Raw genomic sequence first — 112,534 nt, 5'->3', positions numbered from 1 at the left:
GATACCGACCACGAAGCTGGCGCCAATCGAACTCAGTATCAGGCGTGCTACGAGCAACTGCGTCATGCTGTTACCGAAAGCAAACGCCAGCGCCGGTAGCGACATCGTTACCATGAGCACCGAGAACACCCGTCGCGGGCCGAACCGATCCAGTGCCATGCCAACGATGATGCGCGCGGGAATCGTTAAGGCGACGTTGCAGATGGCGAACAGCTTGAGATCATCCGTGGTCAGCCAGTTGACGCTCTTGAGCATGCTCGACGCGAGCGGCGCCATGTTGAACCACACGTAAAAGGTAATAAAGAAGGCAATCCAGGTCAGGTGCAAGGCCCGAATCTCAGGGCTGCGAAACTTGAATACAGCGGAAACTTTCATGGTCGTATCGTCCTGTGTCCCAAAGGTGGTTTGTACCAAAAGGAGGGGTAGGGGCTGCTCAAGGGCTGGGTAGAATCAATAAGGGGCACTCGGCGCGCCGGGCCAGGAACGAGCTGACGCTGCCAAACGTCATGTAGTCGAGTTCATCAACAAAATAAGTCAACGACTTAGCGATGATGCCGCCGTCCGGCTGATGGCTATGGCGGGCAATGACCAGTAGGTCTGGCGAGAGTTTGCGAGTGGCCTGAAGCAGCATCTTGCGTGCATCTCCCTCGGCGAGAAGCTGCTCGGCTTGGAAGCCCTCACCGATAGCGAACGCCACACCCTCTTGAAGGTGCTGTTTAACCTCATCGTGCTCCTGCTGAAAAAGCGCCTCGTTGTTATCGGTAGCGTCGAGCGGGTTCTCCACCACGCCGACCAGTACCAGCAGAGGTTGGTTACAGCGGAACATGTTGACGACCTGAGCGAGAGCCAACTTGGCGTTTCGCGAACCGTCATAGGCGATCATGATTTTCATGGTGTCCTCCCGCAGTGGAGTAGGGGATCAAGACCCGAAGCTTGGCTCCGGGCGTAAACAAGCAAGCCATATTTAGGACGTAGCTCATGGGTTCTTAACGTAGGCACTCTTGCGTAGATAGAACCACCAGTTGATGACCAGGCAGATGGTGTAGAAGACCGCAAAGCCATACATGGCAAGTTCTGGTGTGCCGGCTTGGATTTGCTCGCCCATTACCCGCGGGGCGATGAAGGCGCCATAGGCCGCAACGGCAGAGGTCCAGCCAAGAACCGGGCCTTTCTGCTGTTGGTCGAAAATCACCCCGATGCTGCGGAAGGTAGAGCCGTTGCCGATACCACTGGCAGCGAATAACACGATGAATAGCAGCAGGAATAGCCAAAAGAATTGATTAGGATCGGTGGCGTTATAGGCCTGCATCATCACGTAGCCGGTGGCGATAGAGGCGACCACCATGATCGCAGAGATTATTTGGGTAACGATGGAGCCGCCCACTTTGTCGGAGATCCATCCGCCCAATGGGCGGATCAGCGCACCCACGAACGGGCCTATCCAAGCCCAGGTCAAAGCGCTGGGCGCCTCTGGGTTGGCCACGCGAATCAGCGTGCCATCGGCAGTGGCTTCCATCATGTTGCCGAAGATGACGTTGATAGAGAGCGGCAGGGCTGCAGAGAAGCCGATAAAGGAGCCGAAGGTCAGAATGTAGAGGATGGTCATTGACCAAGTGTGCTTATTGGAAAATATTGCGAACTGCTTCTGGATATTGGGCTTGATATCGCCAGGAATCAGGCGCAACAACACCAGGGTTAGAACAATGGTTAGCGGCAAGGCAATCCACATATTAAGCCAGCCTAGCGCCAACATGCCGATAATCGCGGTCACCATACCGACGCCGTAGAGGCCCAATATTTTGCTGAAAGCAGCAAGCGAAGAACCAGGGTTGGGCGTAATAGTGCGGAGATTATTCATGCCGAACCAACCGGCGAACGCTAATGGGATCAGAAATACAAGCCAGATAAAGCCAGCATTCTGGATCCAGGTATCGGTACCTGCTTCGATTCGGCCAATCAACGTACCGCTAGCGCTTTGCAATTCCATCGGCGAACCGGCTATAGCGCCGAAAATGCCGACGGTCATTACCAGTGGGATGACAATCTGCATGGTAGTGACGCCGAAATTGCCGAGGCCTGCATTCATGCCCAGGGCGTAACCTTGCTGTTTGCTGGGATAAAAAGTTGAAATGTTGCTCATTGAACAAGCAAAGTTACCGCCACCGATACCGGAAAGTAGCGCCAACGCCTGGAATACCCACAACGGCGTGCCTGGGTTCATCAAGGCGATACCAGTGCCGGCAGCGGGGATCATCAATAGCGCGGTGGTCAGGAAGATAGTGTTACGCCCGCCAGCGATGCGGATCATAAACGATGCTGGGATGCGTAGTGTGGCACCTGCTAGACCGGCAAGCGCTGTTAGCGAAAATAGCTGGTTAACCGTGAACGAAAAACCCAGGTTCTGCATCTGGGTGGTAATCATTCCCCACATCATCCAGACAGCGAATCCCATCAGCAGGCTGGGGATGGATATCCATAGATTGCGGTTGGCGATGTGCTTGCCTTCCTGTTCCCAGAATTGGGCGTCTTCGACATCCCACTTCTCAATGTCGGCATTTCTCTTGCTCATGGCGATTTCCCCTTGGCATCGAACCTTTCTGCATGTAGCAGTTAGACAGCAAGATACGCTGGAGAATGAAGTTGGGAAATAGGTGGAAATGACATGAAAAACAGCGACATACCTCTTGAGAGGTAGTCGCTGAAAAGCCTGGATTGATTGATTTTAAAGAGAAAAAATCGACAGGGGGTAAAGGCGGGTCAGAGCAAAAGTACTCTGGGAGTCTTTAGAGGTAACCACACAGAATCGGCTAGCGATCGATACCTTCCTGGACTGCCCAGACGGCGGCTTCGACACGCGAGCGTAAGTTGAGCTTTTTGAGCAGATGCTTGACGTGAACCTTGACCGTGCCTTCGGTGATATCCAGCTTGCGCGCGATGAGCTTGTTGGAGAGTCCGCCAGCAAGCTGTTGCAGAATTTCGCGTTCACGCTGGGTTAGACTATGAATATCCGGAGTGGTGGGGGCATTGCGCTGATTACGCAGGGCTTCAGCGAGTAGGGCGGTTAGGCTTTCGCTGATGACCATGCGTCCCAAAGCAGCTTGACGCAGCTGGCGCACCATATCTTCAGGCTCCATATCTTTTAACAGGTAACCGTCGGCACCGTTGCGCAGCGCCGCGACCACATCATCCTCATGGTCGGAAACAGTGAACATCACCACACGGCCGCTATAGTTGGCTTCCCGCAAGCGGCGCAAGGCTTCTAAGCCATTGACGCCTGGCATGTTTAAATCCAGTAACACCAAGTCAGGCTCCCGTTCGAGAGCCAGTGCAATGCCCTCTTCAGGAGCGCCTATCTCGGCAATCAGTTCAAGATCATCCTCTAGTTCAAGCAACTGAGCGACGCCACGCCGTAGTAGCGGGTGGTCATCAATAATCATCAGCGTGGCGGGTGTATCGTTGGCAGTGGTCAGTGTCATTAAGGAGCCCCTGTACCTAAGTGAGAGTCTGAGGCAGCCGTCACAGGCTGCTGCTGAATTAAGCGAGCGGTCAACGGGGTGAAGGCTATCTCAATGCTAGCTCCCCCAGTGGGGCGATTGGTGATATTCAGCTCCCCGTTCAGGGTAGTCGTTCGGTCGCGAATGATCACCAAGCCGTAGTGCATAGGTGGCGAACTATCGTCTTCCAGGCCGATACCATCATCCTCAATACGCACTAGCAGGCGAGCATCAGCGAAATGCACAGTGACCGCAGCCCAGTGGGCCTGGGCGTGCTTGTGGGTATTGGCCAGCGCCTCGCGAATGATCTGCAGCACGTGAATTTCTTCATTGGGATTAAGCAGGTAAGGCGGCACATCGTAGTCAAGCTCAACGGTTATCTCCATGCGCTGGCTAAACTCTTCGACGGTTTGACGCAAGGCAGATTGCAGCCCTGGCCCCTCTAGCTTGAGCCGGAAGGTGGTCAGCAGCTCACGTAGTTGACGATAGGCACTGTTTAAACCGGTACGCAGCTCGTCGAATACTTCAGCCTGCATCTCACGCGTGGCATCTTTTTGCTGCATACGTTCGAGTCGCGCAACCTGCATCTTTAGATAAGAGAGCGATTGGGCTAGCGAGTCGTGAAGTTCGCGGGCAATGATGGTCCGCTCGTTGATCAGCGTGACGTGCTGCTGTTCTTCGATACGCCGCTGCAGGTACACCGCCGTGGCCAACTGGTCGGCTAACATGGTGAGCAGCCGGCGGGTGCTGTCGTTGAGCCGCTCCTGGTGATACCACACTTCCAGGGTACCAAGCAGCGTGTCACCGACGCTGATCGGTAGCAGTAAACATTGGGACTGGTTATTGGACACCATCTCCAAGGGGCGAGGATCAATCAGGCAGGCGTGGCACTCCTGGTCACGGCAATACTCTGGTCGGGTACGTGAGTGGGTTTCCAAAACCGGCATTTCCCGTTGGTCGAAAGGATCGTTTAGGGAAAGCCGAATTGGCCCGATATCAAGCAGCTTTTCTAGTTCGCGCAGCATAGGTGCTGCGCTAGAGCAAAGGTCGTTACCGCCGCCATAAAGCGAACGGCTAGCATCATGCATTACTCGCAGCGCCTGATTGCTGCGCTCAAGTTCCTGTTTCTTGCGCGATACCTTGTCTTCCAAAGCGGCGTAGCTGGTTGCCAGCTCGGCTGACATCTTATTAAAGGTGTGGCCTAGCAAAGCCAGCTCGTCACTGCCGCGTAGTTCTGAACGCGGCTTGAAATTACGCTGCGCCGCCTCGCGGGCAAGTACCATCAGCTGGCGTAGCGGTACTACCAAGTTATGGCGAACATCGTAAAGGGCTATCGAAACCACGATAGTGATGAGTGCCAGAAAAAGCAGTTGCATCATCCCCAATAGCCGCACCTTGGCCTCGGTGCTCTGCTCCAGATAGGTCACTAGCACTTCAATGTCACTGACCATCGCAACGATCATCATCTCTAGCGTATCGAGATCAAGGGTCGTGGCAGCGGCTGGAGCCTCAAGTGCCGGACGAAGCGAGTGCTGCCAGTAGTTTTGAAGTTTTTCCAGCTGACGGCGGCGCTCATGACGATCATCAAGGGGAATCGTTTGTTGTAGCGTTGTGCCATGCAAACGCTGATCGAAGCGTAAAATGAGTCTTTCGAGCTGCTCCTCGCTTGTCTTCTCTGGAGCATACTCCAGGCGTTGCAAGGCTCCCATAATCTGATAGGCATTCATGCGTAATGAGCCAGCGACATTAATCGCGGCAGCATCGCCTCGGCTGCTGTTAGACATTGCCATGGTCAGAGTAATACTGATAAAGGCCATCCCGCTAATGGCAAGCAAGGACGCAATAATGCGAGCAACCAAGGAGCGCTGAAGTAATTTCATGGCATTTCCGATAGCGCGGAAGAGGTAAGGGAGTGTGGCACTGTCTGCATTTCGATACGAGGGCTATTCCTTTGGGGTTAGCCAGTCTACCTCCGATGCCTTTTGACCTACGCCCAGTATTTACCGACAATTCTGGCACGTCTTCCGATGTCTTTATACCCTCGCTGGGAAACGCCATGCCATCATCTGTGCCGCCTCCCACGTTGGAGACATCAATACAGCCAGTGAATGGCTATCAGTTGCTGGTAGCCATGCTGCTAATGCCGTTAGCAAGCGCTTTAGCGGTGGCGAGCTGGACACTTTATGGCCTGCTCGCAAAGCAGCCTGTCTATGTGTTGGTACCGTTGATGAGTGGTGTGCTGTTGGCGTGTCCAGCCTGGTATATCGCCAAACGGGGCGACACCTGCCGCTTGATGCAGTGGCTATTATTGGGGCTAGCGTTGGCGCTGGGCGGATTTGGGATGGCTAGCCAGCCGTGGGAGTTTTTGTTGGTGGGGGCTGGGCTTGGGCTGGGAGGGGCGGTGATTACCACCGGCATCGCCCACGCAAAAGGCTGGATGCCAGGCCGTTGGGTGTGTCTTTGTATTGCCCTTTTTCTGGCGTTAGCGGCAGGCGTCGGGCTTTCCCTGCGCATAGCACCTTTGGTTGTCCAAGCCTATGGTTGGCGCGCGGCGCCACTTAGCCTGCTGATCCCTCTGTTTATGGTAATGATGCTGCTGTGGCTTTTCGTAGCGTCACCCGAGTAATACCGCCTATTGGTCTGACTTGTTCATTCTTTCCGACTGATTCTTAACTACTAGCGATAAGGCTCATTTTATGACCAGCGATTTTATGACTATAGCGACGTTTGCCGATTTACTGCGGGAAGCACGTAAACAACCTAAGCCACAGCGCCTGCTATTTGTGTTCGTGCGCGCAGAGCTGCCCGATTTCCCCGATGCTGAACAGCGCCGTCGCTTCGAACAGGGTGAAGGGGGGGTGTTGGTGCCGGTGGTCTGCGTAGATAAGTCGACGCAGGAATTGACCAGTATGGCGGCGTTGGTCGAGGAGTCACGCCGTACCGAGATCGAATGGGATCTAGTTTTCACCGCTGCCATGGACGACCCAAAAGATGACGCCGAGGTTGAACGGCAACTCCAGCGTATGATGGAATCGCTGCAAATGGGTAATATCACCGCCTATCTTGCCTTCGATCATCATGGCGATGCGGTTAACGTCGGCTAGGGACGGTTACCATGGAGCACTATTTCCTCATCAAGCACCTGCACATGACGGCCGCTGCGCTGAGCATCACACTCTTCGTAGTGCGCGCCTGGTGGTCGGTGCAGGAAAGCCCGCGACTCAACGCCCGTTGGGTCAAGGTATTGCCCCATCTTATTGATACGGCTTTGTTGGGGCTGGGGGTGACTTTGATGGTATTGCTTTCCATATGGCCCTGGCAGCTTCCCTGGCTTGGCGCCAAGCTATTAGCACTGCTGGCCTATATCGGTATTGGTGCCATTGCGATTAAGCGTGGGGCCACGCCAGCAGTGCGAGCCCTAGCCGCGGTAGTGGCGGTGGCCATCTTTGCCTATATGGTGGGGGCTGCTATTCATCACAGCCCGCTATCCTGGTTAGCCTGAAGCGCGGTCACTTTGGCTGCTTACGGCTTTCTTTAGTGAACGCTATAACTCCTCTAGGCATAGGTCGGGCCGATTATTTCAACATGTTCAAGTATTGGCGCAGTACCTCGGCATTGTTATGACACTCTTCCTTAGAAGCAAACACCAGAGTCACTCGCTCTTTCCTGGCGCGTTGTGCAAGGTCACGAAGCGTCTCGCGATAGGACGTTAACTCTTTGAGATAGCGTCGGCGAAAGTCATTCCAATCGAGTGAGCCAGTATGAAACGCTTTGCGAAGCTCGCTGCTCGGTGCAATTTCCTTACGCCACTCATCGATTTTGGCTTCCTCCTTGGACACCCCGCGTGGCCAGATACCATCGACCAGAACACGATAACCATCCTTGTTGTGCGGTGAGTCGTAGGCACGCTTTAATTCGATACTCATCGTTACCTCGTTAGTCACTGTGTCGCTCTCTAAACCTAGCGAGTTAGCAGCCTCCGCTCTACCTGACGCTTAATAGGCCCACACAATAGCCATCAGTAGACCCCATGCCAGCATTCCGGCGGCCATAACGGTGTAAGTTACAGACATCGTTGTGACGTCATTTGCTGAGCGTTTACACAGAGCCTGCAACCCGTGGTAGACCAAACTGCAAGAGATACCCAGTGCTACTAGCACTACCAGGGTATTAAACAGCAAGCTAGGGATCAGCAGAGCGAGCGCGGCAGACCAAAGTGGTAAAGGTGCTAGGGCTGCCACCAGATAAGCGTCGTGGTAGCTAATTGAGAGATCACGATCGCTATTGACCACCGCGTGAATTAGCCAGCCCATCACGAAGAAGGTGAGCAGTTCAGCCAAGAACAGAATGGTAGTGATGAAGCGCCACTGTCGGTCAGCAAAGCCTGGAGCAAAGATATCTCCGTAGTGTGTGCCCGCGTAATAGAGCATCACCGGGGGGAGTAACGACATGGGCAGTACGACGCACCATGCCAGAGTGGCGATTGAAGGATGGCGTTGCTGGAGGTCTTTCCATCCCGCTAAATGGGTAAAGGGCAATTGAATGATGCTTAGAGGGGTCATTGTGTTAGCCTCGCCGCCGGTTGAGATCGTAGCTGATAATTAAAATATCATGTTGTGATGTTATTTAAGGAGTAGGACTTACTGGCGGTTCTGTCAAGGTAGTTCCGCTTTCATCTAACGAGAGGATCGCAGTTGGCTGAGGTTAATAAGCGGCCTCAGGTAGAGGCCGAGGCCGCTCATTATTAAGCTGCGTCGAGTGGGCGTGAGGGACCAAAGTGCTCAAAGTGTCGACGATCTTCATCAACCCCCAGTTCGGACAAAGCGCTGTTAATCGCTGCCATAAATCCTTGAGGGCCGACGAAATAGCAGCGTGCCTTAAGATCAGGCAGGTAGTGAGCTAATAAGCTGCGGTCGATACGTCCAATATGTTCGGCTTCGTTGCCGCGCTCATGAATACGGACAGCCTTAAGGCGTTGAGGATACTCGCTCTTCAGTGCGTCTAATTCACCTTTAAAGGCCTGATGTTCGGCATCCAGGGCAGCGTGTAGATAGATGACTTGCCGCCCAAGGGACAAGGCATGTCTTGCCATGGGGAGCAGGGGCGTTTGGCCAACGCCGCCGCTGGCAAGCAACAGAGGCTCGTCGCCTTCAATCAGCGTGAGATCGCCTGCTGGCGGTAACAGTTCTAAGGTATCGCCTGGTTGTAAGGCATCGTGGAAGTGGCGGCTGACTTGGCCCTGTTCTTCGCGTTTGATCGAGATCCGGTAGCTCCGGCCATTCGGTGTGTCCGAAAGGCTGTAATGCCGATAGACCCGTTCGCCGTTAATGGTCAAACGTACGCCGATATACTGACCTGGCTCATGGTCAGCCACACGACCACCATCCTCGGGTTCAAGGATAAACGATCGAATTAAAGCACTTTCCTGCTGGGTACTGGCAATCTTGAAACGGCGTGTGCCACGCCATCCGCCAGGGCGCTGTTCAAACTCGCGATAGCGCTGATCTTCTAGGTCGATCAACAGGGCGGCAAGTTCGTTATACAGAGCGCCCCAGGCATCGGCTATTTCTGGTGTCACGGCATCACCGAGTACTTCGCCAATGGCGGCCAGCAAACACTCACCGACAATAGGGTACTGCTCAGGAAGAATGCCTAGTGAGACGTGTTTGCTGACCACAACATCAAGAGTTGCACGCGCCTGAGCTGGGTTACCACGTAGTTGAACATAGGCCAACACAGCGTTGGCCAGTGCGCGGGGCTGACCACCGCTTTGCTGGTGTACCTCATTAAATAGCGGCTTAACCTCTGGATAGCGGGTGAACATCAGTGGATAGAAGCGTTGGGTAATCGCATTCAGGTGTTCGGCCACGATGGGGGCTGTCGCGTTAATCAGCTTTTCCTGCTCATGTGTTAGCACTGTTACTACCTCGACACTTTAAGATGTATTAGAAATGCATCTTAAATCCACAGGTCTTTAAATGCTAGCTATAAGATGTATTTTTGATACATGTCATAGTCTTTGTTGATGGCTAGGCGCACACTGCTATTTCCAAGTAAATTAGTCGGGATTACGCCATGCCAACGACCACCTCATCCCAGCCTGCTTCTAAGCTTGAGCATTTACCCTTAATGCGCTTGGCTTTTAGGCCTTTTTTTCTGTTGGCCGCGCTGTTTAGTGTGGCGTCCCTCTTGGTGTGGTTGGCCTTCTGGCACGGCACTATTTTGCTGCGACCTTATGGCGGCCTGGTGTTCTGGCATCAGCATGAAATGTTGTTTGGTTTTGCCGCGGCGGTGGTAGCGGGATTTTTACTAACCGCTGTGCGTAATTGGACAGGGTTGCCGAGTTTAAACGGTGGGCCGCTACTGGGTCTGGTGGTGCTATGGCTATTGGGTAGGGGGCTGATGGCTTTTCCTATGGATTTGCCAGAATGGCTGCTGCTGGTGGTTGACCTAGCGTTTCTGCCAATTGTCGCTATGGTTATGGCGCGTCTAGTTATCACCGCAAAGCGTTGGCGCAACTTGATCTTTGTACCTGTGCTGTTGCTGTTTGCCACGGCTAATTTGGCGATGCACTTGGGAGTCATGCAAGGTGATGCCGACCTGATCCGCCAAGCGGCCTACTTAGCCGTGCTGTTAATTACCCTGATGATGACCGTCATTGGCGGGCGTGTGATTGCCATGTTTACTGCCAATCGTTTGAGCCGCACCAAGCCTGAACCGATTGCTTTACTCGAAAGAGTGACGCTGGTTAGCACGGCTGGCGTCGTCGTGCTGCAGCTTGTCATCATGCTTGGTGTTGCCATGCCTGCTTCATTAATGGCTGGGGTGATGCTCTTAGCGGCGTTGGCTAATAGTGTTCGTATGGCGCGCTGGGGTGGGCTGCACAGTTGGCGCGAGCCTTTACTTTGGGGGCTCCACGGTAGCTACGCCTGCATTCCACTAGGGCTTATCATGTGGGGCTTGGCACTGATGGGGCTGATGCGCGTTGAGATTGCCGTACATGCCCTGACCATTGGTGGTATGGGCACCATGATGCTGGCCATGATGGCCAGGGTTGCGCTAGGCCATACGGGCCGCCCCATACGCACATTGCCTGGTATTGGTGTGGCGTTGGGCTTAATGCTAATAGCCGCCTTAGTGCGCTCACCCGTCCTGGCGTTATTTCCCCAGATTACCCACTGGACCTATACGCTGAGCATCATCTTCTGGTGCTTGGCCTACGCAATATTTCTCGCGCACTATACTTGGCCGTTGATGCAGGCGCGAGTCGACGGGCAGGATGGTTAGGGAGCGCTATGCGCTGACGGTAGGAATGCGCATAAGTTGCGCCAGTTGAGATTGTTGACTGCCCAGCAGGTCGGCCAATGTGTAGTGGTCGAGTACACTTAGAAATGCTGATAGTGCATCATTAAGTATCGGTTGAAGGCGACATGCCGGTGTAATGATGCAGGCGTTGTCGCTATGAAAGCACTCCACTAATGCCATGTCATGCTCCATCTCGCGTACTAGCTCGCCTAACCCAATGGTTGCGGGGTCCCGTGTCAGTAGTAAGCCGCCATTCTTGCCACGAATGGCGGTAACGTAGTTCTTTTGACTTAGCTCTTGAACGATTTTCATCAAATGATTGCGTGAGATATTAAAGGTCTCGGCAATCTCGTGAATGGTAGAGCGCTCCTCTCCCTTGGTAGCAAGAAAGATCAAGACGCGTATCGAATAATCAGTGAATCGGGTGAGGTGCATGGAGTGTGTTTTGCTCCGAGAGTAATCCAGCTATAAAAAGCATGTTGTATGAATGTTCAGTGAGTTGCAATGTAAACGTAGTTGAAGGCCTGCGAGCATATTCCACTCCGCTACAGCAAGCATTCAAGCACGGTTTAATTTTAACAGTGCCAACCGTCTATTCCTTTACGTTGGCCGCTCTATCACCTTGGGGGTAGATAGGGTGTATATGGAGGTAATCACGCAGTAATTCGCTTGTCGATCACGCAGAATCCACTCCATGGAGCCCGCCTGGCGGGTACGCAAATTTCCGAGGAGCCTGGAGATCGACCATGAGTCACTTCATAGATCGGCTGAATTTCTTTCGCAAGTCCCGCGAGCCTTTTGCCAACGAACACGGTGAACTACGCAGTGAATCACGCCAGTGGGAAGATAGCTATCGTGCCCGCTGGCAACACGACAAGGTAGTGCGTAGCACCCACGGGGTGAACTGCACCGGCTCCTGTAGCTGGAAGATCTACGTTAAGAACGGTTTAGTTACCTGGGAAACCCAGCAGACAGATTACCCCCGTACCCGTCCCGACCTGCCTAATCATGAACCGCGTGGCTGCCCCCGTGGTGCCAGCTACTCCTGGTATCTGTACAGCGCCAACCGCCTGAAGTATCCATTAGTGCGCAAACCGCTGCTGGCGCTATGGCGCGAAGCGCTAAGGGATAACCCAGACCCGGTCGACGCCTGGGCGTCTATTGTTGAAGACTCCGCCAAAACCAAACAGTACAAGCGTGCTCGCGGCATGGGCGGCTTCGTTCGCGGTAACTGGGACGAGCTTAACGAGTTAGTCGCTGCCTCTAACGTTTACACCGCCAAGCAGTACGGCCCCGACCGGATCATTGGCTTTTCGCCGATTCCCGCCATGTCGATGGTTAGTTACGCCGCGGGTAGCCGCTACCTGTCGCTGATTGGCGGCGTCTGCATGAGCTTCTACGACTGGTATTGTGATTTGCCGCCGGCCTCGCCAATGACCTGGGGCGAACAGACCGACGTACCTGAATCCGCTGACTGGTACAACTCCGGCTACATTATTGCCTGGGGCTCCAACGTGCCCCAAACGCGTACCCCGGACGCCCACTTCTTTACCGAAGTACGTTACAAGGGCACCAAGACAGTTTCGATCACCCCGGATTATGCCGAGGTTTCCAAACTCACCGATGAATGGTTGTCCGCCAAGCAGGGCACCGATGCTGCTCTGGCGATGGCCATGGGCCACGTCATTCTCAAAGAGTTTCACCTCGATAACCCGAGTGCTTACTTCACGGACTATGTGCGCCGCTATACCGACATGCCGTTCCTGGTGGAACTGGAAGCGCGTGAAGATGGCAGCTTCGCACCGGGTCGCCAACTGCGAGCCAGTGATTTTGATGCTGCCCTGGGCCAGGAAAACAACCCTGAGTGGAAAACCGTCGCCTGGGACGAAATCCGTGACCAGTTGGTGGTGCCTCGCGGTTCCATCGGCTTCCGCTGGGGCGAAACTGGCGATGAAGTGGGCAAGTGGAACCTGGAGTCACTGGACGCTGAAGGCACTGACATCAAGCCGTTACTCAGTTTGGCCAACCACCACGATAGCGTCGCTCGCGTGGTGTTCCCTTACTTCGGTGGTATCGAGCACGAGCACTTTGAGCACGTCAAAGGGGCCGGTGTCGGCGCGGCTGACGACCTACTGTTCCACAATTTGCCTGCCAAACGGCTTAAGAGAGCCGATGGCAGCGACATGCTGGCGGTCACCGTTTTTGATCTGATGTGTGCCAACTACGGTATCGACCGTGGCTTTGTCGGCGACGGCGAAGATGATGGCGCGACTTCGTTTGATCAGATTCGCCCCTATACCCCGGCGTGGCAGGAGAGAATCACCGGTGTCCCAGCAGAGCAGTGCACCCGCATTGCCCGTGAATTTGCCGACAACGCCCATAAAACCAACGGCCGTAGCATGATCATCGTGGGTGCCGGTATGAACCACTGGTACCACATGGATATGAACTACCGCGGCCTGATCAACATGCTGGTCATGTGCGGCTGTATCGGTCAAAGCGGTGGCGGCTGGGCCCACTATGTTGGCCAGGAAAAACTGCGTCCGCAGACTGGCTGGACGCCTTTGGCTTTTGGCCTCGACTGGCAGCGCCCGCCGCGCCACATGAACTCTACTTCCTTCTTCTATAGTCACTCCTCTCAGTGGCGCTACGAGAAGCTTGAGATTAAAGAAATTCTTTCACCGCTGGCCAAGGCCGAGGATTACCCCGGCAGCCTGATCGACTTTAACGTGCGCGCTGAGCGTATGGGTTGGCTGCCGTCAGCGCCTCAACTGGACACTAACCCGCTGCTCCTAGCGAAAAAAGCCGAAGCCGCGGGTATGTCGACAGCCGATTATGCCGTTCAGCAGCTCAAGAGCGGTGAACTGCGCTTTGCCGCGGAAGACCCGGACGCGCCAGAGAACTTCCCGCGCAATATGTTCATCTGGCGCTCCAATCTGCTGGGCAGCTCCGGTAAGGGCCATGAGTACATGCTCAAGTACCTGCTGGGTACTCGCCACGGTATTCAGGGTAAAGACCTGGGCGATTTCGGCGGCCAGAAGCCCGAAGAAGTGGTATGGCGTGATGAGGCGCCGGAAGGCAAGCTCGACCTGCTGGTGACGCTGGATTTCCGCATGTCCACCACTTGCCTCTACTCGGATATCGTGCTGCCTACGGCAACCTGGTATGAGAAGGACGACCTTAACACTTCTGACATGCACCCCTTTATTCACCCCTTGACTGCCGCCACCGACCCGGCTTGGGAATCGCGCAGTGACTGGGATATTTATAAGGGTATTGCCAAAGCATTCTCCAAGGTGTGTGTCGGTCACCTGGGCGAAGAGACCGACCTGGTCACGCTGCCGATGCAGCACGACTCGCCAGGAGAATTGGCCCAGCCGGCGGTGATGGATTGGAAGAAGGGTGAATGCGCGCCGATTCCCGGCAAGACCATGCCGTCGCTGATTGAGGTCAAGCGCAACTATCCCGAAACCTATGAGCGCTTCACCTCTGTAGGGCCGCTGCTGGAAAGCATCGGTAACGGCGGCAAGGGCATCGCTTGGAACACCGATGCGGAAGTCGAGCTGCTGGGCAAACTCAACCATCGCAAGTTGAATGGCCCGCATAAAGGGCGCCCGTTGATCGACAGCGCTATCGATGCCGCCGAGATGATTCTGACTTTGGCACCGGAAACCAACGGCGCCGTGGCAGTAAAAGCCTGGGATGCACTCTCCAAAATTACCGGGCGTGACCACACCCATCTGGCGAGGCCCAAGCATGAAGAAAAAATTCGCTTCCGCGATATCGTCGCTCAGCCGCGCAAGATTATCTCCAGCCCGACCTGGTCTGGCCTGGAGGATGAGCATGTCTCCTATAACGCCGGTTACACCAACGTTCACGAGCTGATTCCGTGGCGCACCGTGAGTGGTCGTCAGCAGTTCTATCAGGATCATGCCTGGATGCGCGCGTTCGGCGAAAGCCTGCTGGTCTATCGTCCGCCCATCGATACCAAGGCAGCCAAAGGCTTCCAGCTTCCCGCCGACAACGGCTTCAAGAGCAAGGCGCTGAACTTCCTCACGCCGCACCAGAAGTGGGGCATCCACTCCACTTACTCGGACAACCTGCTGATGTTGACGCTCAACCGAGGCGGCCCGGTGGTGTGGCTCTCCGAGGCGGACGCGGCAGAGATCGAGATTGAGGACAACGACTGGATCGAGGTCTACAACGCCAACGGCTCGATTGCCGCGCGGGCAGTGGTCAGCCAGCGGGTCAAGGCGGGCATGGTGATGATGTACCACGCCCAGGAGCGCAACGTGAACGTCCCTGGCTCTGAGGTCACCGGCACGCGGGGCGGTATTCACAACTCGGTCACCCGTGTCTGCCCCAAGCCAACCCATATGATCGGCGGCTACGCGCAGCTCTCTTACAGTTTTAATTATTACGGCACCGTCGGCTCAAATCGCGATGAGTTCGTGTTAGTGCGCAAGATGAAACACGTTGACTGGCTGGATGGTGAAGGCAATGACAGTGTTCAGGAGAACGTGGCTCTTAAGAACAGTACTAGGGAGGCCGTGAAATGAAGATTCGTTCCCAGGTAGGCATGGTTCTCAACCTTGATAAGTGTATCGGTTGCCACACCTGTTCGGTGACCTGCAAAAATGTCTGGACCAGTCGCGAAGGTATGGAGTACGCCTGGTTCAACAATGTCGAGACCAAGCCCGGTATCGGCTATCCCAAGGAGTGGGAGAACCAGGCCAAGTGGAAGGGCGGTTGGATGCGCCGTAACGACGGTCGGATTGAGCCGCGTATTGGTGGCAAATGGCGGGTGCTGGCGAATATCTTCGCCAATCCCGACCTGCCCGAAATGGATGACTACTATGAGCCGTTCACGTTCGACTACCAACACTTGCATACCGCTAAGATCGGCGAGCACCAGCCGGTAGCGCGCCCTCGCTCGCTGATTTCCGGTCAGCGTATGAAAAAGATCGAATGGGGCCCCAACTGGGAAGAGATTCTTGGCACCGAGTTCGCCAAGCGGCGCAAAGACGCCAACTTCGACAAGGTGCAGGCCGATATTTACGGCCAGTTCGAAAACACCTTCATGATGTATCTGCCGCGCCTGTGCGAACACTGCTTGAACCCTACCTGTGTGGCGTCCTGCCCCAGTGGTGCTATCTACAAGCGGGAAGAGGACGGCATCGTTCTAATCGACCAGGATAAGTGCCGTGGCTGGCGGATGTGTATCTCCGGCTGTCCCTACAAGAAGATCTACTACAACTGGAAAAGCGGTAAGTCCGAGAAGTGTATCTTCTGTTACCCACGTATCGAGGCCGGTCAGCCGACCATCTGCTCCGAGACCTGTGTGGGCCGCATTCGCTATCTCGGTGTACTGCTGTATGACGCTGATCGTATCGAGGAAGTGGCAAGCTCCCCGGATGAGCGTGACCTCTACCACCGCCAGTGCGAGATTTTCCTAGATCCCAACGATCCGGAAGTGATTGCCCAGGCCAAGCGAGATGGCATCCAGGATAACGTCATCAAGGCCGCCCAGGCCTCACCGGTCTACAAGATGGCTATCGACTGGGGGCTGGCACTGCCGCTGCACCCGGAATACCGCACGCTGCCGATGGTGTGGTACGTGCCGCCGCTGTCGCCGATTCAGTCCGCCGCTGAGGCGGGGCATGTGGAGTTTGACGGCATCCTGCCCAAGATCGAATCACTGCGTATCCCGGTGAAGTACCTGGCTAACCTGTTGACCGCAGGCGAAGAGGAGCCCGTGGTATTGGCACTCAAGCGCTTAATGGCGATGCGTGTCTACATGCGCGGCAAGCACGTGGATGGAGCCCCCAACGCCGACGTGCTCGATGCCGTGGGGCTGAGCGTGGCTCAAGTAGAGGAGATGTACCGCTACCTGGCCATTGCCAACTACGAGGATCGTTTTGTGATCCCCACCAGCCATCGGGAAATGGCCACCGAAGCCTTCCCTGAGCGCGGAGGATGCGGTTTTACCTTTGGTGATGGTTGCCACGGTGAGAGCCAGCCCAACCTGTTCAATGGCCGTAAGCAGACCAGCATGTTGGTGAAACCGGTAGAGGTCTTCGACCCGCAGCCACAACTTGAGGAGTCTCGTCATGACTGAAGCCGCTACCCAATCGCCGACCCCGGTAGAGTCGACGTTCGAACCGCCACAGGGGATGCGTAGCCTACGCGTACTGGCCCGCCTGCTCGATTACCCGATAGAGGAACTGCAGGATGCCAGCGGCGAGCTCATCGAAATTCTCAATGCCGAGCGCCGCCTTGGGGCGGCTCTCAAGTCGTCGCTAATGGAGTGGTGTCAGCGTCTCCAAGAGGGCGACCTGCTTGAGCTGCAGGCCGAGTACGTCGCCATGTTCGATAAGGGGCGGGCTACGTCGCTGCTGCTATTTGAGCACGTTCACGGTGAATCACGTGACCGTGGTCAGGCCATGGTGGATCTTATGGCTGAGTACAGCGCGGCCGGCTTTGAGCTGTATGCCCGTGAACTGCCCGATCATCTACCGGTATTTCTTGAATACCTTTCAATGTGCGACGAAGCCGAGATAGGCCGCTGGCTGGGCGAAATACGCCATATTCTAGCGCTGCTGACGGCACGGCTGGAGGAGCGGGGAGCGGATCACGCCCTGGTGCCACTGTCACTATTGGCGTTAATCGGCGCCGAAGGAGATGTTGAGGAGCATCGGCCCCAGGTCAAAAAAGAAGCGCCGGACAACACCCCCGAAGCCTTGGACGCCGTATGGGAAGAAGAAGCGGTGCGTTTCTCAGCGACCTCTGACGAAGACTGTGCGCTGCAGTCTGCTGAAGGTCGCCGCTTGGCTGAGCGCAAACACACCGTTCAGAGCCAGCCGGTACGCATTATGCCTGCTCCGTCTTTAAATGCCTCTTCCGCTCCTTCCGTCGATCGTTAATAGGAGAATCACCATGTATGACGCGATTGCGCATTACTTAACCCACCTGATCTACGGTTACTACCCCTATCTGGCTGGCACGGTGTTTCTGCTTGGCAGCCTGCTCCGTTTTGATCATGGTCAGTACACCTGGAAGACCGGTTCTAGCCAGATGCTCTCTTCAAAGCATATGCGCCTGGCCAGCAACTTGTTTCATATCGGTATTATCGTGATTTTCTTTGGCCATCTGGTGGGCATGCTCACACCGCACTGGGTTTATGAGCCGTTCCTGCACGCCGGTACTAAACAGCTAGTGGCTATCGTGGTGGGCGGTATTGCCGGTGCCATGTGCGTGGTGGGCGGCGCCATGTTGCTCTATCGTCGTCTGGCCAACCCGCGCGTAAAGGCGTCGTCGAGCATGATGGATACCTTGATCCTGGGCTTGATCGTCTTACAGGCGTGCCTAGGTATGGTGACCATCATCTTCTCGTTGGGCCATATGGACGGCGAGATGATGCTAACGCTCTCCAGCTGGGCGCAGTCGATTGTGTTCTTCAGCGGCGGTGCGGCGGATTACATGCAGGAAGTGTCGTGGATCTACAAACTGCATATCTTTATCGGCTTAACCATCATCCTGTTGTTCCCCTTTACCCGCTTGGTGCATGTGTGGAGCGCGCCGTTTGGCTATGTGACCCGGCGTTATCAGCTTGTCCGCCGCCGCAGCTAAAAACTAGCTAGTGCTCGGCCAGGCCTAGAGGAGAAATAACATGCAGATGATTGATATCGAACAGTTACCTGGGGGCGTTGCTGCGCCTCCGGTACGTGTCGGCGACACCCCTATCGATGAAGCAACGATTGCGTTGGAAATGCAGTATCACCCCGCCGAAACGGCGGAAGAGGCCCAGCTTCAGGCCGCCCGTGCGTTGGTGGTCAGAGAGCTGCTTCGCCAGCGTGCTAGCGTCCTGGGCCTACTATCGACACAGGACGTTAGCCAGGCACAGGAAGATGCGGCGATTGCTGCCTTGCTCGAACAGGAGCTTGAGGTGCCCGAACCGGGGGACGCAGATTGCCAGCGCTTTTTTGACACCCACCGCGAGCGCTTCAGCGAACCGGTGCAGTTACGCGTTCGGCATATTCTGCTTGCGGCCGCACCCGATGACTCCCTGGGGCGCGACGACGCTTACCAGCTTGGCGAAAAGCTACTCGAACAGCTTAATCAGATACCCGAACGGTTTGCCGAATTTGCTCAACACCACTCCGCGTGCCCTTCAAAAGAGCTGGATGGTGATTTGGGTTGGCTAGTGTCGGGGCAAACCGTTCCAGAGTTGGACCGCGCTTTGCAGCACCTGCCCCCAGGCCTCCATGAGCGTCCCTTGGCGTCCCGCTATGGCTGGCACGTGGTCAGTATTGACGAACGAAAAGAAGGCCGGGCGTTACCTTTCGATCAAGTGATTGACCGGGTGCGCCATAGCCTACGGGAACAGGCAACTCGACGTGCGCTGCGTCACTATTTGCTGATGTTAGAGAGCGAAATAGGCGTCGAGGGAATTGTTCTGGATGACGATGCTGGCGGCAGCTTGATGCAATAGCTTGAAGCAATAGAAAAGCTAATAGGAGAGGCTTGATGTCCCATGTTCCTGTAGATGCTCTTTTCATTCCGCTTGGCATCGCGGTGTTAACCGTTTCCGATACGCGTGGATTCGATCAAGATGGCAGTGGTGACTTACTCGCCGCGCATCTTATTGAAAGCGGCCATAACCTAATGGAGCGGCGCATCGTGCCTGATGATATCTATCAGGTTCGCGCTGTGGTGTCGGAATGGATTGCGCGTAACGAAATTCAGACGATCCTGGTGAATGGCGGTACGGGCTTCACTGCTCGCGATACCACACCTGAGGCGCTAGTTCCTCTTTTTGACAAAGCAATTGAGGGGTATGGCGAGCTGTTTCGCTACTACTCTCTGCAAACGATTGGCACGTCGGCTATTCAATCTCGGGCGGTGGCGGGGGTTGCCAACCAGACACTGTTGTTTGCGATGCCCGGTTCGCCCAAAGCATGTGAATTGGCGTGGGAAAAAATCATCTCATTGCAACTGGACTCCCGCACGCGGCCCTGCAACTTTGTAGCAATGGTGTTGCCTTCTGCTCCTGCCTGTAGCGGACGTCAAGTAGAAACAACCTCTCATGTTTCGGAGTGCTTATGAACTGTCAATGCGCAGACATAGTCACGCCCGGGTTGTTAGGCTTATTTGATGCACGCCAACGAGTTATCGACGCAGCCACGCCGATTAATGGCGTAGAAAATGTCTCCCTTGAACAGTCGGCGGGGCGAGTGCTGGCAGAAACGGTAGTGGCACCTATCGATATGCCAGGTGTGGACAATAGCGCTATGGATGGTTACGCGCTGTGTCTGGCTGATTACCAAGCGGCACCTCGCGGTGCAGGCCTACCCATTCTCCAGCGCGTGCCAGCTGGCGCAGGTGTCATGCTGCTACCCGAAGGGGGCTGCGCGCGTATTTTTACCGGCGCGCCGGTACCCATAGGGGCGGATATTGTGGTGCCTCAAGAGCGGGTAACCCTCGAAAAGCGCGGGCATATACACCTCGATGGTAGCTTGGTGCTAGGCGCTAATATTCGCCGTCAAGGCGAGGAGACCCGCATGGGAACCCCGCTACTCGCTGCGGGTAAGTTTCTTGACGCAGCGTCGATTGCGCTTCTGGCAAGCCACGGGATCAATATCGTTGCCGTCAAGCGGCGCCTACGGGTGGCATTGCTCTCAACCGGCGATGAGCTGATTGCCCCAGGCACGGTGCGATCTCCCGGACAAGTATACGACAGCAATCGCGCCATGCTTAACGTACTGCTCGCACAAGCGCAGTGCGATGTAGTGGATCTGGGTGTCATCGCTGATTCGCCGCAGTCATTGCACCAGGCCTTTGAGCACGCACAAACCATTGCAGATGTGGTGATATGCACCGGTGGCGTTTCGGTAGGCGAGGAGGATCACGTTCGTCCGGTGATCGAGCAACGCGGTGGGCTACATTTTCATGGTGTTGCGATGAAACCCGGAAAGCCCTTCGCGTTCGGTTATCTAGGCGCGGAGCCTTCCACTTGCACACCTTTATTGGCGCTGCCGGGTAATCCCGTGGCCTCCCTGGTGGGCTGGCAACTGCTGGCGCTGCCGTTTATTCATGCTATGCAGGGTCGACACTTAGCTTCGCTACAGTGTTTTCCAGTAACAGCGGGCTTCTCTCAGCGTGGGCCCAAAGGGCGCTGCGAGCTATTACGGGTAGTGTTGGATTGGTCACAGGGGAGTCCCTTGGCGCAGTTAGCGGGCGGACAGGGCTCGCATATGCTTGGTGCGGCTAGCCAAGCTGATGGTTATTTAATGATTAACCCCGAAATCGATGTGGCAGAAGGGGAGGCGTATCACTACTACCCCATCAATCAGTTCGCCGCTTGAATCACTTTTCAGTCGTGACCACTGACCTCGTTAGTTTTTTTATAGGAGAGGGTATGTCTTCACATCACAAACCCCGCGCACTGATTTATGCTTGTTCCGGCTGTTCTGATGTTGCGCAACTTGCCAATAGTGTTGCCCTGCGACTTGACCATGCAGGAGAGGCAGAAATGTCGTGCATTGCCGGTGTCGGTGGTGGTGTGCCCGGCTTGGTGCGCATTGCCCGCTCTGGGCGGCCTATCGTAGCCATTGATGGGTGCCAGATGCACTGTGCCAGCCACTGTCTCGCCAACGCGGATGTGATACTCACAGAGCACGTAAAGCTATATGAAAACGGCCTGCGCAAGCGGCGGGGTCAGTTTTATGATGAGCAAACAATCACCGAAGTGACCGCAGAGGTAAAGGAACTCATTGCTCGGCTGCCCGTTAATGCCAGTTCCCAAGGGGAGCCCGTAGAATGAGTGCGCTAGTCGATGGGTTTGGCCGTACGGTGCGTTACCTGCGCATATCGGTAACGGATCGTTGTGACTTTCGCTGTGTGTATTGCATGGCCGAGGAGATGACCTTCCTGCCTCGAGCCCAATTGCTGACCCTTGAGGAAATAGCCACCCTTTCGCAGGCATTCGTCGAGCTGGGCGTGGAAAAAATCCGTCTAACTGGCGGTGAGCCGCTGGTACGCCAGGGCGTGCTAACGTTAGTGCAAAAACTCGCTGAATTGGAGGGCCTGCGCGAGCTAGCGATGACCACCAATGGTTCAGGGCTGGTCAAACATGCCGCTGCTTTGCGGCAAGGCGGGCTACATCGGCTCAATATTAGCCTTGACTCGCTCAAGCCTGGGCGCTTTAAAGCATTAACTCGAACAGGTGACTTAAACCAAGTGATCGCGGGTATCCGTGCTGCACGTCGCGCCGGTTTTCAGTCGATTAAGCTCAACGCCGTATTGCTTAAGGGGCGTAATGACGACGAAATTATCGACTTGGTGAACTTTGCCCGGGATGAACAAGTCGATATCAGCTTTATCGAGGAGATGCCGTTAGGCGCTATCAGTGAGCATAACCGTGGTGAAACCTTTCTTTCCACCGATGCGGTACGCGAGACCATCGAAAACCATTACCAACTCCTACCCACTACCGAGAGCACCCTAGGGCCATCCCGTTATTATCGCATGGCGGATAGCCAGTCGCGGATTGGCTTTATCTCTCCCCATAGCCACAATTTCTGTGCTGCTTGTAATCGTGTTCGAGTGACAGCAGAAGGGCGGCTACTCCTCTGCTTGGGCAATGAGCACTCGGTAGATTTACGCGCCGTCATGCGACGTTATCCGGGGGAGATCCAGCGCCTAAAAGCAGCCATTGTGGGGGCGATGACGAAAAAGCCTGAGCGGCACCACTTTACGACCGATGGCGAGGTTCAGGTTTTGCGATTTATGAATGTAACTGGCGGTTAGTGCAGCGTCGCCGAAAGCAGTTTTCACTCCTGGATTCATAGAATAACCGCAGCACTTTGGACACCACGGTGGAGGCAGGAGGGTCAGCGCCGGTACCCTTCTCGGCTCACCGACCAAAGTGAAGCAGAGCATGGGATACCGACAGCTGACCCAGACCCAACGATACCAGATCCACGCCCGCTATGACTTGGGCGTGAGCCAGCGTCAAATCGGCAGAGAGCTAGGAATCCACAGCAGCACGGTCAGCCGTGAGCTGCGTCGTAACGCCACTTCTGGTGGCTACGACCCCGAGCAGGCCCAGTCCCTCAGTGATCACCGCCGCCGCACCGCCTGGAAGTGGACGAAGCGCTTGCCCAGCCTGATCACCGCCGTTGCCGACCGGCTGCGAGAGGAGTGGAGTCCGGAGCAGATCAGCGGCTTCATGGCACCGTTGGCCGGCATAGGCGTCAGTCACCAGTGGATCTACTCCTTGATCTGGGATGACAGAGCGCAAGGTGGCGATCTATGGCGGCACCTCCGCCAACCGAAGCGTCGCAGCAAGCATCGGGCTCAGGCCAAGAGCGCTGGGCTTGGCAAGATCCCCAGCCGCGTGGGCATTGAGCATCGCCCGGCAGAGGTCGATGCCAGGCTCGTCATCGGGCACTGGGAAGGCGACACCGTCATTCAGGGGCATAAGCAATCGGGGCTGGTGACGCTGGTAGAGCGCCGTAGCGGCTATCTGCTGGCGGCGAGGTTGCCCAGGGTCTCAGCGGAGCTGACGCAAGCGGCCATGATCCGGCTGTTGAAGCCTCGCCGGGGTGCTGTGAAGACCATCACCCTAGACAACGGCTCGGAGTTCGCCGGCCACATAGCCGTAGGCAAGGCGGTGACCGCAAAGACCTACTTTTGCGATCCCTACTGCTCTGGCCAGCGTGGGAGCAACGAGAATACCAATGGCTTGATACGGCAGTACTTCCCCAAGGGAACAGACTTCCGCCAGGTCACCGATGCCGAGCTGCGCAAGGTGGTCGAGAAACTAAACGACCGCCCTCGAAAGCGACTCGGTTACCGGACACCGGCACAGGTGTTTCTGGGGGAGTACTCAGGAGCCCTGGACACAGCAGGTGCTGCACTTATTGCTTGAATTCAGGGGTGACAATGAATGGGGAGTGCGTGCGAACGAAAAAGGAATTCCTGTTGAATACGCTCAGGAGGTTATTGTTAACCATCCTGCACGCTCAAATGTAAAGGATATTCTTAAAAAACGAAGACGAGTGATGGGGGGGCAGTTGAGTAAAATGAAAAAAAATTCGAAGAGAAGTTTTATTATAATTTTAGCTAAAGGCTATTTTCCCCCAATAAAAGCGCTAAAGTTGTTTTTAGAAAAAGAGTTGACTTTTTCAGAGAGGTTTTTGGCTTATCTATTGTGTTATTATTTTAAATCTTATTCAGCAACGTACAGGTTGGCGCTACTCCTCGGCTTGGCTAAGCCAGAAAGATCTTAGCGTGAAGTTGGGTGAGTGCTGAGTGGTGAGTGGTGAGTGGTGAGTGGTGAGTGGTTGGTATGTGGTATGCCCCCATTTTTGTAGACACTTGGGCTTAACTGTTCGCAGCATAGGCGCTGGGAGTGAGACCTCCTAGCGCCATGTGCCTTCTCATTTTTGGATAGAACTCATCAATATAGTATCGGACCTCATCGCCCATATCGCTTCGTTCTATAGTGCCTAGCGGCTTTGTCCATTCCTTCTTGAGCAAGGCAAAAAAGCTTTCTGCACAGGCATTATCCCAACAATTTCCTCGGCGAGACATGCTTATTGTGACCTCACGGCCGTTAAGCCACGCCATCACCTCTTCGCTGCGATACTGTGTGCCTTGGTCAGAATGAAAAAGCAATTCCTTTCCGACCGGCTGAGAATGCTTCCAGGCTGACTCCAGCGCGTTTAACACCAGCTGTGAACTGTTGACTGCCCCCTGCGCATAACCAACGATTTGACGGGTACCAAGGTCCATGACCGCCACCAGATAGAGCCATCCTTCCTTACAGCGAATCTGGGTAATATCCGAGACCCAAACCTTGTTCGGCTCGCCAACTGAAAATCGCCGATTCAGTAAGTTAGGCAAAACGGGTAATGTCGACACAGCGCGCCGATACCCGGGTTTCAAGGCGGTACAGGAACGATAGCCTGCTTCTTGAAGGAGGCGTTGAACCTGATTCTTCCCGCAGCGGTACCCTTCATCTTGAGCTTCAATCCATAGCTTCCGATAACCGGGCACACTGTTCATTTTCTTGGCACGCTCTAGCAAAAAAGACGTGATGCTTTGATGGCGCTTTTGCATTTTTCCAGGACACCGTTGGCGACCTTTCCATCGGTAGTAACCTGAGCGAGAGACACCGAGTACTTCACAAGTTATTGAGAGCGGCCACCGCAACTGGCGATGGATCTCAATAAAAGCAAATTTTACTTGCCGTGCTTGATAAAGTACTCGTCCGCCTTTTTTAAAATTTCAGTCTCCAGCTGGGATCTTCTTAGCTGCTTTTTTAATCTCTTGATTTCATTTTCAAGCTCCTGAACGCTTTTTTCAGGGCCATCATTGGCAATTTTCTTGTCAGACGATGTGTGATCCATGGTCAACTCCTTGCGCCAACGACTTAATGTATTTGGATGTATACATAGTTTGGCAGCAAGCGTTGTCTGCGTCTGCGGTGAAGAGAGTGACGTTTGCACGGCTTCACGTTTAAACTCATCGGAATACCTGGGGCTACGCTTATATTTCATAACACCTTCTCTCTGAAAAAGGTGTCTACTTTTTCAGGGGCATTCCAGGTAGTCGAGTATTGTTTTTATAAATGCCTCGCCGAATATTTTTTAATATTCGGCGAGGCATTTTTTTTTACTTAATATTTTTTAGGGGATAGCAGACAGGCAATTGTCTTCATCAGTAGGTACCTGATAAGTCTAAGGTTACGCATTGAGGTGAATGGTTCTTTGAACTAAATTGTATTTGTAGATATTATATGTACAATATTGTCTTTGCAGACACAGGTTTTTGATTTAGTATTTATGAATAGGAAGGTGCAGAAAAGTGCGAGGTGCTTATGCAAACAGCCAGCAATGTTATTCAGGACAAGGCCGCCGCTGCGGCTGGTTTGAAAGCCGCTGTGCGTATTTTGGATAAATGGCGGGCGACAGGTGAGCAGGGCGAATCTATTCTACGCGTCTCCCACAGCAGCTATGCCCGCGCGCGGCGGGGAGATTTGGCTGAGATCAAGTTAGACAGTGATCAATTGGCACGAATCAGTTATTTGCTCAATATTCATGCGGCACTACGAATGCTGTTTGAAAACCCTGATAATGTTTACGGGTTCGTCTCCATGGAAAATCACAATCCTTACTTTAACGGGCGTACGCCGCTTGAGGTGATTGGTACTGGGGATTTCGCAGCACTTTATGAAACCTTCAAGCGTATTGATAGCTTACGAGGTGCACAGTGGTAGAGTCGGCGGGAATAAGCGAAGGTTCACTGCCCCTGTGTAAATCGAAAGAGGTAGTAGGGTATCGCTTAGTCAACAGTAAATTTCCTCCCATTGGGCTGTTTGACGATGTTGCGAGCCTTGATGAGTTTGAAGCGCTTTATGCCCTACAGGCGCTGACGAATCCAAGGCTGCGTAACGAGGCTGGCGATTTAGGGCTCATTCCTCACAACCAGATTCCCTTTGGGATCCGAGGATGCTCTTATGCGACAGCGCCTTTTACCCACGTTAATCCGGAAGGTTCTCGCTTTAGCGACGGCAGCTTTGGTGTGCTTTACATTGCGGATGAACTACCAACGGCCATCCGTGAAGTGAGACACCATCAGGAAATCTATTGGAAAAACGTACCATCGTTACATTTTGAACGGTTTATCTTCCGTGGGCTTAAGTGCCTATTTAATGAACAAGCCTGTCGTGATGGCTTGGCGCTTCAGCCATCCCATGCCATTTATGATGCCGACGATTATCGAGCAGCGCGCACGTTAGGCAGAGAGCTTCGGAAAGAGCAACGTACCGGTTTGCGTTACCATTCTGTTCGGCAACCAGGTGCCACTTGCTGGGCGTTAATGACGCCGCAGTTCGTCCAGGATATTATCCAGACCACTCATATTGAGATGATCTGGAACGGGCAAATAGCCCAAGTGAATCGCCTCTCAGCGGTACCCATCAAGTGAAGTCAGTAGGGTAATTATGTTCGCTGTTGCTCGGTGAAGCGCTGCATGATCGTGAGTGTTTTATCACTAACATGATGCTCCATGCCTTCTGCATCAATACGCGCTGTACTGTCATCAACGCCAAGGGCGCGCAAAAAATGCAACACTACATCGTGACGCGTCCGGGAAATTTCGGCCATTTTTTGACCTTCTTCGGTCAAGAAGAGCGAGCGATAGGGCTTGCTTGTCACTAGGCCCAATTCATTCAGGCGGCGAATCATTTTAGATACAGTAGCTTGGCTAACGGCCATTCGAGTAGCGATGTCCGCTGCGCGCGCTTCTCCGCGGTGGCGTAATAAGTCGCCGATTAACTCGACATAATCTTCGATCAGTTCCGTTTCGTGGGCATTACGCACCGTCTCATATTGCTGTGCATGCTGTTCCACGGGCGGTAGCGCATCTCCATCTTGGCCGTATGCGGTAGGAGAGTGTTGCTGTTGGTATTCACTCATTGGCAAAATTTATCAAGGTTAGTGGAAACGTTAATTAGTGATGGTAGCGCATTTTTTTAGATAATTGTTAGCCATGGCTAAACTGTTTGCATACAGCTTTTTTGCTGAGCTAAAGCTGTACTTATTGGGATCCTAGCACAGGAGAAAGAAATAATGATCAAGCAGTATGGCTGGTTAATCATTGTGCTAGTAGCGCCTTGCCGCTTTTTCCTGGCCCTGTTGTTTTCACTTAGGCACGGCACGTTAAGGCGCTGATGGCGCTATCCTAAGATCGCTACTGCCGATAACGCTTAAGAGGGCGATTGGAGGCTTTCCCATGCCTTTTCTGCGATGCCAATCCCAGCCCCGGTCATTAATAAGTAGGTTTGGTCGACACCGGCCTCATGCAATGGGGCTGCTTCATCCTGAAAGTGTATGCCCGCAAGCAGCTGTCCAGTAAAGCCTGCTTTACGCAGCTCGCGAGTGGCAATTAATTTACTTTCAAGCTCTGGGGTGGCCAACGTGACTGCCACCAGCTTTGAAATATCTAATTGATGCCAAAATCCCACGTCTTCTATATCACCATAGTAGACGTGGCGTTTGTGCTGCGATTTATTAGGATCAGAATCAATACCCGCAACTGACACCCCCTTGTCGTTAAAAAAGTCGTAGGCAGCACTACCTGTGCGTCCCATGCCAAGTATTAATACGGTAGCACTACCGATGTTAACGGGTTGTTCATCTGGATGGCGTGTATCACGCTCAAAGCGTGTTAACGACCTTTCCCAGCGGTCGAAAAGTCCATGAGCCAAGCGGTTCAGAGGTGCCGAAATGACAAAAGATAATGCGACAGCGATGGCGAGCGGTACCAGCCACTCTTCTAAAATACTAGAGGCAACGATTAGGCCAAATTCACTGTAGGCAGTTAGGCTTAAACCTCCCAGAAAGGCGTTACGCGCCCGGATACGGAATGCGATCAGCAGCGCAAAAAATAGTAGCCCTTTTAAGGGCAGTGCTAAGGCGAGAACTCCGGCAAAAATCAAGGCATTGGTGTCGGGTAGCCCAGCCATTCCTATTTGTAAGAAAAAGCTGATTAGGAGCATTTCCTTTATGCCCCATAGCGCCTTTGAAAGCTCCTGAGCGCGCGGGTGTTTGGCAAGCAATAGTCCCATGACTAAGGCACCTACCTCTGAGCTTAACCCGACGGCTTCGAATCCCATTCCACCGATAGCAATTGCTAGCACAGCGCCTAGCAGTACCAACAGCTCATCGTGTTGGGCAATGCTCATTAACCAATAAAGAAGGGGTCTAAGTAGTGGTAGTAAAAATACCAGTAGTGCCCACGGGCTGGGGCTCTGGCCACTATAAAAGCTGAGTACTGCAATGGCGACCAAGTCTTGAATAATCAAAATGCCGATGGCAATTCGGCCATGGAGAGCGCGCAATTCTCGCTTAGCCTCAAGTACCTTAGCGGCAAGAACGGTGCTTGAAAATGAGAGGGCTATGGCAAGCAATATTGCCTTATCCATAGATAGTGATAAAAACACGACGAAGCCAACCGTAAAAAATAAGCAGGTAATGGCTAGGTGTATAAATGCGCTTCCAAGCACGACGGGCTCAGCAAGGCTCTTCACGTTAAGTTTTAGGCCAATGGTAAAGAGCAGCAATAGAACGCCTAAGTGGGCAAGATGTTCTAGTAAGGGACCTGCCTCGCTGGGCAGGCCAACGCTAGGGCCGAAGGCGTTGAGTGCAAACCCGGCGGCCAAAAAGCCCACCAAGGGCGGTAAGCTAAGCTGACGGGCAATAATCCCGAAGACAAGAGCAAACGATAAAATAAGCACTTCAAACATGCTGAATCCTTAACATAAAGGTGGTTTGGTTATCTTCCCACCCGCCAATGTTTTTGCATTTCAATAAAGGTGAACGATGCCGACCAAGTGATCAGGACAAAGCCTGTTAACGCCAGCGTTCCGTATAGGAATCGAACGGGGCCCGTTGCGTAAATATCCCCATAACCGACTGTGGTATAGGTGACGGCAGAAAAGAATATATAGTCTAATAGATTAAAGCTGTCATAACCTCGCAGGGCGCCAATATTGTTGAGCTCCGTTAGCCACCATCCGGTCATACCAAACAGCCAAATTTCGGCAACGTGCGTCAATAAAACACCGAATGCCATACCAAGGATACGCTGGCGATGAGGCTTATGTGATTGTTCAATTTGCCGTGAGATAAGCCATAGTGATTCGTAGTGAAGCAGCACCGCTAGTACGACAGCGATGAACGTCGTTATTACGACGACCAAATGTTCGGGGTATGGAATGGTCAAGTAGTAAGAATCCCAACGTTGCTATGAGAAAATGTTCAGCACAAGCGGCTGCCAAATAACAGCAGCGAGCCATCTAAAGAGTGCCAGCCCCACCAGGCAAGCGCCACTCCGCCCAGCAGTAGCGTTGCTAATACTATCAACAGTGCAAACGCTGTTAGTGGCTTCATGAGGCCACCTGAGGAGCGATGTTGCGTGCCAGTGGTTTTTCGCTAATAAACCAGTGCAGACCAGCGGCGACCAGTGAAAGCACAATGGCAATCTTCCAGACAGTGTCATAATGGCCAGTGAGATCATAAAGATATCCGCCAAGCCAGACACCCATAAATGATCCTAACTGGTGAAATAAGAATACAATGCCGCCGAGCATGGATAAATGGCGAACACCAAATACAGACGCCACAATGCCGTTGGTTAATGGCACGGTTGAAAGCCATAGTAGGCCCATGGCGATACCAAATAAGTAAGCGCTGGTAGAGGTCAGCGGTAGCATCACAAAAGCGGTAATTATCGCGCCGCGAATTAAGTATAACCAGCTAAGTAGGCGTGGTTTTGACCAAATTCCTCCCATCCATCCTGCCGTGTAGGTGCCCACAATGTTGAACAAACCAACCAGTGCCAACACAGTGGTGCCCACCTGAATGGCCAAACCGTTATCGAATAAATAACCAGGTAGATGGACAGCAATAAAGACAACTTGGAAGCCGCAGACGAAAAAGCCGAGGCACAGTAGCCAAAAGCCTTTCTGGCCGACCGCCTCATTGAGTGCATCGCGTAAGCTTAAATCGCCCAGTGCGCTGGGGCTTGGGCGGTCTTTTAGCATCGCTCCCAGGGGAATCATCAGCGCAGCAATGGCACCCATCGCTAGAAGAGCTGCTGACCAGCCAAGCCACTCAATTAACCCCAGTGTGCCGGGTAACATCGCAAACTGCCCAAAAGAGCCAGCGGCACTGACAATACCCATCGCCATACTGCGTTTCTCGGGGGCTACTGCGCGTCCCACTGCGCCCAAAATTACTGAAAATGTAGTGCCGGACAGCCCTAAACCAATGAGGAAGCCAGCGCTTAGTGTCATGCCTAACGCGCTGGTGGAAAGGCTCATAAAGCACAGTCCAGCCACATATAAAATGGCCCCGATGACAATAATTCTCGCCGCTCCGAAACGATCAGCCAGCGCACCGGTGAAAGGCTGAGAGAGCCCCCAAATTAGGTTTTGAACCGCAAGGGCAAAGGCAAACACGCCGCGCCCCCAGCCGAAATCGCTGCTCATCGGCTCAAGGAAAAGCCCAAAACCATGTCGAAGTCCCATTGCCGTGGAAATAACCACGCTTGCTAGCACGATAAGGAGTAGTGTGCGATGTCGCGTCAATGCCATTTTACGTCCCTCGTTATGTAGTTAGTTAACGCGTTAACTAACTATCTCACGGGTCAGATTTTTTTAGAAGCTATCAACTGTCGGGTGAATTAGCAGTGTCAGTAATAAGCTGAGGGCGGCATACTAGGTAGTATGTTGCAAAGCAGCAAGTTGGCTTTGACTAAAGTCGTAAGCTTGTGTCACACGTGATCCACGTTTATGAGCGACGCTTAAACGACATACAAAATGCTTACGTTAGGATAGGTAAGTGTGGGGGATATCGATGAACCTTTTCATTTGTCGGTATGGGCTCATTTTTCATAATTGATTAGTAGGAGGCCAGTGGTGCTGAATCCTTTTTCCATGCAAGGCAAGGTCGGGATTGTTGCGGGCCTTGCTAATCAAGACTCTGATGCTGGAGCATCACTGACGGGTTTAACCCACTACGTAGATGCAGGCCACCATATTCGCTTCTAACGTATGGGTGATTAAGGAAGTTTTCTAGTTTAAGGAAGTGGTTTAAAGGAGTCACTTGATGTCGGCCAATGACGCTAATGATCTAATTGAAAATCGCACCTATGACGAAATAACGGTCGGGGATGAAGCCCACCTAGAAAAACGCCTGACCATGGAGGACATCAAACTGTTTGCTGTGATGTCAGGTGACATTAATCCGTCACACGTCGACAGCGACTTTGCTAAGGGCAGTCGTTTTCAGGAAGTCATTGCTCATGGCATGTGGGGCGGCGCGCTGATATCCACTGTGCTGGGAACGCAGCTGCCTGGGCCGGGCACGGTCTATCTTACACAGTCGTTGCAGTTTAAGGCACCCGTAAGGCTGGGGGATGTACTGCGAGTATCCGTGCGGGCTATCGAAAAAGACGATCAGCGTCATAGGATTACCTTTGCTTGCCGTTGCGAAAATCAACGCGGAGATACGGTCATTGAAGGTGAAGCTAGCGTATTGGCACCGATTAAAAAAATCCAACGGCCTCGCGCGTTGTTGCCCAAAGTGCGTTTAACCGAGCGTGGCAGGTTGCATGAGATTCTAACCGCTGCCGATCATCCAGAGCCAATGCCCACTGCCGTTGTTCATCCGGTAGATCAAAGCGCCATTTGTGGAGCGGTTGAATCAGCGGCGCAAGGTTTAATTATTCCTGTGCTAGTCGGGCCCAAAGGGAAAATACAGCTCGCCGCCGAAAAAGCCGAGGTGGATATCAGTGCATTCGAACTGGTGGATGTTCCCCACAGCCACGCGGCTGCTGAACAAGCGGTGGCACTAGCACGTCAGGGCCACGTAGGTGCGTTGATGAAAGGCGCGCTACACACCGATGAGCTTTTACATGAAGTGCTTAAGCGTGACACAGGATTGCGTACCGAGCGGTGCCTTAGTCATGTGATGGCCTTTGATGTGCCAACCTACCCGCGACCCTTATTGATCACGGATGCGGCAATCAATATCTATCCTAAGCTGGCTGAAAAGCGCGATATTGTTCAAAACGCGATTGAGTTAGCTCATGCATTGGGTAACGACAATCCCCGTGTGGCGATCCTTTCTGCTGTTGAGACCGTCAACCCCAAAATCACTTCTACGATTGATGCGGCGGCCCTGTGTAAGATGGCTGAGCGCGGCCAGATTAGTGGTGGCACCTTGGATGGTCCGCTGGCTTTCGATAATGCCGTCTCAGAAGCGGCGGCAAGAACCAAAGGTATTGTTTCGCCAGTGGCAGGGCGCGCCGACATCCTACTCGCGCCAGATCTTGAAGCGGCCAATATGTTGATGAAGCAACTGACTCACCTGGCGGATGCGACGGGGGCGGGCGTTGTCGTAGGCGCTAGGGTACCGATCATGCTGACAAGCCGCGCGGATGATGCATTGACGCGCATGGCATCCAGTGCATTAGCGTTACTACTCGCTGACTATCAGCGTCGGAGCCTACTAGGCAGCCCTTCAGGAGTATAACCATGCAGGAAATACTGGTGCTGAATAGTGGTTCCTCCAGCGTCAAGTTTGCGCTTTATCATATCAATGATGAAGACGCTGCCGGCGGAACTCAGGAGGCGTTGACGGTCGCCTACAGCGGCCATTTTTCGGGCTTGGCAACGACGCAATGTCGCGTGTCGTTAGCGCATCGCGAACCTGGGCAGCCCCCGCATCGCTATGGTTTGCAAACGCTGGAAGCGCTAGGGCTAACCCCGGCAATAAACCATGAAGAGGCCATTACAAAGTTGATGGCATGGCTTGAGCAGCGTGAGGATAAAGGTACTCTGGTTGCCATTGGGCATCGCGTTGTTCATGGTGGCCAAAACCACTTTGAAGCGACTAAGTTAAGCGCTAACGACGTGATCGAGTTGGAAAAATTTTCAAGCTTAGCGCCGCTGCACCAGCCCCATGGACTTGCGCCTATCAAACTACTGATGGCACGTCTGCCAGACGTACCACAGATCGCATGTTTCGATACCGCGTTTCATGCTCATCAGCCCTGGGTGGCTCGGCAGTTTGCTTTGCCGCGGGAACTGACGGCCAAGGGGGTGATACGTTATGGCTTCCACGGCCTTTCCTACGATTATATTCAGCGCACGCTACCCAATGTGTTGCCAGATGATGCACCCCGTTCACGGGTGGTGGTGGCGCATTTGGGTAACGGTGCCAGTATGTGTGCTATCCGCGATGGCGTCAGCGTAGCCTCAAGCATGGGCTTTACTGCGCTTGATGGATTGCCGATGGGGACACGCTCCGGTGCTTTAGATCCAGGGTTGGTGCTTCACTTAATTGGTCATGAAGCAATGAGTGTTGAGGACGTATCAACGCTTTTATACAAACGTTCAGGACTGCTCGGTGTCTCCGGAATAAGTAGCGATATGCGCGAGCTGCTTGCAAGTGATGCCCCTGAAGCCGAAGAGGCTGTTGAGCTTTACTGCTATCGCGCCGCGCGGGAAATCGCCAGTTTAGCTGGCGCGCTGGGCGGGCTTGATCAATTGATATTCACCGCCGGTATTGGTGAGCATGCAGCACCGGTGCGTGCACGTATTGTGGCGCAGTGTGAGTGGTTGGGCATGCAACTTGATGAAAAAGCCAATAAGCGTGATGCCTGTTGCATCTCTTCACCGAGTAGCCGTGTGGGCGTTTGGGTCATTCCAACCGATGAAGAGCGAGTAATCGCCAGTGATTGCCTAGCGCTTCTCAATAGGACGGATCAAGCAGCGTGTTAATTCTGCCACCTGATGCCAGGAAGATTACTTGAGCCACTGACCGTAGAGATGGTTGAGTGTTGTCATTGTTGTGGTGATTGCTACTGTCATTACCGCTACCGAGAAACCACTGATCTGATAGAATCCCCAGTTTTTGTAAGCTCACTCACTTATCTAACTGGGAATCTTAATGAACGCGGTAATTCTTGCTGTGCTAGTCATGGTGGCGCTTTCGCTTGCTCGGGTATCCGTAGTGTTTGCACTGGTTGTAGGCGCGCTGGTTGGGGGCTTAGTTGGCGGCCTGTCACTGGATGAAACGCTCAGTGCATTCAATGATGGTGTTGGTGGAGGCGCGCAAGTAGCCCTTGCTTATGCCACGCTTGGGGCCTTTGCGGTGGCTATTTCCCGTTCAGGGCTTCCAGATATGCTGGCCAATCGCCTGATTACGATGTTGGGAAAAGAAGCGACTGCGGCACATCAAGCACGGGTAAAGGTGTTTTTGCTCGTCGCAGTGCTCTTAGTGGCTATTTCATCACAAAACGCCATTCCGGTGCATATAGCGTTTATCCCGGTGCTGATTCCGCCGTTGTTGGTGGTAATGAATCGCCTCCAGCTTGACCGCCGCGCGGTGGCGTGTGCGCTCACCTTTGGGTTAACCGCCCCGTATATGCTGCTACCTGTTGGTTTTGGCGCGATCTTTTTGAATGATATTCTGCTGGCAAATTTAAATAGCGCTGGCGAGTCACTGGGCTTGGAAATTACCCGGGGCATGGTGCCGATGGCAATGGCTATTCCGGTAGGAGGAATGGCCATTGGCTTACTCGTGGCACTGTTCTTCAGCTACCGCGGGCAGCGCGAATATACTAATAAAGACCTAGTAGCGACTAATGCCCACCAAGGTCACTCGCCTGCAAAGCCTCATACATTTGGGCTGGTGATGTCGGGCGTGGCTATTGTGGCTGCGTTAGGTTTACAGCTATATACCGGCTCTATGATTATTGGTGGGCTAGTGGGGATTGCTTTGCTTTCGCTGGGCGGCATTTTTAAGTGGCGTGAAGCAGACGATCTATTTACCAGCGGTATGCGTATGATGGCGTTGATCGGCTTCATCATGATTTCAGCGGCTGGCTTTGCAGAAGTAATGAAGGCGACAGGGGATATCGAGTCGCTAGTGACAGGTGCGTTTGAACTGTTTGGTGATAACCGCGGTTTAGCGGCGTTTGTTATGCTGCTGGTAGGCTTGTTTATTACCCTGGGAATTGGCTCATCGTTTTCAACCATTCCCATTATCGCAGCGATTTTTGTACCGCTGGCGGTGCAGTTCGGTTTCTCGCCAATGGCGACGGTTGTGCTGGTTGGTACCGCGGCTGCACTGGGCGATGCTGGCTCGCCAGCGTCTGATTCAACGCTGGGGCCAACCTCGGGTCTAAATGTTGATGGACAGCATGATCATATGTGGGACAGCGTGGTGCCTACCTTCCTGCACTACAATATACCGCTGATTGCTTTTGGGTGGTTGGCAGCGATGTCGCTTTAAATTTTTTCACGCAAACCAACAAGCAGACTAAGAAGGGCAGCCATGAGCTGCCCTTTATTATACGAAAACCATCATCATTGCCCAGGTAGGTGCGTCTCGAAAGCGCTGAGCAGGCCGCGGAGTAAGGAGAGTTCCTTGCGGCTAGGCTGAGAGCGGGAGAACAGCGCCTGAAGCTGTTCTTCAGTGCGGGCATGGGGCTGGGTAAGAAAGCCACTCTGCTGCATCAGACGTCCAAGGTGCTCCTGGAAGTGCACAAACTGCTCACGGCTGGGAGGCGTGGCTTCAAGTGGCCGTTGGTAGATGAAGTGACTATCATCGCGCTTCCGCCAAGCACGGTGTACTTCATAGGCTAAAATCTGCACGGCCTGCGATAGATTTAAAATACCGTATTCAGGGTTGGCAGGTATGCTGACTTGGTGTGTGCAGCAACGTATTTCGTCGTTAGTGAGACCTGAGCGCTCACGCCCGAATACCAGTGCAACTGGCGCTTGTGCGGCGTTCTCAATCACCTGCAGCGCCATGTCATCAGGTTCATCGAAATGCGGCAGCGGTAGGCTACGGAGCCTTGCGCTCGCACCCACCACCTGTACGCAATCACTAACCGCTTCTTCAAGGCTGCTTACACAACGGGCATTTTCAAGCACATCTGTTGCACCTGCTGCCATGCGAGTTGCTTCGTCATCTGGGAATGCGCGCGGATTAACCAATAAGAGCTCGGATAAGCCCATGGTTTTCATCGCGCGAGCGGTAGCGCCAATGTTGCCTGGGTGGAAGGTTTGCACTAGTACGATGCGAATATTGGAGAGCACGGTAATGAAGACCTACAGCTGCCGGATAAAGGCGCTGATGGTAGCATGATTTTAACGACCGTTAGAGGTAAAGGGGGCATTGTCAAATAAAAGAACCCCGCCATGGCGGGGTTCTTAGCGACGTTAAACGTCAGAGCGATAGGCTCAGGGGTGCATTACATCATTCCGCTCATGCCACCCATTCCGCCCATGCCACCCATGTCCGGAGCAGCATCTTGCTCTTCAGGGTCGTCAGCGATCATGCACTCAGTAGTGATCATCAGACCAGCAACAGAACCAGCGGACTGCAGTGCAGTGCGGGTTACTTTAGCCGGGTCCAGAACACCCATTTCGAACAGGTCGCCGTACTCACCTGTTTGCGCGTTATAGCCGAAGTTACCTTCACCATCTTTCACGCTGTTGATAACAACAGCGGCTTCTTCACCGGCGTTGGTAACAATCTGACGCAGCGGAGACTGCATAGCGCGCAGCGCCATGTTGATACCGTGGTTCTGGTCTTCGTTGTCGCCAGTCAGGCCTTGTACTTTAGCCATGACGCGAACCAGTGCAGTACCGCCACCAGGTACAACGCCTTCTTCTACTGCGGCGCGGGTTGAGTGCAGTGCATCTTCAACACGAGCTTTCTTCTCTTTCATTTCTACTTCGGTAGCCGCACCGACGCGAATAACAGCAACACCGCCTGCCAGTTTGGCAACGCGCTCTTGCAGCTTCTCTTTGTCGTAATCAGAAGAGGTTTCTTCGATTTGAGCACGGATCTGGTTAACGCGTGCTTCGATGTCATTTTCAACGCCAGCGCCATCAATGATGGTGGTGTTTTCTTTAGACATCGTCATGCGCTTAGCGGTACCCAGGTGATCCAGGTTCGCTTGCTCAAGCGTTAGGCCAACTTCTTCAGAAATCACGGTGCCGTTAGTCAGGATAGCGATATCCTGCAGCATCGCTTTGCGGCGATCGCCGAAGCCAGGTGCTTTAGCGGCAGCAACTTTAACGATGCCGCGCATATTGTTCACAACCAGCGTTGCTAGCGCTTCGCCTTCGATATCTTCAGCGATAATCGCGAGCGGTTTACCTTGCTTAGCAACCGCTTCCAGCACCGGCAGTAATTCGCGGATGTTGGAGATTTTCTTGTCTACGAGCAGGATGTAAGGGTCTTCCAGCTCGACAGCCATGGTGTCTTGGTTGGTAACGAAGTAGGGCGAGAGGTAGCCGCGATCAAACTGCATACCTTCAACAACTTCCAGCTCGTCTTCGAAGCCACGGCCTTCATCAACGGTGATGACGCCTTCTTTACCAACTTTTTCCATCGCTTCAGCGATGATCTCGCCAATGCGCTTGTCGCCGTTAGCAGAGATTGTGCCTACCTGAGCAATCGACTTGGTGTCGGTGCAAGGAACAGACATTGCCTGAATCTCTTTAACAGCCGCGCTAACCGCTTGGTCGATACCGCGCTTAAGATCCATCGGGTTCATGCCCGCAGTAACGCCTTTCAAGCCTTCTGCAACAATTGCTTGAGCCAGAACCGTTGCCGTAGTGGTGCCGTCGCCTGCAGCGTCAGACGTTTTGGAAGCAACTTCCTTAACCATCTGAGCGCCCATGTTCTCGAACTTGTCTTTCAGTTCGATCTCTTTGGCAACCGATACACCATCTTTAGTAACGGTCGGTGCGCCGAAGGACTTGTCCAGTACCACGTTACGGCCTTTCGGACCGAGGGTAACTTTTACTGCGTTGGCCAGAACGTCAACGCCACGTGCCATGCGTTTGCGGGCATCATCGGAGAACTTAACTTGCTTAGCTGCCATGTTCGTTATTTCCTAAACATTGAAATTTAAAAGGAAAAGTAAGTAGTCGAGGCGAGATTTAGCCTTCGACGACTGCCAAGATATCGGCTTCGCTCATGATCAGAACTTCTTCGCCGTTGATTTTCTGTTTCTCAACGCCGAAACCGTCTTTGAAAATCACCGAGTCGCCAACTTTAACGTCCAACGGGCGAACGTCACCGTTGTCGAGAATGCGACCATTACCAACCGCCAGGACTTCACCGCGAGTGGGTTTTTCCTGGGCGTTGCCCGGAAGCACGATGCCGCCAGCGGTTTTCTGCTCTTCTTCCACGCGACGAACAACGACGCGATCGTGCAAAGGACGGATATTCATGCTCACGTTCTCCTGAGTATCGTCAAAGCCCATAAGGGCAGTTAGCTAAATGAGATTTCCGAGGGCCTCTTGCCCGCGAAAAGTGAAGGTAAGTCACCTTCATGTTAATGGCGAAAGCTAGTGCATCCGCCGAACTTGTGTGCTGACTCAAAAGTGGGGGCTGCTCGTAGCCTTTCAAGGGGCAAGTGATAAAAAAATGTGGTTTTTTGACATTCTTCTTCGATGAGCCTTCAGCGCCGCCTTGCTGTTTCATCGCGGCTAATGAATTCACCTTCAATCGGCCCTTCTTGACTGCTTGAGCGTGATGTATGGGCCTGTTCGTAGCTTGCCTGCTGCTGTTGGTCAGCAGTGCTTTTTAAGCCTAGCCAAGTGAGGGCTTTAAATAATAACTGGCGAGCGTTAGGCAGCAGACAGGCGATGCCTAGCGCGTCAGAGAGAAAGCCAGGGGCCAAAAGTAGGGCACCACCGAAAATCAGTGCGGCCCCGGTAAACAGTTCTTGAGAGGGAATTTCACCCACTTGCATGCGCTGTCGCGCGCGCGCCAGAGTGGAAACACCCTCTTTGCGAATGAGGTGTAGACCAATGAAGCCAGTGCCCAGTATTAGAAGTAGGGTGGTTAATAAACCAATTTGGCTACCGATCGAAAACAGTAGTACAAAATCAACTAACGTAAACAGCGATATAAAAAGAAGAATGGGCATGACAGACTCCATAACAAACGTAATTCGTCAATATGGTGGCAGAAATCACGAAAACAAGCAGCCAACGTTCGGTTAGCTTGCTTACGTATGTGTTCTAATGCTCGATATTTCGCTCAATAACTTCTATGCTGCGATGCACAATGGTGCCATTTTACGAGGCGAGATAGGTGGCGCTTAGCAAGCAATTTAAAGTATCGGTCTTTATAAGTATCGGTCTAAGGAGAATCAGGTGAATCTGACAAATAAAGTGATCGCGATTACCGGGGGAGCCCGCGGTCTGGGTTTTGCTATGGCGGAGCGGCTAGGTAATCAAGGTGCCCGGTTAGCGCTTTTGGATATGAGTGCAGAGGCATTGGATGAGGCAGTATCGGTGTTAGCGTCTCAAGATATTCAAGCGCACGCCTTCGTGACAAATGTGGCCGATGAGCAGTCAGTGCAGCAGGCATTTGCTGACATTGCGGCCCGCATGGGGCCGGTAAGCGGTTGTATTAATAATGCAGGGATCACTGACGATGGCTTGCTGATCAAAGCAAAAGAAGGGGTAGTTGAAAAACGCATGTCGCTATCCGCTTGGCAGAAAGTGCTTGATGTTAATTTAACCGGCGTTTTCCTGTGCGGGCGGGAGGCGGCAACGCAGATGGTAGAAGCTGGGCACCAGGGCGTTATTGTCAATATTTCAAGCATCTCCCGAGCCGGAAATATGGGGCAAAGTAATTACGCTGCTGCCAAAGCTGGTGTACATGCGTTGACCGTTGCTTGGGGCAAAGAGCTTGCCCGTTACGGTATTCGTACTGGAACCGTGGCACCAGGGTTTGTTGGGACCGACATGACAGCTTCCATGCGTCCCGATATGTTGGAAAGAATCTCTTCCAGTGTGCCTCTTAAGCGGTTGGGTAATCCTGATGACATCGCGAAAAGCGTCGCTTTCATTTTTGAAAATGATTACTTCACGGCGCGAATTATCGAGTGTGACGGTGGCTTGCGGCTTTAAATCACTAAATATCAGCTATTGCCAATAACGGTTGCGGCTAGTATCGCTGTTAACGGTGACAACTCACTAATAGGCCATTGGCAGAACTGCTAATGGCCTATCGTGTGTCCGCGGTGGGGCACTAATGGCTAGAAGTGGAAGTGATCGCGCTGAAGCTCGCGCTGGAAGTACATTTCTACCCGTAATGTCATCGCCCAGCGGGGGTCGTAGCTAACCTCTCGCTGAAAATGCAGTTCTGGAATGACATCTGCAAACAGTATTCCTTTATGGATATCTCTACGGTAGCGGGTTTGCAGGTAGTAGTTTGTCATTCGTGGGCTAGACACGCTTTCACCAATGGCGATAGCTGAGTAGCGAAGTGCGCTACGGCTGTTTAAGCGCTGGTTGAGCTGCACTACCTCGCTGTACTCAAGCGTGTCCTCTTCCTCACGCCACTGCACGTTGGTAATAAATCGCAGGTGGCGATTGGTGGATAATGGGCGGCCAAGATCCCACTCGGTGCGTGCTGAATAACCTGAGTTGTTAAACCAGGATAGTCGATTAAATGATTCTAGCTGCCAGGGGCTATCCTTTAAGTCCCACAGGCGTTCGCTGGTAAAACGGACATAGGGGTCAAGAGGCAGGCGAAGGCGAACGCCAGCGCCAAAGCGGTTGCTCCAGTGCTCACGTTTGTCTCTGCTTTCTAACCAGTCAAGGCCGAATGTTGATGTTCTACGATCGCGCTGGTCGTTATAGAGCCGCCCAGAGCCTTGTTCAGCCAGCGTGCCTTGTGATTCTTCTGGATCACTTTCAATGATTAAGCGAAGGCGGTCTTCTGTCGTGGGAAGATCGATGCGATAACGCACACTAATATCACCGTTAGTGCCTTCGCCTTCCATCCAGTCGATTTCCTGGCCAAGGCGGAGATAAGATCTGTTGTCGGCAGAAGCGGATTGATCACCACCAAAAAAAGAGTCAATGTTTCTCGACGTGTTGTCTACCCAGTTGCCAATGCTTGCGCGAAATGGCTCAACGCGTGTTTCAGCCCACTCGGGTAGGTCGCTGTCGCTATCTTCCTCGGTAGCATAGGTTTCGGCAGAATAGGTGTTTGGCGACAGTGCGCAAAATACGCCAAGGAAAAAGACAGCGAGCACTGGTTTCATCGAAGAGATCCTGGAAGCGATAAGGTTGTTAGCTGCTAACCTAACTCAAAAACAGACTGAGGTCAGCTAATCGGTTTATGCAGGATCGTAAAACAAAAAAATTCGGTTAGCATAAAGCTACCGAATTTTTCGAAGGTAAAGACCTTTAAATTGGTGCGGATGGGGAGACTCGAACTTTCTCTGTACCACACCAATTCAGATAGTTACCTTAACATTCTGACTTAAAGCTGACTACCCCCGAACATCTCGACTGCGCGAAGGCCCAGCTCGGGGGAGGTGTTGGGTATCCATTGTGCGTAGGTGCGGGCGGTGAACACCACGTCTCGGTGCCCCATCTGCTTGCTAACCCAAGCTAGCGGCTCGCCTGCTGATAGCATCATTGAACCGAAAGTGTGCCGCGTCTGGTAGAGCGTTCTGTAGCGAACACCTGAGCGAATCACAACCGGGCGCCAAAGCTTTTCCCTTATATCGTTGTCGCCGCTGAGTGGCTTTTGGCTGCGCGGCCACAAGAAGATGCGGCCACTGGGGTGAAGCCTGGTGTATTGCATTTGTGCTTTGAGCGCCTGGGCCGCCGGAGGTAGCAGGGCGACGGTGCGTCTGCCTGCAGTTGTTTTTGTGTCTTCTGCTTCTCCTTTAGCGGCCGCCGTGATGGATTTGTTTACGGTGATTTCCATCCTATGCCAATCAATGTCTCCCCATTCCAGCGCGATGTACTCACTCGGTCTAAGGCCGGTCCAGAATGCGAATTGGAACAGTGGGCGTATATTGTCTCGCGCTGCAGCTAGGATCGCCGCTTGCTCTTCACGTGTGAAAGGATCAGGGCCTTTCTTTGGCCCTGGTGCTTCTTTCAAGCGGTAGTTCCATCCGTGGAGAGGGTTTGAATCGAGAAGTTCGTCATTGACGGCATCGTCTAGCGCCGACCGCAGAACCATCACGATATTGGCCAGGCGCTTGTTGCCGCAACTAAGCGAGGCTACCCACGTGCGCACTTGGGGGCGTGTGACTTCGGCAAGTAGAAACTTGCCGAACTGAGGGATCAATTGCCGCTCAATAATAGTGGTGTAGGTTTTGATCGTTGAGGCCTTGTGAGTGGGCCGCTTTAGATTGAGCCACTGCCGCAGGTAAGTATCAAGCCGATCCTGGCGCATGAACTTGCGTGCATTCTTGCTGCGGGGGAAGGTAACTTGGTAATCAAACGTGTCGGCGTCGATCGATGAAATAACCGCGGCGCGATGGCGCGCCGCTTTCTTCATGTTAGCGGTGGTGGGCTCGAGCTTGAGCCGTTCGCGGCAGCGGGTGCCCTGGTAGTAGAAGTCGATTTCGATACTGCTGGTCGAAGCGATCCGGACCCCTTCGTAACTGCTCCCTTTGTTACCCATCGTGCATACCCTTCTAATGACATTAATATCCGACCGTCCGGCGCTTTAAAGAACTGATCACCCAGTCGCCAATCACCACGCTTGATCTTTGATCTAATGGCAAACTCGCTGTAGCCGGTGAGCTCGCTGAAACGCTCAATCGTGACGTGATCAATCGGTAGCATTGCCGCCTCCTAATAGTGTGCATTCAGCGGGTGCGCCTTGGCTTGGCATCGTTTTGGACTTAATGCCAACGGGCTGTAGGTCGTAGATCCAGACCGGTGGGTTGGCCTGCCATGAGTCAGGGCCGTTGATGGATTCCCAAAGCTCTTTGAATGCATCCGTGGGGTCTTGCCAATTTCTAGGGTCAGGCTTGCTGTTAAAGGCGCTGTAGTAGTATTCGCCTCGCCAGTGGTGAATCTTAAATATTCCTTCTCCGATTGCATCGCTATCTAATGGGTGCTGGCCTTCCATGTCGTTGAGTCTTTCCAGTCTGACGCTTATCACATCAAACACTAGGCGGGCTGCCCAGCGTGGCATGAACATTGAAGGTCGCCATGGGAAGCTAGGTGCCCCATCGAAATCGAAGTTCTCGCGGTATACGCAGGCTTCATAGTCGTCATCAGGATTAATCGTTTGAACGATGCCAACGCTTCGGCGATAGGCTGGCTCTGGTACAAACGCATGGGCTTCTTTAACCCAAATCCGATCACCTGGCTGGACACGTGAGTAAATCCGGTGGGTAGTAGCTTCCGCGCAAGTGGCTTTTAGGTACGGGCCTGGGTTGCCTGCAGGCGATGGGCCGTTGTCGATCGACGCGTTGGCGAGGTCGAACCCTGCAGCCTCCCACCGCTTTTTGCTAATGCCGTTGCCGTCGACCAGGGAGTTGTGAGCATCGACGGTGCGGCGGGTTTGGTTTTTGCGCCCCCCGAGGAAGGCTTGCACCATGGCCGTGCTGAATAGTTTGCCGTGTTCTTTCATTGGGTGCCCCCGTTTGCTTGGTAGTCCTGCAGAGCATCGCCTTCTTCCTTAACAGCTGTGGTTGTTCTGTCGGGTTCCCTGTCGCCTTTCGAGCACATTTCTGAAAGCTCATCGAAGGTACCCTTTAAAGTTTTATTGTCCGCCTTATTTAAAAACTCGCAAAGCCCGTTCAAGCCTAGCGGTTTGATTAGTCTGCCATTTTCCAGATCTTCATAGGCTGTATAGAACAGAGTCTCAAATGAACCGCTTCTAATGCCGACAAGTTTATCCAAAAAACGAAGCAATCTTTGTTCGTGACTCCCTTCATATGATGCTAAAAGGCACCAAATTGGCGATTCAACTTCGATATTCTGTCCAAATAGAGTTTTCCATATTTCAAGTAACTCACGAGTACCGCTTTCACGGAAGTGAGTATGGTCACGCTCGGATTCATCAAAATAAATGTCGAATAAATCAAATAGGTCGGTATCTTCAACAATAGCTTCGCGATACTCTTTTTGAAGTTCATCCAGCGTCATACCCCACCTCCAGCATCTCTTCTAATCTGATTGCCCACCAGGATAGCGACGTTGGCGGCTTGCTCTCTGGGATGGTCGCCGAACTTGTTCCAATCAATGGGGCCGTTACGTAGCTCTTCTGACACTCGCAGGCAGCCTTGCTGTTGCTGGTCAACGCAAAGAGCCTTGAGGCTCTCTGCGGGCATTTCATCAATTGCTATCTGAATTGCTTCGGCCTTGAGCGCCCGGGCTTTCCACTTCTCCCTACGCTCTTTCAGCTTTTCGATAGCAATGAGAATTTCAAGGTTGCCGTTGAGCTGGTCTTCTCCTCGGACGCCAGCGGCTTTGCCTACCCCAACTAATGCCATGATCACTGAAGCAAATAGCCGTTCCCATCGCTGGGATTCTTCAAAGGCCGCTTTCGCGGCCTGCTCGGAGTCTTGAAACGTGATACGCCATGTTTCATAGCTCATAACAGACGCTCCTTGGGTGGGTTATCGCCAAGAAATTCCAGCTTGTCTACCGTGGCGTTAAATGCCTTGGCCAGGCGTTTGCGGCGTCCGCATGTGATGTGGTCGGCTAGGTGGTTGCCGCAATCTAGGTGGTCATAGGCAGTTGCATATGAGATATAGAGGCGGCGTGCTCTGGCTCTAAGCTGCCTGATTCGAATGGCGTTCAGCATCATCATCCCCGGCCCCCTTGGCCGTAGGCCTTGAGTGCTTCGGTTAAAGCTTCATGCTCGCCGAACTGGCGGATGTTGCCGTGCAGGTCGCCAGCAGACATCCAGAGCCAATCGTGGTCGCCTTCGGCATAGATGATCTCAATGCGGGCCGCTTCAGTGCCGCGCATTTGGCGAACCTTGTTAAATTCTACCAGTTTGAATTGTGGGTATTGTGGGCTCGTCAGGGGCTGCTGCTGTGGGTTGCTCATGCGGCTTTCTCCTCAGCCGCTGCTTTTTCGGCGGCGCGGTCTAAGCGTTCGACTTCTGCGAGGATTAGGGCGCCTGCTTTCACTAGGTCGCGGCGCGGGTTAAGGCTGGGCTTCCACCATTTGCTATCCATGTTGCTGGGCAGCCAGGTAGGCTCGTTCGCTCCCAAGATTCCATGGGCGACGATTGCCGCGTGGTGTGCGTAGCTGCACGCGAGTGAGGCCAGTTCACCTTTAGTCCATTGATCATCTTGATCTAGGGTGAATCCTTCAGCGTGGATCTGACGATTGCGCTCATTAGAGAGTTCAAAAAGTACCTCGATAGGGGGATCAATCTGATCATCCTCAAAGCGGGTATCTGACCAGAGCAATGCCATGGCAAAATCAGATTTGGGGCGGACTGAGATAATAGTGATATCACCGTCTTCATTTACAAAGCGGCCAATCTCAGCAAAGCCGTAAGTTGGGGTGTAGGTAATATTGTCCAGATAAGCTTTGGTCTGGTTTTCAAATATTGCCCAAGCCTCTGGCTCTTCTTGCGGGCAAGGTGGGTCTTCAAAGTGCAGGTGAACTTCAAAGCCGAACGGCTCTAATACTTCTTTAACGTCATGCTCTTCAAATAGCGGGTGCGCGAGTAGTTTATGCGTTTGCATTGGTTTGCTCTCCGGTGGTGGAACCCCGCCGCCCGTGGTGGGTGGCGGCGGGGTGGTCGTGCGGTTGCTGCTTAACGGGTTGGTGGTTACTTGCTGAATGAGCCCAGTAATAAGGTGGCGTTTTCTTCCAACTCATCGGCCAGAACTTGCTTAAACTCTTTTGCCATTTCTTCCTGAGCAGTTTCCAGCCCGATGATTCGCAGCTTCAGCTTGGGCTTGATGTCATCGGTGAGGATCGAGACGCGCACCTCAAACGTGCGGTAGGCCAGGCCTTCGTAGGGTATGCAGTGGAAGCGGATGATATCCGGCGTGGCGGCTCCAGCGCTGGCATCTAGGGCGTCCATGCCTGAACGCTTGGTGTTCCAGTCGCCTTCTTCATGGCTGCGTTCTTGCGTTGCTTTGATCTCGATCTTGCGCACGGCGTTGGCGAGCTGTTTAGCGGTTAGGTCTTCGCCGTTGCTATCGATCCCGGTGATGCAGTGGTGCCAGTCTTCAATCCAGTGCGCCAATTCCTTTTGGGCAAAGCTTGTGCCGTTGGCTGAAAGGCAGGCTTCAAACGCGCCGGTTTTCTCTAGGCGTAGGCTAGCGGTGTGGTCTCCATGGCCTGGTGTTGCTGGGTTGCCGAGGTCAAAGAAGGACTTAGCGCGCATGGCGTCGATGTCAACGAATACACGGGCTTCATCTTCGGCGTTTACGTAGTTCGCGTAGTCTTCAATCGAGCTTGTTGCAAAGGCGCCACGGAAGCGGGTAGGTGCTTCCATGAACGGCTCTAGCGATTGCAGCTTGTAGCCTTCAGGCACTAGCAGGGTGGGTTCAAACGTGCCTGGGTTGCCGATAGTCGCGGCGTGAACGAGGGCTTCAATCTTTTCGATGGCTTGGTGGTCCATGGTCATTCCTTTTGCATTGGTTTGCGTTGGTGGGGTGAGTGCGTTGGTTAGGCGCGGTTACTAAAAAAAGTCAGGCTTTGCGACTGATCGCGTTAATGCCATAAAGCCTTGCTGCAGGTTGGTGCGGGCGATGTTCACCCAGCGCATGTCAATTGCGTGGCCTCCAGTATCAGCATTCAAGCTTTCAAGCTTGCCAATAAGCTGGCCGACTTCTTCAGCCTTGGTTTTAACCTCGTTCATGAGGTCTATCTCTTCCTGGCTCAGCTCGCGATAGCCTTTGATCTTGCGGTGTTGGTTATCCATATTGTTTTACCTATATGTAGCTAGTGGGTTAGGCGCGTTGGGTAGAAGATTGCTCGTTAAACTCAAACTTTCCCTGGTTCTCTGGGAACAGGGTGAGCTTGCCGCCGCGCCCTACATACAGCGGTGTTTTAGTGGTGTTCTCCTCAGAGCGCTTGCCTTTGGCAGTGGGTACCACATAGCTGAGCTTGTGGGCGCAATCGACCTGCGAGCTGTCCGCGATCTGCTTCAGGCTGAACTTGATTGTGACGTCAGCGGCTTTGCCATGAGCGACGCAACCAGCAGCGGCATCGCTAAGGGCTCGGGCTAGCTTTTCGCGGAAGATGCCGGCGTCTAAGTCGTCTAGCAGGGCGTTGATGTCGGTTGAGGTGGGTTCGTTAGCCATGATTGGTTTCCTCTTTCGTGGTGGTAGTGGCCGTTAGGCCTGGTTTTCGGCGCTGCATTGGCAGCGTCGCGAAACGGGTTATAGGTCAGCTGTCGTTGGCGGCTTCACGCTGGATGCGGATGCTTAGGCGATTTGCGATGTAGAGCAGGCCGCGTTCTGTGACCAGCGTTTTGCCGTAGGGTCGCTCGGTGCCTAGTCCTGGGTTTTCATAGACTTTTAGCTCAACGACTAAGCGGCCGGTGCTTGTGTGCGGGCGAGTGGCGACGTTGTGGGCGTCTAGCATGCCGAGCTCGCGTAAGCGCTTGCATAGAGTATTTCGGCCGGTGCCCATAAGCGCTGCAGCTTCTTGTAACGTGTAACGGTGACCTAGCACGCGGGCGGGCTGTGGGTGTTGGGGGGCGTTCATGCGGCGTCTCCTGTAGGTGGGGTTAGGAAACCTTCAAGTACTCGGGCCATGGCCTGCAGCTCTTGCAGCGCGTGAGCGCCCGTCAATGAGCAGCGACCCGGCAGGTGTACCTTTATGGTGGTGAGCGCTTTGAAGTTGCGCTGCTCTATCTCGCTAAACAGAAGGACATGGGTGCTGAACTCGTGAACTTGACCAGAGTATTCCGTGCTTACTGCATAAGTGCCTTGCAGGCTGATCGTGATCGCCAGACCTTGGATGTAGGCCATGGCATCGCGGTGTGCTTGCGTTAGCACCGGGGCGGGGAGTTGGGTGATGGTGTTCATGCGGCCACCTCCTGCTTAAACCATCCTTTAGCGATGAAAGCCTCGCGAACGGCTTGGATGATCAGTTTCAAGCGGCGGGCTTCCCTGCTCGGTTTTTCGGGTACTGAGTGGTACCACTCCTCGCCAAGCAAGTCAGATATAAGCTCAATATCAATAGAGTCCATCGCATGTATTTCATTAACTGTCATGCCTTCGTGACGCTCTATTTCTTCGACCTTGTCCCAGGTTTCGCGAGCTTCAGTGCTGCTCATATCACCATCTTTGCGCTGTTCAATAACTGCAGTTTTCAGCTTATCGATAAGCGCTTCAAAATCGATGCATTCCATGTTGCTACTAGCGCGAGCGAATTTACCTAGTAGGTAGCCATCATCGCAGCGAGCAAAGAACTCAGCCGCGCTATAGCCGTCCCACATACCTCCCCAGGCATGCGACCACGCATCACCAAAGCTCTCGATAGTGATGCGGCCAACTTTTGGTGCAATGTCTTCGATAAATACGTTGATGCTGTCGAGGTTATCTAGGCCGCGAATAGTCAGCTGCGTTGCAGTCGATTCAGTGATATTCATGCAGCACCACCTTGCGGTGCGCGCTGGTAGCGGGCCGCTTCTTCTGGGGTGAGCAGATAGATAGTGCGGGATTGTTTGCCAGTCAGGCGAGCAGCAACGCGCCCGGTGACGTGTTGCATGGCCGCGATGGCGATATGGCTGTTACCTGCGGCCGGGTGCATGATCACCCGGCATGGTTGGGCATTGGTTTGCATTGTCATATTCCGTTGGTGGGGCGGATATGACAACGAGTTTTGTACACCAAAACGGATTTGTCAACCGTTAAGGTTAATAATCTCAGAGGTTATATTTTCCGGCAGAAGTGAATTATAGCTTTTTGACCAAGTAAAGCCCCTTGCCAACCACTTCCCATGTATCGCCCATCTTCATGTATTGAGGCTCCCACTTTGGGTTTTTTGCGCATAGGTAGTAGTCGCCATCTTCATAGCGTATTTCCTTAAATGTTCCACGATCAGTCTGGGTGCAGCGGGCATATACCACATCACCAGATATCCATTCAGCATCAGGGTCAATAACAATGCGGTCTCTTGGGTGGAAATCGGGCAGCATTGATACACCGTCCAGTATCAATACGAAAGAATTTTTGCTGCAGTTGCCTGGGGCGGGTACATATTCTTCGATGTCAGCTTCCTCGAATGACTCCTTGAGGGCGCCTGCTGTGGCCATCCCAATAACAGGCAGCATATGCCCAACGGGGTGGAGCACACTGGCATCATCAGGATTGTATTCTGCGTGACTATCTCTAACGCCGTAAACGAGGTTCCTTACGTCATCAAGATAATTGTCAGGGAGGTTTAGCTTTTCTTCGATATGGCGTGCAAGTCGTTCTCCAATATTCTTGCTGGGATTTTTGCCCGCAAAGCTGCTGCACTGGCTGGGGTGTCTATCCAGTGCGTCAGATAATTTTTGCAGATTCATATGACGCTGCTCCATCACTTTGTGAAGAAGCTTCAATCGCAAGTCGTGTATATTCATGAGGTTATTCTTAGTCATAACCTCAAAGGTTGCGATAACCATTAAGGTGTTGCTTTTATAATCTCTAGGTGTCATTCTTAATGCCATGACTTATCGGAGATAACGCTATGCAGCTTCGTGATTACCTTAAGCAGCAAGATGAAGCCCAACTTGAGCAGTTTGCAGAGCGGGTTGGCACATCCACTAAGTACCTCAGGGCGCATGTGATCAGTGGCAGCCGAGGTGCTTCACTGAAATTTATGCGTGCGCTGGCCCGTGGCAGTGAAGGTTCTGTTTCACTGTCAGAAGTATTGCAGCACTACGGTGTTAGCAAGGAAGAATTAGAGGCCGCCTAACCGAAGGTTAGAGGTGCTGGATAAGCTGCTCGAAAGCAACTTACCCAGCGGGTGCCAACGAGGGTCTGCCCACCACAGACTGATCCCTCGCTGGACTTGTCGCAACGCAAGAGAGCAAACCAATAAAGCCCCTTGCGCTACAGTTCCTATCATACACCACTGAGGAGCTGTTGCGCATGGCATGCGAACGGGAGTAATGCCATGTCTAAGATCTGGCCCACCTCGCGGGAGCGCGCTGAGCGCGAAATCCTGCCCCTCAATTTATCGATGTATCACGCCGCGCGAGATTATCCCGGCGGCGGCAAAGCCATTGCGGCTATTTACGGCCTGCCTGCGACCACGCTGCAGCATCGTTTAAACCCTAACGCTGATAACCACAAACTGTCGATCGACGATCTGGAGCATGTGCTGGAAGCGACCCGCGACCCGCGCATTTTGGATTCGCTGCTGGCCTTAGTGCCGAGGGCGCATTGGTTTGAGTACCAGGAAGCGACGAACGACTGCAGCGAGCAGCAGTTGCTTAACTCGGTGGCGAACCTATCTAGCCAAGTGTCTGAGCTGCTGACGCGTATCAGTGAGCATCGCCGCGATGGTGTTTATCGCGACCATGAGAAAGCCGAACTGGAAAAGCTGAAAGGGCAGTTGTTTGGCGCGGTGCAGGCGCTGCTAGTGAGCGCTCAACGGTTTGATGGGGAGAACCATGGATAAGGCCGATATCGCTAACGACTACATCGAGTGGCGTACTGAGCAGGCGCTGAAGGCTCGCCAGCAAGCGGCGGTGCCTGCTGGCGTAACTGAGGTTACGGAGTGCGAAGACTGCGGCGAGGAGATCCCCGCCGCCCTCCGTGAACGTCTGCCTGGTGTGGTTACGTGTGTACCTTGCCAGACAAGAAGGGAGAAGCGGTGATGTTAGCTACAAAAGCGAAGGAATTTATTCCACCGGGTCAGCCGCTTCACTTGGTCACTGTCATCGAGGTTCAGTTGAAGGGATGTATCAATTTCAGCCACCAGGCGAAGGCCTTCAATAAGACCGATGTCTTCGCCATGCAGCTTGATGAGCTTATCGTCGAGCTCTTCATCAGTGAGTCGACGCATTTGGCTCCACAGTTCCGTGTACATTTTACGACTTACCGCCGCGTGTACTTTTGCCTCGGCGGGCTTATAAACGATCTGCAGAATGGTGGTAATGGTGAGCAGCACGCCAGCCACGCTGGCCAAGATGGGGCTCGCATTAAAAATAGAGCCTGCGGCACTGCTAAGGCCAATCAGCGTGACAAGTGTCAATGCCAAGTCGGCATTTCGTGCGAGATTTCGGTAGCGGCTGAGAAGGCAAATGGACGATCTAATTTCCCATTCCATATCGTCGCGCGTACGTGGAATGCTTTGTTCTGTATCCATATTGCCTCCTCGGGCTTTTTGCTATTGCCCCGGACCTTTGGCTGGCGGGCGCTTGGAGGTGGGTACCTGCGCTTTGCCACGGTCAGGATTATATGGCGGGGTGTATGCCGGTTGTGGCAGATCACGACGATCAGTTGTCATGGGCACTCCTTGGTTTGTGTAGTGGGCTTGGTGTTCGCAACTCAAAGCTTACTTCATGACCATTATGAGTGCCCACCCTTAAATGGTTGCGTTGCTGGGGAGGTGTTCCATGCAGCGTGATCTTCTAACTCTTGATGAGCTGCGTTTGGCGTTGACTCATATCCCTGCAGATGACCGTGAAACCTGGGTCAATATCGGCAATGCCGTCAAAACCGAATACGGTGATGACGGCTTTTTTGCCTGGGATGAATGGAGTCAAGGTGGTGCTAGCTACAACGCCAAGGATGCTAAGAGTGTATGGCGTAGCCTGCAACCAGGGCATGTGAGCTTGGGTACCATCATTAAGCTAGCAACCGCGAACGGCTGGAAGCGTGAGCGTAAGGAGATGAGCGCTGCCGATCGTAAGCGGATGAAGGCTGAGCAGGAAGAGCGCCGTAAGGCTCGACAGGCTGAGATCGAAGCCGACGAAAAGCGCCGGGATGCAATGCGTGATGCTGTTGCCGCCGCCTGTCGGCAGTTCATCAAGCAGCATTGCCATCGAGAGGGTAGCTCACCCTATCTAGATACCAAACAAGTAGGAGCTTTCGGTGTTTGGTTTCCTCGATGTTCAGTGGTGATTAGTATTGATAATGAGGCTATGCGTGCTGAGGTATGGCCTGGTCGTGAGGTGAAGCGTTTTTTTGAACATCTGCCTAACCCTCGGCCTGACCATATTTCTTTTTTACGGATTCAAGTAGGTGATGTGGTCGTTCCGTTAAGAGATGTGAACGGCACCGTGGTATCGATTCAAGTGATTAAGCCTAAAGGTACCAAGCTTTTTCCAAAGCATGGCCGTACGTCGGGTACATGGCACCGCATTGGCGATGCCAGCAATGCGCCAGTAGTTGCGGTGGCTGAGGGTTACGCGACGGCGGCTAGTATCCACATGGCTACTGGCTGGCCAGTGGCGGTGGCGATGAATGCTGGCAACATGCGTCGAGTAGTGCCACTGCTGGGCCAAATGCACTCGCAAGCGCGCGTGGTGATATGCGGTGATGATGATCCGGAGGTGGAGGGCAACCCCGGTCGAAAGAAGGCCGAGGAAGTGGCGCGAGCCATGCGCGTTGTGGCGGTCTTCCCTCACTTTAAAGGGGAGGCGGCTTAATGATCGATTGGAATGATCTGCACGTTGCTGAGGGCTTGGATGCCGTGAGACAGCAGCTGTTTGCTGCTGTTGAGGCGGCGAATGATAGCGCACTATACCCTACCGAAAGCCTTGCGGCAGGCGAGGTTGAACTCCCTGTGGGGCGCAAGCCTGAGGATGGGGTACAAGCCGATCCAGTCGATCTTATGGATCGTTTGCGCTTTACAGAAAAAGGAGCCATCAAGCCGGAGTTATCTAATGCGTACGAGATTTTTAAACACCATCCAGACTGGAAGGGAATGTTAGCCTTTAATGAATTCACGCGTGAGGTTGATAAGCTGAGAGCCCCGCCTTTCCCCAATGGCGAAGCCGGTGCTTGGCGAGATGCTGATGCTGGTCACGCGCTTGTCTGGTTGCAGCAAAAGATGGGTATGGGTATGGGGCATGTGCCAACGGCTGACAAAGCGGCAATGACAGTGGCTGATGAGTATCGCTATCACCCCGTGCGAAATTTTCTTGAGCAGTTGCCCTCATGGGATGGCGTTGATCGTTTAACGGGACTGATGCCCAGTGTGTTCGGTTCGGATGCCACTGAGTACACGGCGCACCTAGGAAAAGCAATGCTGGTGTCGGCAGTAGCGCGCATTATTGACCCTGGCTGCAAAGTTGATGAAATGGTAATTCTTGAGGGCGGGCAAGGGTTGGGTAAATCAACGTGTATCCGGCAATTGTTCGGTGCGCAGTGGTACGTTGAGTTATCTGAAGCGCCTGATAACAAAGATTTCTTCCTGACCATTCAAGGCGCATGGGCCGTAGAGATCGGCGAGCTGCAGTCGTTTTCAAAGGCCAACATTACAATGGTCAAGATGGCGATAACGCGCCGTGACGACAAGTTCCGGCCGCCTTATGCGGTTAGGCCAATCTCTCATCCTAGACAATGCATCTTTATCGGCACCACCAACGCTACCGAATATTTGATTGATTCGACCGGTGCCCGGCGCTTTTTACCTGTGGCTTGCCGTAAGGCTGATGTGGGGTATATCGAGCAATGGCGGGTTCAGCTATGGGCAGAGGCATTTAAGCGATATCGAGATGGCTTTAAATGGTGGGATGTGCCAAAAGGGGAAGCTGAACAGGAGCAGGATCAGCGATACCTAGAAGATCCATGGGAGGAGCGTATCTGCGACTACTTGGATGGGAGGGCGCAAGCCAATGCGTACCCAGTTTGGCGAAGCGGCCAAGCAAGGTCTGAGGCGATAAACAAGGTGACCACCCGAGAGCTGATGGAGAACGCGCTCAGGCTTGATGTAGGCCGCCAGGGCATGCAGGAGCAGAGACGGGTGGGCAATATCATGCGCCATCTTGGCTGGCTGAAGCAAAAACAGCAGCGCTCCTCATTGACTGGCCAGCGCATTCGTCCCTATTTGCGGCCAGGTGCCGATCCAGAAGTGGAGAAATAACGATGATCTGTCACAGGTTTAAGCGAGTGTCACAAGTATTGTCACAGGTCTGCATTATAAAAAGTGCTTATGATTCAGTCGTGTCACAGGTGTCACAGGTGTCACAGGTATTTCGCGCACGTATACGCGCACGCGGGCGCGCACATTTATATTTACTTCCTTGTGTGACACCTGTGACAAGTGTGACATCTTTGTTTTAAAAGAACTTTTTCTGTCACAGGTCTAAATAGATACCTGTGACACCTGTGACAGCCTTAAAAACGAAGAGGATTTTCCATGCAAACCATAGATGCTGACTTCAATACACTTATGCGACAGGCGCCACAGACGGCCTATACCTACCTAGTCGATTGCAGTCGTTACCTTGATGAGCATTTCGGCGAGGGCTATGCAGAGAAGCACCCTGAGCTGTTGGCGGCAATGATTCGGGCGAGCGCTCAAGACTTTCATACGTCCTGTGTTTGTTCCGTTATGCAGGATCAAGAGGTCGCTTTGCGGGAATCGCTAGATGAAGTTTCTGATTCGCTCGATAAAGCCGTTGCTGCAATCGGCTCGTTCAACAAGTAGGCACAAGGTAAGGGTTAGATAATGAATGAACTCGATAGGCAAGATAAGTTAGAGCGGCAAGCCCTCCAGAAGCAATCGGCTGAAGCGGTTGAGGCGTACCTAGTGGCCGCTATTGATATCGCGGATCGCCATCTAGACCCGGCTTTCTTCGAAAAGAACCCGGCATTGTTAGGGGATTTGGTTAAGGCGATGGCAATCCAGCATCAGGCTGATGTGATGGCTCAAGTCAGATAAGTAGAACCACGGCTACCCACCAGGCCGAAGACAGGAGCAAACCAATGCTGAAAGAGATCGACGATTTGTTGCACCACTGGGCCGATCAGCTGAAAGGGCGGGGAATGCGTCAATGCACACCGCTGGGCCGCCTTGCTGAATTTGGCGGTGTGATGCCCACCAGCAGCCCTCGCGGCTCGAAGGATTTGATGGGCCTAGGTGATATGGATGATGCTGCATGGGAAGTCCAACAGTCCGTCAACGGTCTGAGCGATGAGCTTCAGGTGTTGGCCCACGAGCATTACCTGTGGAATGGCTACAACGATGCGAAGGCGGCACGTCTCGGACTTGCTGAGCGCACATACTACGATCGCCTCCACAAGCTGCACATCGAGATCAGAGCCCAGCTGCGTAACCGTAGTAAGCGAACAAAAAGACGTTAATCATTAAGTTTTTCGATGCTTGCCCAACCATGCCTAACGCTGTAATTGGATTTATCGTTTGGCATTAAAAACGGCTTGATGCCACCGCAGTCAAGGGCCACCATTCAGCTACTGTCTAGTAGATGCGCCTAAGTCACGAAGCCCTAGCAACCCGCTGGGGCTTTTTGTTCGGCGCTAGTAGACAACCAGTGCTCCCGTCCGTGGTGGGCGGTGCCTCGTATCGGTTATCCGGTGCGGGGCATTTTATTTTAGGAGGTAGGCCAATGGGCATGCGGTGGATTGATCACGTTAACGCGGTGCCCCAACGGCCACCCCAACGCAACACAGTGATGCTTTCAGCAGGGCATAGCGACACGGTGCCGGGGATCGTTGCCAACGGCTATAAAGAGGCCGATATCGTTCAGCTGTTCCGCGATGACGTTAGCGTGCGGTTAGCTAGCCTGGGTATACGCCATGTGTTAGACGGTGAACCCGGCGAAAACCTGCCGTTGCGCCAGGCTGTTCGAATTGCTCAAGGCTGTGACATTTCGATTGAGTTTCACACCAACGGTGGAGGCCCTGGTGCAACGGGTGTTGAGACGTTATCCCGCGCTCATAACAAGCCGCTGGGTGCTCAGCTCTGCCGTGTGACCGCTGACCTGTTGGGCATCGCTAACCGTGGCGCCAAGCCCGAGGATGCTGGGTACCACGAACGGCTGGCGTTCGTGAGTGGCGGCGGTGGCCTTATCTTTGAGTTGTTCTTCTTATCCAACGCTAACGACCTGTACCAGTTCAAACAGCATTACGACGAGTTCGTTGATGCGGTGGCAGGCGTGATCGCGGACGCGGCGCGGGCGGCGTGACATTCATTCAATAAAGAGTCTTCTCATGCCGGGACGTGACCCTAACTTATGGCAGGCGTTGCTTGCGTATGTCGCCACCGCTTGGCCTCAGCTTTACGCGGCGGGTCTGGCGTTCTTAGTGGGCATGTTGCGCAGCCTGCACGCGGGCAACAGAGTCAGCAAGAGCTGGCTAGAGGCCATGCTTTGCGGCTGCTTAACCCTGGCGGCTTTCCCAGTGCTTCACTACTTCGGCCTTCCGGTTGATTTAGCAGCTGCCCTTGGCGCGGTAGTGGCGTTCAAGGGAACGGAGTGGTTTGGCAATCGAGCGGATGAGCTCTATGAGAAGATCATCGGGCGGTGGCTGAAATGATTAAGCGCATCTTAGGCAACTTGTCTGGCTGGATGGTCGCTGGACTGTTGGGCATCACGATCTTTGCTGGCATGCAGGCGCGGCAGTATGCGTTGCAACTATCGGCAACCGAAACGCGATTAGCTCGGGCACACGATCAGGTGGAGATACTGCAGGAACATCAGCGCTGGCAGCGTGAGCAGATCAACACACTGAGTGCGGTGCTATCAGCACGTGATGAGCAACTGCAACGTGACACTGAGCTAGTAGACATGATGCGGCAGACGGCCCAGCAACTGGAGAGAGACGATGCAACGACTAGTGATTGGGCTGGGCAGCCTCTGCCTACTGCTGTTGGCCAGTGGGTGCGTGACCTCCCCGAAGCCGGTGACGATTCCCGTGGTGGTGACGCCGGAGTTGCCGCCACACCTGGTGACGCCACTGAGTGAACCTCAGCGTCGTGTGTCGCATAACCGCGACCTACTACAGTTGCTAGCTGACTATGAATCACTGCGCCGCCGTGCCAATGCTGACCGTGCATCTGTCTATCAGCTGTTGCTTAAGCCGGGTTCGGTAGGTGAGCAATAACCGTGGGTCCTTCTGGCTAGGTAGCGCGGTATACGGGGGACGATAGCCGCGGAATTCGTGCAGCTAAAAAGTGTGCATGGCTTCCTTACTTTTAATCTGATCAATAGGTTAGCAGCATGACGTCAGTTGAGTTGATCAACGTTTGTCAGCTGGCGTTGCTTAACTGGCACGCTGCTGGCTTGCCCGCATCGTTAAACAAGCGGGCGTTATCTGAGCTGCTTGAAGTCTCCGAAAGGACGCTGACTGACTGGCAGCAAAAAGGCTTGCCGGTGGCGGTGTCCGCTGGCCGTGGTGCCAGCAACGAGTATTCACCGGCTGAGGTTTTGGCCTGGCTAATGGTTCGTGCAAATGACACTACCCGCGAGTCTGCCAAAGATCGCCTTGACCGTTTGCGCGGTGACCAGCTCGAACGCGAGATGCTTAAAGAAGATGACGTTCTAGTCATGCCCGAAGACTTGGATGTTGAGTATGACGCGTTGGTGGAAGCTGCCCGCGCTGAGCTGTTGTTTAACATGCCCGATGCGTTGGCTGCTGAGCTAACGGCGATTTTGGGCGAAGAGGTGGATGTGTCTGTGATCCGCCGCCATATCGAAGATGCGTTAAGCACATTGAGTAACTATGAATCCAGCAGCCAACTTGAACCGGAAGATGCGGAGAGCGCTGAAGCGTAACGCTGCGCGATGGGCAAACAAGTTGGCAAAAAAGTGGGCCCCGCCAGAACGTATTGGCACTATGGATTGGGCAAACAAACACCGCTGGATGAGTGAAGTTGAAACAGCCAGGCCGGGTAAATATAGCATTCACGTTACGCCGGCACTGGCATTGCCCGGTGGCCCGCTGGAAGCGATCGACGATCCCAACGTTGAAGAGGTGTGCTGTCAGAAATCGGCACAGGTCGCGTGGACATCTGGCGTTTTAGGTAACGCCCTTGGCCGCTGGATCGACATTGACCCTTCTCCGATCATCGGCCTGTTCCCAAAAGACGGTGCCGCTAAAGAGTACGTAGCGGAAAAGTTTGAGCCGATGGTGGAAGCGACACCACGGCTGCGTAACAAGATAGACCTACGTTCGCGGAAGCTGCAGCAACGCCAACAATTCAAGCGCTTCCCGGGCGGCTTCCTGAAGTTGGTGGGTTCCAATTCGCCATCGTCGGTGAAGTCGACGCCCAGCCCCCGCGGCTTTGTCGAAGAACCTGACGACTGCAACCTGAACCTTAAGGGGCAGGGTGATTCGATCCTGCTGCTCAAAGAGCGTGGCAAAACCTACGGCCGTGGTCGTAAGAAGTACATCATCGGTGGAACGCCCACCATCGCGGGTATCTCTTCTATCGAAGCGGAAATGCAGTTAAGCGACAAGCGCCGCTGCCTGGTGCCGTGCCATCACTGTGGTGAATCGCACGAACTGAGTTTCGATAACTTGGTATGCCCGACGACGGCTGAACAGCCGCATCCCATTTATGGCGCATTCCGGCCAGAGCAAACCGTTTACGCCTGCCCACATTGTGGTAGCGAGTGGAACGATCGGGATAAGAACGCCAACCTGCGTAAAGGGAAATGGGTAGCCACCGCTGAGTTTCGCGGCGTGGCTGGCTACTACATGAATGAGTTGCTAAGCACCTTTCCCGATTCGCGCTTTGCAAAGCTGATGGAAAAGTGGCTTTCAGCACAGCACAACGCTGAGCAGGGCGATTTTAGCGACCTAATCGTATTCACCAACAGTTCAATGGGCCTGGCGTATCAGTTCAAAGGTGATGCACCGGAAGTGGATGAGCTGAAAGACCGGGCTGAAGAGTATGCAGAGAAAACCATCCCCCGTGGTGGCTTGCTGCTCACGGCTGGTATCGATGTGCAACACGACCGCCTAGCGGTGGTAATACGCGCCTGGGGCCGTGGCGAAGAGAGCTGGCTGATCTACTGGGGCGAGCTCTACGGCAACACGATGGATAAAGCCGATCCGGTATATGAAGAGCTAGACAAGCTCATGACCACCGGCTTTGAACATGAGAGTGGTGCATCGCTTCGGGTTTCTGCAGTGGGTATCGATAGCTCAGACGGCCACACCAGTGATGCTATTTATCACTACGTGCGAGCACGTCAGCGGCACGGCGTCATGGCCGTTAAAGGTGCCTCGCTGAATAGCGAGAACAAAGAGATCTTCAGCCGGCCCAAGACATCGGATGACACGAACAGCAAAAACACCAAGGCCGATAAGTACGGCCTGCGCCCGTTCATCGTCGGTACCCATAAAGCTAAGGATCTGATTGACGCCCGCATACGTCTTAAGGGCACTGGCCCCGGTCGAATGCACTGGTACCAAGATGTTCGCCCCGACTACTGGGAACAGCTGACAGCGGAAGTAAAAGCACCGCATCCGAGAAACCCACGTAAACGCGTATGGCAGAAGAAAGCAGGCAAGCCAAACGAAGCGCTGGATTGCGAAGTGTACGCCCTACACGCGGCGCGTAGCTGTCGTACTCACGTGTTAAAGGCAAGCGACTGGGACCGTCTCGAAGTCACGCTAACCCAAACAACCCTGTTTGAATCACCGGCAGCGATACACTCACCGCAAGCTACAGGCAAGCGGCGTGGACGCCGCGTCACACGGAAGAGCAGCTTATGAGCACCGAGACCTATGCCGAACGCCTCATTAAAGTACGTGAAGCGATCGATAAACTGCTAACCGGCTCACAGTCATGGAGCTTCAACGGTAGGCAATATACGCGAGCTAATATTTTCACCCTTGAACGTATGGAGCGTCATTACGCAAAAATGGCGGCTCTTGAGAAGCGAGCAGCATCGGGCCGTGGGCGAAACCGCATTCGCTATGTGGGGTTTTAAGCCATGGGCATTTTTCCAAATCTAGGCAGCGCCCGGGCGAAGCTAGCAGAGACTCAAGCCCAGCAAGCGCTAGAGGAGATTCAACGCCTAAAGAAAACCCAGCCGAGCAGCCAAGCAAACGTGGGCAGCGAGACCCGACACCGCGGTGCCAGCCGTATGATACGTAGCATGTTGAGCTGGATCCCCGGATTGGGTAGCCCACGGCAGGATACGCCGACCAGCGAACGGGAAACGCTGATTGCCCGGTCACGGGATGCCTATCGCAACCATATGTTGGGTCGCGCCGCCATTAGCCGTGCCGCTACCAACGTAGTGGGAATGGGGTTAACCGTTCGCCCGAATGTAGACGGCAAGGTACTAGGACTGGATGACGACGCCACCGACGCCCTCAATGATCAACTGGCACGCGGCTTCGCCCTTTGGGCGCAGGATCCAAATGAATGCGATGCGGAAGCCACGATGGACTTCTACATGCAGCAACGGCTGGCCTTCGTCAGTGCGCTGGCTAGCGGCGATGTGTTTGGCTTCACGCCGTTTGATAAGCGGGTAGGTGGGCTGTTTGGTCTAAAGCTGCAGCTAGTGGAAGCAGAGCGGGTAGGTAATCCCTTCAACGTCTTAAACACGGAACGCGAGCAAGACGGCATTCGTGTGGATCGGCTAGGTAGACCGACCCATGTACGGCTATGCAGCGGTTATCCAAACGATCATCTAACTCGCCATGACTGGGAGTGGGTACCTGTGTTCGGCGCTGAAACTGGCCGCCGGCGGATACTGCAGTTAATGAACGAAAAGGACCGCCCCAGCCAAGTGCGTGGCGTTCCTTACCTGGCACCGATCCTGGAGGCACTGCAGAAATTAGAACGCTTCAGCCAGGCAGAGCTAACCGCCGCTGTGATCAGCGCGATGTTCACGGTGGCCATTACTCATCAAAACGGAGAAGAAGAGCAGGGAATTGGCGGCGCAGCCACAATGTGGGATGAGCAGAGCAACGATCCCAATAAACCAGCGCGTCCAGTGGTGCAGAGTAACCGCGATCATGAACCGGAAGGGGACAACCTGACGTTAGGCGAAGGCGCAGTCTGGGATTTGGAAGATGGCGCCACACCGGTACCGATTAGTTCCAACCGGCCAAACCCTGAGTTTGATCCGTTCTTCATGGCCGTCGTGAAACAGATTGGCGCAGCACTAGAGCAGCCTGCTGAAGTCATTTTAATGCACTTCTCTACTAGCTACACCGCAGCTCGTGCGGCGTTCAACCAGCTGTTCAAGTTCGTAAAACAACGCCGTCACCATTTGACCGTGCAGTGGTGCCAGCCGATTTATGAGCTGGTCATTGATGAAATGGTGGCCAATGGCATGATCACGTTGCCTGGGTACCGAGACCCGGCCAAGCGCCGTGCCTATGTTCGCTCGCTTTGGATTGGTGAGCCGTTAGGGTCGCTCAACGAACTGATTGACGCCCGTGCCGCGACGGAGCGCATCGCCAACGGCACCAGTAACGAACATCTGGAAACGATGGCGCTGCACGGCGAGGACTGGGAAGACGTTCACAAAGACCGTGCCCGCGAGATCCAGCGTAAAAACGTGGATGGGGTGCCGCTCTATATCGGCGGTAAAGTTCATGAAGATGATGCTAAGCCTGAGCCACAGCACACCGCCTAAGCCCTGCCAATGAGCAGGGCTTTCCTTTTGGAGTATGACTATGAGAACCGCACTGGAACTAGCGGCGGGTCGCCCGTGGCTGATCACCAGCGAAGCGCTCGATACCGTGATGGCGGTGGCTGATCGTCAGGGCGATGTAGAAGCACTGGAAACACGACTAGGCCGCTCACTGGATAACACCCGCAGCGTTACTGTGCGCGATGGCGTGGCGGTGATTCCGGTGACCGGGCCTATCTTCCGCTACGCCAACCTGTTCACCGAAATCAGCGGGGCCACCAGTACCCAAGTGTTGGCGACTGACTTTCAGACCGCTTTCGACGACCCGGCTATCAAAGCGATCATTCCGGTGTTTGATACACCAGGTGGGGAAGCTACCGGCATCAATGAGCTGGGCGACCTGATTTACAACATGCGGGGCCGCAAGCCGGTGGTTGCCTACGTTAGCGGCATGGCCGCCAGTGCGGGCTACTGGATAGCCAGCGCCGCTGATGAAGTCGTGGTGGATGATACCGCACAGCTTGGCAGCGTAGGCGTGGTGCTGAGCCTGCGTAAGCGCGAAGACCGCCCCGGTGAGAAAAGCTACGAAATCGTATCCAGCAACGCGCCCAACAAGCGGCCCGACCTAGAGACTGAAGCGGGCATGGCGCAGCTGCAGGCGCGAACTGATGAGCTGGCCAGCGTGTTTCTCTACAAGGTGGCCCGCAACCGTGGTATCCCCCGTGAAGAGGTCAACGACCGTTTCCGCCAGGGCGGTATCGCCACTGGTGCGCTGGCGATCGAAGCGGGCATGGCGGATCGTCTTGGCTCGCTTGAATCCCTTATTGCCGAACTGGCCGGTTCCTCTGCCAGTAACCAACCCAGGAGCATCACTATGACCACCGTGAAAAGCACGGCAGAGCTGCAGGCAGCGATCGAGGCCGGTACCGACCCGAAGACAATTCAAATCGCCGCGGCTGAAACCGTCGATACCGACAAGCTGCGTACTGAAGCGGCTGAAGCTGAACGCCAGCGCTGTATCGGCATTCAGGCGTTGGCAATGCCCGGCTTTGAAAAGGAAGTCGCTGCGGCCCTGGCCAATGGCGACAGCGTAGAAGCCACCGGCTTAGCGCTGTTCAAGGCAGCCACAGACCGTGGCATTAGCCTACAGAGCATTAAGGGCGACAGCACTGAAGCTGGTACCACCACGCCGCCTAAGGATGGCGATGCTGCCGAAACTGAGCGCGCCCAGGCGGTGGACGCCATTTCCAAGCGCTGGGCTAAGTAAGCCCGCGGATAACCCTTTACTGATAGGAGCAAGCCCATGCCTGGCATGACGCAAACAGCCCACCGGCACCGTCAGCTGGTTGGCGGTGAATTCCCGATCCGATTCGCAACAGTGATGATTGCAGCGGGTGAAGTGCTCGAACAGGGCAGTGTACTTGGTGAAGTCACTGCCGACGAAGAGTACAAGCTGAGCGCGTCCGCCGCCGCTGATGGCAGTGAAGCGCCCAGCGTAGTCCTCTGGGAAGACGTAGACGCAACCGATGGCCCGGTGCCTGCGGAAGTAATGCTGACCGGAGACCTACGCTCAGCGGCGCTAACGCTTGGCGAAGGCCACACAATCGAGTCCGTGCGCAAAGCGCTGCGGCGCTGGTCGTTGTTCGTTCACTAAGCAAGCGCTTAGCGAAACCCTTTTACTTTAATCCGGGAGAACCCCATGGACCTATTTGAACTCCGCACGATGCTAGCGGCGGTAGAGCGTATGCCGCGCCCGCGTCGATTCCTGACGACGACCTTCTTTGGTGCTGAGCCGATTGTGGCGACTACCCAGCATATCGATATCGATATCATTAAGGGCAATCGCCGCATGGCACCGTTTGTGCTGCCCAATCGCCCCGGTAGCGTTGTCAATCGCCCCGGCTCGGTAATGCGTAGCTATAAGCCTGCTTACGTGAAGCCGAAAATGCCGACGCGTGCAGGAAACTTGCTAACCCGCCAAGCAGGTGAACATATCTACTCGGCGCGTACTCCACTGGAGCGTGCGGGTGATCAGCTAGGCCGCGATATGCAGGATCTGGATGATCGTATCAGCCGCCGTGAAGAGTGGATGATTGCGCGGGCGCTTACTACTGGCCAAGTGCATGTCATCGGTGATGGCGTTAATGACATCATTGACTATCAGATGGATGCCGAAAACCTGGTGACCGAAGCCACGCTTTGGACAGCAGCTGGTGCCGATCCCATTGCTGACCTACGCAAGTACAAGCGTCGTGTCTCGAAGAAAAGTGGCCGTACCGCCAATGCCTGTGTAATGAGCGCGGAAGCGGCGGATGCTTTTCTGGATAGCGAAGAGGTATTGAAAAAGCTTAATACCCGCCGTGTTGATATGGGCATTATTAAGCCTGACCAGCTGCCGGATGGTGTCACCTACCTGGGTTACATCAATGATCCGGGCCTTGATCTGTACTCCTATGACGAATGGTTCACGCCCGACTCGGATAGTGAAGAAGATGAAAGCCTCCTGGACGATGAGCCGATGATTCCTGCCGGCGGTTTGATCGTGGGTACCACTTCGAGCCGCAACTCCATGCTGTATGGGGCTATCGAAGATGTGGAAGCCATCGAGGGCGGTCTGTTTGATGTCGATCGCTACCCGAAAAGCTGGACTGAAAAAGATCCCGGTGTTCGCTGGCTGATGATGCAGTCCGCACCGATCCCCGGCTTCCACGAACCTGACGCCTTCGTCTACGCCAAGGTCGTCTAACTCACCCCGCCTAATGGCGGGGTGAGTTGTTTCTGGGCAGTCAATTCTAGATAAGCAGCGGAGGTTGTCATGGCAGCTAAACAGTATGTGGTAGTACGTGGGCAGATCGAAAAGGGCAAAGAGGTGTTAGCCAAACAAGGCGAGCCCTACAAACCCCAAAATGCCGCCGAAGAGAAACGCCTGCTGGATGCAGGCGTGATCGCTGAATTGGGTGCCCCTGCCAAGGGCAAGGGCAAGGGCACCAGTAAAGCCAAGCGCTCATCTACCCCGCCAGAAAATCCAACAGGCGGTACCGGTGATGACGAAAACAGCAAAGGCGAGGGCACCGGTACCGGAGAAGGTTCTGGCGGCGGTTCTGGTGATGAGTAATGAGCGCCTTTGATGATGAAGTACGCAGCGATATGACCAGCATCTTTCAAGATGCTGGTTTTCTCGCTGACTATCAGATTACGGGTGGCGCGGTGCTCTTAGGCAAGCTGGTGGTGCTGGATCGTAACTGGGAACCCTACAGCGACGATCAGCAACTAGCAGGGCGCATCAACACGATCAGCGTAATGGTTGCCGATGTGCCTTCCAGTAATCAAGGCGACACTATACAAGCGCCCGGCAAAACATGGATTGTGGAGGAAGTGCTTGAGGATGACGGCCATGTACGGCGCCTTTGGGTGACGTAGGAGGAGGTTATGCCGAATCTACAGTTTGATATACGCCAGCTGCAGGCGCTGCGTAATCGCTACGACCCTAAAATTGTCGATAAGGCACTTGACCGAAGTGTCAACGGATCGACACGCAAAGCGGCCACGTTTATCAGTCGCTACACGCGGGATATTTACGACATTAGCGCCGGTGACATTCGTCGCCGTATGCAGATACAGCGCGTTAACCGTGATGCATCTCGGGCGATTCTCTACACCGGGCGCCGCTTGCCACTTGCGCAGTTCAAACCGCGTGGGCGTTGGGTGCCGGTGAGCAGTGGCCGAAAGGTGCAGTCTGGCCCCCGTAAAGGTCGGGTTGCCCGCCGTCGTGGCGTGACGGTGCGTATCCGCAAGGATAACGGCAGGCAGCTAGTACAAGGCGGCTGGCACGCCAAAGGGCATATTCTGCGACGTCGAGACAAGGCAGATAACCAGAGTGATCCGCTCATGCGGTTTGGGCCGTCAATCCCTGAAATGGTCGGCAATCAACGTGTTATGGATGCCGCACAAGACATGGTGCGAGACGACCTGCCCCGGCAATTTAGCCAGCAAATGGACTACCTGCTAAGCCGTGAGGCCGCGAAAAAATGAACCAATACGACATTATCGATCCACTGATTGAACGCATACAGGAGCTATGCCCTGAGCTATCCAGCGTGGAAGAGGCGTGGTTTCACACGCCATTAGACGACTACAACGGACAGCTGCCCATGGCATGCCCCTACCTGGTTGCAGAGGCTGCCACCGGCGACGCGGAAACCCTGCGCCCCCGCCAGCGGGTAAAGCTGCGCTACGGCGTGTGGCTGGTCGCGCGTAAAGATGATTTCCGGCAGCAGAAGCAAGAGCTTTACGACGCCTTATTTGGCTATCAAGCCGGTCCGCGCCACGACCCATTGCAGTTTCACAGCGGCAAAGTTGAGGACATTAAAGGCAGCATCGTGTGGTGGATCTCTTACTGGGAGACCGACACCCACATGATCAGCACCCCCGCCTAATCCAGGAGTTAACCCCATGCCCATTAGATCCGGTGGAAGCTACGTGCTTCGCGGAGGCGAGCCCGTGCTTGTCGATCATAGCGGTGGTACCAGTGCCGACAAACCCACCCCGCCCGCTGCCGTAGAAACCAGCAGCGCCGCCAAAAAACAGAAGGAAAAAGCTGATGATGCGCACAAAGCTGAGAATGCTGTTAGTCGCACCTGAGACCACTTATGGGGCGGGCGCTAACATTGAAGACGCAGTGATGCTGATTACCAGCGAGTTGGATAGTAACCCGTATGAAGGTGACCGCATTACCCGTGAGCGAATGCAGCCAACGTTCGGTGCTAATCAGGAGATTAACGCCGCACCCTACAGCACCATCACCACCACTATCCCGCTGGCAGGATCTGGTACACCAGGTACTCCACCCAATTTCCACCAATTGCTACGCTCATGTGGGCTAAGTGAGGAAATTGAAGAGAACATCAGTGTCACCTATCAACCTGTAACCAATAGCCAAGAAAGCTGCTGTGTCTGGTTTGTGGAAGAAGGGCAGGTGCAAGAAATGCCCGGTGTGCGCGGTAACGTAGAGCTGAATCTAACCGCCAAGCAAGATCCTACTCAGCAATACACGCTGACTGGCATGTATAAAAAAGTTGCCCAACTTGGCACGCAAATCGAAAAACAGATTACGGATATTGCTGAAGAGCTGGTGGTGAACAAGCAAAACACCCCAGTCCGTAATGTTCACGGCTATGCTGGGTGCTTACAGTCGTTGTCGCTCAACATGGGCAACGAAGTGGTACACCGCAACCTAATTGGTTGCGAAACGGTGAAAATCATCGGCCGCGAAAGCAAAGGGCAGGTGGAAATTGAAGCACCTAATATTGCCACGAAAGACTACTTTGCGGCGATTGAGAGCCATAACGGCGTGACAAAAGATGAAGTGAAGATTGGTCACGGTACCAAGCCTGGCAATATCGTCACCCTCACTGGCCCTAAAGTGCAGCTCTCTACGTTATCGCGTAGCGATTCTAACGGCATCGTTCACTACACCATGGATACAATTTATACGCGTAACCAAGGCGATGACGAGTTCACGCTGGTGTTCACTTAAAGGATCCTTCCATGTCATTTGTTGTTAAAAAATACGCTACGCATCGGGTACCGGTAGAGATCCACGTGCCCGATGAAGAGCAGCCCAGCACGATCCACGCGACTTGGAAGCTGCTGCCCTTTAGTGATTACCGAGAAACATCTAAGCAGCTCAATTTGGGCAAGATGGACGATAGTGCCCTGGTAGAGCGTGATCTGATCAGCATGGATGATTTGAAAGATGACAAAGGTAAGCCGCTAGAATTTACTCCCGACTTGCTGGAAGGGTTGATGGAGCTAACGTTTTTCCGCCGCGCCTTGATTAACAGTTGGGTAACCGCTCAGGAGTGCGGCCCAGAGGCCCGCGCAAAAAACTAGCCGCCCTTGGCCGCCACTGGGCAGGAGGCGGCCAAGGGGGTTCCTCATCGCTGGAGAGTGACGCGGCTGCCTTTGGAATTGCCCTAGCCACGGTGGAGCGTTACATGGAGCCGGATGAGGTAGAAATATGGCCCGAGCATCTGCTCGCGTGGGAGGTGTACAGCACGTGTGATAACCAGTGGCGGGTAATTACCGGCATTGGCGGTGTTCATTACCAGGGATTAGATTTGTCCAGCGTTACCACGGCCATGGAGCTGTGCGGCGTAGAAGATCGGCGTGCCTGCATTGCCCAGGTGCGAGTGATTGAGAGCGGGGCACGTGAGGTATTGAATAGATAACATTATTAAGCCCCTGGCCTGATAGCAGAAGCTAGCAGACCAAGGGACCATGTTAGATGCTGTTGCTTAAGTGCCTATGCAAGCTGTTCTCAAGTTCGCCAGTACTAACGCATCTATCGGCACGCATTGTCTGAGGTATATTGTTCAGCACATCGCGAATCATAAAGGTACCGCTTCCAAACACATTAGGCTGAACATTGGCGCCACTGCTGGTTTCCCTGACTAGCACATTAATATTGGCTACCACTGTTTGATCAAACATTACATGCATGTCACCAGGGCTAATTACGCCACAATCAACCTGTGTATAGCTAGATCCTAGGCTGTAGTCTGAGCCGATAATTCCTGAATCTTTCTCAATATTTTTAATAGGAATATTGTTGATGGCGAACCAATCAACGGTTGCTTCCCAAACTTTATCAAAATCAGCATTGTAGATCTGAGAGTAGTTTTTCTCTTGGTCAGAGGGAGGCTGATATGAGGGCCCAGCACAGCCTGCTAAGAGCATTGCTGAAACAGCTGTCAATATGACTTTGTTTCTCATTTATGTTCCCTTTTTTAAGTTAAGTGCGCTTTGCGTTGCCAATAATGAATTATTTGATTAGTGAAATCTAGAAAGTTATTAGAAAGCCGACGTAAAAATCGGCATAACTTTGAAGCTAATAATCCAGCACGCTTAAGCGTGTTTTTTTATGCCCGTTATTTGAGGTATTTCTATGTCGCGCGAAATGCAGACCCGGTTTGTAATTAATGGCGACGCCAGCGGAGGCATTCGCGTCATGCGTCAAATGCGTGATGAAGTCACGGGTTTGGGCAAAGAGCTGGATAATAGCGGCCAGCGCTCTCAGAAATTCGGTGAAGACGTTCAAGACACTAGCCATCAAATTGCGTTTCTAAAGAACACAGCACTAAGCGCTGGTGTGGCGTTGGCGAGTATGTTCACCGCGCGCAATGTTATTGGTACCGCTGATGAGTACTCGCAAATGGCGTCCCGAATTCGGCTGGTGACTGAATCGACGCTCGAGTACGACATGGTGCAGCAGCGAATGATGCAGACCGCCCGCAACACCTACAAGCCACTGATGGATATTTCAGAGCTGTTCGTCAATACCGTGCGGCCTCTGAAAGAAGTTGGTTTTGCCACGCGGGATGTGCTGGATCTAACCGAAGCACTTTCGGCGGGGATGGTTATTAGCGGTACCAAAACGCAAGACTCGACCTCACTGATCGACCAGTTCGGCAAGGCGATGATCGCCGGCAAGTTGCAGGGCGACGCCTACAACGCGGTGATTCAGAACGCGCCGCGCTTGCAGCAAGCGCTGGCGGAAGGGCTGGGGGTAACCACGCGTGAGCTAAACGAAATGGCTACTGCCGGGAAGTTGACGGCAAACGTTGTGATGCCCGCCTTGACCGGTCAGGTGGCGACCATGGTCGAGGAACTGGAGCGCATGCCCACCTCGGTTGAAGATGCCAGGGTGGTGTTTAATAACGCATGGATGCAGTACATCGGCCAAGCGAACGAAGCGCATTCAGCCACCGGCGTGTTAGCGGCGGGCATTGAATTAGCTGCCGATAACATCGAAACCCTGGCGGAAGTAGGCATGGCGGCGGGCGTTATTATAGCGGGCCGTGGCGTGCAAGCGTTGGGGTCGTACACCGCTGCAGTTGGCCGCCGTGCTGAAAGTGAGCGCATGGCGGCAGCAGAAACCCTGCGCCGTATGGAACAAGACCGTGCTGCCGTGACCCAAGCACAGCGCCGTGAAGCGGCAGAGCGTGCCCAGGCAGTGCAGGAAGCACAGCGCGCTCAGCAGAGTGCCCGGCATACCCTTGAGGCTGCGCGGCAGGATTTGCAGCGAGTGCAATCTACTCAGCAAATGATGTCAGCAGAGCGCGCTCTAGAAACTCAGCGTTTGCAAGCGCAGATTAGTGATGTAGGGCGTCAGCGCTCGTTAACCCGGTTAGCCGAAATACGCCGCACTGAGCAAGCCTTAACAGTACAGCAGCGTGCTGCACAATTAGCGCTTAATACCGCAGTGGCAGGGGAAGCATCTGCAACCCGCTTAGCCACGCTCTCTAAGATTGAGTATCAGCGCGCCACTGCTACGGCCACCGCCGCCACGTTGTCGCAAACGGCAGCAGCCCGTGCATCGTCGCTTGCTCATACGTCGATGGCGTTAGCAGTACGCGGTGCCCATGGGGCCATGGCATTAATGGGTGGCCCTGCTGGTGTTCTTATGCTGGGCGCTTATGCGGTGTATCGCTTATCAACCAATATGAGCGAGGCGAGCCGCACCGCTAAAGAAATCCGCGATAGCATTGTTGATTTACGCACCGAGACGGAACAGGCCACTGAGGCGTTTGATGGCTTAGCATTATCACAGCGGAATTTGACGATGCAGGGGCTTGAGGACGAGATTAACCAGCAGCAGCAAGTCATGGCGCGCGCACTGCAGCAAATAGACCGTATGTCGCAATCTGTGGGCGGGCCTAACCAGCGTGAAGGTCTGCAGGTCATGCGGACGGCGCTGAAAGAGGTTAGCGAGGGTATCCGCGAGGCCGGAACGCTTGCAGAGCTTTTTGAACAACAATTCCCGTTAGTGGCCACCGAATCTCATGCCAGCGTTATTCGCAATCTGGAGGTCGAATATGACGACGCAAACCAAACGCTTCAGGGCTTGATTGGCAGGCAAAGGGATCTAAAGCCCGCATTAGATGACGCTACCAGCAGCATCGACGCCCAGACAAGGGCGATGGAAGGCAACCGATCAGCGGCGAACGATTATCTCAAGCGGATGAATGAATCCATTGCCCAGATGATGGACCCGAGCAATGAAGGCCAAGCGCGGCGCTGGATTTCTGCGCAGGACGGCGGCATCCCGCCAGAGCTGGCCGAGTCCATTGTGCAAGGGGCCATCTTTCAGGATGAGTACCGCGCATCAGTAGAGCGCCGCCGCAAAGCAGAGCAGGAAGCCAACGCAGCAGCCCGCAAGGGCGAGCAAATGGCAGCGGCAGCACTGCGCGAACGGCAGCGAGAAATTGAGCGTGTGCAGGGGCTTTATGATGGTCAACTGGAAACACTGCAACGTGATATAGCCCTGCATGGTGAAATTGGTGAAGTTGCCAAGCTGCGCTATGAACTTGAGCGCGGCAATCTTCGTGAACTCAATCAAACGCAGGCAGACAACCTGCTGCAGTTGCGTGAAGAACTTTCGCTGCTGGAGCGTCGCTCATCGCTGATTAATACCTACGTGCCCGATCTTGAGCGCCTGAAAACGCTGCAGCGCGACTCGATGGCGATTGAGATGCTAGATCCTGGCCTCGGCAACCTCGCTGCAAAACAGCTAGAACGCGAGCTGGGCAACGTTGCCACGCGTGGCCTGCAGGTGCCAACATCGCTAGACGCGTCAGTTTCCGGCCCGTTTGGTGAAGCCGATCGCTTAGATCGGGAGATGGAGCGCTATCGCGAGCAGTACCAGCAACGGCTGGAACTGCTGCGAGAGTTTACCAACGAAGAGTACGGCGTAAAGCAACAGGCTCAAGCGGCGCTGGCTGAGCTAGAACGGCGAAACATTGAAACGGTAGAGCAGTACGAAAGGCAAAGCCGCCAAGCCCGTTTGGCGGGCAACGCTAGTATGTATGGCGATCTTGCTGGGTTGGCTAAGGTGTTTGCGGGTGAGCAGTCGTCAATTTATCGCGGCCTGTTTGCTGCCCATAAAGCGTACTCGATGGCTAGCACCATGGTGTCTAGCTACCAAGCGATTGCACAAGCGTGGGCAAGCGCGCCTTTTCCAGCGAACATTCCTATCGTTGCAAAAACCGTGCTGGAAACGGGCGCATTGTCGTCGATGTTAAGCGCGATACAGCCTACAGGCATGTCGCACGCGGGCGTCGATCGCATACCCAAAGAGGGCACCTGGCTGCTGGACCAAGGCCAGCGTGTGATGATGAGCCAGCAAGCGGACGAGCTAGATCGTTTCTTAGCTAGTGAAAAACGCGCCGCGAATGACTCAAACGGTGGCCGCTCTAACGTGCAAATTGATGTCGAAGTCATCAACCAGGGCCAGCCCGTGCAGGCCACTGCGACAGTGGAGCGCGTGAGCGATGACCGCTTTAAAGTACGCGTACTGCAGACGATGCGCGAAGACCTCGCCAGCGGTGCCAGCAATTCCTACGCCGAGCAGGTAGCTAATACCTACGGCATGAAACGAGGGGCTAGGTAATGCCAGAAATGCCAGTTTACCCACCCCAGCTACCACCGCCGGATGACTCTTTTGATGCGCAGCACCACGACCCCATTCTACGCACCCCACTGGGCAACGGACGTACCCGAGATGAGCGCCAAATGGGCACGGTGCCCACGAATCTAACGGTAAGATTTCTGTTTGAGTACCCAGAATTCCAGCTGTTCGAAGGCTGGTTTCGCTGGGAGATACATGACGGGGTGCTGCCGTTTCGCGGGCCGATGAAGACCAGTTTAGGGATTCATAGAGATCTTGAGATGAAAATGCGCATGTACTCGCATCGCTCCAAGGGCGGGCTATGGATCGTCACCGCGCCGGTGAAAATCCTCAAGCGGCAGACCATTAGCGAGCTAGATACGCAATACCCCGACGAGATCCTTTATAGCGATGTGTTTGATAGAACCATGAACAAGCACTGGCCGAAAGCCTAGCCCCAAATTAGCACCACCCCATTTCCAAAGCCCGCACGGCGGGCTTTTTTTGTGCCTGGAGATCTATTTATGTCGACACCCCCATTTGACCCCGCGTCTGAACCGCTGGGCAGCTCTCACCCATTAATTCGAGACATCAATACTAAAAATCTCGATATAGCTGTGAATACGAAAGAGCTGAGCAAGTGGATCAACCGATTTGGCGAAGAGTCGCCAACGCTTTGGTTGTTAACGCAGCTTCAGGAAGCAGCTAACGCGATTGTGGGTGGTGGCGAGGATATTACTCAGGCGTGGCTTAGCGCGATAAGTAACGAAGTCTTAGATCGTATTGCAGATAACCCTTTGGCTTATACCTCAACCCTAGCCAACGGTGATTCTAGTCAGCGTCCACCGCTAACGTACTCGGGGAGTTTTGAATTTCTCAGGTCTAACGCGGTGACAGGGAGCGCATATTCCATTCAAGCGCCCAATATACTTGCTATTCGCAAGTTAACGAGCGTGCGCTCCAGTCTGGCATTTGAGATCAGGGTTTTATCGGGGGTTTCTTCTGGTGAGCTAAATGATGATTTTTTTATAGGTATTGCTTGGTTTGATAAAGATAAGTTGAGACTTTCCGAAACTCCATCTACTGAGTATTACAGAGGCCCGCTTTCTGCAGACTCGCAACGTTTTCGTTTTACGGTGCAAAATGAAGTAGGAGACATCGAATTTCCTTCTGGCGCTGTTTATATGCTGCCCTATATTGGAACTGATTCGACGACTGGGAGGTTCTGGGGGTCTGAGCTGACCATAACTGACATAACCGAGTCGATAGCTATTAGAGAGTCTGCGGGCGCTGAATATAAAGGATATGTGGGTAATAATCCTGCGAATTATGTTTTCGACGTCCATGCTGCATTCCCAAGAAGTGCTAGTTCAGTGCAGGCACAGTCAGGCAGCCTTGGGCAGCGATTGTCGATTATTGCGGCTACCTCCCGTAGTTGTTTGGGGCTTGCTAATCTAATTCCCGTCTCAAAGCGGGGTGAGTTTCTCTACGACATTAATTACAGCGCTTCTATATTGCAGTTCGAGCCGCCAGCAGATGGCAATATAGAAGTTGCGGTGGCGTGGTTTGATCAAGATCGAAACTACATCAGTGAGGCTGTAGGTCTTAGTTTTGCAGTCAGCGGCACACTCCAAGCGATGGCTGACAATGTTGTTCGTAGCCATCGTTTCGATATGCCGGCGGGGGCAACCTATGCACGCCCATTTCTGCGACTAACTGGTACAACGGGCATTATTGCGGTCCTTAAGCTTTTCGCCACGCCTCACATTAGTAGCGAATATCACGGACCGTCGATTGGTAGCCTACCTGCTAAGCTATTACGCAACGCTGCAAATGTTAACGTCTATGACCCCGTCGACGACAACAGCGTCCACCTCAGCGGCAATAATACCGTCGAGTCAATAAACGACAGCATCTCGGCGCGCCCGCTAGAGGCTTTAGGCGGTATCTTCAGTAAGCCGGTTCGGTCAGTCATTAAAGGCTATCCGTGCATCACGTCCATCGGGGTCGACGAGAACGTCCGCATGACCGTTGGCGGCGGGGTGACGTATGGGCCCGGGACAATGGTGTTCGCGACGTATGCGGACAGCGCTTTCAGTACGCTGCGCTCCCTGGTGCACGGCGGCCTGGGTGAAGATGATCCCGAATCGGGCAGTCGCTTGCGCATCAACGCAAACGCGATACGCGACAGTAACGGCAACTGGCTGTCCCGCCCTGGACGCTTGGGTATCGCTATTGATGGTGTTGTGGACGGTGCTTCAGGTACGGGCGATCCCCTTGCGGCGAACGCACCCCAAGACGCTTGGGGTGTTTTTAGCCTCGTGCTTAAGGAAGCGCCAGAAAAATCCGAGTTCTGGTGTAACGGGTTGCTTGTCGACACTTTCACTATGCCTTCGGGGCTGACGCGTTCCCGTCGGACAGACTTATTTAAAGGCGCCTCTTTTGACGCGGGAGGTGTAGCTTTCGGGAGAATGTGCTTCACCGACCATATCGTCAGTGATGACGAGCGCATGCAGCTCGAAAAATGGGCTGCTGAGCCGATCCGAAAACCCCTGGTGGTTCACCGCAAGTTAGAAAAGCCGGTGCTGCAGGCGACATCTGTTTGCGCCATGCGTGTTAAAGACAGAGCTATCCTTTTCGAGCAAAACCCTTATGCTCGACAGAACATTGCGTCTATGACAAAAGTTTTTACGGCGCTGATTGCCGATCAATGGGTGCTTGATTTCAATGCCGAACTTGCCGCACCTATTGATGTAGAAGGTGCGGGTCTACAAGTCGGGGATGTTATGTCGGTGCAGGACGCCGTTTCATTAATGCTGATACCATCCAATAACGCCTGCTCTACTGCAGTAGGGCGCAGGGTTGGACAGATAATCCAAGAAACAGAAGGCGTGCAAGACGGTGAGTCAGCTGACTTTCGTGGCTACCGGGAAATGGAAAGGATAGGCCGTGATTTAGGAATGGTCAGGCCCCAGTTCGATGGCTTTATAGCCGGTACGCTAGAAGGCACTCAGGTCTGCTCGCTCGATGTATGTCGTGCGATGTGTCTAGTCAACTCTAGCCAACGGCTCATGAGCATCATGAGGCAGTCGCGCCACACTGCAACTATCGTTGACGGTCCAGAACCACGGACTATCGATTACGTGACGTCGATTGAATTCAATTCATTCAACGCTAACAGACTCCACAACGTGCTTGCTGCAAAGACCGGAACCACCGGAATCACGGGACAGTCATTGACGCTACTAGCAGAGATGCCTGGGGGGGATATTGTCGCTTTCACAATCGTAGGCAGTACGACTGATCCAGATCGCTACGAGCAGTTAAAACTTGTAATGGATTACGTAGAGCAGACCTATTACTAGTAATCAGCTACGCCCGAACCACCGCCATTGAGCGGTTTTTTTGTGCCTGAAAAAAAGGTGATGTATGGAAATCACTATTAATCAGTGGCTCGTAAAGCAAGGACACGACCCCGCGCAAGCGGGGTTGTTTGTTTATACAGGTCGGCTTTTAATCCCACGTGCGATCTGGGGCAGCGCATTAGTTGCTCATGATGCGCGGCTGACGGTGATGCACGAATGAATGACGTACTCGCACAGCTACTCAGCGGCCACGACCCTACGATTTATCGTATCCCCGCGCTAGAGCTGACGTGTGCGCCGTGGCCATCGGCTATCCGCAATATACCTGGCTGGGATGATCTGTTGTTGGGGCATGAGGATGGCCAGCAGCACCACTATCTAGGATCTGCGTTGGATCTCGCACTGCCTGCACGCAACGACAGCGGTCAGCAAAATCTAGGGTTTGCGCTGGGTGGCGTAAACGCAGATGCAGAGGAGTTAGTCGACATGGCGCTAGACGCTAACGCGATTATCTATCTCACGCTGCGCATGTACGTCTCTAACGATCTCTCTGCCCCGGCGCGGCGCCCGCTGCGCATGATTGTTGATGAGCCAGTGTTCCAGCCGGATGGCACTCTACAGGTGCGCTGCCGTCACCGTGACCTGCTGTTCCGGCGCTTTTTGCTGGGCCGCTTCACAGCCCAAAAATACCCCGGCGTGGCGTTGTTCACGTAAGGATTTTTTTATGCTCGATAAGTACCGGAGTGCCCGCTATAAAGGCGGCGGGCGGGGTGAGCGCGTGGGCGGCATCCGTATGTTTGATTGCTATGGGTTAGTGCGAGCGGTGCGTGCAGAGCAGTACGGATTGCCCACACTGCCCACCTACGCGGGCGTACCCACTGACAACCCCCGGCGGGTAAATGTCGCGCTGCGCGAGGTGCGGCAGGGGCTACAGCCGTGCGGCGTGCAGGCGGGCGCCATGGTGCTGTGCTGGACGGGAGAGTTGGCGTTGCATTGTGGCGTTGTCGTCCCGCTAAACGGTCTTCTGGGCGTGCTGGAGTGCACTGTTGATGCGGGCGTACGCTGGCAGTCTGTGCGCTCTTTCGCCTGCAAATTTACAACCGTGGAGTATTTTACGTGAGCGAGATCCACCTATATCCGTCGCTGATACGCGAGCTAAATTGCGTGCCCACGCAGCCCATACGCACAAAAACCGTTGATAGTGGCTCGCTATATGACTTTCTAGCGGATGCGCTGCCCGCGTATGCCGAAAATCCTGATTTTACGCCGTGGGAAATTGAGCTAGAAGGTCAGCGCGGGGAGGTTGTGCCCCCGTCTGATTATGCAGGGGTGATGCTCGATAGCGTGCTCGTCGTGCATATCTATGCAAACCCTCAGCGGCGTGCTATTGGCTCGATTTTTAGCGCCGTCGTTGATCTATTTAGCAGTGTATTCAGCTGGTTAATGCCGTCGATCCCAACGCCCAACGCTAACGGCGGCATTGATCAAGGCTCGCAAATCAACGACCCCAACACGACGATTAACCGCCCGCGCCTTAACGGGGTTATCAACCAAATCGCTGGGCAAGTGAAGTTGGCGCCGTACTACCTGGCTCCTCCCCACACGTACTTTATCGACCCGCGTACTAAAGCGGTGGACATCCTGCTTTGCGTCACGTGGGGGCCGTGCCTACTGCCTTCATCCCAAATACGCATTGGTGAAACTCCGATCAACGCGCTTGGTACTGACGTCAACTGGCAGGCGTTTATGCCCGGTGAGGATATAAGCACGCATCGTGCGCACGAGCTGTGGTACACCGCCCCCGAAGTTGGCGCAGCGGGCAACGGTCAGGCGGGGTTAAAGCTCAAAAGCACAGTCGATATAACGACAGAACTAACGGCGTCTTATATAGATGTTAGCGACGACACCATTACCGTGCCTGCTGATGCTGACATACCGACGGACTGGGCTCAGGACCTACTGCTAAACATCTCTATACAGAGGCAGATAGTAGCATCATCGCCAACATCGCCGGATGTGCGCGCTATTTACAACGGTAGTTTTAGCGATCTAGGGCTGTCTGTAGGCGACAGCATTGTAATGACAGACAGCGTGTTAGCAGGTGAATACATAGTGCACAGCGTGAGTTCGACAGAGTTAACGCTTAGCTATCCCGATCTATCACCTGTGACCAGCCCAACGGGCGGCACTTATTTGGTGTCTATCGATAGACTCGGCGCGCGCTATCGAATCGTTACTACCACTGCAGATTCGATCATGGTCGAAAAGTTACTAGCAGACGGCAACCTAGACACGGCATGGCAGGGATGGACAAACGCACGCTATCACAACAACTGGCGCGTGCGAGTTGATGACATCTATTCTGAAGGTCAATGGCTAGGCCCATTCAATGCGCAAAAATCCGGCACGCTGATCAACCGCTTACAGGCGATTGTGCTAATGCCGCGCGGCCTCGGCAAAGCAGAGACTGATTATGTGCGATGGCGTAAGCGGAGCGTCGAACTTGAGTGGCGCGAGATCGGTGCAGGCGAGTGGGTTTCGGTGCCATACGAGATGGAGGAAGGGACGCGGGATCAGCTAGGTTTTACGATTGATGTTGAGCTGCCTCAGCCCATGGCCGTGGAGTGCCGCTTACGCAGATCAGAACCGGAGCTAACAGACATTCAAAGTATGGATGAAATGCACTGGACGCAGCTCAGCTCACGGCTCGCTGAGTCCCCGACGCAGTACGATGACATTACTGTGCTAGCAATGACGATTGTTGGCAGTGACGCGATAGCATCGCAGAGCGAAAACCGCATTACGTGCGTGCCCACGGCGATACTCAAACGCATGGATGGCACCGTAGGGCCGACCCGCTCAGCGATTGATTTTGTTCGTAATGCGGCGAATCAGTCCGGGATCTCAGACGACGAGATCAACATGGAGGCCATGCAGCGTATAGACGATATAACTGCGCTGAGGGGCGATGCATACGACTATAACAACAATAGCGATGACACCGTAAAAGCGGTAATGGAGCGTGCTCTAGCAGCAATATGGACCCAATTAACGTGGGACGAGGTGCTAACCCCAGTACGCGATGAGCCGCGTACTGATCTGGGTCACATGTACAGCCCGCAGAACATGCGCGCTGATGCCCTGCTGACAAAAACCATTCGGGCAGTCATGCCGGACGACTACGACGCGGTTGACGTTGAGTATGAGAGCGCTATCACGGGCGTTGTCGAAACGGTAGAGTGCCGCGTTTCCGAAGACCCGCCGACGCGGGTAGAGACCATTCGCGTTGAGGGCGTGAGAGACAAAACACGGGCGTGGCGGCACGGCATGCGCCGCTTAATGCGTCACTTGTATGTGCGCAAAGGGTACACGTGGGGCACTACGACGGACTTGCTAAACAGCAACATAGGCGATTACCTGCCAGTAGTGGGGCCGATCCCCAACAGGGCGAAATCAGCGCTGATAGAGCATGTTCAGGTAGCTGATGATGGCGTACATATGCTGGTAAATGAGGCGCTTAACTGGGGCGGCATCCAGCAGCATGTTATTTACTGGCGCAATCCAGAGGGTGAGTCGTCAAAAGCGTATGAGGTCACGCGAGGGGAGAGCGACTATCACGTAATTGCGTTAATGGGTGACGACCCGGTGCCCGTTGTTGATCCAACAAAAGAGCCGCCCCATTTGCTGTTTGGTCGGGTTGAGTACGTGATAGCGCAAAGCTACACGCCGTCAGGCATGAGTAATATTAATGCGACGGCGGATGGCTACGACGAGCGACTGTATCAGTATGATGATGCTGTGCCTTAAAGTATTTATCATTTTTTGGTTATTGGATGTGATAAGTTTGACATGTACTATTATAAATAGAGTTTTATTCTCGTTTTAGTACTGCGTTTTCAAAACCTTCTATAACGATGGTGTCAATTTCTTTTTGAGTAAGAGGTGGGGACATTGTGCCGATATGTTTTGCTAGCTCAATGTTCTCATTGGTTTTTTTACTTGATATGAACTGCTCTAACGAGCATTTAGATAGAGCTAGTTTTATTTCCGGTATGTCAGGTTTGTATTTCACAGTATCTTCATTGAGACCAATAATTATTTTGTTACTTGCTATTGGAATTGCAATGCATAGAATTTCATCGTCTCTATCTGTGAATTGCTTCCACGTAACTTCGCCCTTGGAGTGAACTTTAAATACTACTACACTATCTCCAAGTATCATGCTTGAGTCTTCAATGTGATGTAATGTGTAAGTGAGTCTTTTATAACGCGCTGTTCTTTTTTTTAATGAGAAGCTGTCTTGTAATATCTTTATGTGTCCGTTTTTTATTGATTTTTCTATCTCAAGAGAATAATTACTGAATTTATCTTGCGCAACTTTTATGTATGATTCAACAAAAAGTTCTATAGATTTTGACTTGCCTAGTTTAACCTCTTTTATTAGTTTCTTCTTGAGTTGTTTGGGTATTTGATTTCTGCCTTGTATTTTATTGAACTCATTATCTATAATATTTGGGTTGTTTTGGAATAGTTTTTTTATTAGTTCTTTTAGATATTGATCATTAAGTATTTTTTTGTATGCTGATTTTAGTAAACTATCTATTGTTGATGCGAACATGACTCGCAAATTTTTAGTTCTTATTTCAAAGTGAGCAATGACTATCGCCATTTCAGCCGAGTCCGGCTCTTCTTTTCTAAGGATGCTAAGTATTTTGTTTTCTTCTTTAGTTATGTTCTCATCAGCGTCGAGAGTTTCAGATGTATAAAATTTATTTTCAACACTTGTGTTGACTACATTGGCTGAGAAATGGCTTCCATTTTTTCTGTACACATGGGTTATAGATCCTTTTTTTCTTTCTGTGCATATGAATTTTTTTTGTAGAAACTGAGGTATAAAGTGGTGGCGATTGCCAGACATTTAATGACTCCTGTATTATTTATTTCTCTAGAGTGTCATAGTAAAGCTTCTGCTAGCTCATCCCACCTCGTAGTATACCTAGGCGTTTGATGCTCGCAACGCAATTCCCAAGCATTGACCTTTCTCGGCATCCCCAGCCTCACTGTGTTTTTACCGTGCTCGCGGTTCAGCTTATCTAGCGTGGCCATTAGCTTTTCATTCTTGGCACGCTTTTCATCACTCAACGGTTCAGCTAACAGTCCTAACTGCTCATTGTCGTGATCGCAAAGATCCATGAGCATGATGCCGCATTTCTGATACCAGATGTTCTCTTTGAATATACGCTCAAGCCCTGCGATGGCTGCGCGAACTAGCTCACGGCTGTCGTCAGTAGGGTGAGGCAGTGGAATTACTAGGCTTTTGTTATAGCTAGGTAGATCATCGCGGAATCTGTTCGTGCGCACGAACACCATGATCGATTGAGCCAAGCCGCTTTGCTTGCGTAGCTTCTCGCCGGCGCGGGAGGTGTGCACGCGAATCGCTTCATGAAGATCTGCCTTGTTGTTGGTGAGGCGCCCAAAACTGCGACTGACCATAATCTGCTGCTTTGGCTGGGTCATGTCGTCCAGGTGGATGCAGTCGACGCCTCGCAGTTCCCATACAATCCGTTCCATCACCACGCTGAAATGTTTACGCAAATGCTTAGGGCTTGCTTCGCGTAGCTGCCAGGCTGTACCAATGCCGAGGGTACGCAGGCGGACGGCGCTGCGCTCAGCCACGCCCCATATCTCGGTTACGGGCAACTGCTCAAGGAACGAGCGTGTGTCGTCGCTATCGGATTCCATGATGGCCACGCCGTTAAAGCCAGGTTCTTTCTTGGCCCGGTGGTTGGCGATCTTTGCCAGCGTTTTAGATGTGCTCAACCCCACGCTAACGGGTATGCCAGTATCACGGCGCACCTGGCGACGCATTACCTGGCAGCGGTCAGTCAGCGTTTCAGGCTGGAAGCCTTCAAATCTCAAGAATGATTCATCGATCGAGTACACGTCGACATGGGGCGTGTGTTGTGAGAGCACGTCAGTGACGCGCCGGCTCATGTCTCCGTAAAGCGCGTAATTGCTTGATAGCAGAGTGCACTGGCGGCGAATGCGCGGGTCGATCTGGTGTGCGGGCATCCCCATTTCTACGCCGAGCTGTTTTATTTCAGCTGATCGGGCGACGACGCAGCCGTCATTATTCGACATCACGCCAACGGGCTTACCTTCCAGCTTGGGGTTGAACACGCGCTCGCATGACACATAGAAATTATTGCAGTCAACGAGGGCGATCATACGGTGAACCCGGGCGCAAGCGAGTGGATGTTATGTGTGACCACGCCCCACACAAGGCACTCTTTACCCTCAAGCGGGATAGGGCGGAACTCAGGGTTCGAAGCTATTAAGTAGGGGCGGTTGCCGATGGTGCCTAGTTGTTTGCAAGTCAGTTCACCGTCCACGCTCATGATGACGATATGACCTGGCTTAGGCTCTATTGAGCGATCCACAATCAGTAGGTCTCCATCGTAGATGCCGGCGCCGGTCATTGATGTGCCTTTGGCACGCAGGTAATAGGTAGCGCTGGGGTGCTGCACCAAGTGTTCCACAAGATCCAGTTCTGCTTCCAGATAGTCATCTGCCGGCGAAGGGAAACCCGCACGGACTTCACCTGCGGCAAGCGGTAGCTTTAACGGCGGGGTGGTAGTGTCAACGCGCCCTAGAATGGAAAGATGCATACTCATGACATCGATTCCTCTGGGTTCCAGCGCAAACGGATATGCTCAGCAGTGTCGTCAAGTGGAATGACCGTAACGTTCTCAACCGTGCACAAGTCTTCAAGCATGCGCGCCCAGTCATCAGCACTGTCATCTTCCCGGCGCTTGATCTCGACACATTGCTTAGACTGTGCCCCAGGGCTGCCGATCTTACGCTTCATGCGCTCGACCAGGGCTTGGTACGTTTTCTCTGACATAAACGCCTCCTGATTAAACTGGTGTTATATACAGCATTAAGGGCGAGTATAGTCAGTAGGGTATCGATGCGTCTAGCGATAGGAATAAGCGAGTGGTCGCAGACTGCATGCGGAAAATGCACTGCGCGTAATCATTGAAGATAGCTAAACATTTGATTTATAAGCAAAGAGATGAGCTGTGGTAATTGGGGTGGTAAGCTGTCGGAGGATTGAAAGGCAGGAAAAAGAGGGAGAGGTGGATATTGATAGATAGCACATCCTGCGCGTATCTATGGTCACATCAGATGATCTTTTCCCGCTCCCATGCGTAGCTGATTTTATGGTTAAGCTCGTTGCGTAAGAAGCTTCTAATGCATGAGAGACGATTGATTACACTAAACCAGGTGTTGCAGTAAGCCATTGAAAAACCTAGCACCCTGCCATTGGCATTATCGGTAACGACGCAGCGATCTCCATATCGGTCAAAACCAACCGAGAACGCGTTTGGAAATGCTGACAAAACCAATGATTTTTTGCTCTTCAAGTCTAAAGGCATATTTGCCTCCACTGTTGGTTCAAAGGTGTGCGTAGCGCACTTTCTCAGCATAAGATGCTTTGAGATTAAGTCAAAGCAAGAATCCAGGACCCGTTTGATATTTTGCTGCACCCTAGCTATAGCTACACGGCAGGCGTGACTAAGATATGAAAATATTAGTTGTTTGGTACAACGTGAGAAGAGTTGGGCTAAATTACAGGCACAAAAAAAGCACCTGACGAGGTGCTTTTAATGTTGACTAAAAAACTGACTAAGATATGCCCAAACTAGGCTATATCGTGACCATTTTCAGAAGATACTAGAAGCTAATCCACTGAAAACAATCAAGTAATTGGTGCGGATGGGGAGACTCGAACTCCCACACCTTACGGCACTAGAACCTAAATCTAGCGTGTCTACCAATTCCACCACATCCGCTGAAGACGAGACGTATATTAACAGCATTCGTATTAATGTCAACGGTGTGTCATTAAAATTGTTAATTAAATCAGTCTGGGGAAAGTATGTTTCTGACGCGATTGGTGCATGGTGCAAGCACTTGGGCCAAAAAGGGGCTGCCGGGTTATTGTGCGTTTTGCCTTTCTCCCAGGCAAACCAGTGGTGGTTGGTGCCAGGAGTGCTTTGCACAGTTGCCTTGGAATGTGAATGCTTGCTGGCAGTGTAAAGAGCCTTTGGATGTTGAGGACGTAGCATCCGTTCAATCTTTTTGTGGGCACTGCAGAGAGAACCCACCAGCGTTTACCGTTGCGACGGTGGAGCTTTTATTTGAAGAGCCTATAAGAGCGTTAGTTCATGACTTTAAATTTAATGCGTCGCCCCGTGCGGGAATGTTGCTGGTAGAGCTGATGATGAGTAAAGCTCCCAGCTGTTTGGGAGGAGGTCTCTTGCCTGTACCGATGCATACCACTCGAGCGCGGCAGCGTGGTTTTAATCAGTCTTGCTGGTTGGCTAATCAACTAGGCAAACGAGTCAAATTGCCCGTGTTAACGGCTGAATGTCGCCAACAGCTGCCTTCTCAGCGGACGTTGAGCAGAAAGGAACGAGCAAAAAATTTAGTAGGTGCCTTTCATATTAATCGTCCACTGCCATCACATCTCACCATCATTGACGACGTTGTTACTACTGGCGCGACCTGCCAGGCACTTGCTGAAGAAGCGCTTCGTGCGGGGGCTAAACGTGTCGATATTTGGGCAGTTGCTCGAACACCTCTGGGGCATAATTGATAGAATGCAGGCTTAATTGCACAGGAGCGGTATATGCCACACCCGTTTAGTACGCTTTCTCCGGACACAGTGATGTCTGCTGCGGAGTCTGTTGGGATTTGGCCGGCTGGCGAGCCGTTTGCACTTAATAGCTATGAAAATCGAGTGCTAATGTTTCGTGACGATGACGGTGAGCGCTGGGTTGTGAAATTCTATCGTCCTGGTCGTTGGGCAGATGAGATCATTCAGGAAGAGCATGATTTTCTTCAAGAGTTGGCTGCTGAAAATGTGCCCGTTGTTGCGCCCTGGCGGGATCAGCACGGCGAATCACTCCATACTTACCAGCAATTTCGCTTCACGCTTTACCCTCAATGCAGTGGCCAAGCGCCTGAGCTAGACAATCCGTCGCATCTTTTTGCATTAGGTAATGCGTTAGGGCGGTTACATGCAGTGTCATCACGAAAGGCGTTTCAGTACCGTCCAACATTAGAGTGGCAGGACGATATTGATGATGCTGAGGCCCATGTTATCGAGAGTAAAAGGCTAAGCAAGCATCAGCAGCGCGCATATCACAGCGTTGTACAGAAAATTCTTCGTCATCTTGAAAAGCATCCCATTGCCAGCGATCAAATGATTCGAACGCATGGTGATTGTCATTTGGGCAATGTGTTAGGAAGAGATGACACATTTACCTTGGTGGATTTTGACGATTGCCTTATGGCGCCCGCTATCCAAGATATATGGATGCTGTTACCCGTTGATGATCCATCTGGTTGGCGAGCGCAGCTAAGTGAAATTGTTGAAGGCTATGAAGAGGAGCAAACATTTCCGCAGCACCAGCTGTCGCTGATCGAGCCATTGCGGGCTTATCGTCTTATCCGGTACACCGCGTGGCTTGTTTCTCGCTGGGATGATCCAGCATTTCCACGTGCGTTCCCATGGCTGGCGGAGAGCGGTTATTGGGATCAGCACATCCGCCAGCTTGAGCAGCAGTTGTTACAGCTTGAAAAGCCTATTTGGCTAGCATAACAATTGCACCGGTAGTTAATTAAGCATCGCCCCCATTGACGATGAGTGACGTGGTTCTATTCCGGTTGATTGACGGAGCGTGGGTTTTCAGCACTTGCATCGGGGTCGGGTCGATCTGATGGGATGGGGTTGGCTACGCCTTCTCCATCAGCCTCTCGTCGAGCAGCATTAATTTCCGCTGAAGGGTTATCTTGAGCGTTGATATCGATGCTTTCATCCAGTGTCACCACGAATGCTTGGCCTGGCGATAAGGTACAAGACGACTCATCACAGGCAAGACCGTACTGACCGTCTTCTGCATACGCACCAGCACTAAATGAACCAGTGAAAATAGCGCTTTCAGCATCGTGTGTTTCAATGCAAGTTGCGTCTTGAGTTGTAATACGAATACGTCCATTAGTGAACTGTGCATTGGCAACTAAAACGCAGTATTCGGGCAGCTGATGCGAGGCGCTGCCAGCTTGCGTGGGATGAAGTAAGATAGCTTCATAACGCGATTGGCTGTCGGTAAAAGCAAACTCTTCGATGACCTCGACACCGACACTGGCACCTTTAGGTAGTGTTAATGTCTGTTCGGCGGCTAACAAGGGTGTTGCCAATGCAGTTCCCAATAGGGCAGTTAAGAAAAACGGTGCAGGTTTGAATGACATAAGGAACTCTCAGATGAGCGCTACGAATTAAGCTGACTAGTTCGATCCATGATAGCACAGCTTAAATAGTCTCAAAGGGGGGTGCGCGGCACTCTGCCACAGCAGGGTTAGGTGCGTTAAAATAACGGGATGTGGTGTTTTTTATTGTGCAAAAGTTGTTTAGCGTATATTTTTTGTACATGATTGGCGCACAGCTCTCAGCTATTGATAGATAGCAATATTTCGCTGTTGATTACACGCTCTAGTGGTCCAGGCGTTTTTCAGTGGCTAGCACGTACAGTTTTGATGAGGCTTCAAATGACCGACGACATTGCTCAACACTACCGCCACATTATCGCCGCAATTGGCGAAAATCCTGACCGTGAAGGACTGCGCGATACGCCAAAAAGAGCCGCAAAAGCAATGCAGTTCTTAAATGCTGGCTACCAGCAATCACTTGAGGAGATTGTTAATGGCGCGGTATTTGAGTCACAAACAGATGAAATGGTCCTTGTAAAAGACATTGAACTGTACTCCATGTGCGAGCACCACTTGCTTCCCTTTATTGGCAAATGTCATATCGCCTATCTGCCTAGTGGAAAAGTACTAGGGCTTTCGAAGTTTGCCCGTATTGTTGATATGTATGCTAGGCGTATGCAAATTCAAGAGAACTTGACGCGTGAAATTGCCGAGGCAGTGCAGCAAGTTACCCAATCAAGAGGTGTCGCTGTGGTGATTGAGGCACGCCATCTTTGCATGATGATGCGCGGTGTGGAAAAGCAAAATTCAAGCATGACATCTTCTGTGATGCTGGGGAGTTTTCGCAGCAACCAAGCAACGCGGCAGGAATTCTTAACGTTAATCAGTTGAAATATTGGCTAAGAATCTTTGGCAGATTTCATTGCAAAGATTTGGTTAAACACGCGGTTTCGTCTTAGCATGAACAGGTCAATGAGCCCGTGAGGCCAATATTTGGTCAGGAGTCTGTCATGGAAGCGCTGAAAGAAACACAGCTGTATTGCCCGTTTGCCTATATCGATGGTAGCTGGGTAGCCGCCGACAGCGGTGAGCAAATTAATGTCTTAAACCCTGCAACGGGTGAGTCCGTGGGCGATATGCCACGACTGGGTAAAGTTGAGACTGAGCGCGCTATCGATGCGGCGGATGCCGCGTTACCCGCTTGGCGTGCGTTGACCGCTCAAGAACGCGCTGATCTGCTGCTGAAGTGGCATGATCTCATGCTAGAGCATAAACATGATCTCGCCTTGCTCATGACCTACGAGCAAGGCAAACCAGTAAAAGAGGCAGAGGGCGAAATTGTCTATGCCGCTAGTTTTTTACGTTGGTTTGCGGAAGAAGCGCGCCGTGTTTATGGCGAGACTATTCCCGCCGCTAAATCAAACCAGCGTATTGTAGTGACAAAACAGCCTGTCGGTGTTGTGGGGGCTATTACCCCCTGGAATTTTCCGGCTGCGATGATCACGCGTAAAGCAGGCGCCGCGTTAGCCGCGGGCTGTACAATTGTCGTTAAGCCGGCAAGCCAAACGCCATTTTCTGCAACGGCTCTTGCTATGTTGGCGGAAAGAGCAGGTATTCCCCGTGGCGTGTTCAATGTGGTGCCTGGCAGTGCTGCAGATATTGCCAGTGCACTTACTCAGTCACCCAAAGTGCGCAAAATCACCTTTACGGGGTCTACAGAAGTTGGCCGCAAGCTCATGGCGCAGGCGGCCGAGCATGTGCAAAAAATATCCCTTGAGCTGGGGGGCAATGCGCCCTTTATCGTGTTTGAAGATGCAGACCTTGATGCCGCTGTAGAAGGCGCCATGGCCGCGAAGTTTCGTAATGCTGGTCAAACATGCGTATGCACTAACCGGTTTTTGGTGCAGTCTAGCGTTATTAACGCCTTCTGTGAGAAGTTGGCGGTTGCTATGAATAGTGAGCTGTACGTTGGTAATGGTACCGAGCCCAATATTAACATCGGCCCGTTGATTGACGGTGAGGCGGTCAAAAAGGTCAGTGAGCATGTGCAGGATGCGGTCGATAATGGGGCTGAGCTGCTGCTCGGTGGTCATCCGCACCCACTCGGTGGAAACTTCTTTACTCCGACGCTGATTAGCTTCGCAACAGATAAGATGAAGGTGGCTCACGAAGAAACCTTTGGCCCTCTGGCGGCGGTTTTTCCCTTCGATGAAGAGGAAACTGCTATCGAGATGGCTAATGACACCGAGTATGGTTTAGCCTCCTATTTCTACTCACAAGATCTGGGTCGCGTTTGGCGCGTCGCTGATGCACTTGAGTATGGCATGGTGGGCATTAACACCGGCCTTATTTCTAATGCGGCCGCTCCTTTTGGTGGCGTTAAAGCGTCCGGCCTTGGGCGTGAAGGTGGGCATCAAGGTTTGGAAGAGTACCTTGAGACAAAATATCTGTGTATTGATCTAGGTTAAGCACAGGCGCAAGTTCTATAAATAAACAGTGCTATAAATAAACAGCGCTATCAACAAGCAGGCCCCCATCGGAAATCCGTTGGGGGCCTGATTTTATGGCAAGACGAGGCGATTAATGGCGGAAGTGGCGCATGCCAGTAAATACCATGGCAATGCCCGCTTCGTTAGCGGCATCAATGACTTCCTGATCACGCATGGAACCGCCGGGTTGAATAACGGCAGTAATACCTGCGGCTGCGGCGGCATCAATACCATCGCGGAAAGGGAAGAATGCATCTGACGCCATTACCGAGCCTGGCACTGAAAGACCTTCATCTGCCGCTTTAATGCCAGCAATTTTCGCTGAGTAAACGCGGCTCATTTGGCCTGCGCCAACACCCACTGTTTGACCCTTTTTGGCGTATACAATCGCATTCGATTTAACGAATTTAGCGACTCGCCAAGCAAAACCCAGGTCGCGAAGTTCTTGTTCTGTTGGAACGCGTTCGCTAACCACGGTCAGCTCTTCGCGGGTTACCATGCCCTGGTCGCGCTCTTGTACCAACAGTCCGCCGTTAACACGTTTAAAGTCAAACGCAGGCTGTGTTTCGCCAGGCCAGTGGGCACTGACATCAAGCAGACGTACATTCTGCTTCTCTGCCACGATAGCAACTGCCTCATTACTCACGCCGGGTGCGATAATAACTTCAACAAACTGGCGATCAATAATTGCCCGAGCGGTTTCAGCATCTAGCGCTACGTTAAACGCAATAATGCCGCCAAAAGCGCTGGTCGGATCGGTAGCAAAGGCTTTGTCATATGCCTCAAGTGCAGTAGCGCCAATGGCTACACCGCAAGGGTTGGCATGTTTGACGATGACACAAGCAGTTTCATCAAACGCTTTAACGCACTCAAATGCTGCATCTGTGTCAGCCACGTTATTGAAGGAGAGTGGCTTACCTTGCAGAGTTTTTGCAGTGGCGACGCTCGGTTCGCTTGCTTGGGGATCCACGTAAAAAGCAGCTTGCTGATGCGGGTTTTCGCCGTATCGCATGTCCTGCTTTTTGTCTAATTGCAGGTTGAAAGTGCGAGCAAAGGTTGCGTTTTCGCTAGTCACTTTACGGCCAAGGTAATTGGCAATGGCGCCATCATAACCGGCGGTGTGTTCAAATGCTTTCACGGCCAGATCAAAGCGGGTAGCGGCGCTCACTTGACCGTCTTGCGCAGCCAGCTCTCCCAGTACCCGAGCATAGTCATCAGCATTTACCACGATGGTGGTATAGGCGTGATTTTTTGCGCATGCGCGCACCATGGTCGGTCCGCCGATATCGATATTTTCGATGGCGTCTTCCAATGTGCAGTCTGGGTTGGCGACAGTGGCAGCAAATGGATAAAGATTAACGACGACCATGTCGATGGGGGTGATGTCGTTCTCTGCCATCACAGCATCATCCTGACCGCGGCGTGCCAGAATTCCACCATGGATTTTGGGGTGCAGTGTTTTTACACGGCCATCCATGATTTCAGGAAAACCAGTGTGCTCAGAGACTTCTTTAACAGGAACAGAATTTTCCTGAAGCAGTCGGAAGGTTCCGCCAGTTGAAAGAAGTTCTACGCCGTGTTGGCTTAAACCGCGGGCGAATTCAACAATGCCGGTTTTATCGGATACGCTCAAAAGGGCGCGACGGACGGGGGTAGCAGTACTATCAGCCATTAGAGTGCTCGTGTGCAGAGTCAAGGAATTAACATCGAAAATTACAAACGACAACGCCCCTTATGGGGCGTCACCTTCAATCAATCCATAGAGCTTAAGTTTTTTGCGCAATGTGCCACGGTTTAAGCCCAATACATCCGCGGCTCGGGTCTGGTTGCCTTCAGTATGTTCCATTACGCAGCTAAGTAGCGGCGCTTCTACTTCGGCCATCACCATCGCATAAAGATCAGTTGCCTGGCTGCCATCGAGATGCTCGAAGTAACGGCGTATCGCCGTCTCAACCGCTTCTCTAAGTGGTTGGGGCGGTACGCTCGCGGCGGGGTCCGCCAGAGTGCCTGAGAGACGGTGAGAGAGCTCGTTCGAAAGCAGGTCGCGTTCAGTCATGCAGCATGGCTTCCTTTAGCTAGCAGACGCTCTGCAGCGTCTTGCGTCATGGCATCATTAATCCAATCAAATTGCGATGCTGGGGTGGCAAGCGCATTAAATTGCTGCTTCAGCAGATAATACTGTTTGTCGTTGAAGCGCGGGTCTTCATTCAAGTACCAACCGAGGTGTTTACGCGCTATGCGAACACCCATTGTATCGCCGTAAAACGTGTGCAGAGCTTGTAAGTGCTCATTGAGAACATTGCGGCGCTCATCAAGAGTCGGGGGTGTTAGCAGTTCTCCATGGGCAAGATAGTGGGTAATCTGCTCGAATATCCATGGGTTGCCTTGCGCTCCGCGGCCAATCATTACTGCATCGGCACCTGTATATGACAAGACCTCTTTGGCCTTTTGAGGGCTGGTAATATCCCCATTGGCGATAACCGGTATCGTCAGGTGCGATTTTATGTCAGCGATAGTGTCGTACTCAGCCCATCCAGTATAGCGCTGCTCTCGATGACGTCCATGTACCGCTAAGGCTTGGATGCCAGCGGATTCCGCGAGTTTAGCAATGCGTAGGCCATTGTTAGCTTCAGCAGACCAGCCTGTGCGGATTTTTAAGGTAACGGGAATATCAACGGCTTTTACAACGGCGTCCAGAATTTCGGCTACTAGGGCTTCATCACGCATTAGGGCAGAACCAGCAGCCTTATTGCAGACCTTTTTAGCCGGGCATCCCATGTTGATATCAATCACCTGGGCGCCTAGTTCGGCGTTAAGGCGCGCAGCATTGGCAAGCATTTCAGCATCACCCCCGGCAATTTGTACAACCCGTGGGTCGGGCTCGCCTTGGTGGTCCATGCGTAGCTTGGACTTCCGGGTATGCCAAAGAGAGGGGTCGGCTGTCACCATTTCGCCGACCACCCATCCAGCACCTAAACGCCTACAAAGTTGGCGAAACGGGCGGTCGGTAACGCCAGCCATCGGCGCCAAGATAACTTGGTTGGGTAACTGGTGAGGCCCTATCATTGGTGGCTGAAAGTTTTGTGTGGTCATTGTGCTGCGCTGTCGATACAGATAAAAATCGCCGAGTAGGCGTTTCAAGGGGGCGTATGATACGCCTACTCGGCGATGGGGTGAAGGCCGTTGGCTAGATTAAACAGCGCGGTAGCCTGATAAGCGAACCCACCCTTCACGAATAGTGGGCTCTTCCATTGTCAAACCCTGGGCTTCGTAGGCCTGCAAGACCTCATTCGCTTGGTTCGCTAAAATGCCAGACAATGCTATGTGTCCGCCGGGCGCGACATGGCCCGCAATCATTGGGGCTAATTCAACTAATGGTCCCGCTAAAATATTGGCGGTGACAACTGGGTAGTGGCCGTCGATCAGCTGTTCAGGATAGTAAAGGGACAATTGTGCGTCGCTAATCTGATTGCGCGCTGCGTTGTCACGGCTTGCCTGAAGTGCCTGTGGATCTATATCAGTAGCATCGGCGTGGGATGCACCTAACTTTAGTGCGGCAATGGCAAGAATGCCTGAGCCGCAGCCCACATCCAGGACGATTTTATCTTCCAACTTGCCGCTAACCGCAAGGCTATCCAGCCACTCCAGGCAAAGAGCCGTCGTGGGATGGGTGCCAGTGCCAAAGGCAAGGCCTGGGTCGAGAATGAGATTGACGGCATTTGCTTCTGGTGGCTCATGCCAGCTCGGTACGATCCATAGTCGTTGGCCCATTCGCAACGGCGTAAAGTCATCCATCCACTCTCTTTCCCAGTCTCTATCGGCTAAGAGTTCATACTCAATCGCTGGGCAGGGTTCGCCGGGGACTTGCTCAGACCAGGCGGCTTGAATGCGCTCAAGCATGGCTTCAACGCCATCTAAGTCATCATATAGGCCAGTGAGAATGGTATCTTGCCAAAGCGGGGTAGTGCCTCGCTCGGGCTCGAAGACAGGATCGTCGTGGGCGTCTTGAAGACCAATGGCCGTCGCGCCTTCCTCTAACAGTAGATCTTCGAGTAGTTCGGCTTGTTCTGGAGCAACGTGGGCTTTGAGTTGGAGCCAGGGCATTAGCAATCTCCACTGCGTACGTGCATTCACGCAAAGGTAAAACAATAACGGGGTGGCTATGGCCACCCCGTTGAGCATTATTAGCTATCCATATCGCTTTTACAGCTATTAGCTACTGAGTTTCTTTTCAAGATAGTGAATATTGACGCCGCCTTGGCGGAAATAACTATCCCTCACCAAATCTTTTTGCAGGTCAATATTGGTCTTGATCCCCTCGACCAACAGCTCATCTAGGGCGTTGCGCATACGCGTCAGGGCAATCTCGCGATCAGCTCCCCAGGTGATTAGCTTGCCGATCAGTGAGTCATAATGAGGCGGTACGGTGTAGCCAGTGTACAGATGAGAGTCCATACGCACGCCAAGGCCACCCGGGGCATGGAACAGGGTGACTTTGCCCGGAGAGGGCATAAACGTACGCGAGTCTTCCGCATTGATCCTGCACTCGAACGCATGGCCATTGATCTTTACGTCTTCTTGACGAATCGAAAGTGGCAGGCCGGAGGCAATGCGCAACTGTTCCTTAACGATATCTACGCCTGTGACCATCTCGGTGACAGGGTGCTCTACCTGTACACGGGTATTCATTTCAATAAAGAAGAAATCACCGTCTTCGTACAGAAACTCAAAGGTGCCCGCGCCACGATAGTTAATTTCGAGGCACGCTTGGCGGCATGCTTCTAGTACCTTTGCACGCGCTTCCGGATCGATTCCTGGAGCAGGCGCTTCTTCCAGAACCTTTTGGTGACGACGCTGTAAAGAACAGTCGCGATCGTAAAGGTGGATAGCATTGCCTTGGCCGTCAGCCAGCACCTGGACTTCAACATGGCGGGGTTTCTCAAGGAATTTTTCCATGTAAACCGTGCCATCGCCGAACGCTGAGTGCGCCTCAGTGCGGGTGACAGTAATGGCTGAAAGCAGATGGCCTTCCGTGTGCACCACCCGCATGCCGCGGCCACCACCGCCTGCAGCCGCTTTGATAATTACCGGATAGCCAATGCGGCGTGCAGTGGCTAGGTTGGTGGCTTCATCGTCACCTAACGGGCCGTCTGAGCCAGGCACAGTAGGAACGCCAGCAATCTTCATTGCTTCAATGGCACTAACTTTATCACCCATCAGGCGGATAGTTTCCGCGCGCGGGCCAATAAAGGTAAAGCCAGAGCGCTCAACCTGCTCAGCAAAATTAGCGTTTTCCGAGAGAAAGCCGTAACCAGGATGAATGGCGCTTGAATCTGTCACTTCAGCAGCGCTTATTAATGCAGGAATATTCAAGTACGACTGCGCTGAGGAAGCGGGGCCGATGCATACCGCTTCGTCGGCCAAGCGAACATGCATCAATTCACGGTCGGCTTTGGAGTGAACCGCAACGGTTTTAATCCCTAGCTCTTTACAGGCCCGGAGAATACGAAGGGCAATCTCGCCGCGGTTTGCGATAAGTACCTTGTCCAGCATGGGAGAATCCACCCGTGTTGTTGTGAAAGATTAAGCGATGACGATCATAGGTTGATCGAATTCCACCGGCTCTCCGTCTTCCACTAGGATGGCCTCGACGACGCCGTCGCGATCGGCTTCAATTTGATTCATCATTTTCATTGCTTCAACGATACATACCGTATCGCCTTGCTTAACCGTATCGCCAACTTCCACAAACGATTTTGCGCCCGGTGCTGGGCTACGGTAGAACGTGCCTACCATGGGTGAATTAACCGCTTCACCTTGATAGCTTACGCCTTGGGGCTCTGCCTCAGCAGCCGGAGCGCTGGGTTGAGTGGGCGCCTGCTGCATAGGCGGCATTTGAGCGTACTGTGGCATCGGCTGAGGCTGCCATGTCGCACCATTCGGATGGCGGCTGATGCGGACGGACTCTTCGCCTTCCTGAATTTCGATTTCGCTAATGTTTGATTCTTCGAGGAGTTCAATCAGTTTTTTAACTTTACGAATATCCATACCTGTTGCCCCAAAAGTGATGAAAGTTAATCACAATGCAGTTGAGGGTGTCGTATCGCCAGCTGCATTGAGCGCCGTTACAGCGCAGTAAACCTTGCTTGAAAATGAACAGAACGCTGCACGATCTTGAACGTTACCCGGTGCTAAGTCCTAAAAAATGAGGATTTTAGCAGATATGGCTGCGAAGTTTGCCGAAAAAGTACGGGCATGTCTAGTGGAGGTCGGCATAAGCTCGCTGCTGGTTATTTAAACAACCGTTTGACGACGTTCGCGACACAAGGTGACCATAGGCTTAAGCTTAGCCTTGTTGCCAGCGCCGTAACGCTTCCAGGTGTTGTACCAGCTGGGTAGCCGTTATTTCACCTTGAATGCGCGCATCTCGCACTTCTTCGCCCTGGCTAAAAAAAAGCAGGCTTGGTGGGCCGAATAAGTTAAATCGGTTTAGCAGTTCCCGACTTTGAGCATCTGTCTTGGTGACATCGACCTCAATCAGGCGGAAATCGTTCAATGCAGCGATCACATTGGAGTCTGGAAAAACATCGCGCTCCATTAGCTTGCAGGAGATGCACCAGTCAGCAGTGAAATTAACAAAGGCAGGCTGTTGGGCACTCGCGGCTTCAGAGAGTGCCGTTTCAAGTGCGCTCAGTTCATCAACTTGCTGAAAAGCAAGCGTTGCTTGCGGCGTGCCGCTGTCCGTTGAGGAGCTGGATGCCGTTAAGGGGCGCAATGGGTTGCTGCCGCCCTGAGCAGCGCCAATGACAAGAGCAATGCCCCATGCCAGTAGCATCAGCCCTAATGTTTGTCGTGCTTTAGGCCAACCTTGTGGCTGATTCATATTTAAGGCGCCCAGCATGAGTGCGCTACCTATGGCCAGCGCTGCCCAGAGTAAAAGCGCCATCGAAGGCGGCACTAATCGCTCAACCATCCAAATGGCAACGCCCAGTAACAGCAATCCAAAAGCAATTTTAACGCCGTTCATCCAAGCGCCTGAGCGGGGTAGCAGCGTTGCCCCAAAGGTACCCACTAATAGCAGTGGCACACCCATGCCTAGGCCTAGTGCAAATAAAACAGCTCCGCCCATGGCAGCGTTTCCTGTCGAGGAAATAAACACTAACGCACCGGCAAGTGGAGCCGTTACACAGGGGGAAACCACTAATACTGATAGAGCGCCTGCGAGGGCTAGGCCTGCAGGACCGCTTTGCTGTGCACGTGCTTGCCAGCCGTCAATTTTAGCGGCCAGTCGCGGCGAAACTCTTAAATCAAACGCCCCGAACATAGCTAAGGCAAATAGCGTAAATAGAACAGCAAAGGTAACTAGCACCGGCGCTGATTGCAGGTGGGCCTGAAGATTTAAGCCTGCGCCAAACAGACCCATCAACACACCGACTAACGCGTAGGTTGATGCCATGCCCAAAACATAGCTGGCTGAGAGTACAAACGCTCGGGGCCGAGTTGGTTTTTGTCCTACGATAATTGAAGACAAAATAGGCACCATCGGTAGTACGCAGGGCGTGAAAGTAAGGCCCAGTCCAGCGATAAAAAATAACCCTAAGGCAAGAGGGAGGCTGGCGCTGCCGAGCAATGCGCTAAAGCGGCTGTCTTCGCTTTGTGGGGCTGAAAATTCAGTGTTGCTATTTGTGCCCGCGGTTTGACTAATTTGCTGGTCATCGCTGCCTTTAGCGCCTGACAGTGCTTGATCTGCAGCGTCCCAGTCAGCAAAGGCCGTGGGGGGAGATGACTCTGAGGCGTCAAGCGATACGGTTTCCGGCGGATAGCAAAGGCCTGCGTCGGCACAGCCTTGGAACGTCAGTTCAATATTGATCGGGCCGCTATAGGAAGGGGTAAATGGGGTTTCAAAGACTAATCGGTCGCGAAAAACATACACATCGCCCATGAATTCATCAGTTGTGAATGTTCCTTGCGGAAGTAGCGGTTCATCAAGGGAGACAGCGTCCGTTGTGCTGCTAATGCTAAATTGGTGGCGGTATAAATAATAGTCGTCCGCAATATCGATACCAATATAAATGGCGCTGCCGTCATGCCAAGCGGTAGGCTGAAAGGCTTCTAGAACAGGTAAAAAATCGCTTTGATTACTGGAAGAGGAAAACCACTGGGCGTGGGCTAGCAGAGGAAGCCAGCAGAGTAACAGTAACAGACTTAAACGCTTAAAAGACAACACGAAGTATCCTTACGCAGACGTATCAGGGGAATTTTGAAATAGCATATCCTACCTTGTGATGTCAGCGTAGATGCTGCGGTGACGTGACGCGCTTCTTCATGCTCCGTTAATGTTAAAAGCTGAGGTTTCAGGATTAAATGGCCGATAACAGAAAAGGCTGCCACATGGGCAGCCTTTAAGAGGGAGCGCGGTCTGGCGTTATTGCTCAACCCGATAGGTTAAGCTTTTTGGTAAGCCGCGACTGATTTTTCAATCGCTTTGCGTGCCGCTTCAACACCTTCCCAAGACTCTACTTTCACCCACTTACCTTTTTCGAGGTCTTTATAGTTCTCGAAAAAGTGAGCGATTTGCTGACGTAGCAGTTCAGGAAGATCAGTCACTTCTTGAACATCATCATACAGAGTGCTCAGCTTGGGATGCGGGACGCATACCAATTTTGCATCTTCGCCTGCTTCGTCGGTCATATTCAAAATGCCAACAGGGCGAGCGCGAATGATGCTGCCCGGAGCCACAGGGTGGGGGGTAACTACCAAGGCATCCAGCGGGTCGCCATCATCGGCCAGGGTGTGGGGAATAAAGCCGTAGTTAGCCGGATAGAACATGGGGGTTGCCATGAAGCGGTCAACCAGAAGGGCACCCATATCTTTATCGATTTCATACTTAATCGGCGCGTGATTAGCGGGAATTTCAATCGCCACGTAAATATCGTTGGGCAGATCCTTTCCAGCGGGGATGTTATCGAAGTTCATCGTTTATTCCTTGGCTTGGCTTATTTAGTGCGAAGGCTAAGCAGTTGATGCATTGCATTAATGGCGGAGAATTATACGAAGTTGGCTAGTGGATTACCAATGCGACATAGGTGTGTGCCGCTAACAATGACGATGAATCCAAAAATAAGCGTCGTTTTTCGCTATCACGACGTTTGGCGGGCATCGCTTCCCTTGATCAGCGTGTATCATAACCGCTGTGTGGTTCCCATGAAGAGCCTAAAGCCTAGGAGGATGAGTTGGCGCACGCCCAGTTACTAATTAGTTATGGCCAAGCCTTTGTGGCTCCTGATCGGCGTCTACACCGTAGCTCTATGTCGGTGCGGTTGCCTGATGCGCAGCTGTTGAAAGTAAAAGGGGGTTGCGCAGTTATTAGTGACTCGATTTCTCGTAACACCTTGGCTAAACAGGCAGGTGATTTAAGTGTTCGCGGTTTTTTGGCTGACTATTACTCGACGCCTGACCACTGGGACACGAAAACGTCGGCCACCCGGGTACTTCGTGCTCTCAATGGTTGGTGCTACAGCCAAAGCAAGCATGTTAAAGAAGGAAGCTTCGTATCTTCGCTATCCGCGATGGTCTTTCGTGAGCGTGAAGCGCACCTATTTCATATGGGGGATACGTTAGTTTTTCGATTGCGAGGCGCTGAGTTCGAGCAGCTAACCCGCGACCACGTGACCGATATTGGCGGCTATCGTTACCCCTCACGTGCTTTGGGGATGGATGGAAGTGTCGATATCGACTATACCCATCTACCGCTTAAACAGGGCGACTTTTTTGTTTTCACTACTCAGGGCGTCCGTGGCACCTTAATGCCATCTGATTATGTTCGTCTGATCCGCCAAAATGCCAGTGATCTAGACGCAGCCTGTGAGTGCCTGGCGAGCGAAGCAAAGCAGCGTGCCCAAGATAGGGGGTATGGAGGTGATCAATTTTGCTTCCAACTGCTGCGTATTGATGAGCTGCCGGAAGAGTCTGAAGATCACCCAGGGCTTATTTATGGTGACCTGCCTATTCCCCCCGAGCTGACGCCAGGAGAGCGATTTGATGGGCTTGAAGTGCTGTCGGTGCTGTCACGTAATGCGCAATCTAGAGTTTATCGTGTCCGTGATGTGCATTCAGAGCGTGAAATGGTGATGAAAGCACCCAGCCCAGAACTCTCTTTGCGTAATGCCTATCTGGAACATTTTTTACTGCAGCAATGGGTGGTAGAGCGTGTAAATTCGCCCTTTGTCGTTAAAGTAATGCAGTCGTCACGACCACGCCGTTACCTTTATTACTTAATGCAGCACGTTGAAGGTGAAACGCTCCGCCAGTGGGCAGAAAGGCACCCACAAGCGAGTTTGGTGCAGCGCCTGGATATCGCTAATCAACTGGGTAAAGCGGTTCAAGCGTTGCATCATCGCGATATCATTCATCAGCAAATTACCCCGGATAATGTGCTGATCGACCCCCACGGCAAACTCGTGTTGGCAGATTTCAGCGCCTGCCACATGCGCGAGGTGGATGGCCATCGCCACTCGGGCGAGCTACTCCGCCAAATTGGTTTTAATGAACACACGGCCCCTGAGTACGCACTGGGTGATAGCGTAGGTCGGCGTAGTGACCAGTATTCATTAGCATCAACGGTCTATTGGTTGCTGACAGGGGCATTGCCTTATACGTTGACGCCTAATCGACTGCGCAGCCACACCGATCTTGAAGAGCTCAGCTACCGTAGTGCCCGAACAACCAATCCAGAAATATCGACGGAGCTTGATGACGCTTTACGCCGTGCGCTAGATCCTCAGCGCGCACTACGTTTTAGACGGCTCTCCGAATTTCTGCATGCCTTAAGAGTCCCGTTGGGGCGCGTGCCCAGCCGTGAGGAGCCTCGCCAAGAGTCACGGCGTTTTTGGCAGGGGGTGGCGGGTATTCTGCTGCTCTTATTGGTGCTTTCCTGGTTATTGCGCTAAAAGCTTAAAGCTGCTCAATTAATAAACGCTAACCATAAAAAAACGGGGCGATGAATGATTTCATCGCCCCGTTTTTATAACACGCTAACTATTTACAGCGTGAATTTAGGCAGTTTTTGTTCCACTTTTGCGAGCTTTAGCTTAGCTACTTTAGGCAGACCGTTTTCAAACGGAGGGAAATCCTCACCCTGGATGAGCGGAGAGAGATAGGCTCGGCAGGCGGGTGTAATCGCAAAACCATTTTCGCTAATAAAATCCCGTGGCATGAATTTTTCTTGGTTAGCCACTTGTGACAGCGGCGCCGAGATGACATCCCACTGATAGGGGTCCTGTGAAATACGGCGTACGGCGGGCATCATGGCATTTTTGCCTGCAAGTGCTAATGTTACCGCCTCGCGGCCCACTGCATAGGCTTGTTCAACGTCGGTTTTAGAAGCCAAGTGGCGCGCTGCACGCTGTAAGTAATCAGCAACTGCCCAGTGGTATTTATAACCCAGGTCTTGCTTCACCATCCCTGCCAGCGTTGGTGCTACGCCGCCTAGTTGGCGGTGCCCAAAGGCATCTGTATTGCCCGCATCGGCAAGGAAAGTGCCATCTTCATAGCGTGCGCCTTCTGAGACAACGATGACGCAATAACCGTACTTCTGAACGCACTCTTCAACGCGCGCCATGACCGCTTTACGGTCAAACGATACTTCAGGAAAGATAATCAGGTGAGGCGGTTCGCCTTCGCCTTCTCCCGCTAAACCGCCCGCTGCTGCAATCCAGCCAGCATGACGACCCATCACTTCAAGGACGAATACCTTAGTGGATGTGGCGCACATAGACGCGATATCCAGCGATGCTTCACGGGTAGAGGTGGCAATATATTTGGCAACGCTACCAAATCCCGGGCTGTTATCAGTAATAGGCAGATCGTTATCAACGGTTTTCGGCACATGAATCGCGGTTAGCGGGTAGCCTAGCTTTTCAGACAGTTGGGACACTTTAAGGCAGGTGTCTGCGCTATCACCGCCGCCATTGTAGAAGAAGTAGCGAATATCGTGGGCTTTGAAGACTTCGATTAAGCGTTCGTATTGAGCACGGTGGGTATCAATATCTTTCAGCTTATAGCGGCAGGAACCAAAGGCACCGCCAGGCGTATGGCGCAAGGCAGCAATCGATTCATCGCTCTCTTGTGTCACATCGATGAGATCTTCCGTTAAGGCACCGATAATGCCGTTATGACCGGCATATACCTTGCCAATCTGGTCGGGCGCTTGTCTGCAAGCTTCGATAACGCCGCAGGCGCTGGCATTGATGACGGCGGTAACGCCACCGGACTGGGCGTAAAAGGCATTATGCTGGGCCATGGAAACGTCTCATCTCCTGAAAACGGGTAGTTAAAACAAGTAGTCAAGCAAAGGGAAACGACGCCCCTTTGCTTGTTTTCATAATCGTGCATTAAGCAGCGCGCACTAATGGCACGCATACCACTAATGACACGCTTACGTAGAAATATCGTGCAAACGCTTGGCCTGCAGCCGCGAAGTTTAGCGCAAAGCCACTGTGGGTGCATCTTGGAGGCTCATTACTCGCTGTCGTCTAGTTCCTGTTCCTGCTGAGCCAGCCGCCAGCCGCCTAAGTCTTTATAGCGGTTAACCATCGCACAGAAGAGTTCTGCTGTGCGCTCGGTATCGTAGCGTGCCGAGTGGGCGGACTTGTTATCAAACTCGATACCTGCCGCTCGACACGCACGAGCAAGCACTGTTTGGCCGTACACAAAACCTGCCAGGGTTGCTGTGTCAAAGCTGGAAAAAGGGTGAAACGGATTCCGTTTTACGCTGCAGCGGTTCGCCGCCGCATTTAGGAAGCCATGATCAAAGGCAGCATTATGACCAACCAATATTGCCCGTGAGCACCCATGTGCCTTGATTGATTTGCGGATGGGGCGAAAAATTTCACCTAGCGCTTCAGATTCGCTTAGCGCCACTTGGCGACGCAGTGGGTCATCTAGATTAATGCCGGTGAAATCAAGGGCAGATTGCTCAACGTTCGCGCCTTCAAACGGATGAATGTGATACGCGTAAGTGGCGTCGGGTAATAAATTACCGTCAGGGTCCATGGTGAGCGTCACGGCAGCAATTTCGAGTACTGCGTCACTTTGGGCGTTAAACCCACCCGTTTCTAAATCAATGACAACCGGCAGATAACTGCGAAAACGCTGGGCCATCAATTCGCGGGCAAATGCCTCGCTCATGCAGCTCTCCTTAGTAAAGCGAGTAAGTAGTTAGAATAAGCGGTTAAAGCAACCCCTTTGTTGGCTATGATTCTAGCAGCTTTACCCCTTAGGCGTCGTTGACGGTATTCGCTGAGCATTGAGAGCGCTATACTCGTAGTTTATGTTATTGCACTGCGCTCAGCGCGGTGTCGTTGGGTGAACTACTTTTCATGAACAAGGAGCAAAGAATGTCCGATGTCAAAAAGGTTGTGCTGGCGTATTCAGGCGGCCTGGACACATCCGTTATCGTTAAGTGGTTGCAAGAGACCTACAACTGCGAGGTAGTGACCTTTACAGCCGACATCGGTCAAGGTGAAGAAGTCGAGCCCGCACGCGCTAAGGCTCAAGCACTGGGTGTTAAAGAGATCTATATCGAAGATCTGCGCGAGGAATTTGTTCGCGATTATGTATTCCCAATGTTCCGAGCGAACACCATCTATGAAGGCGAGTATCTGCTCGGCACTTCTATCGCTCGTCCGTTGATTGCTAAGCGCTTGATTGAAATTGCTAATGAGACGGGCGCTGATGCCATTTCTCACGGTGCAACGGGGAAAGGTAACGATCAGGTTCGTTTTGAACTGGGTGGCTACGCACTCAAGCCTGGCGTAAAGGTTATTGCGCCCTGGCGCGAGTGGGATCTCACGTCGCGTGAGAAGTTGATGGCCTACTGCGAAGAGCACAATATTCCCGTTGATTTTTCTAATAAAAAGAAAAAATCACCGTACTCCATGGATGCCAACCTGCTGCACATTTCTTATGAAGGCGGCATTCTGGAAGACCCATGGGCCGAAGCAGAAGAGGACATGTGGCGTTGGAGTGTTTCTCCTGAAGCAGCACCTGAGCAGCCGACTTATGTAGAGCTGACGTTTGAGAATGGCGATATCGTCGCTATTGATGGTGAAGCGCTTAAGCCTCATGAAGTGCTTGAAAAACTTAACAAACTAGGTGGCGATAATGGTATTGGCCGCCTGGATATCGTTGAAAACCGTTATGTCGGTATGAAGTCCCGTGGCTGCTATGAAACACCAGGGGGCACGATCATGCTGCGTGCTCACCGCGCCATTGAGTCGCTGACGCTTGACCGTGAAGAAGCGCACTTGAAAGATCAACTAATGCCTAAATACGCTGAAGTGATCTACAACGGTTATTGGTGGAGCCCAGAGCGTCGTATGCTACAAGCGGCGATCGACGAAACACAGAAAAACGTCGCGGGCGTTGTTCGCATGAAGCTCTATAAAGGCAATGCAACGGTTGTAGGGCGTAAGTCTGAGCAGTCGTTGTTTGATGAGTCGATTGCAACGTTTGAAGACGATGCGGGCGCGTACGATCAAAAAGACGCAGAAGGCTTTATTAAGCTGAATGCATTGCGTCTACGGATTGCTGCCGGTAAAGGTCGTCAACAGAGCTAAGCATGCTAAGCGGTCAGACTAAGTCTGGCCGCTTTTATTGCGAAGGAGTCCGAATGTTTAAAAAACTATTTTCTGGCCTGTTGGGTGGCGCGGGGGCTGGCGCCTCGGAAGGAGGCACCAAAGCGGCCGAGCCAGTTGAATATAAAGAGTATTTAATTGTGTCTCAGCCTGATAACCAAAGCGGACAATTTCGCGTTAGCGGTTGGATCCGTAAGTTGGATGGCGAGGGCGTTACTCACGAGCACCGCTTTGAACGCTCTGACATGCTGCCAGGTCGTGAAGCCTGTGATGCGATGATGGTCGCTAAAGCGCAGCGCTTTATTGATGAAGTGGGTGAGGAGATGTTTACGGCTGATCCTCGTAATGCTAGTGAAGCCTAGCAAGCTTTTCGTTTAGTTGAGGAGCGGAGTATGCACATGATATACCGCGCTTCCCCTTGGCGCTCCTTGGTATGTCATCATGGCTCATTGGATATCTCGGCGCTAAGTGCTCCACTTCGCGATTTTTACACGAATACCTCTCTATTTAATCCATCCTTATCTGACGCCTATGCCGCACAGCTCTCTTTTGTTGAGACATTGCTGCGTTATGACTTGCCTGCTTGGCGTATTAGCGAACTCATTAGCGACCACATCGCTTGGCTTTATCGTCAATCGATTGCCGCCGCGCTAGATGAGATGCAGGCGCAAGGGTGGGGGAAGCCGCCGGTGGATTACTGTGTTGTTACGCTCGGCTCGGCGGCACGCTTTGAAAGCTTGCTGGGCCCTGACCAGGACAATGCGCTGATTATTGACGACTATCCTGACACTCGACACGTTGAAATTGATGGCTACTTTCAGGCGTTAGGCGAACGTTTTACACAACGCTTAGATGAAGCGGGCATTCCGCTTTGCCGTGGCCATGTCATGGCGCGTTGGCCAATGTGGCGCAAGCGCTTGAGCGAATGGCAGCAGCAATTTGTAATTTGGAGTTCGGATCGTCAGGTTAAGCGGGTACAGCAAACCAATATATGGCTCGATTTTTATCCTGTGGCAGGGAACCCTGAGCTCGCACAAACGTTAGGCCAACGGGTGCGTTCAACTCTCTCAAGCGCGTCTTTGTTCATGAATGAAATGGCGGCGTTGTTAGATGAGCTGCCGGTGGCGCTTGACCGGTTTGGTCGCATTGCTTCACATCCTGGGCTAGCGGCTCCCTATGACCAAGCAATCGATCTTAAGCGACAAGGATTGATGCCTCTAATAAGCGCTGCTCGATTGCTCTGTGTGCGCTACCAGCGAAGTGAGATAGGCACACGTGAACGGTTAACGGCACTCGCCCATTTCACTCGTGCATTGACGAAGGAGCAGGCGAACTTACTGATAGCCGCTTTTAAGCGTATGCAGCACTTGCTTTTAGAGCAGCAACGCCACAATAAGTCCCATGAGCAGACAGCCGACGGCTGGGTGGACCTGCGACGTCTTCATGATGATGAGCGGCTACTGCTGAAATTTGATTTACAGCAAATCAAAGCGTTTGTTAACCAAGTAAAGCGCTTATAACGGCTATTCCCCCGTAAGCTGCGAAGAGTTATCTAGAGTTGACTCCTTAGGGGCTGCCGGCAGCTCTAGGGTTAAGCATGCGCCACCCAGCGTTTTAGCATCTTCCACCCAAAGTCTTCCACCAAGGTGAGCAATAATGCCTCGACTGATAGGCAAGCCAAGGCCGCTACCTTTGGGGCGTCCGCGCGGCGTCTCGCCGCTTTGCTGTATTTGATGAAATTTCTCAAACACGCGTTCACGTTCGTCAGCGCTGATACCTGGTCCGTTATCTTCAACGCTTAAACGAAAATGATTGCGGTGCCGATAAAGTGCCAGCCGCACTTGAGGCTGCTGGCGGTCAGCAAACTTACTGGCGTTATCGAGCAGGTTAATAATGACTTGCTCCAAGCGGTCTTGGTCACCGACCACCATGGCGGGGTCAGCCGCTAAACTGATATCCAGGGTAATACCTCGATCTTCATGTAAGCGGGCAACCGCATCGATGCTCTGCCTCGCTAGGGCAGCTAGGTCGAGGGGAACAGGATGAAGCGTCAGGCGACCGCTTTCTAAGCGCGCAAGGTCAAGAATTTCTTCGATTAAACGCGAAAGACGCTGGCTCTCATGGACAATAACGCCCAGAAAATGTTGGCGTTTTTCATCGGGTAGTTGATCGCTATCGCGTAATATTTCGGCAAACGCGCGTATCGAGGTTAGCGGGGTTCGAAGCTCATGACTTACCATGGCGACAAACTCGTCCTTCAAGCGGTCAAGCTCGCGCAGCTGTTCATTGGCACTGCGTAGCTCGTCACTGACGGCGACTAACTGTTGTGATTTTTGCTCTAGCCGACGGTTGTACTCCAGGGTTTGTGACGTGGTGTCTAAAATACTCAAAATCGACTCAAGATCCAGTGCTTCTCCGCGTACCACTGAATTGATCAGTACGCGCGCTGATGCACTGCCAAGTGAGCCTGCCAGCGCCTGCTCTGAACGGGTAATTAGATCGGCTGTTGCCGGTTCGTCTGAGCGGTAGTCGCTTTTATTAATGCTTTGGTTAAACACCCGATGGGTGACTTGATTGCCAAGGTAGCGAATAAGTAATTCTTTTAAGGCGCCTTGAGTCGTCTGTCCTCTCCATAACGAGGTCGTTTGCAAGTTAGGGTGTAAGGCGCCAGTGAAAAGGGCGGCTTGGGTTTGCTCAAGTGGCGTAGGGCGGCTAAAAAGTGACACGCCAATCAGTAAGCCAACATTTGCCAGCATACTCCACAGCAGTGCGTGGGAGTAAATATCCCAATCTTCCAGGCCAAATAAGTGGTAAGGCATCAGCCATGCAATGCCCCATGGCCCCTGAGTTAGAAATGTTGCATCTAACCAACCGGATTGGGCAAAACCCGGCAGCAGTAACGTATAGCACCAGACTAAAAAGCCTGCGATTAAGCCAGCGGTAGCTCCTTGGCGAGTTGCGCCACGCCAGTAAAGGCCAATCAGCAGGGCTGGGGCAAATTGTGCGACTCCAGCAAAGGAGACAAGCCCGATAGTGACAAGGCTGTAAGAGTCACCAATCAGCGCATGATATAGATAGCCAAGCAGTAGAATCAGCACAATGGCAATTCGTCGAATGCCCAACAGCCAACCTGCCAACTCGCCGGACGTGCTCAGGTGAAGGCGTTGTGTTCTTAGCAGTAAGGGCATAATGAGCTGGTTACTCACCATGGTAGAAAGAGCAATCGTTTCAACAATCACCATGCCGGTAGCTGCTGAAAGACCGCCTATAAATACCAGCAAGGGTAATCCTTCAAGCCCTGCAGAAAGGGGCAGTGTCAGCACAAAACTATCGGAATCACCCGCGCCAGCACCTAACAGAAGGCCAGCAAAGGCGATAGGAATAACAAACAGGTTGATGAGCAACATATAAAGCGGAAATAACCAGCTCGCCCTGGCTAAATGCTGTTCATCGACGTTTTCGACAACCAACACCTGGAACTGACGAGGCAGGGTTAAAAAAGCCAGAAAGGCGAGTATTAGCATTCCGACCCAGCCAGTGGCAACGCCTGGTACGCTTTCCAACCCCATTTTGTCCGCTATTTCTGGCATCGTGGCGACGCTGGCGAATAGCGCGCTGGGGCCTTCATACAACACAAACACTACAAAAATACCGACGGCCATAAACGCAATTAGCTTCACCAGTGATTCCAAGGCAATAGCAGCGACCATTCCCTCATGTCGTTCACTGGCATCGAGATGGCGGGTGCCGAAAAGAATAATAAATACCGCAAGCACTAAGGCGACCCAAAGCGATTTGTCTAGCCAGAAACGCTCATCAACCAGGGTGGCATCCGCGGTATTGGGATAGTTCACCAGTACCGCATGGCTAACGGTGATCGCTTTTAACTGCAGTGCAATGTAGGGCGTTATACAAATGAGGGCCATTAATGCAACGAGTGCGCCTAAGCTGGTGCTTTTGCCATAACGAGCACTAATAAAATCAGCAATAGAAGTGATGCGCTGACGGGATGCGATGCGCACCATTTTGCGAATGACGACAGGGGCGAGAAGCATCGCCAGGGTTGGGCCAAGATAGATAAGCAGAAAGCTGGGGCCATGGTCTGCTGCGCGTCCCACGCTGCCATAGAACGTCCATGCGGTGCAGTAAACGGCAATTGATAGCGCATATACCGTAGGCGAGCCAATTAATGATCGGCCCTGCTCGGCACGTCGGTCCCCCCACGCGGCGACGACAAACAGCAGCGCCAAATAGCCAAATGCCGTTCCTAGAATCACTGCATCTGTACGCATGATCAGCGTCCCGAACGTTGTTCCATTAACCAGGCGGTGAGGCCAATTATCGCGCCCCAAGCAATAAACAGATAAAGCGGTAACCAGCTCATGCTCAAAGAGGTGAGCCGGTCAACCATGATAATCAGCGGGGGGCTGAAGAGCAGTATTGCTAGGGCGAATAAGGCTATTAAACGCTCGATTTGCCGTGAGCCTGGATGTTTCATGAGGCGCTGGCATCCTGGCGATCAAACGCGTTGGCCTGCAGCGCCAACAGCTGCTCTAACGTGTCCACGCCACGTGCTTCAAGCCGGGGTAACAACGCTAGCCATAACTCAGCGGTTACACGGGCGTCCCCAAGCGCCGTGTGGCGAGTGCCTGGTGGGAACGTCAGGTCGTAGCGTTGTGCCAGCGTATCTAAATCATGCCCATCTAACGCTTCGTCTAATGCCCTTGAGATTAATAAGGTATCGATGACAGGCAAGTCAAAGACAACCCCTTTGTTAGTAATGGCGAGCATATCAAACGCGGCATTATGGGCTAATAAAACCGCTTCACCGACGTAATCGCGAAAGCGCGTTAGGACAATATCAAGGGGCGGTGCACCGGCCACATCAGCATCTGTCAATCCGTGTATGGCTGTACTGGCAGGGGGGATTGGACGTTTCGGATCGACTTTTTGATCAAAGACCTCGCTAGCCAACAGCCGCGCATTGACCACCCGACAAGCCCCCAGGCTAATCACCGTATCCCCTCGGCGTAGCTCTAGGCCGGTGGTTTCGGTATCAAACGCAACCACTTCTAGGCTACGTAATGTGCGGTTCGCCAATTCCTCATCGGGTGGCGGCAGGTCAGCGATGCCGAAATCATGGAACTCTGGTCGCGGAGGTGCGGTTTCTCGAGGCGCTCCAACGCGCTCCATAGCTGGTAGCGGCAGGCGCAGGCGCGCATGAATAGCATCATCGTCAGCAAGGCTCCAAATGTCGCTCGCATGCTGGCGCAGTACGTCAGACACCAGCGGATTAAGCGGTAGCGATGGCAGGGGCTGGCGACGCCATTTCGCTAGTTCATGCTCTGGCAAGGGGCTGCCTTGCCAAATTAAGTCCAAATAAACCCGCTTGTTGCCAAGGCATATCTCACCTTCAAAATGGCTAACCGGCAGGTGAGAGTTAAGATGCTTCACTAAGGAATCAAACAGAACAATCAGCGCCGGTGCGTCGCCTTTAAACCAGGCAGGCATGCCAACAGGGGTGATGAGTCGATGCGCTGGATCTAAGCGTTCATCCAGGGCTTGCCAGAAGTCATTCGACCACATGGGAGTCAAGCGCTCACCTTGATGTTGCAAATCATCCAATAGCTGCCCGATTTGGCCAACATTATCACCCAGGGTGGCGCCTTCCTCTTGGATTACCTGCTCGAACCGCTGACGTAACATAGGGTTCTCCGCACCGTTATGGCGCAGTTGTATCAGTGCATCCGCTGCACTGGTCAGGCTTGCCGTATGTTGGCGTAGTAGGGGTAGCTTGGTGGCGAGTTCTGCTCTAACCCCCATTTCATTTGACCAGGACGCGGTTGCATCGCTAAACGTTAGTAGTGTTTCTCCATCACTGCCAGGAACTCGACGTAGCACGACCTTTAACCAGCGGTTATCACAGGGGGCAAGCAGTTCGCGGGGCGAACCATCCGCGGGAAGTTGGCTAAGCGCTTGTTGCAGGCTGGCAACGGGCAGCAGCGCCTCTAAGCGTTTACCCAAGCCCAACGCCGTATTATCGACAAAGAAATCTTCCGCGGCCTGGTTGAATAGCATCAAACGGCGGTGGTGGTCACATAGTAATAAGGGGGTTTCGAGTACTTGCAGCAGCGTTTCTAATTCGCGACGTATTTTTGCGGCGCTACGTGCGCCATCGGCATGAGCCGTAGCTAATTGATTGCGGTCAATGCGCCAACTCTCACGCACCCTTCGTAGGTCAGGGCCAAGCCCTTTCAGCCAGCCTTCTGGCGGGTGTTCATCACGAGCATCTGGGTTTGCCACTAATCTGGCCAGCTGAACCTGTAAATGGCGTAGAGGGGTGAACAGCATGCGTTCTAGTAGCAGGCCAACTAAAAATATCGTCGCACCGCCGGAAAAACTGCCCAACCAGAGCGCGACACGGGTAGGGCCAGTAGGCGAAAGCTGAGCATCCAGCCACGCCGCAAAAATAGCGCCCCCCAGCAAACTGATACCACTTAGCAGCAGCCATAGGCCAATGAGTCGCTGACGTTTAGGGAGCCCGTCACGGGTCATTGTGGGTTACCATTGAGCAGTGATTTAACTTTTTCAATTAGCGACTGGGTCGAAAACGGTTTGGTGATGTAGTCATCAGCCCCTAGCGCTAAACCTTTCTCGCGTTCGATATCTCGCCCATGGGCGGTCAGCATAATGACCGGTAGTTGGGCCGTCGCTTCTGAACGACGAAGATGCTCTAGAACATCAAAACCGCTGATTCCGGGCAGGCTGATATCTAGCAGTAGCAGGTCGGGGGCGGAATCGTTGATACGTTCGAGTGCGGCTTCTCCGTCGTAGGCGGTGACAACTTGAAAGCCTGCCTGCTCCATTAAAAATTCCAGAGACAGTACAATATTGGGCTCGTCGTCGACCACGAGTACTTTGGCCATGATGCCCTCCCTAAAGGGGTCGTTGTTAGGTGTTTGATTAGAGTGTATGTAGCGCGACAGGTTAGGCCAAGACGACCTTGGCCGAATGCTCGTCATGTCTCTCATCAAGTGGCTGCTGTTTACTTCGCTTAGTGGGCTTTTTATTAAGGTGTTTATGCGCGTTTTATTATTGTCTGCTTATGAAGCTGTTAGTCATCGCTATTGGGCACAAAGTCTGATGGCCGAAGTAAATGATGTCTCTTGGACGTTGCTTAGCTTGCCACCACGCCATTTCTCGTGGCGAATTCGCGGTAACCCATTGAGTTGGTGGTTAAAAGAGTACGAGACACTGAGTGAATCCTATGAGGTTGTGTTAGCCACTTCGATGGTCGATATTGCCACGCTGGTTGGCTTATTCCCTCATTTAGGGCGTGCCAGAAAGATTGTTTACTTTCATGAAAACCAGTTTGCCTACCCAGAGTCTAGCGATCAAATTCCCCAGGTAGAGGCCAAAATGGTCAATTTGTACGCGGCGTTGGCGGCGGATACGTTGGTGTTTAATACCGCTTACAACCGCGACTCTTTTTTCGACGGCGCGCGGCGGCTGTTAAAAAAAATGCCTGAAAATCTGCCAGCAGCTAAGCCGTTAGAGCGCTTACGCCAACACGCAAAAGTGTTGCCCGTGCCAATAATGCCATCAGGTAAAGCTTCCCCAACTAACGCACACCCACGGCGGATTATCTGGAATCATCGCTGGGAGTACGATAAAAATCCCGAGGATTTCTTTGCAGTGCTGTTCAAGCTGAGTGAGCAGCAGGTTCCTTTTGAGCTTGCGGTGCTTGGGCAGCGCTTTCGGGATGTGCCTGCCATTTTTGATGAGGCAGAAGAACGTTTGGCGGCGCACACGATTTGCTGGGGGCCACAGCCAGAAGCGGAGTACCGAGCGTTGCTAACGGGCGGTGGTATTGTGGTCTCCACCACGTGGCATGAGTTTCAGGGGTTAGCCATTATGGAAGCCGCCCAGCGCGGGGCGATTCCGCTAGTACCCAACAGGCTGTGTTTCCCCGAACTCTATCCTAACAATTATCGCTTTGATGGCACGCAAGAGGGGCTTTACCAACGACTGCACGCTTGGTTAACCGACCCCGCTAGCCAACCCGCACTGTTGAATACCCAGCAGTGGCAGTGGCCCGAATGGCGTCGCGCTTACCGTGCGCTTTTGATGGGGCACTGATCACGGAATTGTTGGCCGAGCCCCCGCCTTGCTCACGTTAACAACCAATGGGCTTAAGCAAGTTCGGTTTTGTCTTTATAGTCGCACAGGTCTTCAACAATGCAGCTGCCGCAGCGTGGTTTGCGGGCAATGCAGGTATAGCGCCCATGAAGAATCAGCCAGTGGTGGGCGTCCTGTTTAAATGCGTTGGGAACATGGCGTAGTAGCTTTTGCTCAACCTCAACGACATCTTTGCCTTTGGCGATACCCGTGCGGTTAGAAACTCGAAAAATGTGCGTGTCTACGGCGATGGTGGGTTGACCAAACGCGGTGTTTAGAATCACATTAGCGGTTTTTCTGCCTACCCCCGGCAAGGCTTCCAGCGCTTTGCGTGTTTCAGGCACCTCGCCGCCATGTTGATTGATCAGCAAGTGACAGGTTTTCATCAGGTTTTCGGCTTTAGTGTTAAACAGCCCGATGGTTTTGATGTAACTCTTTAGCCCATCGATACCCAGGTCAATAATCCCTTGCGGCGTATTAGCCACAGGGAACAGCTTATCAGTGGCCTTGTTAACACCAACGTCCGTCGCTTGAGCAGACAGCAGCACCGCGGCTAGCAGCTCAAAGGGCGTGCTCCAGTTTAGCTCAGTCGTGGGATGGGGGTTCTCCGCCTGTAGGCGAGCAAAAATTTCATGACGCTTTTGGGCATTCATCGGATGCTCTCTTGGTTATTTGATAGTGCCAGTAACACGGACTCGACGATCTGTTCGGGGCACTGCTTGAGCAGGTTGCACGCGAGCGCTACGGCGTTGATCAATTACATTCTTTAACGCAATCAATAGCCCCGCAACGAAAAAAGCCCCGGGTGGCAGTACGAAAAACAAAAACTGATAATCATCTACGAAGGTGAGTTGCCAGTTGCTGGCAATAGGCCCAAATAGCAGCACCATATCGCTAAACAGCGTGCCTTGCCCAAGCAACTCGCGAAGTGCCCCGAGCAGGATCAAGACGGCACCGAACCCGAGACCCATCATAAAGCCATCAATGGCAGCCGGAATAACTGGCTGGCGGGAAGCGAACGCATCGGCACGCCCTAAAATGGCGCAGTTAGTGACAATCAGCGGAATAAAAATTCCCAATACTTGGTAAAGCGAATAGGCAAATGCAGCCATTAAAAGCTCAGCGCAGGTCACGAAAGCGGCAATCACCATAACAAAGGCAGGCAGTCTTACTGCGCTGGGAACCTGGTGGCGAATCAGTGAAATAGTCGTGCTAGCACCCACCATGACAAGCAGGGTAGCGAATGCCAATCCCAGTGCATTGACAACGCTACCACTAACAGCCAGTAAGGGGCATAGTCCCAGTAACTGAACGAGAGCAGGGTTATTCGACCATAGGCCGTTTCGGGCTAGTTCGCGCCACTGACTCATTGGCTGGACTCTTCGAAGGTGATAGGGAGTTCTGTTTCGGTGGCGTTTTCGGCGACACGTTCGGAGACATAGCTCAGTGCACGATGGACGGCGTTAACGACTGCGCGTGGCGTA

General features: G+C 52.9%; 121 protein-coding genes and 1 tRNA gene (2 of these 122 cut by a window edge). 63 read left to right on the top strand and 59 right to left on the bottom strand.

The annotated features are described in order from the left end of the window. The 5 genes from NDQ72_11325 to NDQ72_11305 form a co-directional block, all read right to left on the bottom strand. Positions 1-375, bottom strand: the 5' portion of a protein-coding gene (locus NDQ72_11325; protein ID WKD26667.1) for an MFS transporter. 1,119 nt of this gene lie to the left of the window's left edge; 375 of the gene's 1,494 nt are visible here — the first part of the coding sequence; the start codon lies at positions 373-375; its stop codon lies off the left edge, out of view. A gap of 58 nt (positions 376-433) precedes the next feature. Further along, positions 434-892, bottom strand: a complete 459-nt coding sequence (locus tag NDQ72_11320) for a universal stress protein (protein WKD26666.1) — start codon at positions 890-892, stop codon at positions 434-436. An 84-nt stretch (positions 893-976) separates the two neighbouring features. After that, positions 977-2,569, bottom strand: a complete 1,593-nt coding sequence (locus NDQ72_11315) for an antiporter (protein WKD26665.1) — start codon at positions 2,567-2,569, stop codon at positions 977-979. Positions 2,570-2,807: 238 nt separating this feature from the next. Continuing rightward, positions 2,808-3,476, bottom strand: coding sequence for a two-component system response regulator NarL (gene narL / locus NDQ72_11310; GenBank protein ID WKD26664.1), 669 nt, complete (start codon positions 3,474-3,476; stop codon positions 2,808-2,810). After that, positions 3,476-5,374, bottom strand: a complete 1,899-nt coding sequence (locus NDQ72_11305; GenBank protein WKD26663.1) for a type IV pili methyl-accepting chemotaxis transducer N-terminal domain-containing protein — start codon at positions 5,372-5,374, stop codon at positions 3,476-3,478. The genes narL and NDQ72_11305 overlap by 1 nt, the downstream gene beginning before the upstream one ends. A gap of 176 nt (positions 5,375-5,550) precedes the next feature. Here NDQ72_11305 and NDQ72_11300 point away from each other — a divergent pair, with 176 nt between their 5' ends. From NDQ72_11300 to NDQ72_11290, 3 genes are all read left to right on the top strand, one after another. Next, positions 5,551-6,120 carry a hypothetical protein gene (locus NDQ72_11300; GenBank protein ID WKD26662.1) on the top strand — a complete coding sequence of 190 codons (570 nt, stop codon included), beginning with the start codon at positions 5,551-5,553 and terminating at the stop codon, positions 6,118-6,120. 70 nt (positions 6,121-6,190) lie between these two features. After that, on the top strand, positions 6,191-6,598 hold the full coding sequence (locus tag NDQ72_11295; GenBank protein WKD26661.1) for a ribonucleotide reductase subunit alpha: 408 nt from the start codon (positions 6,191-6,193) through the stop codon (positions 6,596-6,598). An 11-nt stretch (positions 6,599-6,609) separates the two neighbouring features. After that, entirely contained in the window at positions 6,610-6,996 is a 387-nt protein-coding gene (locus NDQ72_11290) for a SirB2 family protein (GenBank protein WKD26660.1), read from the top strand. A 73-nt stretch (positions 6,997-7,069) separates the two neighbouring features. Here NDQ72_11290 and NDQ72_11285 read toward each other — a convergent pair whose 3' ends face one another. From NDQ72_11285 to hmpA, 3 genes are all read right to left on the bottom strand, one after another. Next, positions 7,070-7,420 carry a DUF488 family protein gene (locus NDQ72_11285; protein ID WKD26659.1) on the bottom strand — a complete coding sequence of 117 codons (351 nt, stop codon included), beginning with the start codon at positions 7,418-7,420 and terminating at the stop codon, positions 7,070-7,072. Between the two features lie 69 nt (positions 7,421-7,489). Continuing rightward, positions 7,490-8,056 carry a YIP1 family protein gene (locus NDQ72_11280; protein WKD26658.1) on the bottom strand — a complete coding sequence of 189 codons (567 nt, stop codon included), beginning with the start codon at positions 8,054-8,056 and terminating at the stop codon, positions 7,490-7,492. A 182-nt stretch (positions 8,057-8,238) separates the two neighbouring features. Next, positions 8,239-9,411, bottom strand: coding sequence for an NO-inducible flavohemoprotein (gene hmpA, locus NDQ72_11275; GenBank protein ID WKD26657.1), 1,173 nt, complete (start codon positions 9,409-9,411; stop codon positions 8,239-8,241). Between the two features lie 158 nt (positions 9,412-9,569). Between hmpA and NDQ72_11270 the strand changes: the two genes are divergently transcribed. Next, on the top strand, positions 9,570-10,781 hold the full coding sequence (locus NDQ72_11270) for an NnrS family protein (GenBank protein ID WKD26656.1): 1,212 nt from the start codon (positions 9,570-9,572) through the stop codon (positions 10,779-10,781). A gap of 6 nt (positions 10,782-10,787) precedes the next feature. Here NDQ72_11270 and NDQ72_11265 read toward each other — a convergent pair whose 3' ends face one another. Continuing rightward, a complete protein-coding gene (locus tag NDQ72_11265; GenBank protein WKD26655.1) occupies positions 10,788-11,234 on the bottom strand; it encodes an Rrf2 family transcriptional regulator in 447 nt (148 codons plus the stop codon). Positions 11,235-11,545: 311 nt separating this feature from the next. On the opposite strand from NDQ72_11265, the gene NDQ72_11260 reads away from it, so the two are divergent. The 11 genes from NDQ72_11260 to NDQ72_11210 all read left to right on the top strand — a co-directional run bounded on the left by NDQ72_11260 (position 11,546) and on the right by NDQ72_11210 (position 24,091). Then, on the top strand, positions 11,546-15,358 hold the full coding sequence (locus NDQ72_11260; protein ID WKD26654.1) for a nitrate reductase subunit alpha: 3,813 nt from the start codon (positions 11,546-11,548) through the stop codon (positions 15,356-15,358). Beyond that, positions 15,355-16,917 carry a nitrate reductase subunit beta gene (gene narH / locus NDQ72_11255; GenBank protein ID WKD26653.1) on the top strand — a complete coding sequence of 521 codons (1,563 nt, stop codon included), beginning with the start codon at positions 15,355-15,357 and terminating at the stop codon, positions 16,915-16,917. Before NDQ72_11260 ends, narH begins: the two co-directional genes overlap by 4 nt. Beyond that, positions 16,910-17,722 carry a nitrate reductase molybdenum cofactor assembly chaperone gene (gene narJ, locus NDQ72_11250; GenBank protein ID WKD26652.1) on the top strand — a complete coding sequence of 271 codons (813 nt, stop codon included), beginning with the start codon at positions 16,910-16,912 and terminating at the stop codon, positions 17,720-17,722. Before narH ends, narJ begins: the two co-directional genes overlap by 8 nt. A gap of 13 nt (positions 17,723-17,735) precedes the next feature. Then, entirely contained in the window at positions 17,736-18,428 is a 693-nt protein-coding gene (gene narI / locus NDQ72_11245) for a respiratory nitrate reductase subunit gamma (GenBank protein ID WKD26651.1), read from the top strand. Between the two features lie 40 nt (positions 18,429-18,468). Beyond that, the gene (locus tag NDQ72_11240; GenBank protein ID WKD26650.1) at positions 18,469-19,290 is read left to right on the top strand and encodes a peptidylprolyl isomerase; all 822 of its coding nucleotides are present in this window, start codon (positions 18,469-18,471) and stop codon (positions 19,288-19,290) included. A gap of 35 nt (positions 19,291-19,325) precedes the next feature. Continuing rightward, positions 19,326-19,904, top strand: coding sequence for a molybdenum cofactor biosynthesis protein B (gene moaB / locus NDQ72_11235; GenBank protein ID WKD26649.1), 579 nt, complete (start codon positions 19,326-19,328; stop codon positions 19,902-19,904). Further along, complete coding sequence (locus NDQ72_11230) at positions 19,901-21,163, top strand: molybdopterin molybdotransferase MoeA (protein WKD26648.1); 1,263 nt, start codon at positions 19,901-19,903, stop codon at positions 21,161-21,163. Before moaB ends, NDQ72_11230 begins: the two co-directional genes overlap by 4 nt. A 53-nt stretch (positions 21,164-21,216) precedes the next feature. Continuing rightward, positions 21,217-21,621: a putative zinc-binding protein gene (locus tag NDQ72_11225; protein ID WKD26647.1), complete on the top strand. Its 405-nt coding sequence runs from the start codon at positions 21,217-21,219 to the stop codon at positions 21,619-21,621. Beyond that, positions 21,618-22,607 (top strand): GTP 3',8-cyclase MoaA, encoded by a 990-nt coding sequence (gene moaA / locus NDQ72_11220; GenBank protein ID WKD26646.1) that lies wholly within the window; start codon positions 21,618-21,620, stop codon positions 22,605-22,607. The genes NDQ72_11225 and moaA overlap by 4 nt, the downstream gene beginning before the upstream one ends. A gap of 130 nt (positions 22,608-22,737) precedes the next feature. Next, complete coding sequence (locus NDQ72_11215; protein WKD26645.1) at positions 22,738-23,730, top strand: IS30 family transposase; 993 nt, start codon at positions 22,738-22,740, stop codon at positions 23,728-23,730. A 25-nt stretch (positions 23,731-23,755) separates the two neighbouring features. Then, a complete protein-coding gene (locus tag NDQ72_11210) occupies positions 23,756-24,091 on the top strand; it encodes a hypothetical protein (GenBank protein ID WKD26644.1) in 336 nt (111 codons plus the stop codon). Positions 24,092-24,185: 94 nt separating this feature from the next. On the opposite strand, the gene NDQ72_11205 is transcribed toward NDQ72_11210, so the two are convergent. Further along, a protein-coding gene (locus tag NDQ72_11205; protein WKD26643.1) for an IS3 family transposase occupies positions 24,186-25,363 on the bottom strand; the annotation gives its coding sequence in 2 pieces (ribosomal slippage) (positions 24,186-25,072 and positions 25,072-25,363; 1,179 coding nt in all). Between the two features lie 320 nt (positions 25,364-25,683). Here NDQ72_11205 and NDQ72_11200 point away from each other — a divergent pair. Further along, positions 25,684-26,082, top strand: a complete 399-nt coding sequence (locus tag NDQ72_11200) for an MbcA/ParS/Xre antitoxin family protein (GenBank protein WKD26642.1) — start codon at positions 25,684-25,686, stop codon at positions 26,080-26,082. Further along, positions 26,076-26,792: an RES family NAD+ phosphorylase gene (locus NDQ72_11195; protein ID WKD26641.1), complete on the top strand. Its 717-nt coding sequence runs from the start codon at positions 26,076-26,078 to the stop codon at positions 26,790-26,792. Before NDQ72_11200 ends, NDQ72_11195 begins: the two co-directional genes overlap by 7 nt. Positions 26,793-26,806: 14 nt before the next feature. Here NDQ72_11195 and mntR read toward each other — a convergent pair whose 3' ends face one another. The 4 genes from mntR to NDQ72_11175 all read right to left on the bottom strand — a co-directional run bounded on the left by mntR (position 26,807) and on the right by NDQ72_11175 (position 30,963). Then, complete coding sequence (gene mntR, locus NDQ72_11190; GenBank protein WKD26640.1) at positions 26,807-27,283, bottom strand: manganese-binding transcriptional regulator MntR; 477 nt, start codon at positions 27,281-27,283, stop codon at positions 26,807-26,809. Positions 27,284-27,573: 290 nt separating this feature from the next. Further along, a complete protein-coding gene (locus NDQ72_11185) occupies positions 27,574-29,112 on the bottom strand; it encodes a cation:proton antiporter (protein ID WKD26639.1) in 1,539 nt (512 codons plus the stop codon). Positions 29,113-29,141: 29 nt separating this feature from the next. Beyond that, positions 29,142-29,591, bottom strand: a complete 450-nt coding sequence (locus NDQ72_11180; GenBank protein ID WKD26638.1) for a potassium channel family protein — start codon at positions 29,589-29,591, stop codon at positions 29,142-29,144. A gap of 163 nt (positions 29,592-29,754) precedes the next feature. Further along, positions 29,755-30,963, bottom strand: coding sequence for an MFS transporter (locus NDQ72_11175; GenBank protein ID WKD26637.1), 1,209 nt, complete (start codon positions 30,961-30,963; stop codon positions 29,755-29,757). Between the two features lie 514 nt (positions 30,964-31,477). Here NDQ72_11175 and NDQ72_11170 point away from each other — a divergent pair. The 3 genes from NDQ72_11170 to NDQ72_11160 all read left to right on the top strand — a co-directional run bounded on the left by NDQ72_11170 (position 31,478) and on the right by NDQ72_11160 (position 35,671). Further along, positions 31,478-32,905 carry a bifunctional enoyl-CoA hydratase/phosphate acetyltransferase gene (locus NDQ72_11170; GenBank protein ID WKD26636.1) on the top strand — a complete coding sequence of 476 codons (1,428 nt, stop codon included), beginning with the start codon at positions 31,478-31,480 and terminating at the stop codon, positions 32,903-32,905. 2 nt (positions 32,906-32,907) lie between these two features. After that, positions 32,908-34,155: an acetate/propionate family kinase gene (locus NDQ72_11165; protein WKD26635.1), complete on the top strand. Its 1,248-nt coding sequence runs from the start codon at positions 32,908-32,910 to the stop codon at positions 34,153-34,155. A 169-nt stretch (positions 34,156-34,324) separates the two neighbouring features. Continuing rightward, positions 34,325-35,671, top strand: a complete 1,347-nt coding sequence (locus tag NDQ72_11160; GenBank protein ID WKD26634.1) for a Na+/H+ antiporter family protein — start codon at positions 34,325-34,327, stop codon at positions 35,669-35,671. 74 nt (positions 35,672-35,745) lie between these two features. Here NDQ72_11160 and NDQ72_11155 read toward each other — a convergent pair whose 3' ends face one another. From NDQ72_11155 to NDQ72_11140, 4 genes are all read right to left on the bottom strand, one after another. Next, positions 35,746-36,480, bottom strand: coding sequence for an RNA methyltransferase (locus NDQ72_11155; GenBank protein WKD26633.1), 735 nt, complete (start codon positions 36,478-36,480; stop codon positions 35,746-35,748). Between the two features lie 155 nt (positions 36,481-36,635). Next, entirely contained in the window at positions 36,636-38,279 is a 1,644-nt protein-coding gene (gene groL / locus NDQ72_11150) for a chaperonin GroEL (GenBank protein ID WKD26632.1), read from the bottom strand. Between the two features lie 58 nt (positions 38,280-38,337). Then, positions 38,338-38,631 (bottom strand): co-chaperone GroES, encoded by a 294-nt coding sequence (locus NDQ72_11145; protein ID WKD26631.1) that lies wholly within the window; start codon positions 38,629-38,631, stop codon positions 38,338-38,340. A gap of 230 nt (positions 38,632-38,861) precedes the next feature. Continuing rightward, on the bottom strand, positions 38,862-39,332 hold the full coding sequence (locus tag NDQ72_11140) for an FxsA family protein (GenBank protein WKD26630.1): 471 nt from the start codon (positions 39,330-39,332) through the stop codon (positions 38,862-38,864). Between the two features lie 229 nt (positions 39,333-39,561). On the opposite strand from NDQ72_11140, the gene NDQ72_11135 reads away from it, so the two are divergent. Further along, positions 39,562-40,323: an SDR family oxidoreductase gene (locus NDQ72_11135; protein ID WKD26629.1), complete on the top strand. Its 762-nt coding sequence runs from the start codon at positions 39,562-39,564 to the stop codon at positions 40,321-40,323. A gap of 128 nt (positions 40,324-40,451) precedes the next feature. On the opposite strand, the gene NDQ72_11130 is transcribed toward NDQ72_11135, so the two are convergent. The 16 genes from NDQ72_11130 to NDQ72_11055 all read right to left on the bottom strand — a co-directional run bounded on the left by NDQ72_11130 (position 40,452) and on the right by NDQ72_11055 (position 49,798). Then, positions 40,452-41,465: a hypothetical protein gene (locus tag NDQ72_11130; GenBank protein WKD26628.1), complete on the bottom strand. Its 1,014-nt coding sequence runs from the start codon at positions 41,463-41,465 to the stop codon at positions 40,452-40,454. 221 nt (positions 41,466-41,686) lie between these two features. Beyond that, complete coding sequence (locus NDQ72_11125) at positions 41,687-42,844, bottom strand: site-specific integrase (protein ID WKD26627.1); 1,158 nt, start codon at positions 42,842-42,844, stop codon at positions 41,687-41,689. 150 nt (positions 42,845-42,994) lie between these two features. Continuing rightward, a complete protein-coding gene (locus NDQ72_11120; protein ID WKD26626.1) occupies positions 42,995-43,804 on the bottom strand; it encodes a hypothetical protein in 810 nt (269 codons plus the stop codon). Continuing rightward, the gene (locus NDQ72_11115; protein WKD26625.1) at positions 43,801-44,322 is read right to left on the bottom strand and encodes a hypothetical protein; all 522 of its coding nucleotides are present in this window, start codon (positions 44,320-44,322) and stop codon (positions 43,801-43,803) included. The genes NDQ72_11120 and NDQ72_11115 overlap by 4 nt, the downstream gene beginning before the upstream one ends. Beyond that, a complete protein-coding gene (locus NDQ72_11110) occupies positions 44,319-44,774 on the bottom strand; it encodes a hypothetical protein (protein ID WKD26624.1) in 456 nt (151 codons plus the stop codon). Before NDQ72_11110 ends, NDQ72_11115 begins: the two co-directional genes overlap by 4 nt. Then, positions 44,771-44,989 carry a hypothetical protein gene (locus NDQ72_11105; protein WKD26623.1) on the bottom strand — a complete coding sequence of 73 codons (219 nt, stop codon included), beginning with the start codon at positions 44,987-44,989 and terminating at the stop codon, positions 44,771-44,773. Before NDQ72_11105 ends, NDQ72_11110 begins: the two co-directional genes overlap by 4 nt. Beyond that, positions 44,986-45,231, bottom strand: coding sequence for a hypothetical protein (locus NDQ72_11100; protein WKD26622.1), 246 nt, complete (start codon positions 45,229-45,231; stop codon positions 44,986-44,988). The genes NDQ72_11105 and NDQ72_11100 overlap by 4 nt, the downstream gene beginning before the upstream one ends. After that, positions 45,228-45,881: a hypothetical protein gene (locus NDQ72_11095; GenBank protein ID WKD26621.1), complete on the bottom strand. Its 654-nt coding sequence runs from the start codon at positions 45,879-45,881 to the stop codon at positions 45,228-45,230. The genes NDQ72_11100 and NDQ72_11095 overlap by 4 nt, the downstream gene beginning before the upstream one ends. Before the next feature lie 86 nt (positions 45,882-45,967). Beyond that, positions 45,968-46,768, bottom strand: coding sequence for a YfdQ family protein (locus tag NDQ72_11090; protein WKD26620.1), 801 nt, complete (start codon positions 46,766-46,768; stop codon positions 45,968-45,970). A gap of 60 nt (positions 46,769-46,828) precedes the next feature. Beyond that, positions 46,829-47,071: a hypothetical protein gene (locus NDQ72_11085; GenBank protein ID WKD26619.1), complete on the bottom strand. Its 243-nt coding sequence runs from the start codon at positions 47,069-47,071 to the stop codon at positions 46,829-46,831. Between the two features lie 28 nt (positions 47,072-47,099). After that, the gene (locus NDQ72_11080; GenBank protein ID WKD26618.1) at positions 47,100-47,453 is read right to left on the bottom strand and encodes a hypothetical protein; all 354 of its coding nucleotides are present in this window, start codon (positions 47,451-47,453) and stop codon (positions 47,100-47,102) included. Positions 47,454-47,538: 85 nt separating this feature from the next. Beyond that, positions 47,539-47,859: a phage antirepressor KilAC domain-containing protein gene (locus NDQ72_11075; GenBank protein ID WKD26617.1), complete on the bottom strand. Its 321-nt coding sequence runs from the start codon at positions 47,857-47,859 to the stop codon at positions 47,539-47,541. Then, on the bottom strand, positions 47,856-48,182 hold the full coding sequence (locus NDQ72_11070) for a hypothetical protein (protein WKD26616.1): 327 nt from the start codon (positions 48,180-48,182) through the stop codon (positions 47,856-47,858). Before NDQ72_11070 ends, NDQ72_11075 begins: the two co-directional genes overlap by 4 nt. Beyond that, positions 48,179-48,748, bottom strand: coding sequence for a hypothetical protein (locus NDQ72_11065; GenBank protein WKD26615.1), 570 nt, complete (start codon positions 48,746-48,748; stop codon positions 48,179-48,181). The genes NDQ72_11070 and NDQ72_11065 overlap by 4 nt, the downstream gene beginning before the upstream one ends. Further along, positions 48,745-48,942 (bottom strand): hypothetical protein, encoded by a 198-nt coding sequence (locus tag NDQ72_11060; GenBank protein ID WKD26614.1) that lies wholly within the window; start codon positions 48,940-48,942, stop codon positions 48,745-48,747. The genes NDQ72_11065 and NDQ72_11060 overlap by 4 nt, the downstream gene beginning before the upstream one ends. Positions 48,943-49,054: 112 nt before the next feature. Next, positions 49,055-49,798 carry a S24 family peptidase gene (locus NDQ72_11055; GenBank protein ID WKD26613.1) on the bottom strand — a complete coding sequence of 248 codons (744 nt, stop codon included), beginning with the start codon at positions 49,796-49,798 and terminating at the stop codon, positions 49,055-49,057. 32 nt (positions 49,799-49,830) lie between these two features. On the opposite strand from NDQ72_11055, the gene NDQ72_11050 reads away from it, so the two are divergent. The 3 genes from NDQ72_11050 (at position 49,831) to NDQ72_11040 (ending at position 50,965) form a co-directional block, all read left to right on the top strand. After that, a complete protein-coding gene (locus tag NDQ72_11050) occupies positions 49,831-50,058 on the top strand; it encodes a hypothetical protein (protein ID WKD26612.1) in 228 nt (75 codons plus the stop codon). A 201-nt stretch (positions 50,059-50,259) separates the two neighbouring features. Then, a complete protein-coding gene (locus NDQ72_11045; GenBank protein ID WKD26611.1) occupies positions 50,260-50,766 on the top strand; it encodes a hypothetical protein in 507 nt (168 codons plus the stop codon). Beyond that, positions 50,759-50,965, top strand: a complete 207-nt coding sequence (locus tag NDQ72_11040; protein WKD26610.1) for a TraR/DksA C4-type zinc finger protein — start codon at positions 50,759-50,761, stop codon at positions 50,963-50,965. The genes NDQ72_11045 and NDQ72_11040 overlap by 8 nt, the downstream gene beginning before the upstream one ends. A gap of 2 nt (positions 50,966-50,967) precedes the next feature. Here NDQ72_11040 and NDQ72_11035 read toward each other — a convergent pair whose 3' ends face one another. Beyond that, positions 50,968-51,456, bottom strand: a complete 489-nt coding sequence (locus NDQ72_11035) for a hypothetical protein (GenBank protein WKD26609.1) — start codon at positions 51,454-51,456, stop codon at positions 50,968-50,970. 250 nt (positions 51,457-51,706) lie between these two features. Between NDQ72_11035 and NDQ72_11030 the strand changes: the two genes are divergently transcribed. The 24 genes from NDQ72_11030 (at position 51,707) to NDQ72_10915 (ending at position 67,887) form a co-directional block, all read left to right on the top strand. Further along, positions 51,707-52,741, top strand: a complete 1,035-nt coding sequence (locus NDQ72_11030) for a PriCT-2 domain-containing protein (GenBank protein WKD26608.1) — start codon at positions 51,707-51,709, stop codon at positions 52,739-52,741. Next, positions 52,741-54,180 (top strand): hypothetical protein, encoded by a 1,440-nt coding sequence (locus NDQ72_11025; GenBank protein ID WKD26607.1) that lies wholly within the window; start codon positions 52,741-52,743, stop codon positions 54,178-54,180. Before NDQ72_11030 ends, NDQ72_11025 begins: the two co-directional genes overlap by 1 nt. A 276-nt stretch (positions 54,181-54,456) precedes the next feature. Next, positions 54,457-54,747: a hypothetical protein gene (locus NDQ72_11020; protein WKD26606.1), complete on the top strand. Its 291-nt coding sequence runs from the start codon at positions 54,457-54,459 to the stop codon at positions 54,745-54,747. Between the two features lie 21 nt (positions 54,748-54,768). After that, positions 54,769-54,981 carry a hypothetical protein gene (locus NDQ72_11015; GenBank protein WKD26605.1) on the top strand — a complete coding sequence of 71 codons (213 nt, stop codon included), beginning with the start codon at positions 54,769-54,771 and terminating at the stop codon, positions 54,979-54,981. Between the two features lie 44 nt (positions 54,982-55,025). Next, positions 55,026-55,403: a hypothetical protein gene (locus NDQ72_11010; GenBank protein WKD26604.1), complete on the top strand. Its 378-nt coding sequence runs from the start codon at positions 55,026-55,028 to the stop codon at positions 55,401-55,403. A gap of 263 nt (positions 55,404-55,666) precedes the next feature. Further along, positions 55,667-56,245: an N-acetylmuramoyl-L-alanine amidase gene (locus tag NDQ72_11005; GenBank protein WKD26603.1), complete on the top strand. Its 579-nt coding sequence runs from the start codon at positions 55,667-55,669 to the stop codon at positions 56,243-56,245. A 25-nt stretch (positions 56,246-56,270) separates the two neighbouring features. After that, positions 56,271-56,594 carry a phage holin, lambda family gene (locus NDQ72_11000; GenBank protein ID WKD26602.1) on the top strand — a complete coding sequence of 108 codons (324 nt, stop codon included), beginning with the start codon at positions 56,271-56,273 and terminating at the stop codon, positions 56,592-56,594. Continuing rightward, positions 56,591-57,022, top strand: coding sequence for a hypothetical protein (locus tag NDQ72_10995; GenBank protein ID WKD26601.1), 432 nt, complete (start codon positions 56,591-56,593; stop codon positions 57,020-57,022). Before NDQ72_11000 ends, NDQ72_10995 begins: the two co-directional genes overlap by 4 nt. Continuing rightward, complete coding sequence (locus NDQ72_10990) at positions 56,991-57,161, top strand: hypothetical protein (protein ID WKD26600.1); 171 nt, start codon at positions 56,991-56,993, stop codon at positions 57,159-57,161. The genes NDQ72_10995 and NDQ72_10990 overlap by 32 nt, the downstream gene beginning before the upstream one ends. A gap of 116 nt (positions 57,162-57,277) precedes the next feature. Next, positions 57,278-57,832, top strand: coding sequence for a terminase small subunit (locus NDQ72_10985; protein WKD26599.1), 555 nt, complete (start codon positions 57,278-57,280; stop codon positions 57,830-57,832). 61 nt (positions 57,833-57,893) lie between these two features. After that, entirely contained in the window at positions 57,894-59,780 is a 1,887-nt protein-coding gene (locus tag NDQ72_10980) for a phage terminase large subunit family protein (GenBank protein WKD26598.1), read from the top strand. Then, on the top strand, positions 59,777-59,998 hold the full coding sequence (locus tag NDQ72_10975) for a hypothetical protein (GenBank protein WKD26597.1): 222 nt from the start codon (positions 59,777-59,779) through the stop codon (positions 59,996-59,998). The genes NDQ72_10980 and NDQ72_10975 overlap by 4 nt, the downstream gene beginning before the upstream one ends. A 3-nt stretch (positions 59,999-60,001) precedes the next feature. Continuing rightward, the gene (locus tag NDQ72_10970) at positions 60,002-61,660 is read left to right on the top strand and encodes a phage portal protein (protein ID WKD26596.1); all 1,659 of its coding nucleotides are present in this window, start codon (positions 60,002-60,004) and stop codon (positions 61,658-61,660) included. Between the two features lie 40 nt (positions 61,661-61,700). Further along, positions 61,701-62,924, top strand: a complete 1,224-nt coding sequence (locus tag NDQ72_10965; protein WKD26595.1) for a S49 family peptidase — start codon at positions 61,701-61,703, stop codon at positions 62,922-62,924. A gap of 36 nt (positions 62,925-62,960) precedes the next feature. Further along, complete coding sequence (locus NDQ72_10960; GenBank protein ID WKD26594.1) at positions 62,961-63,311, top strand: head decoration protein; 351 nt, start codon at positions 62,961-62,963, stop codon at positions 63,309-63,311. Positions 63,312-63,356: 45 nt separating this feature from the next. Then, positions 63,357-64,403: a major capsid protein gene (locus NDQ72_10955; protein ID WKD26593.1), complete on the top strand. Its 1,047-nt coding sequence runs from the start codon at positions 63,357-63,359 to the stop codon at positions 64,401-64,403. A gap of 69 nt (positions 64,404-64,472) precedes the next feature. Beyond that, positions 64,473-64,772: a hypothetical protein gene (locus NDQ72_10950; GenBank protein ID WKD26592.1), complete on the top strand. Its 300-nt coding sequence runs from the start codon at positions 64,473-64,475 to the stop codon at positions 64,770-64,772. After that, positions 64,772-65,077: a hypothetical protein gene (locus tag NDQ72_10945; GenBank protein WKD26591.1), complete on the top strand. Its 306-nt coding sequence runs from the start codon at positions 64,772-64,774 to the stop codon at positions 65,075-65,077. The genes NDQ72_10950 and NDQ72_10945 overlap by 1 nt, the downstream gene beginning before the upstream one ends. 9 nt (positions 65,078-65,086) lie before the next feature. Then, entirely contained in the window at positions 65,087-65,689 is a 603-nt protein-coding gene (locus tag NDQ72_10940) for a hypothetical protein (GenBank protein ID WKD26590.1), read from the top strand. Next, positions 65,686-66,093 (top strand): hypothetical protein, encoded by a 408-nt coding sequence (locus NDQ72_10935; GenBank protein WKD26589.1) that lies wholly within the window; start codon positions 65,686-65,688, stop codon positions 66,091-66,093. The genes NDQ72_10940 and NDQ72_10935 overlap by 4 nt, the downstream gene beginning before the upstream one ends. Positions 66,094-66,109: 16 nt before the next feature. Continuing rightward, positions 66,110-66,298 carry a hypothetical protein gene (locus tag NDQ72_10930; protein ID WKD26588.1) on the top strand — a complete coding sequence of 63 codons (189 nt, stop codon included), beginning with the start codon at positions 66,110-66,112 and terminating at the stop codon, positions 66,296-66,298. Continuing rightward, the gene (locus tag NDQ72_10925; protein ID WKD26587.1) at positions 66,258-67,193 is read left to right on the top strand and encodes a hypothetical protein; all 936 of its coding nucleotides are present in this window, start codon (positions 66,258-66,260) and stop codon (positions 67,191-67,193) included. Before NDQ72_10930 ends, NDQ72_10925 begins: the two co-directional genes overlap by 41 nt. Positions 67,194-67,204: 11 nt before the next feature. After that, entirely contained in the window at positions 67,205-67,549 is a 345-nt protein-coding gene (locus NDQ72_10920) for a hypothetical protein (GenBank protein WKD26586.1), read from the top strand. Further along, entirely contained in the window at positions 67,519-67,887 is a 369-nt protein-coding gene (locus NDQ72_10915; protein ID WKD26585.1) for a DUF1799 domain-containing protein, read from the top strand. Before NDQ72_10920 ends, NDQ72_10915 begins: the two co-directional genes overlap by 31 nt. A gap of 52 nt (positions 67,888-67,939) precedes the next feature. Here the strand turns inward: NDQ72_10915 and NDQ72_10910 are convergent, their stop codons facing one another. Then, a complete protein-coding gene (locus NDQ72_10910; GenBank protein WKD26584.1) occupies positions 67,940-68,431 on the bottom strand; it encodes a hypothetical protein in 492 nt (163 codons plus the stop codon). 172 nt (positions 68,432-68,603) lie between these two features. Between NDQ72_10910 and NDQ72_10905 the strand changes: the two genes are divergently transcribed. The 6 genes from NDQ72_10905 to NDQ72_10880 all read left to right on the top strand — a co-directional run bounded on the left by NDQ72_10905 (position 68,604) and on the right by NDQ72_10880 (position 79,276). After that, positions 68,604-72,107, top strand: a complete 3,504-nt coding sequence (locus NDQ72_10905) for a tape measure protein (protein ID WKD26583.1) — start codon at positions 68,604-68,606, stop codon at positions 72,105-72,107. After that, positions 72,107-72,559 (top strand): hypothetical protein, encoded by a 453-nt coding sequence (locus tag NDQ72_10900; protein ID WKD26582.1) that lies wholly within the window; start codon positions 72,107-72,109, stop codon positions 72,557-72,559. The genes NDQ72_10905 and NDQ72_10900 overlap by 1 nt, the downstream gene beginning before the upstream one ends. A 69-nt stretch (positions 72,560-72,628) precedes the next feature. After that, entirely contained in the window at positions 72,629-75,469 is a 2,841-nt protein-coding gene (locus NDQ72_10895; protein WKD26581.1) for a hypothetical protein, read from the top strand. 216 nt (positions 75,470-75,685) lie between these two features. Then, complete coding sequence (locus NDQ72_10890) at positions 75,686-76,183, top strand: DUF1833 domain-containing protein (protein WKD26580.1); 498 nt, start codon at positions 75,686-75,688, stop codon at positions 76,181-76,183. A gap of 10 nt (positions 76,184-76,193) precedes the next feature. After that, a complete protein-coding gene (locus NDQ72_10885; protein ID WKD26579.1) occupies positions 76,194-76,589 on the top strand; it encodes a hypothetical protein in 396 nt (131 codons plus the stop codon). Further along, on the top strand, positions 76,586-79,276 hold the full coding sequence (locus tag NDQ72_10880) for a host specificity factor TipJ family phage tail protein (GenBank protein ID WKD26578.1): 2,691 nt from the start codon (positions 76,586-76,588) through the stop codon (positions 79,274-79,276). Before NDQ72_10885 ends, NDQ72_10880 begins: the two co-directional genes overlap by 4 nt. Positions 79,277-79,340: 64 nt before the next feature. Here the strand turns inward: NDQ72_10880 and NDQ72_10875 are convergent, their stop codons facing one another. The 5 genes from NDQ72_10875 to NDQ72_10855 all read right to left on the bottom strand — a co-directional run bounded on the left by NDQ72_10875 (position 79,341) and on the right by NDQ72_10855 (position 83,325). Next, entirely contained in the window at positions 79,341-80,387 is a 1,047-nt protein-coding gene (locus tag NDQ72_10875) for a DUF4238 domain-containing protein (GenBank protein WKD26577.1), read from the bottom strand. 35 nt (positions 80,388-80,422) lie between these two features. Further along, positions 80,423-81,697 (bottom strand): Y-family DNA polymerase, encoded by a 1,275-nt coding sequence (locus NDQ72_10870; protein ID WKD26576.1) that lies wholly within the window; start codon positions 81,695-81,697, stop codon positions 80,423-80,425. Further along, complete coding sequence (gene umuD / locus NDQ72_10865) at positions 81,694-82,137, bottom strand: translesion error-prone DNA polymerase V autoproteolytic subunit (GenBank protein ID WKD30383.1); 444 nt, start codon at positions 82,135-82,137, stop codon at positions 81,694-81,696. The genes NDQ72_10870 and umuD overlap by 4 nt, the downstream gene beginning before the upstream one ends. Before the next feature lie 2 nt (positions 82,138-82,139). Continuing rightward, positions 82,140-82,373, bottom strand: a complete 234-nt coding sequence (locus NDQ72_10860) for a DUF1654 domain-containing protein (GenBank protein WKD26575.1) — start codon at positions 82,371-82,373, stop codon at positions 82,140-82,142. Positions 82,374-83,240: 867 nt separating this feature from the next. After that, a tRNA-Leu gene (locus tag NDQ72_10855) sits at positions 83,241-83,325 on the bottom strand. An 86-nt stretch (positions 83,326-83,411) separates the two neighbouring features. Here NDQ72_10855 and NDQ72_10850 point away from each other — a divergent pair. Next, positions 83,412-84,131 carry a ComF family protein gene (locus tag NDQ72_10850; GenBank protein ID WKD26574.1) on the top strand — a complete coding sequence of 240 codons (720 nt, stop codon included), beginning with the start codon at positions 83,412-83,414 and terminating at the stop codon, positions 84,129-84,131. A gap of 33 nt (positions 84,132-84,164) precedes the next feature. Then, positions 84,165-85,139 carry a serine/threonine protein kinase gene (locus tag NDQ72_10845; protein ID WKD26573.1) on the top strand — a complete coding sequence of 325 codons (975 nt, stop codon included), beginning with the start codon at positions 84,165-84,167 and terminating at the stop codon, positions 85,137-85,139. A gap of 56 nt (positions 85,140-85,195) precedes the next feature. On the opposite strand, the gene NDQ72_10840 is transcribed toward NDQ72_10845, so the two are convergent. Then, entirely contained in the window at positions 85,196-85,789 is a 594-nt protein-coding gene (locus NDQ72_10840) for a hypothetical protein (GenBank protein ID WKD26572.1), read from the bottom strand. Between the two features lie 297 nt (positions 85,790-86,086). Here NDQ72_10840 and folE point away from each other — a divergent pair, with 297 nt between their 5' ends. Together folE and NDQ72_10830 are read left to right on the top strand one after the other, a co-directional pair. Continuing rightward, positions 86,087-86,638, top strand: a complete 552-nt coding sequence (gene folE / locus NDQ72_10835) for a GTP cyclohydrolase I FolE (GenBank protein WKD26571.1) — start codon at positions 86,087-86,089, stop codon at positions 86,636-86,638. A gap of 119 nt (positions 86,639-86,757) precedes the next feature. Next, entirely contained in the window at positions 86,758-88,215 is a 1,458-nt protein-coding gene (locus tag NDQ72_10830; protein WKD26570.1) for an NAD-dependent succinate-semialdehyde dehydrogenase, read from the top strand. A gap of 112 nt (positions 88,216-88,327) precedes the next feature. Here the strand turns inward: NDQ72_10830 and purH are convergent, their stop codons facing one another. The 8 genes from purH to ppa all read right to left on the bottom strand — a co-directional run bounded on the left by purH (position 88,328) and on the right by ppa (position 97,212). Further along, positions 88,328-89,908 (bottom strand): bifunctional phosphoribosylaminoimidazolecarboxamide formyltransferase/IMP cyclohydrolase, encoded by a 1,581-nt coding sequence (gene purH / locus NDQ72_10825; protein ID WKD26569.1) that lies wholly within the window; start codon positions 89,906-89,908, stop codon positions 88,328-88,330. 60 nt (positions 89,909-89,968) lie between these two features. Continuing rightward, positions 89,969-90,292 carry a DNA-binding transcriptional regulator Fis gene (gene fis / locus NDQ72_10820; protein ID WKD26568.1) on the bottom strand — a complete coding sequence of 108 codons (324 nt, stop codon included), beginning with the start codon at positions 90,290-90,292 and terminating at the stop codon, positions 89,969-89,971. Next, the gene (gene dusB, locus NDQ72_10815; protein ID WKD26567.1) at positions 90,289-91,329 is read right to left on the bottom strand and encodes a tRNA dihydrouridine synthase DusB; all 1,041 of its coding nucleotides are present in this window, start codon (positions 91,327-91,329) and stop codon (positions 90,289-90,291) included. The genes fis and dusB overlap by 4 nt, the downstream gene beginning before the upstream one ends. Positions 91,330-91,428: 99 nt before the next feature. Further along, a complete protein-coding gene (gene prmA, locus NDQ72_10810) occupies positions 91,429-92,340 on the bottom strand; it encodes a 50S ribosomal protein L11 methyltransferase (protein WKD26566.1) in 912 nt (303 codons plus the stop codon). A gap of 108 nt (positions 92,341-92,448) precedes the next feature. Continuing rightward, a complete protein-coding gene (gene accC, locus NDQ72_10805) occupies positions 92,449-93,789 on the bottom strand; it encodes an acetyl-CoA carboxylase biotin carboxylase subunit (GenBank protein ID WKD26565.1) in 1,341 nt (446 codons plus the stop codon). Between the two features lie 30 nt (positions 93,790-93,819). Continuing rightward, on the bottom strand, positions 93,820-94,284 hold the full coding sequence (gene accB, locus NDQ72_10800; GenBank protein WKD26564.1) for an acetyl-CoA carboxylase biotin carboxyl carrier protein: 465 nt from the start codon (positions 94,282-94,284) through the stop codon (positions 93,820-93,822). Between the two features lie 298 nt (positions 94,285-94,582). Continuing rightward, positions 94,583-96,463: a protein-disulfide reductase DsbD gene (gene dsbD / locus NDQ72_10795; protein ID WKD26563.1), complete on the bottom strand. Its 1,881-nt coding sequence runs from the start codon at positions 96,461-96,463 to the stop codon at positions 94,583-94,585. 218 nt (positions 96,464-96,681) lie between these two features. Continuing rightward, positions 96,682-97,212: an inorganic diphosphatase gene (gene ppa / locus NDQ72_10790; protein WKD26562.1), complete on the bottom strand. Its 531-nt coding sequence runs from the start codon at positions 97,210-97,212 to the stop codon at positions 96,682-96,684. A gap of 257 nt (positions 97,213-97,469) precedes the next feature. Here ppa and NDQ72_10785 point away from each other — a divergent pair, with 257 nt between their 5' ends. Beyond that, positions 97,470-99,185 (top strand): bifunctional serine/threonine-protein phosphatase/kinase, encoded by a 1,716-nt coding sequence (locus tag NDQ72_10785; protein ID WKD26561.1) that lies wholly within the window; start codon positions 97,470-97,472, stop codon positions 99,183-99,185. A gap of 92 nt (positions 99,186-99,277) precedes the next feature. Here NDQ72_10785 and NDQ72_10780 read toward each other — a convergent pair whose 3' ends face one another. Continuing rightward, complete coding sequence (locus tag NDQ72_10780) at positions 99,278-100,537, bottom strand: 6-phosphofructokinase (protein WKD26560.1); 1,260 nt, start codon at positions 100,535-100,537, stop codon at positions 99,278-99,280. Between the two features lie 218 nt (positions 100,538-100,755). After that, positions 100,756-101,424: a ribonuclease T gene (rnt, locus tag NDQ72_10775; GenBank protein ID WKD26559.1), complete on the bottom strand. Its 669-nt coding sequence runs from the start codon at positions 101,422-101,424 to the stop codon at positions 100,756-100,758. Between the two features lie 209 nt (positions 101,425-101,633). On the opposite strand from rnt, the gene NDQ72_10770 reads away from it, so the two are divergent. From NDQ72_10770 to NDQ72_10760, 3 genes are read left to right on the top strand one after another with little or no spacing between them, the layout of a single operon-like run. After that, positions 101,634-102,854 (top strand): argininosuccinate synthase, encoded by a 1,221-nt coding sequence (locus NDQ72_10770; protein ID WKD26558.1) that lies wholly within the window; start codon positions 101,634-101,636, stop codon positions 102,852-102,854. Positions 102,855-102,907: 53 nt separating this feature from the next. Then, positions 102,908-103,234, top strand: a complete 327-nt coding sequence (locus tag NDQ72_10765) for an HlyU family transcriptional regulator (GenBank protein WKD26557.1) — start codon at positions 102,908-102,910, stop codon at positions 103,232-103,234. A 30-nt stretch (positions 103,235-103,264) separates the two neighbouring features. After that, positions 103,265-104,392 carry a DUF294 nucleotidyltransferase-like domain-containing protein gene (locus NDQ72_10760; GenBank protein WKD26556.1) on the top strand — a complete coding sequence of 376 codons (1,128 nt, stop codon included), beginning with the start codon at positions 103,265-103,267 and terminating at the stop codon, positions 104,390-104,392. A gap of 3 nt (positions 104,393-104,395) precedes the next feature. Here the strand turns inward: NDQ72_10760 and NDQ72_10755 are convergent, their stop codons facing one another. Genes NDQ72_10755 through NDQ72_10740 form a run of 4 tightly spaced genes read right to left on the bottom strand, consistent with a single transcriptional unit; the run spans position 104,396 to position 109,798 of the window. Next, the gene (locus NDQ72_10755; GenBank protein WKD26555.1) at positions 104,396-107,164 is read right to left on the bottom strand and encodes a sensor histidine kinase; all 2,769 of its coding nucleotides are present in this window, start codon (positions 107,162-107,164) and stop codon (positions 104,396-104,398) included. 2 nt (positions 107,165-107,166) lie between these two features. Beyond that, entirely contained in the window at positions 107,167-107,370 is a 204-nt protein-coding gene (locus tag NDQ72_10750; GenBank protein ID WKD26554.1) for an alkaline shock response membrane anchor protein AmaP, read from the bottom strand. After that, complete coding sequence (locus NDQ72_10745; protein ID WKD26553.1) at positions 107,367-109,427, bottom strand: 3'-5' exonuclease; 2,061 nt, start codon at positions 109,425-109,427, stop codon at positions 107,367-107,369. The genes NDQ72_10750 and NDQ72_10745 overlap by 4 nt, the downstream gene beginning before the upstream one ends. Next, the gene (locus NDQ72_10740) at positions 109,424-109,798 is read right to left on the bottom strand and encodes a response regulator (GenBank protein WKD26552.1); all 375 of its coding nucleotides are present in this window, start codon (positions 109,796-109,798) and stop codon (positions 109,424-109,426) included. The genes NDQ72_10745 and NDQ72_10740 overlap by 4 nt, the downstream gene beginning before the upstream one ends. A gap of 154 nt (positions 109,799-109,952) precedes the next feature. Between NDQ72_10740 and NDQ72_10735 the strand changes: the two genes are divergently transcribed. Continuing rightward, positions 109,953-111,011, top strand: coding sequence for a DUF3524 domain-containing protein (locus NDQ72_10735; protein ID WKD30382.1), 1,059 nt, complete (start codon positions 109,953-109,955; stop codon positions 111,009-111,011). 53 nt (positions 111,012-111,064) lie between these two features. Here the strand turns inward: NDQ72_10735 and nth are convergent, their stop codons facing one another. The 3 genes in view from nth to rsxG are tightly spaced (at most 15 nt apart) and all read right to left on the bottom strand, a layout consistent with a single transcriptional unit that may run on beyond the window. Next, entirely contained in the window at positions 111,065-111,703 is a 639-nt protein-coding gene (gene nth / locus NDQ72_10730; GenBank protein WKD26551.1) for an endonuclease III, read from the bottom strand. Positions 111,704-111,718: 15 nt separating this feature from the next. Next, positions 111,719-112,420 carry an electron transport complex subunit E gene (locus tag NDQ72_10725; GenBank protein WKD26550.1) on the bottom strand — a complete coding sequence of 234 codons (702 nt, stop codon included), beginning with the start codon at positions 112,418-112,420 and terminating at the stop codon, positions 111,719-111,721. Next, a protein-coding gene (rsxG, locus tag NDQ72_10720) for an electron transport complex subunit RsxG (protein WKD26549.1) crosses the window boundary here: on the bottom strand, positions 112,417-112,534 show its 3' portion. 542 nt of this gene lie beyond the right edge of the window; only the last 118 of its 660 coding nucleotides appear in the window; its start codon lies off the right edge, out of view; its stop codon occupies positions 112,417-112,419. Before rsxG ends, NDQ72_10725 begins: the two co-directional genes overlap by 4 nt.

Origin of the sequence: Halomonas sp. KG2 (assembly GCA_030440445.1) — a bacterium.
In the GTDB taxonomy this organism is placed as follows: domain Bacteria; phylum Pseudomonadota; class Gammaproteobacteria; order Pseudomonadales; family Halomonadaceae; genus Vreelandella.
This window is presented reverse-complemented; position numbering and strand designations above follow the sequence as displayed.

Coding starts and splice junctions, on each gene's coding strand:
- NDQ72_10995 (WKD26601.1), top strand. CDS start 56,591: ATGATTAAGCGCATCTTAGGCAACTTGTCTGGCTGGATGGTCGCTGGA.
- NDQ72_10760 (WKD26556.1), top strand. CDS start 103,265: ATGCACATGATATACCGCGCTTCCCCTTGGCGCTCCTTGGTATGTCAT.
- NDQ72_11065 (WKD26615.1), bottom strand. CDS start 48,748: ATGAATATCACTGAATCGACTGCAACGCAGCTGACTATTCGCGGCCTA.
- NDQ72_11040 (WKD26610.1), top strand. CDS start 50,759: ATGGATAAGGCCGATATCGCTAACGACTACATCGAGTGGCGTACTGAG.
- NDQ72_11125 (WKD26627.1), bottom strand. CDS start 42,844: ATGGGTAACAAAGGGAGCAGTTACGAAGGGGTCCGGATCGCTTCGACC.
- umuD (WKD30383.1), bottom strand. CDS start 82,137: ATGCATCTTTCCATTCTAGGGCGCGTTGACACTACCACCCCGCCGTTA.
- NDQ72_11120 (WKD26626.1), bottom strand. CDS start 43,804: ATGAAAGAACACGGCAAACTATTCAGCACGGCCATGGTGCAAGCCTTC.
- NDQ72_10885 (WKD26579.1), top strand. CDS start 76,194: ATGCTCGATAAGTACCGGAGTGCCCGCTATAAAGGCGGCGGGCGGGGT.
- NDQ72_11130 (WKD26628.1), bottom strand. CDS start 41,465: ATGAAACCAGTGCTCGCTGTCTTTTTCCTTGGCGTATTTTGCGCACTG.
- NDQ72_10945 (WKD26591.1), top strand. CDS start 64,772: ATGAGCGCCTTTGATGATGAAGTACGCAGCGATATGACCAGCATCTTT.
- NDQ72_11015 (WKD26605.1), top strand. CDS start 54,769: ATGAATGAACTCGATAGGCAAGATAAGTTAGAGCGGCAAGCCCTCCAG.
- NDQ72_11160 (WKD26634.1), top strand. CDS start 34,325: ATGAACGCGGTAATTCTTGCTGTGCTAGTCATGGTGGCGCTTTCGCTT.
- NDQ72_10925 (WKD26587.1), top strand. CDS start 66,258: ATGATGCGCACAAAGCTGAGAATGCTGTTAGTCGCACCTGAGACCACT.
- NDQ72_10840 (WKD26572.1), bottom strand. CDS start 85,789: ATGTCATTCAAACCTGCACCGTTTTTCTTAACTGCCCTATTGGGAACT.
- NDQ72_11110 (WKD26624.1), bottom strand. CDS start 44,774: ATGAGCTATGAAACATGGCGTATCACGTTTCAAGACTCCGAGCAGGCC.
- NDQ72_10960 (WKD26594.1), top strand. CDS start 62,961: ATGCCTGGCATGACGCAAACAGCCCACCGGCACCGTCAGCTGGTTGGC.
- NDQ72_10920 (WKD26586.1), top strand. CDS start 67,205: ATGTCATTTGTTGTTAAAAAATACGCTACGCATCGGGTACCGGTAGAG.
- NDQ72_10750 (WKD26554.1), bottom strand. CDS start 107,370: ATGAAACATCCAGGCTCACGGCAAATCGAGCGTTTAATAGCCTTATTC.
- NDQ72_11115 (WKD26625.1), bottom strand. CDS start 44,322: ATGACGCTGGATGAACTTCAAAAAGAGTATCGCGAAGCTATTGTTGAA.
- NDQ72_11075 (WKD26617.1), bottom strand. CDS start 47,859: ATGAACGCCCCCCAACACCCACAGCCCGCCCGCGTGCTAGGTCACCGT.
- purH (WKD26569.1), bottom strand. CDS start 89,908: ATGGCTGATAGTACTGCTACCCCCGTCCGTCGCGCCCTTTTGAGCGTA.
- NDQ72_10985 (WKD26599.1), top strand. CDS start 57,278: ATGACGTCAGTTGAGTTGATCAACGTTTGTCAGCTGGCGTTGCTTAAC.
- NDQ72_11140 (WKD26630.1), bottom strand. CDS start 39,332: ATGCCCATTCTTCTTTTTATATCGCTGTTTACGTTAGTTGATTTTGTA.
- NDQ72_10965 (WKD26595.1), top strand. CDS start 61,701: ATGAGAACCGCACTGGAACTAGCGGCGGGTCGCCCGTGGCTGATCACC.
- NDQ72_11170 (WKD26636.1), top strand. CDS start 31,478: ATGTCGGCCAATGACGCTAATGATCTAATTGAAAATCGCACCTATGAC.
- NDQ72_11035 (WKD26609.1), bottom strand. CDS start 51,456: ATGGATACAGAACAAAGCATTCCACGTACGCGCGACGATATGGAATGG.
- accB (WKD26564.1), bottom strand. CDS start 94,284: ATGGATATTCGTAAAGTTAAAAAACTGATTGAACTCCTCGAAGAATCA.
- NDQ72_10860 (WKD26575.1), bottom strand. CDS start 82,373: ATGTCAGAGAAAACGTACCAAGCCCTGGTCGAGCGCATGAAGCGTAAG.
- NDQ72_11010 (WKD26604.1), top strand. CDS start 55,026: ATGCTGAAAGAGATCGACGATTTGTTGCACCACTGGGCCGATCAGCTG.
- fis (WKD26568.1), bottom strand. CDS start 90,292: ATGACTGAACGCGACCTGCTTTCGAACGAGCTCTCTCACCGTCTCTCA.
- NDQ72_10905 (WKD26583.1), top strand. CDS start 68,604: ATGTCGCGCGAAATGCAGACCCGGTTTGTAATTAATGGCGACGCCAGC.
- NDQ72_11095 (WKD26621.1), bottom strand. CDS start 45,881: ATGCAAACGCATAAACTACTCGCGCACCCGCTATTTGAAGAGCATGAC.
- NDQ72_11215 (WKD26645.1), top strand. CDS start 22,738: ATGGGATACCGACAGCTGACCCAGACCCAACGATACCAGATCCACGCC.
- NDQ72_10845 (WKD26573.1), top strand. CDS start 84,165: ATGCCACACCCGTTTAGTACGCTTTCTCCGGACACAGTGATGTCTGCT.
- NDQ72_11225 (WKD26647.1), top strand. CDS start 21,217: ATGTCTTCACATCACAAACCCCGCGCACTGATTTATGCTTGTTCCGGC.
- NDQ72_11320 (WKD26666.1), bottom strand. CDS start 892: ATGAAAATCATGATCGCCTATGACGGTTCGCGAAACGCCAAGTTGGCT.
- NDQ72_11265 (WKD26655.1), bottom strand. CDS start 11,234: ATGCACCTCACCCGATTCACTGATTATTCGATACGCGTCTTGATCTTT.
- NDQ72_10725 (WKD26550.1), bottom strand. CDS start 112,420: ATGAGTCAGTGGCGCGAACTAGCCCGAAACGGCCTATGGTCGAATAAC.
- NDQ72_10955 (WKD26593.1), top strand. CDS start 63,357: ATGGACCTATTTGAACTCCGCACGATGCTAGCGGCGGTAGAGCGTATG.
- NDQ72_10970 (WKD26596.1), top strand. CDS start 60,002: ATGGGCATTTTTCCAAATCTAGGCAGCGCCCGGGCGAAGCTAGCAGAG.
- NDQ72_11280 (WKD26658.1), bottom strand. CDS start 8,056: ATGACCCCTCTAAGCATCATTCAATTGCCCTTTACCCATTTAGCGGGA.
- NDQ72_10740 (WKD26552.1), bottom strand. CDS start 109,798: ATGGCCAAAGTACTCGTGGTCGACGACGAGCCCAATATTGTACTGTCT.
- NDQ72_10940 (WKD26590.1), top strand. CDS start 65,087: ATGCCGAATCTACAGTTTGATATACGCCAGCTGCAGGCGCTGCGTAAT.
- narJ (WKD26652.1), top strand. CDS start 16,910: ATGACTGAAGCCGCTACCCAATCGCCGACCCCGGTAGAGTCGACGTTC.
- NDQ72_11050 (WKD26612.1), top strand. CDS start 49,831: ATGCAGCTTCGTGATTACCTTAAGCAGCAAGATGAAGCCCAACTTGAG.
- NDQ72_11270 (WKD26656.1), top strand. CDS start 9,570: ATGCCAACGACCACCTCATCCCAGCCTGCTTCTAAGCTTGAGCATTTA.
- NDQ72_11020 (WKD26606.1), top strand. CDS start 54,457: ATGCAAACCATAGATGCTGACTTCAATACACTTATGCGACAGGCGCCA.
- NDQ72_10950 (WKD26592.1), top strand. CDS start 64,473: ATGGCAGCTAAACAGTATGTGGTAGTACGTGGGCAGATCGAAAAGGGC.
- NDQ72_11185 (WKD26639.1), bottom strand. CDS start 29,112: ATGTTTGAAGTGCTTATTTTATCGTTTGCTCTTGTCTTCGGGATTATT.
- NDQ72_10765 (WKD26557.1), top strand. CDS start 102,908: ATGTTTAAAAAACTATTTTCTGGCCTGTTGGGTGGCGCGGGGGCTGGC.
- NDQ72_11305 (WKD26663.1), bottom strand. CDS start 5,374: ATGAAATTACTTCAGCGCTCCTTGGTTGCTCGCATTATTGCGTCCTTG.
- NDQ72_10910 (WKD26584.1), bottom strand. CDS start 68,431: ATGAGAAACAAAGTCATATTGACAGCTGTTTCAGCAATGCTCTTAGCA.
- NDQ72_10895 (WKD26581.1), top strand. CDS start 72,629: ATGTCGACACCCCCATTTGACCCCGCGTCTGAACCGCTGGGCAGCTCT.
- narH (WKD26653.1), top strand. CDS start 15,355: ATGAAGATTCGTTCCCAGGTAGGCATGGTTCTCAACCTTGATAAGTGT.
- NDQ72_11230 (WKD26648.1), top strand. CDS start 19,901: ATGAACTGTCAATGCGCAGACATAGTCACGCCCGGGTTGTTAGGCTTA.
- NDQ72_10870 (WKD26576.1), bottom strand. CDS start 81,697: ATGATCGCCCTCGTTGACTGCAATAATTTCTATGTGTCATGCGAGCGC.
- NDQ72_10935 (WKD26589.1), top strand. CDS start 65,686: ATGAACCAATACGACATTATCGATCCACTGATTGAACGCATACAGGAG.
- NDQ72_11175 (WKD26637.1), bottom strand. CDS start 30,963: ATGGCATTGACGCGACATCGCACACTACTCCTTATCGTGCTAGCAAGC.
- NDQ72_11000 (WKD26602.1), top strand. CDS start 56,271: ATGCCGGGACGTGACCCTAACTTATGGCAGGCGTTGCTTGCGTATGTC.
- NDQ72_10890 (WKD26580.1), top strand. CDS start 75,686: ATGAATGACGTACTCGCACAGCTACTCAGCGGCCACGACCCTACGATT.
- NDQ72_10850 (WKD26574.1), top strand. CDS start 83,412: ATGTTTCTGACGCGATTGGTGCATGGTGCAAGCACTTGGGCCAAAAAG.
- NDQ72_10735 (WKD30382.1), top strand. CDS start 109,953: ATGCGCGTTTTATTATTGTCTGCTTATGAAGCTGTTAGTCATCGCTAT.
- narI (WKD26651.1), top strand. CDS start 17,736: ATGTATGACGCGATTGCGCATTACTTAACCCACCTGATCTACGGTTAC.
- ppa (WKD26562.1), bottom strand. CDS start 97,212: ATGAACTTCGATAACATCCCCGCTGGAAAGGATCTGCCCAACGATATT.
- NDQ72_11240 (WKD26650.1), top strand. CDS start 18,469: ATGCAGATGATTGATATCGAACAGTTACCTGGGGGCGTTGCTGCGCCT.
- NDQ72_11295 (WKD26661.1), top strand. CDS start 6,191: ATGACCAGCGATTTTATGACTATAGCGACGTTTGCCGATTTACTGCGG.
- NDQ72_11005 (WKD26603.1), top strand. CDS start 55,667: ATGGGCATGCGGTGGATTGATCACGTTAACGCGGTGCCCCAACGGCCA.
- NDQ72_11300 (WKD26662.1), top strand. CDS start 5,551: ATGCCATCATCTGTGCCGCCTCCCACGTTGGAGACATCAATACAGCCA.
- moaA (WKD26646.1), top strand. CDS start 21,618: ATGAGTGCGCTAGTCGATGGGTTTGGCCGTACGGTGCGTTACCTGCGC.
- NDQ72_11260 (WKD26654.1), top strand. CDS start 11,546: ATGAGTCACTTCATAGATCGGCTGAATTTCTTTCGCAAGTCCCGCGAG.
- NDQ72_10980 (WKD26598.1), top strand. CDS start 57,894: ATGGATTGGGCAAACAAACACCGCTGGATGAGTGAAGTTGAAACAGCC.
- NDQ72_10975 (WKD26597.1), top strand. CDS start 59,777: ATGAGCACCGAGACCTATGCCGAACGCCTCATTAAAGTACGTGAAGCG.
- NDQ72_11070 (WKD26616.1), bottom strand. CDS start 48,182: ATGAACACCATCACCCAACTCCCCGCCCCGGTGCTAACGCAAGCACAC.
- NDQ72_10930 (WKD26588.1), top strand. CDS start 66,110: ATGCCCATTAGATCCGGTGGAAGCTACGTGCTTCGCGGAGGCGAGCCC.
- NDQ72_10875 (WKD26577.1), bottom strand. CDS start 80,387: ATGTCTGGCAATCGCCACCACTTTATACCTCAGTTTCTACAAAAAAAA.
- mntR (WKD26640.1), bottom strand. CDS start 27,283: ATGAGTGAATACCAACAGCAACACTCTCCTACCGCATACGGCCAAGAT.
- NDQ72_11315 (WKD26665.1), bottom strand. CDS start 2,569: ATGAGCAAGAGAAATGCCGACATTGAGAAGTGGGATGTCGAAGACGCC.
- NDQ72_11030 (WKD26608.1), top strand. CDS start 51,707: ATGCAGCGTGATCTTCTAACTCTTGATGAGCTGCGTTTGGCGTTGACT.
- NDQ72_11045 (WKD26611.1), top strand. CDS start 50,260: ATGTCTAAGATCTGGCCCACCTCGCGGGAGCGCGCTGAGCGCGAAATC.
- moaB (WKD26649.1), top strand. CDS start 19,326: ATGTCCCATGTTCCTGTAGATGCTCTTTTCATTCCGCTTGGCATCGCG.
- NDQ72_11025 (WKD26607.1), top strand. CDS start 52,741: ATGATCGATTGGAATGATCTGCACGTTGCTGAGGGCTTGGATGCCGTG.
- NDQ72_11085 (WKD26619.1), bottom strand. CDS start 47,071: ATGGATAACCAACACCGCAAGATCAAAGGCTATCGCGAGCTGAGCCAG.
- NDQ72_11165 (WKD26635.1), top strand. CDS start 32,908: ATGCAGGAAATACTGGTGCTGAATAGTGGTTCCTCCAGCGTCAAGTTT.
- NDQ72_11055 (WKD26613.1), bottom strand. CDS start 49,798: ATGACACCTAGAGATTATAAAAGCAACACCTTAATGGTTATCGCAACC.
- groL (WKD26632.1), bottom strand. CDS start 38,279: ATGGCAGCTAAGCAAGTTAAGTTCTCCGATGATGCCCGCAAACGCATG.
- dusB (WKD26567.1), bottom strand. CDS start 91,329: ATGACCACACAAAACTTTCAGCCACCAATGATAGGGCCTCACCAGTTA.
- NDQ72_11200 (WKD26642.1), top strand. CDS start 25,684: ATGCAAACAGCCAGCAATGTTATTCAGGACAAGGCCGCCGCTGCGGCT.
- NDQ72_11290 (WKD26660.1), top strand. CDS start 6,610: ATGGAGCACTATTTCCTCATCAAGCACCTGCACATGACGGCCGCTGCG.
- NDQ72_10755 (WKD26555.1), bottom strand. CDS start 107,164: ATGCGTACAGATGCAGTGATTCTAGGAACGGCATTTGGCTATTTGGCG.
- NDQ72_11080 (WKD26618.1), bottom strand. CDS start 47,453: ATGGCTAACGAACCCACCTCAACCGACATCAACGCCCTGCTAGACGAC.
- NDQ72_11105 (WKD26623.1), bottom strand. CDS start 44,989: ATGATGATGCTGAACGCCATTCGAATCAGGCAGCTTAGAGCCAGAGCA.
- NDQ72_10745 (WKD26553.1), bottom strand. CDS start 109,427: ATGACCCGTGACGGGCTCCCTAAACGTCAGCGACTCATTGGCCTATGG.
- NDQ72_11060 (WKD26614.1), bottom strand. CDS start 48,942: ATGCAAACCAATGCCCAACCATGCCGGGTGATCATGCACCCGGCCGCA.
- narL (WKD26664.1), bottom strand. CDS start 3,476: ATGACACTGACCACTGCCAACGATACACCCGCCACGCTGATGATTATT.
- rnt (WKD26559.1), bottom strand. CDS start 101,424: ATGAGCGAGGCATTTGCCCGCGAATTGATGGCCCAGCGTTTTCGCAGT.
- prmA (WKD26566.1), bottom strand. CDS start 92,340: ATGCCCTGGCTCCAACTCAAAGCCCACGTTGCTCCAGAACAAGCCGAA.
- NDQ72_10770 (WKD26558.1), top strand. CDS start 101,634: ATGTCCGATGTCAAAAAGGTTGTGCTGGCGTATTCAGGCGGCCTGGAC.
- nth (WKD26551.1), bottom strand. CDS start 111,703: ATGAATGCCCAAAAGCGTCATGAAATTTTTGCTCGCCTACAGGCGGAG.
- folE (WKD26571.1), top strand. CDS start 86,087: ATGACCGACGACATTGCTCAACACTACCGCCACATTATCGCCGCAATT.
- NDQ72_11090 (WKD26620.1), bottom strand. CDS start 46,768: ATGGACCACCAAGCCATCGAAAAGATTGAAGCCCTCGTTCACGCCGCG.
- NDQ72_11145 (WKD26631.1), bottom strand. CDS start 38,631: ATGAATATCCGTCCTTTGCACGATCGCGTCGTTGTTCGTCGCGTGGAA.
- accC (WKD26565.1), bottom strand. CDS start 93,789: ATGCTGGACAAGGTACTTATCGCAAACCGCGGCGAGATTGCCCTTCGT.
- NDQ72_10900 (WKD26582.1), top strand. CDS start 72,107: ATGCCAGAAATGCCAGTTTACCCACCCCAGCTACCACCGCCGGATGAC.
- NDQ72_10830 (WKD26570.1), top strand. CDS start 86,758: ATGGAAGCGCTGAAAGAAACACAGCTGTATTGCCCGTTTGCCTATATC.
- NDQ72_11285 (WKD26659.1), bottom strand. CDS start 7,420: ATGAGTATCGAATTAAAGCGTGCCTACGACTCACCGCACAACAAGGAT.
- NDQ72_11100 (WKD26622.1), bottom strand. CDS start 45,231: ATGAGCAACCCACAGCAGCAGCCCCTGACGAGCCCACAATACCCACAA.
- NDQ72_10780 (WKD26560.1), bottom strand. CDS start 100,537: ATGGCCCAGCATAATGCCTTTTACGCCCAGTCCGGTGGCGTTACCGCC.